Below are 110,117 nucleotides of genomic sequence, written 5' to 3'. Positions count from 1 at the left end.
TGTGCATGGAGCTGCTTCGCCTGGCCGGCACGCCGGCGCGCGCCGGGGGCGCGCTGCGCATCGAGCCGGCGCCGCGGCACGCGGAGCTGGCGCACCGCGTGAGCAGCTATCGCGAACAGGTCACGCGCGAGCTCTCCGCGCTGGTCAAGTCCGGCCTGCTCGCCAAGGACGGCGCCGCCCTGGTGGTGCGCGATCCCGCGGGCTTGCAGGCCCTGGCGCGCGGCATGGGGAGCCGCGCGCCGGATGCGAAAGGTGGTGCGTAAACGCACTGCGGTTCGCGCCCTCGTTCTCCACCATGGCTTCCGTCGGCGCAGGAATCGCACCGACGCCAGCTCAACCCCTGATGGAGAACGCCATGAACCGCTATCTCGCCACCGTCGCCGCCGCCCTCCTCGCCGCCGCCGGCACCGCCTTCGCCGACGACATCACGATGGACCCCCACCCCTTCCAGTCCACCGCCACCCGGGCGCAGGTGATGGAGGAATTCCACCAGTTCCGCCGCTCGGGCGTCAACCCCTGGGCCGACGACTACGACCAGATCGCCCACGGCTCCGGCGCGATGACCCGCGCGGAAGCCACGGCAGCGTTCCTGGCCGAGCGCAGCACCGTCGCGGCGCTGTCCGGCGAGGACAGCGGCTCCAGCTACCTGGCGCGCGTCGCCGCCGCCCACAGCCGCGTGCAGGCCACGGAACTCGCCGCCGCGGAGTGACCGCCATGGAGCCGAACGCCTGCTTCCCTTCCGACGCCGCGCCGCGGCAGGGCGTGCGCGCCCCGGTCGCGTCGCCCCTGCGCCTGACGCTCGTCGCGCTCGTGTGGGGCGTGATCGGCTTCATCCACGTGCGCGGCGCGCCGCTGCCCGTGGCGTGGACGGCCATCGCGCTGTCCGCCTGCCTGGGCGTGGGCATCCTGCACCTGGCCGGCGACGACACGCGCTGGACGAGCATGCTCGCCGCCGTGCTCCTCGCCATCAGCCCGCTGCTGCGCAACAGCTGGGACCTGCCCCAGGGGCCGCTCGGCGACCGCGTGATGCTGGCGAAGACGCTGGTGATCGTGTGCGGGCTGCTGCTGCTGTCGCGGCTGAGCGAAGGGCGGCCGCGGGCGGAAGAGTCGCCGGACTATTGACCGCTGGCCCGCCCCTCAGCCCGCCAGCCCCATGGCCCGCGTGATCTTCAGCCCCGAAGCGCGCAGCTTGCGCAGGTCGCCCGCGAGATCCCCCGCGAGCAGGCGGCCTGCGCGCTTCTTCCACTTGCCCGCCACCATCACGCTGTCGACGTTGGCGAGCGAGGCCTGGAACACGACGCTGCTCACCGGGTCGTGCACCGGTTGCATGTTGAGGTCGCTGGCGCGGATCACGACCAGGTCCGCCTGCTTGCCCGGCGCGAGCGTGCCGATGCGGTCCAGCTGCTGCAGCATGCGCGCGCCTTCCACGGTCACCCAGGCGAGCGCCTCGCGCGTGGTGATGGTGGAGGTCGGCGGGATCGTGCCGTGCTCCGCGCGGTACGCGACATTGTCCAGGCTGCGCTGGATGCCGAGGGCCACGCGCGCCTGCGTGAGCATGTCGCCCGAGAGCACGCTCTCCAGGTCCACGCCCAGCGAGGGCGCGCGGCCGAAGCGGCGCAGCCGGCCCGTCAGCGGATGGCCGTGGCCCTGCGACATCTCGCTTTCGGCGGCCGCGGAGAAGCTCATGCCGAGTTCGCAGAAGCGCTGCAGCTGCTCGTCCGACAGCGCGTGGCCGTGCACGATGTTGATGTTGGGCCCGAGCAGGCCCGCCGCCTCCAGCCGCTCCCAGCCGTCGGGCGTGCGGGCCGCGCCGCCGCCCTGGTGCAGCGAGGCGATCAGCCCCAGCTCGCGCGCCATGCGGAAGTCGTGCATCGCGACCTCCAGCGTCGAGTAGTGCGGACCGAGCACCGCGGCCTGGATCGACAGCAGCGCGTGTCCCTGGTGCGCCCGCAGCAGGCGCTCGACTTCCGCGCGCGGATGCGGCACTTCCCAGAACGGTACCTGGCCCGGCTTCGGGTCGGGTTTGGGCGTGCCGTGGAAGAAGGCGGCGCGGATGCCGGTGGACAGCAGGCCCTCGATGGCGGCGTCGTTGTGCGCCGGCGTGGGGTTGTTGTGGCACCAGTCGGCGAGCGTGGTCGTGCCGCAGTTCAGCTGGTTGAGCGCGCCCATGCGCGTCGCGATGAACAGGTCTTCCGGACCGAAGGCCGTGGCCAGGCCGGCGTGCATCTTCTGGAAGTACTCCAGCAGCGTCCAGTTGGCCGCCACGCCGCGCAGGGCGGTCTGCCACGTGTGCATGTGCGCGTTGACCAGCCCCGGGATGACGATGCAGCCGGTGGCGTCCACCACCTCCGCGTCGTCGGCCTGCAGCGCCGGGGCGATCGCCGCGATGCGCTCGCCGTGCACGAGCAGGTCCCCCTGCGACAGGTCGCCCTGGCGGTCCATGGTGACGATGGTGGCGCCGCGGAGCAGGATGTTGGGCATGGCGGGCTCCTTCAGGCGGGACGCGGCGCGTCCGGCACGGCGTAGTCGACCTGGTGGCGTGCCGTGCGCAGGTCGCCGAGCTCCTGCCGCACGCGCAGGTGCTCGGGATGGGTGGCGTAGGCGTCCAGCGCCTGCTGCGAAGCGAAATCGCTCACCAGCACCACGTCGCAGGCGTAGTCCACGCCGCTCGTGTCGACGCCGACCTCCAGGTGCAGCAGCCCCGGGATGCGTCCGCGCAGGCCCAGGAAGGCGGCCTCCAGCTTCCCGATGTTGGCGAGCTTCTCGTCGCGCGTCGCCCCGCGCACGTTCCACATCACGACGTGGCGGATCAACGCGCGTCCTTGCCGGCGGGCGCGAGCACGAAGTCGTACTCCACCAGGTACCGGCCGTCCGGCTGCTTCACCCAGTCGGCGACCAGCGACTGGCGCACGCCGAACACGGCATCCGAGTCCAGGTAGGGATCGCCGTTGCGGAACACGTGCGTGATCAGGGTCTCGTAGCCCGGCGCCCGGATCATGAAGTGCAGGTGCGCCGGCCGCCACGGGTGGCGTTTCGTGGCCTTGAGCATGTCGCCCACCGGGCCGTCGTCCGGGATCGGGTAGGCCTCGGCGAGGATGGAGCGGAAGTGGTATTCGCCCTTGCCGTTGGCGTGCAGAACGCCGCGCGCCTGGTGGCCTGCGAGCCCTTCCCGCTGCACGTCGTACTTGCCTTCGGCATCGGCCTGCCACACGTGGATCTCGGCGCCGGGGACCGGCTCGCCGTCCAGCCCGCGCACGGTGCCGCGCACGACGCAGGGCACGCCGGCCGCGCCGTTCGCCACGTCTTCGCCGAGGTCGTAGGACGGCGCGCCTTCCACGTAGAAGGGCCCGAAGACGGTGGACTCGGTGCAGCCCGCCGGCTTCTCGTTGTTCATCGCGATGGTCAGCATCGACAGGCCCAGCGTGTCGGACAGCAGGATGAACTCCTGGCGCCTGTCGTCGGTGATGTGGCCGGTGCGCGTGAGGAAATCGATGCCGCGGAACCACTCCTCCTCGGTCAGCTTCACCTCGCGCGCGAAGGCGTGCAGGTGCTGCACCAGGCTGGTCATGATCTCCTTGAGCCGCGGGTCCGGCGTGTCGGCGAAGCGGGCGATCACGGCCTGGGTGATGTTGTCCTGGGTGAGGTTGCGCATGCGGCAGACTCTAGGGCCCGGCCATAATTTGGAAAAGGGCGCCGCGGCAAATGAGTTTTCCGCGGCGCGCAAAGACAGCAGGAGACATCCCTTGGACCGCTGGACCGAGATGGCCTTGTTCGTGCAGGTGGCCGAGACCGGCAGCCTGAGCCGCGCCGCGGAGGAGCTGGGCCTGTCCAACGCCGCCGCCAGCCGCCACCTCGCGGCGCTGGAGGAGCGCCTGGGCGCGCGCCTCGTGGAGCGCAACACGCGGCGGCTGTACCTGACGGAGCCGGGGCAGGAGTTCCTGCGCCGCAGCAAGCACATCCTGGCCGACCTGCACGACGCCGAATCGGCCGTCAACGCGTCGACGCTGAACCCCACCGGCACCTTGCGGATCACGGCCTCGCTGTCGTTCTCCATGCACCACATCGCGCCGCTGCTGCCCGAATACACGCGGCGCTATCCCAACGTGACGGTGCACGTCGAGACCGCCAACCGCTACCTGGACCTGATCGACAACAACATCGACGTGGCGATCCGCACGCGCGAGTACGAGCCGGACTCCAACATCACGATCCGCCGGCTCGCGGAGACGCGTCGCATCCTCGCCGCTTCTCCCGGTTACCTCGGGCGCGCGGGAACGCCGCGCACGCTGGAAGACCTCGCCGGCCATGCGCTGCTGGTCTACACCTACGCGAACAACCCGCACGAATTGCGCTTCACGCGCGACGGCGAGACGAGCACCGTCGCCATCCGCGGCGTGCTGGAATCCAACGACGGGCAGGTGCTGCGCGCCGCGGCGCTGGAAGGCCTGGGCATCCTGGTGCAGCCCACGTACATCCTCTACGACGACATCGTGGCGGGCCGGCTGGTCCCCGTGCTCGATGCCTGGGACCTGCCGCGCCTCACGGTCAACCTGGCGTACCCGAGCCGCAAGCACCTGAGCGCCAAGGTGCGCACCTTCATCGATTTCATCGCAGAACACTTCGACCGCATGGAGTACGAACGCAAGTGGACGACACGCTGGGGATATTGACCCACCCCCGAAGCGCCTTCGGCGCCTCCCCCTCGAGGGGGCGCCACCAGCGGCCCGGCAAAGCCGGTTCCGCGGTGGCACTGGCTTCGGCCGTGCGAATGCGTGCCCGAACGCCGCTTGCGAGTGACTGGAGATCCGATGCTCGAACCAACCTGTGACGTGCTGATCGCCGGCGGCGGCCCTTGCGGCCTGATGCTCGCCAACGAGCTGGGGCGGCGCGGCGTGCCCACGCTGCTGGTGGATGCGAAGCCTTCCACGGCCTTCAACCCGCAGGCGAACGCGACGCAGGCGCGCACCATGGAGCACTACCGCCGCCTGGGCTTCGCCGACGAGGTGCGCGCGCTGGGCCTGCCGGCGGACCATCCGACCGACATCGCCTACTTCACACGGTTCACGGCCTGGGAGCTCGCGCGGCTGTCGCTGCCCACGGCGGCGCAGGCCGTGCGCAACGTGAAGGGCCTGGGCGGGTCCTGGAGCGCGGCGGAGTTGCCGCACCGCGTCTCGCAGAAGTACGTGGAGCAGGTGCTGCGCCGGCATGCGGAGGCGCACGCGAGCAACGACGTGCGCTACGGCTGGAAGCTGCTGGCCTTCCGCGACGTCGGCACGCACGTCGAGGCCGAGGTGCAGCCCGCGGCGGGCGGGGCGGTGCAGAAGGTCGTCGCGCAATACCTCGTGGGCGCGGACGGCCCGCGCAGCCTCGTGCGGAGCACGCTCGGCATTCCATGGGGCGGCGCGAGCGGCGTGCGGCGCGACTTCATGGGCGGCCAGATGTTCGCGGTGTACCTGCGGGCGCCGGGCTTCTACGACGTGCTGCCCCATGCGCGCGCGTGGATGTACGTGTCGGTCAACGCGCAGCGGCGCGCCTTCCTGGCTTCGGTGGACGGCCGCTCGGAATTCGCCTTCCATGCCGCCGTGCACGAAGGCGAGAACGCGGACGCGTGGACGGAAGAGGACGCGCGGCGCGTGTTCCGCGAGGCCGTCGGCTGCGAACTGCCGATCGAGGTGCTGTCGTGCGGCACGTGGACGGCGGGGCACTCGCTGGTGGCCGAGTCGTTCCAGCGCGGGCGCATCTTCCTCGCCGGCGATGCGGTCCACCTGTTCACGCCGACCGGTGGCCTCGGCTACAACACGGCGGTCGAGGACGCGGTGAACCTCGGCTGGAAGCTCGCGCACGTGCTGCGCGGCGCGGCCCCCGCGTCGCTGCTGGACAGCTACGAGCGCGAGCGCAAGCCGCTCGCCGTGCGCAACACGGCGTACGCGCGCCACTTCGCGGATTCGGTGGGCCTGTTCCATGCGCGCCCGGAACTGGAAGCGCCGGGCGCGGAAGGCGACGCCGCCCGCGCCGCTGCCTCGGAACACCTGGACGCCCACGTGCGCATGGAATTCAACATTCCCGGCGTCACCTTCGGCGGCCGCTACGACGGGTCGCCGCTGGTGGTCCCCGACGGCAGCACCCCGCCGCCCGACAGCGCCAACACGTATGTGCCGACCGCGTGCCCCGGCGGACGGCCGCCGCACGCGTGGCTGGAAGACGGAAGCTCGCTGTTCGACGGCTTCCACCGCGAATGGACCTTGCTCGCGCTCGGCCCGGACGCGCCGGATGCGCAAGCGTTCACGCAGGCCGCGGCGGCGCTGCAACTCGACCTGCGCGTGGTGCGGCATCCGTCACGCGCGCTGCGCGACCTTTACGAAGCGCCGCTCGCGCTCGTGCGGCCCGACCAGGTGGTCGCATGGCGCGGGCACGCGGCAGCGGACGCGGACGCCGTCCTGCGGCAGGCGAGCGGGCACCGACACTTTCGTTGAAATGTTCCGTGCACCCGTGCACGGATCGGTCTTCTCCTACCGGCGCACGCGCCGCGTGCCGTCCGTCGCGCCGCGCGCAGGTTCCTAGATTGCCGGGGCGGCGCCCTGCCGCGTGCCCTGCGAAACGAAACGACAACAAGGAACCGCGGTCGCATGACCTGGAGCATCGCGCATTACCACGCCAGCCTCGAACTGCTGGCGGCCATGGTGGCCATCGCCATCCTGCTGTCCGCGCTGGACGACCTCTTCATCGACGCCTGGTACTGGGGCCGCCGCGTGCGGCGCTGGTGGGCGCTGCACCGCACGGGACGGCTGCAGCCGCTCACGCCCGACCAGCTGCGCGCGCGCGAGGAGCAGCCGATCGCGATCATGGTGCCGGCCTGGAAGGAGTACGACGTCATCGCGGCCATGGTCGAGAACATGGTGCAGGTGCTGGACTACCGCAGCTACGTGGTCTTCGTCGGCACCTACTGCAACGACCAGGAGACGATCGACGAGGCGGAGCGCATGGTGCGGCGCTACCGCCAGGTGCGGCGCGTGGAGGTGCCGCACCCCGGGCCGACCTGCAAGGCGGACTGCCTGAACTTCGTCGTGGAGGCGATCTTCGACCACGAGCGCGAGCACGGCATGGAATTCGCCGGCGTCGTGCTGCACGACAGCGAGGACGTGCTGCATCCGCTGGAGCTGCGCTTCTTCAACTACCTGCTGCCGCGCAAGGACATGATCCAGCTGCCCGTCGCCTCGCTCGAGCGCGGGCTGGGCGAACTCGTGGCCGGCACCTACATGGACGAATTCGCCGAGAGCCACGGCAAGGAGATGATGGTGCGCGAGAGCGTGGCGGGCACCGTGCCTTCCGCCGGCGTCGGCACCTGCTTCTCGCGCCGCGCGCTGATGGCGCTCGTCGGTGCCACGCGCAACCATCCGTTCAACACGTCCAGCCTCACGGAAGACTACGACGTGGGCATGCGGCTGCAGGAACTGGGCCTGGAGGCGATCTTCGGCGTCTTTCCCGTGAGCTACCGGGTCAAGCGCAAGGACTGGCGCGGCCGCGAGCGCGAGGTGGAGCTGCAGGCGCCGCTGTCGGTGCGCGAGTTCTTCCCCGACAGCTTCCGCGCGGCTTACCGGCAGAAGTCGCGCTGGGCGCTGGGCATCGGCTTGCAGGGCTGGCACCAGATCCCGTGGCGCGGACGCTCGACCGCGGCACGCTACTTCCTGCTGCACGACCGCAAGGGCGTGGTCACTTCCTTCATCGGCATCGTCGCATATGTCCTGCTGCTGCAGTTCGTGTCACTGCACGCAGGCGGGGCGGCCGGCTGGTGGGAGCAGCCGCGTCCCGAGCTCTTCGCCGAGGGCAGTCCGTGGAACCTGCTGGTCTGGGTGAACGCGGGCTTCCTCGTGTTCCGCGCGTGGAGCCGCATGCACTTCACCGCGCTGCTCTACGGGTGGCGGCACGGTCTCGTGTCGCTGCCGCGCATGATCATCGGCAACTTCGTGAACTGCATGGCCGTGGGCCGGGCCTGGCGCATGTACCTCGCGTCCGTGTTCTTCGGCAAGAAGCTGGTGTGGGACAAGACGGCCCACGAGTTCCCCACCGGCGAGCAGCTCGCGCGCACCCGCAAGCGGCTCGGCGAGCTGCTGCAGACCTGGCAGGCCGTCGACGGCGAGCGCCTCGCGCAGGCGCTGCAGCAGCAGGCGGGCGACCCGCGGCCGCTCGGCGAGCTGCTGCTGTCGCATGGCTGGGTGGACGAGGACACGGTGACCGAAGCGATCGCGTACCAGGCCGATCTGCCGCGCGTGCCGCTGGCGGCGGAACTCGTGCGCCAGCATGCGGGCGACATGTCGCGCGAACTCGCGTTGCGCCTGCGTGCGGTGTCCATCGGCCAGGGGAAGAGCGGCCAGCCTCTGCTCGCCGTCGCCCTGCCCTTGTCCGCGGAAGCGCTCACGGAGGCGACGCAGCACTTCGGCGCCACGCCGGTGCAGCGGATCGCGTCGGACCGCGAACTGCGCGAGGCGCTCGCGCTGCTCGAGGCGACTGTCGTCGCGCCCGCACCGGCGGAAGCGCCGGTCGCGGACGTCGGCGAGTTCCTGGCGGAGCGCGGCGAACTGCTGCGCGACATGCTGGAGCAGGCGCTGCCCCGGCCCGGCGAAGTCCGGGGCATCACCTGAGCGCGATGGCGCGGATCTCCGAAGTGGTGCACCATCGCGCATCCAGGAGAGCTGCATGGCCAAGGTGGTAGTCCGGGCTTTCGCCCTGTCCGTCGACGGCTTCGGCGCGGGGCCGCGCCAGAGCCTCGAAGATCCGCTGGGCGTGGGCGGCACCACGCTGCACCAGTGGTTCTATCCCACGCGCACCTTCCAGGAGATGGTGGCCGGCGGCGAAGGCGGCAGCGGCGGTGTCGACGACGACTATGCGCGCCGCAGCTTCGAGAACGTGGGCGCCTGGATCCTGGGCCGCAACATGTTCGGGCCGGTCCGCGGACCCTGGCCCGACGAGGCGTGGAAAGGCTGGTGGGGCGACAACCCGCCGTACCACGTGCCGACGTTCGTGCTGACGCACCATGCGCGCGCCGCCATCCCGATGCAGGGCGGCACGACCTTCCACTTCGTCACGGGCGGCATCCACGAAGCGCTGCAGCGTGCCCGCGAAGCGGCACGCGGCGCCGACGTGCGCATCGGCGGCGGCGTGTCGACCGTGCGGCAGTACCTGCAGGCGGGGCTGGTCGACGAGATGCACCTGGTGCTCTCGCCGACGGTGCTCGGGCAGGGAGAAGCGCTGCTGGCCGGCATCGACCTGGCCGCGCTGGGGTTCCGGTGCACGGAGCATGCGGGGACGCCGCATGCGATGCATGTGGTGATGAAGAAGGTGTGAGCGGATTCAACGGTGGGGTTCGCGTTCGCTCACCTTCCGCGGCTTTCGCCGCGCCACCCTGCAAAGTCCATCGCCGGATCCCGCACTGTAGGGTGGCGGCGCGACAGCGCCGGACGGTGAGCGAAGCGAACCCCACCGAAAACCACAGCCTCAGAACCGGTACCCCACCCCCACCGTCCATACATCCGGGTCCAGCTTGGTGTCGATCTTCTGCCCCGAATTCAGCGTCGTCGTCGTGCGCAGCCACGTGCGCGCGTAATGCGCGTCGATGAACCAGCGCTCGTTGATGGCGTAGGTCATGCCCAGGCCCAGCGACCAGCCGAAGCGCTTGTCGACGTCGATCGACGTGCCGCCGGGCGGGTTGGCCGGGTTCAGCGCATTCAGCGCCGCGCTGCCGCTCTCGCCGTAGAAGTACGCGTAGGTGATGCCGCCCAGCACGTACGGACGGAAGCGCGCCGTCGGCTCCAGGAAGCGGTACTGCACGAAGGCGCTGACCGGCAGCACCTTGGTCGTGCCGATGCGGCCGGTGCCCGCGATGCCGCCCGCGCCGTTGATGTCGTGCTCGAAGCCGAAGCCGATGGGGATCTCCACCGACCAGTTGTCCGTGAGCATGTAGCCCACGAAGAAGGTCGGCTGCGTGTCCGCGCCCACGTCGACCTGCGTGTTGGTCGCGGCCGGCGGCGACAGGTTGCCGCTCTCCGTGTTCGGCGCGATGCGCGTCGCGCCGACGCCGCCGAACCACGTGCCGGCCTTCTGGGCCGACGCGCTCACCGCGCAGCCCGCGAGCAGGACGGCGGCCGCCGCCCGCGCCACGATCTTCTTGTCCATGTTTCTTCCTTCCTCGTTGTGCTTGTGTGCGGATCAGAGCCAGCCGGCACGCGCGAGGGCGCGGCTGACGGAGGAGGCGAGCAGGCGGTGGCCGAACGGCGTCGGGTGGAAGCTGTCCGAGAACGCATAGCTCTGCCACCAGCCGGCCGACTGGCCGGTGGGCGGCGCGGCGTCAAGCGCAGCGGAGGTGCAGGTGGTGAAGGTGTAGCTCGGCAAGCCGCCCGAGACACCGGTCACCGGGCATGCGGGCGTGGTGGCGTTGCTGATGCCGTAGGTGGCGGGATGCGCGACCTGGTCCTGGAAGTCCGCATAGAAGGGAACCACCGCGATGCGCGCGTCGCCGCCGGCCAGCGAGCGCAGGCGGTCGTTGAAGACGGTGATCCACTGGCGGATGGCGCCTTGCAGTTGCTGTGCCCGCGCGGCACCGGCCTGCTGCGTGACGCCGGCGAGCACCTGCTGGAAGCGCGGCGTCAGCGTGATGTCGACGATGTCCAGCACCGCGACGTGCGTCGCGCCCTTGTCCAGCGCGTTCGTCTTGATCGCGCCGTAGTAGCGGTCGGCGAGCTTCTGCATCCACAGCGCGTTCGCGGCTTCCGGGCTGCCGGCGGTGCCGATCTCCTGCGGCGTGAGCAGCCGCAGGAGCACCGACTGGTAGGCGGCCGGATTGCTGCCGGCGCCGAGGTACGCGCCCACGAGGTCCGCCGCGTCGTTGCCGCCGCCATCGACGATCAGCAGGTCCGTCGGCTTGTACGTGCCGTTCACCTGCGCCGCCACGGCGAGCTGCGTGGGCACGTCCTGGATGTCCGGCGCCGCGCCGATGCCGCGGATGCGCCCGCCGCCGATGGCGTAGTTCGTGCAGCCCGCATTGGTCGCGGCCGTGGTGGTGAAGTAGTTGCACTGCGACGTCACGCCGAAGTTGGACGCGACGATCTGCGGAAAGACCGGGAAGCCGGCTGGATCCGCCGAGTTCTGCACCGTGAACTTGATGCCGGTCACGCCCACGTCGGCGAGGCTGTCACCCGCCACGATGACGCGGGAGATCTGCGTCTTCGGGCCCTCGGTGCCGCCGCCGCCACCGCAGCCGGCCAGTACCGCCGCCGCCGCAAATGCCGCGGCCAGCAGGCGAAGTCTTCTTCCTGTTTGCATGTCGCCTCCACAAAAAAAGAACGGTCGTTCGTTTTCGAAGTGGCAAAGCATACCGGCGCTTCGCGCAGCCCCGCCTCAGGGTTTGCGCGCGGCTGCGCCGCAAAAGGAAGGAGGCCTGCTCAGCCGTCGCGCAGCAGGCGACCGAGCGCGAGCAAGGCCGGCAGCGTGATCGGGTCGTTCGCCGCACTCGCGGCAACGGGGTGCGACGCGAACCGCGCGACGACCATCTCGGCGCGCGGCGCGACGTAGAGGCGCTGTCCATGGATGCCGCGGCCCTCGAACGCATCGAGCTCGTTGTGCGACACCCACCACATGCTGCGGTACGAGTAGCCGGGCAGCAGCGTGTACCCCGCCTTCGCGAACTTCGCGGGATCGCTGCCGCGGCGGATGTCGGCGACCACGGCCTCGGGCACGAGTTGCCGGCCGTTCCAGTCGCCGCCGCGGCGCATCAGCTCGCCGAAGCGCGCGAGGTCGCGCAGGCTGGCATGCAGGCCGCCGCCGCCCATGGGAACGCCGACGGGGTCCACCGTGAGGTAGCCGTCCTGCTCGCATCCGAGCGGGCTCCAGAGGTGGTCCGACAGCATCTGCGCGAGCGGCACGCCGCAGACGCGCTTCATCACCCAGGCCATCAGCTCCGTGTTCACGGTCTTGTACGCGAAGGCTTCGCCGTGGCGGCCTTCGGGGCGCAACGTCTGCAGGTAGTCGTAGAAGCTGCCCGGCCCCGCGTAGCCCTCCGGCCGGGGCCGCAGGCCGCCCGCGCGCGCGTAGTCCCAGATGTGCGCCTTCGGGTCCGAATAGAGTTCCGAGTACGCGACGCCGATCTGCATGTCCATCACCTGGCGCAGCGTCGCGTCCTCGTAGGCCGTGCCCTTCATCTCCGGCAGCCAGTGCGGGATGCGCTGCTGCGCGTCGAGCACGCCCTCGTGCACGAGGGTGGCGCACAGCGTGGCCGCATACGACTTCGTGATCGAGAAGCAGCTGTGGGGCAGGTGCGGCTGCAGCGCGCCGAAGTAGCGCTCGTAGATGCGCCGGCCGCGATGCAGCACCACGATGCCGTCGGTGTAGGTGTCGGGGAGGGAGGCGTCCCAGCGCCGCTCGCGGCCGTGCATGTCCGTGAACGCGAGGCGGTCGATGGCGTCTTGCTGCAAGGCGTCGGGAAACGGGCTGGCGGGGCCCGGGCCGCGCCACACGTTGACCGTGGGCACGAGCTCGCGCATGTGCGAGAGCGTCCAGCGGATCTGCGGGAAGTCGAGGAAGCGGTCGTCGGCGAAGCGCACCTCGCGCCCGGGCGGCGGCGGCGTGCCTTCCATCCAGCCGAGATGGCGCGGGTCGGAGGCGACGCCGTCGGGGTACGCGATGCCGTCGAAGGTGAGGGTGCCGTCGGACATGAAGCGCCTTTCGGTGGGGTTCGCTCTCGCTCACCACCACCCTACAACTGCCCCTTCCTATTCGGATGGGCGTTTCCCCTCGTACGCATCCTGCAGCAACTGCCGCAAGGCGGCACGCTCCAGCGGCCGCGGGTTCGGGTACTGGTTCTGCAGCGCGATGTCGCACGCGCGGTCCAGGTCTTCCGCGCGCATGCCGATGTCGCGCAAGGCGACGGGCGCGCCGTTGTCGCGGGCCAGGTCATACACGGCTTGCGGGGCGCTCTTCGCCTCGAGCGCGCGCGCAATGCGGTGCATGGCCTCGGGAGCGGCCTTCGCGTTGTAGGCGAGCGCATGCGGCAGCACCACCGTGTGCGTCTCCGCATGCGGCAGGTTGAAGCTGCCGCCGAGCGTGTGGCACAGCTTGTGGTGCAGCGCCATCTCCACCGACGCAAGCACCGTCCCGCACAGCCACGCGCCGTAGAGCGCGTTGCCCCGGACCTCCAGGTCGCGCGGCTGCGCGCGCAGCCGGGGCAGCGCCACGCCCAGCGCGCGGATGCCCTCTTCCGCCATCAGGTCGATGATCGGGTTGCTCGTCGTCGAATACAGGCCTTCGGCCGCATGCGCGATCGCGTTCATGCCGCTGGTGATGCTCATGCCGACCGGCAAGCCCAGCGTGAGCTCGGGGTCGTAGATGACGGTGCGCGGCAGCACGCGATCGTCGCGTCCCGTCTTCTTCAGGCCCGCTTCGGTGATGCCGTAGATCGTGGTCATCTCGGAGCCGGCGTAGGTGGTGGGCACGGCAACGATGGGCAAGCCGGAGTCGAGCGCGATCGCCTTGCCGAGGCCCACCGTGGAACCGCCACCCACGGCAACGGCACAGTCCGCGCCCAGGCGCACCGCGTGCGCGCGCGCCTCGCGCGCCGTCTCGATCGGCACGTGCATCACCGCGCGGTCGAACACGCCGGCGGCGCGCTCGCCCAGCATCCCGGCGACCTGCTCCGCGGACGCGCGCTGCTCCGGCGTGGACAGCACGAGCGCCTTGCGCACGCCCAGCCGGTCGAGCTCGGAGGCGAGCTGGCGCAGCGTGCCCGGGCCGAACAGCACGCGCGCCGGGCGGCCGATGTAGACGAAATCCTTCACGTTGCTCTCCTCGCAGGCGGCATGGGCGCCACTCTAGGCGCCCCGGTGCCGCCGGGGCAAGCCCGGCGCGAGAAAGGAGTTTTCCGGCCCGCGGAAGAGCGGCTCAGGCCGCGGCGATGCGGAAGCGGCCGAGCGTCTGCGCGAGGCTGTCGGCCTGCTCGCGCAGGCTGAGCGCGGCGGCGGTGGATTCCTCGACCAGGGTGGCGTTCTGCACCGTCGCCGTTTCGATGGAACTCAGCGCGCCGTTCACCTGCGCGAGTTCGGTGCTTTGCTGCACCGTCGCCGCGCGGATGGAAGCGAGCAGGTCGGCCACCGAAGCCACCTCGCCCATGAGGTGCTCGATCGCGCTGCCCGCCTTGCCCACGAGCTGCTCGCCCGCGCGCACGCTGCTCACCGAATCCTGGATCAGCGTCGCGATCTCCTTGGCAGCCGACGACGCGCGCTGCGCGAGGTTGCGCACCTCGCCCGCCACGACGGCGAAGCCGCGCCCGTGCTCGCCGGCCCGGGCCGCTTCCACCGCTGCATTCAGCGCGAGGATGTTGGTCTGGAACGCGATGCCGTCGATGACGCCGGTGATCTCGGCGATGCGCTTGCTCGCCTCGCTGATGCCGCCCATGGTCTGCACCATCTGCGCGACGACGTCGCCCGTGGCCCGTGCCGAAGACGCGGCGCCGGTGGCGGTGGTGCTGGCGCGCTCCGAGGCGCGCGCGTTCTCGTCCACCGCGCCCGCGAGCTGGTGAATGGAGGCGGAAGTCTGCTGCAGCGAGCTCGAGGCGGAGTCCGTGCGCTCGCCCAGGCTCGCGTTGCCGTTGGCGATCTCGGCGGCGGCCGCGCGCACCGACTCGCTCGCGGCGTGCACGGAACGCATCGAAGCGGCCAGGCGCTCGCGCACCGCTTCCGCGTCGCGCATCAATTGCCCGATCTCGTCGCTGCCCTTCGGCTCGACGCTGCGCGTCAGGTCGCCGTCACCGAGCGCCGCCATGGTCCGCGACAGCCGTTGCAGGCGCCGCAGCATGCCGCGCGTGATCGCGACGCCGGCCGCGATGGCCAGCACGGCGGCGCCGAGCAGCGCGGTGACCGTCAGCAGCTGCATGCGCCGGCTGCCCGCCTGCGCCGCGGCGACTTCCTCGCCCGCCTGCTGCAGCTCGCGCGCGCTGATCGCCGACACCGTCTTCTGCAGCGACGCGTATTCCGAGTTCGCCGTGGTCAGGAAGGTCGCGGCATTGGCGACGCCGGTGCTCTTGAGGTCCACGACGTCGGCCAGCATCTTGCGGTACTTCTTCAGCGACGCCTGGATGGCCTCCAGCTGCGCGCGCTCGTCCGCGTCGGCCACCGCGAGCCGCCCTTCCAGCGCCGTCTGGATGCGCTGGCCCACCGTGACGATCGCCTTGTCGACGCCCTCCACCTCCTTGGCGCTGAAGCCGATCGCCTCCAGCGCCATGGACTGGTTGATGAGCCCGTTCAGGTCCCGCAGGTCGGCGTCGACCTGCGCCGCGAAACCGTAGCTCGGGAGCCGGTCCGCATACAGCGACTGCAACGCGCCTCCCAGCCGCGCGGAGCTCCACAGGGTGAGCGCCGCGCCGCCGGACAGCAGCACCAGGCAGGCGGCCAGCAGCAGGGCCAACTTCAACTTCAGGGACAGGTCGTCCAGCCCGCGCATGGGGATCCTCCTCTAGCCGGCGGGCGCGTGCGCGCCCGCGTCTGCCGTGCCTACTCCCAGAAGCCCACGGCGACGTAGGCGTCCTGCCCGGGCACGCGGCGCGCCATCAGGCGGCCGTTGTCGATCTTCTTCGTGGTGGGGTTCGCCCAGCGGTATTCCACCAGCGACTCGCCGGTGGTCTTCACGTTCTGGATCGTCTCCTGGACGAAGGCCTTGCCGGAGGCGTCCTTCGCTTCGATCATGGCCTTGCCCGCGAGCTTGGGGTTGTCGGCGTGCGCGAGGAGCGTGCCGCCCTCGAACTTGACGAGTACCACGTAGGCCTTGCCGCGCTTCCACTTGCCGCCGGCGTTGAATTCCTCGGCGGCCGCGTTGATGCCCTTGCTGGCGATGGCGGCCTGCGCCTCGGAAAGCAGGGCCTTGGCATCGGCGGCGGTGTCGGCATGCGCAAAGGCGGCGACGGCAAACAGGGCGGACGCGGCCGCGGCTTGGATCCAGGTCTTCATCGTTCCCTCCAACGACTCGTTGCGCCCGGTCCCGCCGGGCGTCGAACCAATATAGGAGAGATGTATCTCGATGTAAACACTACTTACGACGCTCCCTGTGGAAAGGGCGCAACGCGTTACATCTGCGGCCTGCCTTGCCGCCAACTTTTCCGCAGGCGTCCGCTCACTGCGCCTTGAGGTTGGCGCTCTTCGCAATGGCCGCGGCGGCTTCCATCTCCGTGCGGATGTAGGCGTTGAAGGCGGCGGGCTCCAGCAGGAACGGGTCCGCGCCCAGCGTGGCGAGGCGCGCCTTCACCTCCGGCGAGTTCATGGCCTTCGCCGCTTCCTCGTGCAGGCGCTTGACCACCGCCGGCGGCGTGGCCGCGGGGACGATCATGCCGACCCACAGCGTGTACTCGGAGTCGGGCACGCCGGCTTCGACCGTGGTGGGCACGTTCGGAAGCGCGGGCGACCGCTGCGCGGAGCTGACCGCCAGCGCCTGCAGCTTGCCGTCCTTGATCAGGGGCAGCGCGGAAGCGAGCGGCGCGAAGAACCAGTCGTTGCGCCCGCCGATCACGTCGGTCATGGCTTCCGGCGTGCCCTTGAACGGCACGTGCTGCGCGTCGATGCCGGCGCGCAGCTTGAACTTCTCGGCGTTCATGTGGGTCGCGCTGCCGGTACCGGCGGAGGCGTAGTTCAACTGGCCCGGCTTCGCCTTCGCGGCCGCGAGCACGTCCGCCACGGTCTTCCAGCCGCGCGCCGGCGACACCACCATCACGTTCGGCACCGCCGCCAGCGGCGTGACGCCGCTCAGGTCCTTGAGCGTGTCGTAAGGCAGGTTGGGATAGATCGCCGGATTGAGCGCATGGCCCGAGGAGTGGATCAGCACCGTGTAGCCGTCGGGGTCGCTCTTGGCGACCTGCGCGGCGCCGATGGTGCCGCCGGCACCGGGCTTGTTCTCGATGACGACCGGCTGGACGAGCCCCTTGGCCATGCTCTCGCCCACGGTGCGGGCGATGATGTCGGTCACGCTGCCGGCGGTGAAGGGCACGATCATGCGGACCGGCTTGGCGGGCCACGCACTTTGCGCGAAGGCGCCGCCGGCCACGAGGGCGGCGGCGAGGAGGCCGAGGATTCGCTTCATGTCTTGTCTCCTTTGGAATGCTTGCCAACAGGATGCGAACGGGGAACGCTAGGAGGAGAGGCCGTCTCCCACCTGGACGTTCTCGGGCGCCAGCTCCAGGCCCGCGTCGCGCGCGGTCTCCTGCAGCAGCACGGCGAAGTCGATGTTGCCGTGGCCGTGGCCGACCATGCGCGCGACCGATTCGCGCGTGGCCGCCGCCGCCGGCATGGCGACGCCGTGCGTCTTCGCCGCGCCCATGCCCAGGTCCATGTCCTTGAGCAGCAGCTGCGGCGTGAAGGTCACCTGGTCGAAGGTGAGGTTGACCAGCATCGGCGTCTTGTAGCGCGTGTACATGGAACCGAGCACCGAGTCGTTGATGCTCTCCAGGAACAGGTGGCGCGGGATGCCGGCCTTCTCGGCCAGCACGGTGATCTCGCAGAGGTTCTGGATCACCACGCCGAACATGGTGTTGTGCGCGATCTTCCAGATGCGCGCGAGCTCGCCTTCGCCGACCCACATGGCCTTGCGCCCCATCGCGGCCAGGTAGGGTTGCGCCTTCTCGTACAGCGCTTTCGGGCCGGAGGCGACGATCAGCAGCTTGCCGGCCTTGGCCACCTTGGCGTTGCCGGACACGGGCGCGCAGAGATAGGCCACGCCCATGCCTTCGAGCCGCTCCCGGATTTCGGCGGAGCCCTCCTGCGAGATGGAGGAGCTGTCGACGACGACCTGCGGCTTCTGCGCCCCGGTGACCAGTCCGCCTTCGCCGAAGAGCACTTCCTTCAGGTCGTCGGTGGTGGAGACCATCGTGAACACCACCTCGCAGGCCGCGAGGTCGGTCTTGTGGCGCACGATCTCGGCGCCGTACGCCGCCAGCGGTTCCGCCTTGCTGCGCGTGCGGTTCCAGACGCTCGCGCCGTAGCCGGCCGCCAGCAGCCGCTTGACCATCGCCTCGCCCATGCGGCCCAGGCCGATCCATCCCACTTGCTTCGCCATGCCTCGTGCTTCCTCGTGACGGGTGTGGCGGCAGTGTCTGGCGCGCGCGGGGGGCTGTCCATGGGGTTTCCGGAATTCAGTTTTCCGGCCGCCGAAAGACAAAGGGCGGCCCGGTGGCCGCCCTGTGCGTGCGTGAAGCGGGGGATCAGTCGGCGCTCGCGCCCGACTCCTTCACCACCTTGCTCCACTTGTCCGTCTCGCTGCGGATGAACGCGGCGAACTGCTCCGGCTTCTCGCTGTAGGGCTCGGCACCCTGCTCGGCGAGCTTCTTCTTCACGTCCGGCTGCGACAGCACCTTGACGAGGGCCGCATTCAGCTTCGCCACCACCGGCGCGGGCGTGTTCGCGGGGGCGAACATGCCGAACCAGGAAGTCGCCTCGTAGCCGGGGACGCCGGCTTCGGCGATCGTCGGCACGTCCGGCAGCTCCGGCGAGCGCTTGGCCGTCGTCACCGCCAGCGGGCGCAGCTTGCCGCTGCGCACGTGCTGGATGGCGGAGGGCATGTTGTCGAACATGATGTCGATCTGGCCGCCGAGAAGGTCGGTGACGGCCGGCGCGCTGCCCTTGTACGGCACGTGGATCATGTCGACCTTCGCCAGGCTGTTGAACAGCTCGCCGGAGAGGTGGATGGAGCTGCCGCTGCCCGAGGAACCGAAGTTCACGCGGCCCGGGTTGGCCTTCGCGTAGGCGATCAGCTCCTTCACGTTCTTGTACGGCTTGGTGGGGTTCGCCACCAGCAGGTTGGGAACCATGGCCACGCGCGTGAGCGGCGCGAAGTCCTTGATGGGGTCGAACGTGAGCTTCTTGTACAGGCTCTGGTTGATCGCGTGCGTGCCGACCGTGCCCATGAACAAGGTGTAGCCGTCGGCGGGCGCCTTGGCCGCGAGCGCGGCACCGATGTTGCCGCCGGCGCCGGCGCGGTTGTCGACGACGACGGGCTGGCCCAGCTCCTTGTTCAGGGCCTGGCCGATCACGCGCGCCAGGATGTCGGTGGTGCCGCCGGCCGCGAAGGGCACGACGATGGTGACCGGCTTGGTGGGATAAGCCTGCGCGGACGCGGCGAACGGGAAGGCCGCGGCGGCGGCCAGCGCGAGGCCGGCCAGCGCGAGGCGGCGGCGGGAGGCTTGCATGGCTTTCACTTCTACTTTCACTTTCACGGGGAGGAAACGAATCAGACTGGCGCGAGGCCCAGCGTGGTGCCGCCGCAGACGTACAGCACCTGCCCGGTCACGAAGCCGTTGTCCGGCGAGAGGAAGAACAGCGCCGCGCGCGCGACGTCTTCGGGCGTGCCCATGCGCTTGACGACGATGCTGTCCAGGATGCGCTGCGTGCGCGGGGCGCCGTCCGGGTTGCTCTGGCGGAACAGCTCGGTGGCGATCGGGCCGGGCGCGATGGCGTTGACGGTGATGCCGTCCGCGCCCAGCTCCATGGCCAGCGTGCGCGTCATGCCCACGAGGCCCGCCTTGGCGGCGGAGTAGGCGATGCGCTCGGTCTTGCCCAGCGCCGCGCGCGAGGCCATGTTGACGATGCGGCCCTGGCCGCAGGCGCGCAGGCTGGGCAGGAAGGCCTGCGTCAGCAGCATCGTCGCCTGCAGCGTGAGGGCGTTGACGTAGGCGAGGTCTTCCGCGGTCTGCGTGTCGGCCGTGCCGGGGCGCGTCGCACCCGCGTTGTTGACCAGCGCGGTGACGTCGAACTCGCGCGCGACCTGCGCGCCCGCCGCCTGCGTCGCGGCCGCCTGCGTGAGGTCGGCCTGGAACGAGTGCAGCTGCGGATGCGACCAGTCCGGCAGCTTGTAGTCGATGTTCACGACCTGCCGGCCTTGCGCCAGCAGCATCTGGGCGATGGCGCGGCCGATGCCGGCGCTGGCACCGGTGACGAGGGTGGCTTGTTGCTTGCTCATGATGTCTTTGGGAGGCGCGAAGCCCCAGGCTCCCCCTCCCGCTGGCGGGAGAGGGTCGGGGTGAGGGCTGCCTGCGAGGGCCGCGTGCCCCTCACCCCTGCCCTCTCCCCAGAGGGGAGAGGGAGAAATCCAGGAAGTTCCTAGACGCGTTCCAGGATCACCGCGATGCCTTGGCCCACGCCGATGCACATCGTGCACAGCGCGTACCTTCCGCCGCTCGCGTGCAGCTGGTTCACCGCCGTCGTCGCGAGGCGCGCACCGGACGCACCCAGCGGGTGGCCCAGGGCGATCGCGCCGCCGTTGGGGTTCACGCGCGCGTCGTCGTCCTTCAGCCCCAGCATGCGCAACACCGCGAGGCCCTGCGCCGCGAAGGCTTCGTTCAGTTCGATCACGTCGAGCTGCTCGAGTTTCAGCCCCGTGAGCGCCAGCACCTTCTGCGTCGCCGGCGCAGGGCCGATGCCCATCACGCGCGGCGGCACGCCGGCGGTGGCCATGCCCACGATGCGCGCGCGCGGCGTCAGGCCGTGCTTCGCGGCGCTGGCTTCGTCGGCCAGCAGCAGCGCGCAGGCGCCGTCGTTCACGCCGCTGGCGTTGCCCGCGGTCACGCTGCCGTCCGGCTTCACCACGCCCTTGAGCTTGGCCAGCGCTTCCAGCGAAGTCTCGCGCGGATGTTCGTCCTTGTTGACGACGATGGCCTCGCCCTTCTTCTGCGGGATGCTCACGGGCGTGATCTCCGCGTCGAAGAAGCCGCGCTTCTGGGCCGCCACGGCCTTCAGCTGCGAAGCCAGTGCCATGCGGTCCTGGGCCTCGCGCTCGATCTTGTAGTCGACGGCCACGTTCTCCGCCGTCTCGGGCATGGAGTCGACGCCGTACATCTCCTTCATCAGCTTGTTGACGAAGCGCCAGCCGATGGTGGTGTCGTACACCGCGTTGCTGCGGGAGAAAGCGGATTCCGCCTTCGGCATGACGAAGGGCGCGCGGCTCATGCTCTCCACGCCGCCGGCGATCATCAGCGTGGCCTCGCCCGACTTGATGGCGCGCGCGGCGGTGCCGATGGCGTCGAGGCCGGAGCCGCACAGGCGGTTGACGGTGGCGCCGGGCACGTCCACGGGCAGGCCGGCCAGCAGCGTGGCCATGTGCGCCACGTTGCGGTTGTCCTCGCCGGCCTGGTTGGCGCAGCCGAAGATCACGTCGGTGACGGCCTGCCAGTCCACGTTGGCATTGCGCGCCATCAGCGCCTTGAGCGGGATGGCCGCGAGGTCGTCGGTGCGCACGGACGACAGGGCGCCGCCGTAGCGGCCGAACGGCGTGCGGATCGCGTCGCAGATGAAGGCTTGTCGGGTCATGTTCGGGTCTCCTGGCTCAGGCCGCGATCGGCAGGTTGATCAACTTTTCGAGTTCCGCATGCGAGAGGCCCTCGACCTTGTCGATGAGCTTCAGGCCCTGCGGCGTGCACTCCAGTGTGCACAGGTCCGTGTAGATGCGCTTCACGCACGCGACACCGGTGAGCGGATAGGTGCAGCGTTCGACGATCTTGCTCTCGCCCTTCTTGGTGAGCAGGTCCATCATCACCCAGGTCTGCTTGGCGCCGATCGCGAGGTCCATCGCGCCGCCGACGGCGGGGATGGCGCCGGGCTCGCCGGTGCTCCAGTTCGCGAGGTCGCCCTTCGCGGAAACCTGGAAGGCGCCGAGCACGCAGATGTCGAGGTGGCCCCCGCGCATCATCGCGAACGAGTCGGCGTGATGGAAATAGGCGCCACCCGGCAGCAGCGACACGGGCTGCTTGCCTGCGTTGATCAGGTCGTAGTCTTCCTCGCCCGCGGCCGGCGCCGGGCCCATGCCGAGGATGCCGTTTTCGCTTTGCAGGATGACCTCGCGGCCGGCCGGGATGTGGTTGGCCACCGCGGTGGGCTGGCCGATGCCGAGGTTCACGTAGGCGCCGTCGTGGATGTCCTGCGCGACGCGTTTCGCGAGTTCGTCCTTGGTGCGTTTCTGGTAGGCCATGCTCACGCCACCTCTTTCTTGAAGCCGCCGGCCTGCGTGGCGACGCGCGGGATCTTCACGAGCTTGCTCACGTAGATGCCGGGCGTGACGACCGCTTCCGGATCGAGCTCGCCCAGTTCCCTGAGTTCGAACACGGTGGCGACCGTGTACTTGGCCGCGGCGGCCATCACGGGGCCGAAGTTGCGCGCCGCCTTGCGGTAGACGAGGTTGCCCCAGCGGTCGCCGGCTTCGGCCTTGATCAGCGCGACGTCGCCATGGATCGGGTACTCCAGCACGTACTGCCTGCCATCGATCTCGCGGGTTTCCTTGCCCTTGGCCAGCTCCGTACCGGCCGCCGTGGGGCAGAAGAACGCGCCGATGCCCGCGCCGGCGGCGCGCATGCGCTCGGCGAGGTTGCCCTGCGGCACGAGTTCCAGTTCGAGCTTGCCGCTGCGATAGAGCTCGTCGAACACCCAGCTGTCCACCTGGCGCGGGAAGCTGCAGATGATCTTGCGCACGCGGCCGGCCTTCAGCAGCGCGGCGAGGCCGTAATCGGCGTTGCCCGCGTTGTTGTTGACGACGGTGAGGTCCTTCGCGCCCTGCGCGATCAGGCCGTCGATGAGCTCGCCCGGGATGCCGGACGTGCCGAAGCCGCCGATCAGGACGGTGGACCCGTCCTTCACGTTCGCCAGCGCCTCCGCGATGGAGGCGGCGATCTTGTTGATCATGGGAAGTCCTTGGGAGGTCGATCCACGTTGTTCGGTATGCGAACAAGTGTTCGTATAATGAATTCTACATGCCGACCGCCGCCCGCCCCGAAAGCCCCGACATCCGGCCGGGAGATGCCTACGTGCAGTCCTTCGCGCGCGGGCTCGAGGTGATCCGCTCCTTCAGCGCCAGCGCGCCGCGGCAGACCTTGAGCGAGGTCGCGCAGCGCACCGGCCTGACGCGCGCGGGCGCGCGGCGCATCCTGCTCACGCTGCAGACCCTCGGCTATGTGGAGAGCGACGGCAAGCTCTTCGTGCTGACGCCGCGCATCCTGGACCTGGGCTTCGCCTACCTCTCGTCCATGCCGATGTGGAACGTGGCCGAGCCGGTGATGGAGTCGCTGGTGGAGGAGGTCAAGGAGTCCTGCTCCGCCGGCGTGCTGGAAGGCACGGACATCGTCTACGTGCTGCGCGTGTCCACCCGCAAGATCATGCGCAACAGCCTGGGGGTGGGCTCGCGCCTGCCGGCCTATTGCACGTCGATCGGGCGCATGCTGCTGGCGGGGCTGCGCGACGACGAGGTCGTGGCGCTGCTGGAGGCGAGCCCGCGCGAGGCGCGCACGCGGCACACGCTCACCGACGTGGACGCGCTGCTCGCGAAGGTGCAGCAGGGGCGGCGCCAGGGCTGGTGCCTCGTCAACCAGGAGCTGGAGGAAGGGCTGGTGTCGATCGCAGCGCCCGTGGTGAACCGCGCGGGCCGGACCATCGCGGCGCTGAACATCAGCGGCCAGGTGAACCGGACGTCGCCCCGGCAGATGCAGGAGACGATGTTGCCGGCGCTGCGGAAGGCGGCGGAGGAAGTGTCGCGGAGGCTCGTCGTGGCTTGAGTGAGGTGGGGTTCGCTCCGCTCACCTTCCGGTGCTCTCGCACCGCCACCCTACAGGCACCGCAAGTCGTAGGGTGGCGCGGCGACAGCCGCGGACGGTGAGCGACAGCGAACCCCACCGGGCCCCGTTCACCCCACCAAGCGCCTTTGCGTGGGAAAGAGGCTCCACCCCCACCTCTCCTGCGCATACCCCCACAGCCCCTTCTTGAAGAACAGCGTCACCACGATCGCCAGCAGCCCCAGCCCCATCAGGTACCAGGTCCCCCAGTCGCTGAAGAACTTGTTCAGCGCCCAGAAGATCAGCGCGCCGACGATCGGGCCTTCGATGCGGCCGATGCCGCCGATCACCACCATGAAGATGGCGAAGGCGGTCCAGTTCACGCTGAAGGCGGCGTCGGGGCTGATGCGCAGGTTGCCGACGAAGTACAGCGCACCCGCGAGCCCGGCGCCCAGCGCTGCGACGGCATAGACGGCCAGCTTCATCCGCCGCACCGCGATGCCTTGCGACTCTGCGGCGACCTCGTTGTCGCGGATCGCCTGCAGCGCGAGCCCCTGCTTGCTGCGCAGGAACAGGTAGACCCCCGCAATGCACGCCACGACGCAGGCGAGCGCCATCCAGTAGGTCACGCTCTCGCGCGTGGACTTGCCGATGCCGCGCAGCGCGGTGAGCGTGGTGCCGGAGCCGCCGCCCACCGCGGGGATGTTGGCGATGCCCAGGCGGAACACTTCCGCGATCACCCAGGTGCCGATCGCGAAGTAGCCGCCCTGCAGGCGGAACGCGACCCACGACACGGGCAACGCGACCAGGGCCGCAGCGAGTGCCCCCAGCGGCACGGCGACGAAGGGGTTCATGCCAGCGAAGTTGCCCAGCGCCAGCATCGCGTAGCCCCCCAGCCCGAAGAAGGCCTGCTGCCCGATGCTCACCATGCCGCCGTAGCCGGCGAGCAGGTTCCACATCATCGCGAACACGAAATAGCAGGCGATCTCGACGAACTCGCGCATCCAGCTGGATTCGCCCCAGAGGGGGAGGGTCGCGGCGACGAGGAGGAGGAGGATGCCTGCGGCCAACGCGAGCTGATTGGCGCGCGTTCCGCGTTGAACCGTCACCCCCGCAGAGGCGGCGGCCCAGGGCTCCCCGGGAATGGGCACCGCACTCATCTCACCCCCTCGTCTTCGGGAACAGCCCTTGCGGCCGGAACACCAGCACCGCGAGGAACACCAGGTGCCCGGCCCAGATCCCCCACCCGGGATCGAGACGGAACCCCACCTGCTGCGCCAGCCCGAGCAGCATCGCACCCGCCAGCGTGCCCCAGAACGATCCCATGCCGCCGATGATCACCGCCTCGAAGGCGAAGAGCAGCAGCAGCGGGCCGTCGGAAGGCGACACGGTGGTGCGCATCGCCTGCAGCACGCCGGCGATCGCGACCAGCACGAACGCGATGCCGGTCGCGAGCGCGTAGACCTTGCCCGCGTGCACGCCCATGAGCTCCGCGACCTCGCGGTCGTCGGAAACGGCACGGAAGGAGCGCCCCAGCGCGGTGGCGGAGAACAGCCATTGCAGCGCCGCCGTCGCGGCGAGCGCCACACCGAGCACCAGCAAGGGCAACGCACCGACGGCGACCCCTCCCGGCAGCGCCAGGCTGCGCGTGTTGAATCCACCGGTCTCGATCGAGCGCGGATCCGCCGAGAAGAGCTGCAGCAGCAGGTTCTGGATGACGATGGCGAGCCCGAAAGTCACCACCAGCGAAGGCAGCGGATCGCGCCCGAGCGTGCCGTTCAGCACGAAGCGCTGCAGCCCCCAGCCGAAGACGAACGCCACCGGGAGCAAGGCGAGCGCGACGCCCACCGTCGCCGCACCCGAGGCGCCCACCAGCATCAGCCCGGCGACCGCGCCGAACGCCGCCAGCACGATGAAGTCGCCGTGCGCCGTGTTGGTCAGGCGCATGACGCCGAACATCAGCGACTGCCCCAGCGCGAAGAGCGTGTACAGCCCGCCCAGCATCGCCGCCTGCACGAAGAGGTCGAGCATCGCGTCAGACTCCGAAGTACGCGCGGGAGACTTGCTCGCGCGTCACCTGCGTGGAGGCCGCCGCCAGCGACACGCGTCCTTCCTGGAAGCAGTACAGCCGCTGCGACACGCGCTGCGCCGTCTGCACGTCCTGCTCCACGATCACCACCGTCATGCCCTCCTGCGTCAGCCGCGGCAGCGCGCGGTAGATCTCCTGGATGACGATGGGCGCGAGCCCCAGCGAGAGCTCGTCGCACAGCAGCACCTCGGGATTGGCCATGAGCGCGCGGCCGATCGCCACCATCTGCTGTTGCCCGCCCGAGAGGGCCGTGCCCGGGTTCCTGCGCTTCTCCTGCAGCACGGGAAAGAGCTGGTAGATGCGCCGCAGGTTCCACGGTCCGGGCCGGCGCGCGCTCGCGCCCACCAGCAGGTTCTCCTCCACCGACAGGGAGGGGAACAGGCGCCGGCCCTCCGGCACCATGCCGACGCCGCGCCGCACGATCTCGCCCGGCGGCAGCCCGCCGATGCCTTCCCCGCGGAAACGCACCGCGTCGCGTGGCGCCTTCACCAGCCCCGTCAGGCACTTGAGGAAGGTGGACTTGCCCGCGCCATTGGCACCGATCACCGCCACCACCTCGCCGGGAGCGAGCGTGAAGTCGATGCCGAACAGCGCCTGCGCGTCGCCGTAGAACGCCTGCAGCCCCTGCGTGGCGAGCAGCGGCCCCACCTCAGGCCTCCACGCCCATGTACACGCGCCGCACCTGCGGATCGGCGATCACGGCCTGCGGTTCGCCCTCGGCCAGCTTGCGGCCGAAGTCGATGACGAACAGCCGGTCGGACAGCGACAGCAGCGCGTGCACGACGTGCTCGATCCAGACCATCGTGACGCCGCGTGCCTTGATGCGCCGCAGTTCGGCGACGAGCTCCTGCGCCTCGTGCTCCGTCAGTCCGCCGGCGATCTCGTCGAGCAGCAGCAGCCGCGGCCGCGTGGCGAGCGCACGCGCCAGCTCGAGGCGCTTGCGGTTCAGGAGCGTCAGCGCACCGGCCGGCCTGTTCGCGTGCGGCAGCAACCCGGTCTCGCGCAGGACGTCGTGCGCCGTCTCCCAGGCCGCGCGTTCCGGCTGCCGGCCGCCGAAGCACGCGGCGGTCACGAGGTTCTCGAACACGGTCATCGCGCCGAAAGGCTGCGGCACCTGGTAGCTGCGCGCCATCCCGGCGCGGCAGCGCTGGTGCGGCGGCAGCGCCGTCACGTCGCGACCGGCGTATTCCACGCGGCCGCTGTCGGCGCGCACGTCGCCCGAGACCAGGTTGAACAGCGTGGTCTTGCCCGCGCCGTTGGGCCCCAGGATGCCCAGCGTCTCGCCCTCTTCCACCGAGAGGCTGATGCCGTCGGTGACCTGGAGCGCACCGTAGGCCTTGCGGACGTCGTGCAGCGCGAGCAGCGGCATGGCGTTCTTGCTAGATCGGCTTGAGCTGCCCGCCGGCCGGGATCTGCTTGAACGCCTCGTTGTTCACGATCACGAGGTCGTACTTGTGCTTGCCGCCCTTGACCCACTGCCCGAGCACCAGCGGCGTCTTGCTCACGTTCCTGAACGGCCCCTGCCCGCCCCACTTCACCGGACCGACCACCGTCTGCAGGTTGGTCGCGGCGATCGCGTCGCGCACGTCGGTGTTCTTCAGGGACTTGCTGCGTGACAACGCGTTGCCCGCGATCTCGAACAGCGCATGCGCGAAGCCGATCGGCTGCGTCCACTGCTTCTTCGTCCCGGCCTCGTACGCGTCGGCGAGCTGCCGCGCGCTCTGCTTCGTGAGCGAGGAGCTGAAGGGATGCGACGGGCTCCACCACACCTCCGTCGTGAGGCCGTCGCCGAGGTCGCCCAGCGCCTCGATCGCTCCCGGGAACAGCAGCGCCTTGCCGAGCGTCACGACCTTGGGCCGGAAGCCCTGCTGCCGCGCCTGCGTGAGGAAGGTCTTGGCGTCCGGCGGGATCACCACGCCGGTCACGATCTCCACGCCCTCGGACTTGAACTTCGCGATCTGCGCGCTGAAGTCCTGCGTGCCGTTCTGGAAGCGGCCGGGGTCCGTCAGCGTGAATCCCATCTGCGACAGCGGCTTCGGGAACCCCAGCTCCTTGTCGCCCCAGGCGTTGCCGTCGCCGTCGTTGGGGAAGAGCCCGCCGACCTTCTTGTTGGTCGACACGCTCTTCCAGCCGTTGGTGAAGTTCGCGATGACGTCTTCCAGCCCCCAGAACACGTGGTAGGTCCAGTTGAAGCCCTTGGCCGGGTCGCCCTTGCGCCCGAAGAACCAGGGCTGCCACGGCACCACGCTGGAGATGCAGGGCACCTCGTTCAGCTCGCAGGCGTCGCTCACCGGGTTGGCGGTTTCCGGCGTGCCCGCGGTGAGCACCAGCGCCACCTTCTCCTTCAGGATCAGGTCGTTCGCCACCTCGCCCGCGCGGTTCGGGCTGGACTGGCTGTCCTTCAGCAGCACCTGCACCTCGTACTTCTTCCCGCCGATGGCGATGCCGTCCTTCAGCGCCGCCTTCATCTGCTCGATGACCCACTTGTCGGCCTCGCCGAACGGCGCGAGCGGGCCGGTCTGCGGCGACACGTAGCCGATCTTCACGACGTCGGCCGCGAAGGCGCGGGGCGCGGCGCCGGCGGAGGCCAGTGCCGCCAGCGCGCCGTTGAAGTGTCTGCGGGTGAGTTGCATGGCTTGTCTCCTTGCTTGTGTCAGCGGGGGTAGTGCGGCGGCACCTGGGCGTCCACGTTCACCCAGACGCTGCGGACCTGCGTGTACTCGCGCATCGCGTCGAAGCCCATGTCGCGGCCGTAGCCGGACAGGCCCACCCCGCCGAAAGGCGAGCCCGGGTTCACGCGCTTGTAGCTGTTGATCCAGACCATGCCCGCGCGCAGCTCGCGCGCGAAGCGGTGGGCGCGCTGCAGGTCCTGCGTCCACAGGCCGGCGCCCAGGCCGTAGTCGGTGCCGTTGGCGATCGCCAGCGCCTCCGCTTCGTCCTGGAAGGTGAGCACGGTGACGAAGGGGCCGAACACTTCTTCCTGCGCGATGCGGTCGCCCGGCGTCTTCGCGCGCACGACGGTGGGCTCGACGTAGCAGCCCTTGGCGAGCTCGCCGCCCGGGGCCTTGCCACCGGACAGCACTTCGCCGCCTTCGGCGCGGGCCGCCTCCACGTACGACAGCACCCGCTTCTGGTGCAAGGCGCTGGTCAGCGGCCCCATCTCGGTGGTCTCGTCCAGCGGGTTGCCCAGGCGGATCGACTGCGCGAGCGGGATGAACTTCGCGAGGAAGGCATCGGCGATCTTCGCGTGCAGCAGCAGGCGCGAGCCCGCGATGCAGGCCTGGCCCTGGTTGTGGAAGATGGCCCAGGCGCTGCCGTTGACGGCGGCGGCAAGGTTCGCGTCGGCGAAGACGATGTTCGCGCCCTTGCCGCCCAGCTCCAGCTGCAGCTTCTTCAGGTTGCCGGCGGAAGCCTGCACGATGCGGCGGCCCGTCGCCGTGCTGCCGGTGAAGGACACCTTGGCGATGCCGGGATGTTCCGCGATCGCCTGTCCCGCGACGCCGCCGAGCCCCGGCACCATGTTCACCACGCCGGGCGGCAGGCCGGCCTGCGCCATCAGCTGCGCGATGCGCAGCGAGGTGAGCGGCGTGATCTCCGACGGCTTCATCACGATGGTGTTGCCCGCCGCGAGCGCCGGTCCCATCTTCCAGCTCGTGAACATCAGCGGGAAGTTCCATGGCACCACCTGGCCGACGACACCGACCGGCTCGCGCAGCGTGTAGTTGAGGAAACCGGCTTCCACGGGGATGGTCTCGCCCTGGAACTTGTCGGCCATGCCGCCGAAGTAGCGGTAGCAGGCGGCGGTGCGCGGGACGTCGAGCATGCGCGAGTCGCGCAGCGGGTGCCCGGTGTCGAGCGACTCCAGGCGCGCGAGTTCGTCGGCATTCGCCTCGATCAGGTCGGCGAGCTTGAGCAGGATGCGCCCGCGCTCCGCGGCCGGCCTGCGGCTCCAGGCGGGGAAGGCTTTCTGTGCGGCGGAGACCGCGCGGTCGACGTCTTCGCGCCCTGCGAGCGCCACGTCGGCGATCACGCTGTTGTCGTGCGGGTTGAGCGTGGGCAGCGTCTCGCCCGAGAGGGCGTCGGTGAATTCGCCGTTGATGAACAGCTGGCGGGCGATGGTGGGCTTCGTGGCCATTGCATCAGCCGGCGACGCCGGTCAGCCACGGGTAGCGCTTCGTGTCCTGGCCGGCGTAGTCGGGATCCAGGTAGATGAAGCAGCGCTGGATCTGCCAGTCGCGGATCTCGAACACGTCGCACCAGCGGCCCGCGGCCCACTCGGGCACGCCGGCGCGCCAGGGGCCGTCGCGGTGCTCGCCGTGGCTGGTGCCTTCGCACACGACGAAGTCGCTGCCCGAGAAGATCCAGTTGAACTCCGCGAAGTGGTGCGTGATGGACTTGAGCGTGCCGCCCACGTCGCCGAACAACTTGCCGATCTGGTCGCGGCCGGTGGCCACGCCCCACTTGGGAAAGTAGACCTGCGCATCGGTGGCGAAGAGCTCCAGGATGGAGCCGCCGTCGGACGTGACGCCGGCGTTGTCGAAGGCCTTGAGGTACTCGAGGGCGACGGACTTGCGCTGTTCGTCGGTCATGGATTGGCGGGTGAGGGACATGGGATCTCCTTCGACAAGAACCCGTCACCCCCGCGGAGGCGGGGGCCCAGAGCGCGCGCGCAGCGCGCGGAATGCCTGGAAGCCCTGGGTCCCCGCCTCCGCGGGGATGACGGAGGGGGTCAGAACTGGACGGGAACCTCGGGCGCCTCGCCCTTCTGGATCTCGTACACCAGGTTCGGCGAACCGTTCTCCCACACCAGCAGCATCGAGCGCTTGGGGCTGTAGCCCTGGTGGCGACAGTAGGCGGGCATGGCAGCCATGTCGCCGGCCTTCATGATCACGCGGGCCAGCGGCTTGCCGGTGTTCTTGTCCGCGCAGTCCCAGTGGATCTCGTCGCACATCTGGAAGAACCACTCCACGCGGTCGTTGCCGTGGATGATGGGCAGGATGTGCTCCTCGGTCGTCGGGCACATGTAGCTGTACTTCACCACGCTGGTGAACGACGGGTTCCACGTCACCTGCGAACGCGAGAGGAACGCGAACAGGTTGAAGGCATGCACCTCGTTCTCGAAGCCGGGCTCGGGGTGCAGCTCCGGCGCGTCCTGCGGCACGTCGGCGAAGGCACGATTGATCGTCGCGCCGCGTTCGTCGGTGCGCAGCGGCAGGTCGCCTTTCAGGCCCACGCAGCGCGTCGCGAGTTCGCGGGCACGGGTGATCGCCTTGCGGCTGTCGCCGCGCTTGCGCCCGTAAGGCGTGCCGGTCTCCTGCGGCGCGGCGAAGGGATCGAAGCCCTCGTTGGTCCAGTCGTCCAGCATCTGCTCGAAGGTGGCGCGGATCTGCTCGGTGGGGAAGTTCTCCAGCAGGTCGACGCCGGCCGACTTGAAGTTGGCGTTGTAGCTGCCCGCGTAGAGGTCCACCGACTTGTAGTGGTTGACCGTGCCCAGCACCTGGTCGAAGTTCACCCAGCCGTAGAAGAAACCCCAGGCCACGTCGCGCATCAGCGCGCGCAGGTAATTGCCGACGTCCATGGTGTGCGACAGCGGGCGGCCGTCGCGCGTGGTCCAGCGGATGTGGGCGAAATATTCGTCGCGGGCGAACGTGAAGCTGCCCAGCCGGAAGTCCTGGTAACCGTGCTCGTTCATGGTCGTCCCCTCACTTCACCTGGCAGATCTCGGCCCACTTCTCGACGGAGAGCTGGCCCTTGCACGTCTGCAGCACCAGCACGGCCGGCTGGGCCGAGCGGAACTGGTAGGCGGTGTTCTTCGGCAGCAGCGCCTGGTGGCCGCGGCGCAGCTTCATCCAGCCCATCCTGGCGCCCTGCGGCTCGCCTTCGACGAGCACGGCGCCGTTGTGGTCGGCGTCGGGGACGTGCTGCGAAGCCTGCAACTGGATGAGGTGGACCTCGACCTCGCCATCCATGCACAGCGCGAACTCGTCGTGCGCGCAGGTGTACCAGGGCGAGGAGCCTTCGGCGCGCGCCACCTCGAGCACGTAGATCTGGTTCTGTCCGAACACGACCCGCTCGTAGGGCCCGCTGCGGCTGGCGGTCTCGAAGCAGTTGCTGAACGCGTAGTGGCGCACGTCGTCCGCGATCGGCTCCACGCGCCCCTTCTCGTAACTGGAAAGCGACCCGAAGCGGGTCTGGTAAGCCACGGCCATGCGCTGTCTCCTCGGTTCGGTGGACGCGAACTTTAGGAAGCGCGTGGCTCGGCCGGTAGGGGGCAGATCGTGACTGGATTGTTCGGGGGGAGCGAACAATCGTGCGGGTTTACCCGGGGCGATCGGTGGGGGTCGCTGACGCTCACCTTCCGCCGCTGGCGCGGCGCCACCCTACGGCGCGGGAACCTGCGCGGATTCGTGGGGTGGCGCGGCGAAGCCGCGGACGGTGAGCGAACGCGAACCCCACCGAACGGCGCTCACGCCTCCACCAACTCCTTCGGCAGGACACCTTTCTCGATCAACGCCCCATCCCACGGCGGCACCTTCGCGAACGCGTCGGTGATGTGCTCCATGAACAGCTTCAGCTTGAAGGCATTCCGGGAGGTGCCCGCATACACCGCGCTCAGCCAGAACGACGAGAGCTGGTACGCCGGCAGCACCACCTTCAGGCGCCCGTCACGGATCTCGTCGCCGGCGACCAGCGTCGGCAGGCAGACGATGCCGGCGTGCTCCAGCGCGTACTCGCGCAGCAGGTGCACGCTGTTCGTGAGGAGCGCCGCCGCGAGATAGGTGGTGAGCTCCCCGCCATCGCGGTGGAAGGTCCAGCGGTCGCGCGTGGGGTAGCCGGAGTAGAGCCCCAGCTTGTGGTGGTGCAGGTCGCGCGGGTCCTGCGGCTCGGGGTGCGCGGCCAGGTATTGCGGCGTCGCGCAGAACACGCGGCGCACGGGAAAGAGCGGGCGCGAGATGAGTTCGGTCGAAGCCGCGGGAAAGATCTGCAGCGCGCAGTCGACGCCCGCCTGCACCGGATCCACCACCGCGTCGCTCACCATCAGCTCGAGGCGGATGTCCGGGTAGCGCGCCTGGAAGTCGCGCAGCAGCGCGCCGAAGTGCCCCAGCACGAAGCCGGTGAGCGCGTGCACGCGCAGGGTGCCGGCGGGCCGGCCGCGCACGTCGCGCATCTGGTCGACGATGTCGTTGGCGCGGCCCACGAGCTCGGTGCAATCGCGCAGGAAGGCCTGCCCGAGCTCCGAGAGGCGCACCACGCGCGTGCTGCGGTGGAACAGCGGGCCGCCGAGATAGTCCTCCAGCTGCTTGATGCGCGTGGTCACCACCGACTTGGCCACGCGCAGCTGCCGCGCGGCTTCGGCGAAGCTTTGCGTCTGCGCCACGCGGACGAAGGTTTCGATGTTCTGGAGGCGGTCCACGGGGGCACTCTAGCCCCAGGAACGGGCTGCGTCATCGGGGGTGCCGCCCGGTGGGGTTCGCTGGCGCTCACCTTCCGGCGCTGTCGCGCCGCCACCCTACAGGCGGGACCGCATCATGGAATTCGCAGGGTGGCGCGGCGACAGCCGCGGCAGGTGAACGAAGTGAACCCCACCGATGGTGGTCACCCCAGCTCGCGCAGCCTCTTCTCCTGCCGCTTCACCAGGAACCGGATGTCCGCCACGTCCTGCGCCGACAGCTTCGGCCCCGGCTTGCGCACGAAGTCCGACGCGATCACGCCGCGCTCCTGGAACAGGAACTTGCGCACCGCGAGGCCCACGCCGGCCTGCTGCTCGTACTTCGCCAGCGGCAGGTAGGCGTCGAAGAGGTCGTGCGCGCGTTCGCGGTCGCCGCGCGCATGCGCCGCGACCACGTCCACCATCATCTCGGGATAGGCGAAGCCGGTCATGGCGCCGTCGGCGCCGCGCGTGAGTTCCTCGGGCAGGAACAGGCCGCCGCCGTTGCCGCACAGGATGGAGAAGCGCTTCACCTCGCCCTTGTCGCTCGCCGCGCGGTAGGCCGTGAGCTTGGCCAGCCCCGGCCAGTCCTCGTGCTTCAGCATCACGCAGGTCGGCGAGTTCTTCAGGATGCGCAGGATGACGTTCGCGGTCATCTGCACGCCGGTGGACACCGGGTGGTCCTGCAGGCACCAGGGCACCTGCGGGCCGAGCGTCTCGCCGACCATCTGGAAGTACGACACGATCTGGTCGTCGGTGCGCAGCGTGGACGGCGGCGCGACCATCACGCCCGAGGCGCCGAGGTCCATCACGGAATCCGTGAGTTCCTTCATCGGCGCGAAGCCGGGCGCGGAAGCGCCGACCACGACCGGGATCTTCCCGTTCACGCGCGCGAGCACCTGCTTCACGTAGGTGCGCGACTCCTCCATCGTGAGCTTGGTGGCCTCGCCCATGATGCCGAGCACCGTGAGGCCGGTGACGCCCTTCTCGAGGCAGAAGTCCACCATGCGGTCGGTGCTGGCGAGGTCCAGCGCGCCGCTGTCGGTGAACGGGGTGACGGTGATGAGGTACACGCCCTGGGCGGACGCGTCGAGTTGCTTGCTCATGCCGAGATTGTCGCAGGCTGCTTGCGCAGGAACTGCATCGCGAGCGCCGCCACCACGAGGCCGATGCCGATGAGGTCGGCGATCCAGCCGGGATACGCGAGCAGGAAGCCGGCGACGATCAGCAGCGTGCGCTCGAGCGTCGTCGCCTTGCGGATCGCCCAGCCCTGGAAACCCGCCGCCAGCGCGGCGATGCCCAGCGCGCAGGTGAGCGTCACTTCGGCGATGGACCACCAGTTCGCGGTGGCGAGCGCCTTCGTCGACCCCATCAGCAGCAGGCCCAGGCCGCTCGGGTCGAGCACGAACACGAAGGGCACGAGGAAGGCCGGCACCGTGTACTTCCAGCACTGCAGCGTGGTCTTGTACGGATCACCCCCGGTGATCGCGGCCGCGGCGAAGGGCGACAGCGCAGTGGGCGGCGACACCTCGGACAGCACCGCGTAGTAGAAGATGAACATGTGCGCGGCGAACTCGGGCACGCCCAGCTTGGTGAGCGCGGGCGCGGCGATGACCGCGCAGATGATGTAGGAGGCCGTCACCGGCACTGCCAGGCCGATGATCCACACCACCAGCGCGGTGAAGATGGCCGTCAGCAGCAGCGAGCCGCCGGCGTAGTCGATCACGATGGAGCTGAACTTCAGGCCGAGGCCGGTCAGCGTGACGACGCCCACGATGATGCCGGCGCCCGCGCAGGTCGCCGCGACGTTCAGCACGCCGATCGAGCCGCCTTCCAGCGCCTGGATGAAGGGCGAGTTCCAGAAGTTCTTGAGCACGTTTCCGCGGAGCAGGTCGCGCGGCAGCAGCGTCGTGTCGCTGCGCAGCAGGCTGGTGGCGAAGGAGACGACCGTCGCCCAGAACACCGACAGCACGGGCGAGAAGCCCCACAGCATGAAGCCGACGATGGACACGAGCGACAGGAAGTGGAACCAGTAGCGGCGCGTCAGGTGCCACACCGAGTCCACCTTCTCGAACACGGTTTCGTGCATGCCGTACTTGCGCGCGTCGATCTCGACCATCAGGAACAGCGCGAAGTAGAAGAGGATGGTCGGGATCACCGCCATCAGCAGCACGTCGAGGTAGGAGATTTTGAGGAACTCGGCGATCAGGAAGGCCGCGGCGCCCAGCACCGGCGGCGAAATGATCGCGCCCAGCCCCCCGGCGGCGAGCAAGCCGCCGGCGGCGTTCTTCTCGTAGCCGACCTTGGCCAGCATCGGATACGCCACGGTGCCCAGCGTCACGGTCGTCGCGACGCCGGAGCCCGACGGACCGCCCAGCAGGAAGGACGCGAGCACCACGGTCCGCCCCGCCCCCGTGGGCTTGCCGCCCATCGCGGAGAACGAGAAGTCCAGGTAGAACTTGCCGGCGCCGGAGTACTGCAGGAAGGCGCCGAAGATGGTGAACAGGATGATGAGCGAGGAGGACACGTCGACGGCGCTGCCGAAGATGCCCTCGAGCGTCATGTACATCACGCCGACGAGGCGGCCGATCTCGTAGCCCTTGTGCGTCCACGGCGCGGGCAGGTAGGGCCCGAACAGCGCGTACGCGAGGAAGGCCAGGCAGACCACCGGCATGACCCAGCCGGCGGTGCGGCGCATCGCCTCCAGCACCAGCAGGATGAGGCAGACGCCGAAGACGATGTCCCACTGCAGCGGGGACGTGTTGCGGTCGGTGAAGTCGTCGCCGCCCTGGATGGCGTAGACGACCACCGCGATGGCCAGCGCCGCCATGATCCAGTCCCACCACATGATGCGGTGGCGGAAGCGCGGCGCGACCGGAAAGACCAGGAAGCAGAGGAAGAGCACGAAGGCCACGTGCACCGGCCGCAGCGTCTGCGTGGGCACGATCGCGTAGGCCGTGTAGAGGTGGAAGGCCGACATCACGACGGCGGCGAGCGTGATGAAGACGGCCATCGCCCCCTTGAACTTGTTGGCCGCGCCTTCTTCCTGCTCGATGTACTCCTCGGCCTTCTGCAAGGCCGCCGCGTCGATGTCGGCGCTCAGCTGCGCCCGCTCTGCCTGGTGGTCCGTTCCGGTCATGCGTGCGTCAGTTCAGCTTGATGCCTTTTTCCGCGAAGTACTTGACCGCGCCCGGGTGCCACGGGATCGGCGAAGCATCCTTCTTCTGGTTCTCCAGCTTGAAGTTCTCCGCTTCCTTGTGCACGGCGACGATGTCGGCCTTGTGGTCGAACACCGCCTTGACGATGTTGTACGCGGTCTTCTCGTCCATGCTGTCCGCGGCGACCAGGATGTTCTGCACGGTGGCCTGGTGGTTGTCGCCTTCCATGCCGTGGTAGGTGGCCTTCGGGATCACGTCCTGCACGTACAGGTTGCCGTACTTCTTGTTCATGGCCGGCACCAGCTCGGCGTGGTCGATCATCTTGATCTTGTTGCCGGGCGTGTTGGCGAGGTCCGAGACGGCCGCGGTCGGCAGGCCGCCGACCCAGAAGAACGCGTCGATCTTGCCGTCCTTCAGCGCGTTGACGGATTCGGCGACGGACAGGCGCTCGCGCTTCACGTCCTTGTCCTTGTCCCAGCCGGCCGCTTCGATCAGGCGGAAGGCCATGACTTCGGTCGCGCTGCCGGGAGAGCCGGTGGACACACGCTTGCCCTTCAGGTCGGCGAACCTGGAGATGCCCTTGCCGTCGACCGTCACCACGTGCATGCGGTTGGGATACAGGACCATCAGCGTGCGCACCGGCACCTTGTTGCCCTTGAACTTGTCCTCGCCCTTGAAGGCGTCCTGCGCGGCGTCGCTCATGCTGAAGCCGACGTAGGGCTTGCCGCTGCCGATCAGCTTGAGGTTGTCGACCGAACCGCCGGTGACCTCGGCGGTGGCCTGCATGCCGGGCACGTACTTGGACAGCACGGCCGCGAGGCCGCCGCCCATGGGGTAGTACACCCCGCCGGTGCCGCCGGTGGCGACCGAAATGTTCTGTGCCTGCACCGCGAGGGCGAGGCCGAGGCTCGCGGCGGCGAGCAACAGCGTCCTGATGAACTTCATGCGTCTGTCTCCGAATCGTTTGGACGAAAGCATCCGCGCACAGGGAGGTGCGGGCCGGCCCATTCTGCCGCCGGAGGACCCTGCGGTCTCTACAGACTTTCCATCAGTTCCGACGAGGCATTTCGTTGGCGTGCTAACCTGAACGGATGTTTGCGCCTTCCCAGGAAGACGTGCGCCGCTTCTTCTGCGGCGTGCACGCCAAGGCCCGCGACGGGCAGATGCTCGACGCGCTGGAAACGCTGGCGCACGAGTGGCTGAAGGAGCACCCGGAATACGACGCGGACATGGCCGATGCCGAGGCGGCGGTCGCGCGCGTCTACGACGGCTCCGAGGGGACCAATCCCTTCCTGCACCTGTCCATGCACCTGTCCATCAGCGAACAGTGCTCGATCGACCAGCCGCGCGGCATCCGCCAGGCCGTGGAACTGCTGGCCGCGCGCCGCAATTCGCTGCACGACGCGCACCACGAAGCGATGGAGTGCCTCGGGCAGATGCTGTGGGAGAGCCAGCGCGCCGGAAGGCCGCCGGATGGCGAGGCGTACGTGGAGTGCGTGCAGCGGCGGGCCACGCGATAGGACCGGCAACGAAAAAGGGCCCCGAAGGGCCCTCTTTCATTGCAACACGTGCGCGTCAGTGGCTCTTGTGCCAGCGCGATTCCGGCACCGTCGCCATCTCGCCTTCCAGCGAGCCCACATAATTGGACAGCGCCTTCAGTTCCGCGTTGGAGAACTGCTTGGCGATCGCGCCCATCACGCCGTTGTTGCGGCCGACGGCGGGATTGTTCTCGGTCTTGTACGCCTTCAGCGCCACGAAGACGTAGTCGGCGTACTGGCCGCCGATCTTCGGGTAGCTGGGGTCGATCGGCTTGGAGAAGTTGGCGCCGTGGCAGGAGGCGCAGGCCGCCTTCTGCAGCAGGCCGGCCACCTGGGCGCTCGGCTCGCGGCTCGGCTTCTCGGCGATCGGCTTGCGGTCCTCGGCACCGAGCTTCTCGTAGTAGGCGGCGATGTCGGTGACGTCCTGGTCGCTCAGGCTTTCGGCGATGCCGCGCATCGTCGGGTGCTTGCGGTCACCGGTCTTGTACGCATTGAGCGCCGCGGCGATGTACTTGGCGCTCTGGCCGGCGATCTTGGGAACGCGGTAGACCTCCGGGAAGCTGGACTTGTAGCCGACGATGCCGTGGCAGCCCACGCACATCGCGACCTTGGCCTCCAGCGACTTCGGGCTCGCCGGCCCGGCGGCGGGCGTCGCGCCGGGGGAGTTCGCGCCAGGGGCGCCCGCGGGTGCCGTCGCCGGCGGCTGCTGCGCCAGCGCGAGGCTGGTCACGGAAGCGACAACGAGGGCGAAAAGCGTGTTCAACAACTTGTTCATTTTGCGAGCACAATCTGACGAAGGTCAGTTTCTTTCGATCAACCGGCGATTATAGGGGTCCCTCCCCGGCCGCCCTTTCCACCCCCGTCCATGAAGTTCCAAGGTTCCCAGAACTACGTCGCCACGCAGGACCTGATGCTGGCGGTGAACGCCGCCATCACCCTGAAGCGCCCGCTGCTGGTCAAGGGGGAGCCCGGCACCGGCAAGACGATGCTCGCCGAGGAGGTGGCGCAGGCGCTGGACATGCCGCTGTTGCAGTGGCACATCAAGTCGACGACCAAGGCGCAGCAGGGCCTGTACGAATACGACGCGGTGAGCCGCCTGCGCGACTCGCAGCTGGGCGACCAGCGCGTGAAGGACATCCACAACTACATCGTCAAGGGCGTGCTGTGGCAGGCCTTCACGGCGGACCAGCCGGTGGCGCTGCTGATCGACGAGATCGACAAGGCCGACATCGAATTCCCGAACGACCTGCTGCGCGAACTCGATCGCATGGAGTTCTACGTCTACGAGACGCGCGAGCTGGTGAAGGCGAAGCACCGTCCGCTGGTGTTCATCACGTCCAACAACGAGAAGGAGCTGCCGGACGCCTTCCTGCGCCGCTGCTTCTTCCACTACATCAAGTTCCCCGACGCCGACACGATGAAGCAGATCGTGGACGTGCACTTCCCCGGCCTGAAGAAGGAGCTGCTGACCGCGGCGATGAAGACCTTCTACGACGTGCGCAACCTGCCGGGCCTGAAGAAGAAGCCCAGCACCTCCGAGCTGCTGGACTGGCTGAAGCTGCTGGTCGCCGAGGACATCCCCGTCGACGCGCTGCAAAGCAAGGACGAGAAGGTCGCCGTGCCGCCGCTGGTGGGCGCGCTGCTGAAGAACGAACAGGACGTGACGCTGTTCGAGAAGCTCGTCTTCATGCAGCGCCACAACCGGTAGCCATGGGACAGGACTGGGTGAAGCCGCTGGAACTCGCCGACCGCGGCGTGCGGCTGGTGCCCCTCGGCCTGCAGCATGAAGAAGGCCTGAAGGCCGCGGCCGCCGACGGCGAGCTCTGGAACATCCGGGTCACCTCCGTCCCCGAGCCGGAGAACACCCGCAGGTACATCCAGGACGCCTTGCGCATGTTCGACGAAGGCAAGCGCGTGGCCTTCGCCGTGCTGGATGCAGCCACCGGCCAGGTCATTGGAAGCAGCAGCTACCACGACATCCTGCCGGAGGTGAAGCGCCTGGAGATCGGCTACACCTGGTACGCGAAAAGCCGCCAGCGCACGGCGCTCAACACCACCTGCAAGCTGCTGCTGATGCAGCATGCCTTCGAGACGCTGGGGGCGAAGGTGGTGGGCTGGCGTACGGACAACTACAACTACGCGTCGCAGCGCGCGATCGAGCGGCTCGGCGCGAAGAAGGACGGCGTCATCCGCGGCCATGCCATGCGCCGCGACGGCACGATCCGCGACACCGTCATGTACAGCCTCGCGGCCGGGGAATGGCCGGAGGTGAAGGCGCACCTGTTGCATCAACTCGAACGCTGGGGTTCGCTTCGCGAAACCCAGCCTACGAGGTCGGGAGCCTGAGCATGCTGATCGACTTCTTCTACACGCTGCGCAGCGCCAAGCTGCCGGTCTCCGTCAAGGAATACCTCACCCTGGTCGAGGCGCTCAAGGAAGGCGTCGTCGGCCCGGAAAGCGACGGCAACTACAGCCTCGACGACTTCTACTACCTCGCCCGCACCGCGCTGGTGAAGGACGAGAAGCACTACGACAAGTTCGACCGCGCCTTCGCCGCCTACTTCAAGGGCGTGGAACTGCTCGCGGACTTCACCAAGGACGTGCCGCTCGAGTGGCTGCGCAAGAACCTGGAGCTCGAGCTCTCGCCGGAAGAGAAGGCGAAGATCGAGAAGATGGGCTGGGACGAGCTCATGGAGACGCTGAAGAAGCGCTTCGAGGAGCAGAAGGAACGCCACGAAGGCGGCAGCAAGATGATAGGCACGGGCGGCACCTCGCCCTTCGGCGCCTACGGCTACAACCCGCAGGGCATCCGCATCGGCCAGGACAAGTCGCGCAACAAGAGCGCGGTGAAGGTGTGGGACCAGCGCGCCTACAAGGACTACGACGACACCCAGGAACTCGGCACGCGCAACATCAAGGTGGCGCTGCGGCGCCTGCGCAAGTTCGCGCGGCAGGGCGCCGAGGAGGAGCTGGACCTCGACGACACCATCAAGTCGACCGCCGCCAACGCGGGCTATCTCGACATCAAGATGGTCCCCGAGCGCCACAACAACGTGAAGGTGCTGCTGCTCATGGACGTGGGCGGCACGATGGACGAACACATCCACCGCGTGGAGGAGATGTTCTCGGCGGCCAAGGCGGAGTTCAAGCACCTCGAGTTCTACTACTTCCACAACTGCGTCTACGACTTCATGTGGAAGAACAACCGGCGGCGCTTCAGCGAGAAGTTCCCGACGTGGGACATCATCCGCAAGTACAACAAGGACTACAAGCTCGTGTTCGTGGGCGACGCCACCATGAGTCCCTACGAGATCCTGCAGCCGGGCGGGAGCGTCGAATACAACAACGAGGAAGCGGGCGCGGAGTGGCTGCAGCGGCTGACGAACGCCTTCCCCAAGTTCGTGTGGATCAACCCCGAGCCGCAGGGCGTGTGGCAGTACCGCCAGAGCATCGCCGTCATCCAGCAGCTGGTGAACCAGCGCATGTTCCCGCTGACGATCAAGGGCCTCGAAGAGGCCATGCGGCTGCTGTCCAAGTAATGCGGCACTGCCGCATGCAATCCTCCGCGTGGCGGATTCGCGCAGTCTGACTGCCGTTTGTCCGCTCTCGCACTCCGGCTGTAGCGTTCCACCTACAGCGGCGGGAATTCCACTTGCCTACTCTGGACCCAGACCGCAGCATCCGCCTCAACCCATGCGTCCGTCCTTCACTCCGCAGCATCCCGCCCTCCCGGCTGGCGGCCGCGAGTTCTCCCGCGAGGGCCGCGACTGCGAAGCATCCTGGCGGCTCACCGCCCTGATGCTCTTCCCCCGCCTGAACGCGACACCCGGTCCGTGGCTGGTCCTGCTGGCCGCCACGTGCGCCTTCGTCGCGGTGCGCGCGCTGGAACTCGCCGCGCACTGAAGCGCGGCCGCCCACACCCTACAATGGCGCTCGCCGCCGCCGTAGTTCAATGGATAGAACGAGCGCCTCCTAAGCGCTAGATACAGGTTCGATTCCTGTCGGGGGCGCCAGCGCCAGGCCTGCAGCTTCCGCTTCAGTGCACCAGGGGCACGCCGTCGCCGGACCTCCGCCCGCCCGGCGCGCGCGAGCCGGTGAGGCTCACCAGCAGGTGGCGCAGTTCGGTCGTCGCCGGCGCTTCCTGCAAGGCGGGCGTCACCTTCAGCAGGACGCCCTGGAACGCGCTCACGTCGGCCAGCCACAAGGCGCTGACCGCCTCCCGCACTTTCTTGTCCAGCATCGGCAGTCCGAGCAGCACGCGCAGCACGCCGTTGCGGTCCCAGGCGGACAGCACGATGGTGGCGACGAAGACCTCCCTGCGGCCCTTGCGCTGCTCGATCTGCTGGATCTCGACCTGCGCGCAATGCTCGCCCACGCCCCAGCGGCGCAGGTGGTGCTCCACGAGGCGCTGGTATTCGGCCTCGAGTCCTCCCGAAGCGTGGCCGAGGGCCTGGTAATCCGTCTGGTGTTCGCTGGCGGGCTGCTTCGACTTGGGGGAGAAGATCCTCCGCAACAGCGCGACGACCCCGTTCTTCTTCTTGTCTTGCATGGGCGCGAATCGTTGCACGGACGTGACGCCGGGCCAACCGGTGGCATGCAGTTACATCCCGTAACCGTGAGGAATGTCGCACCCGGCGCGTGCACGCACGCCGCATTCCTGCCGCGCGCTGCAGACAATGCGGGCAACAACGAGTTGGGAGTGGGCATGAACCCGCAGGATCTGTTTTCGCGCGGCTGGTGGATAGCCACGGGCCTCCTCGCCGCCGTCGGCGCCTGGGTGCTCGCGCGGCTGCGCCGCCGCCGCACCGAGCGTCATCTGCACGTGGCGCGGCTCGCCGCGGAAATCGTGGAGGTCGCACGCTCGATCGAAGCCGACCTGCAGGAGCTCCCGCGCACCAGCGAGGCCGTCGAACTCGCGCGGCGCTGCGGCGAATGCCGCCGCCGCACCACGGACACCGCGAGCCGCCGGTTGCGCGACGACGCGCTCGAAGATGCCATCGGCCAGCTGCACGACGACCATCGCCGCGTGGTGGACCTGCGCTCCGAGGTCGACGTGCTGATGGTCGCGAAACGCAGCGGCCAGCCCGTGAGCCGCGAGCTGCGCTTCGCGCGCGGGACCAAGCCGGGCCGCTCGCGCTTCACGACGACGGGCCTGCTCACGCGCCCCTCCAGCCTCGGCTGAACCCGGCGCGGATGCGCGCCTGTGATGCGACACGAGCTCGTCGTACGCATCTGCCTGACACGCGCTGCGCGGTCTTCCTACAGACGTGGCGCGACCCTTGCATGGTATTGCGACGCACCATTGCGAAGGGTTACGAGTTTGCGTTTCCCCTTGCAATGCGCCGTCTTCGCACTGTCATCCAAGCCTCCTAGCATGGGTCCACAAGTTCGAAGACGAGACGCCCGCAGGAGAAGGTTCATGACATCTGCCGACTACCGGATCGAAAGCGCGCAACCGATCGCCGGACGGTTCTGGCCCGTGGCCGGAACCAGCGAACTCGCCGTCAAGGACCGCGCGCTGGCGGTCAGCATCGCCGCCAAGAGCTTCACCCGCGGCAGCGAGATCCGCGTCGTGCACGTGCCGACCGGCGAAGTGGTCTTCCGCAAGCCGCCACAGGACCGCCCCGTCGCCGCCGACGACCTCTGATCAAGCGCGCGAGCGCAGGGTCCGGCTCAGGAGGACGACGGGCACCAGCCCCACCAGCACCAGCGCGAGCGACGGCAGGGCGGCTTCGCCCAGGCGCTCGTCGCGGGCGAGCTGGTAGGCCACCACCGCCAGCGTGTCGCTGTTGAAGGGCCGCAGCACCAGCGTCGCGGGCAGTTCCTTCATCACGTCCACGAACACCAGCAGCGCCGCCGCGGCCGCGGAGCGCTTCAGCAGCGGCCAGTGCACGCGCGCCAGCAGGCCGGCGCCCCCCGCGCCCAGCATGCGGGCGGAATCGTCGAAGCTGGCGGGGATGCGCGCATAGCCGCTCTGCACCGACTGCAGGGCGACCGACACGAAGCGCACCAGGTAGGCCCAGACGATCCCCAGCACGGTGGCCGTCATCCAGTAGCCCACGCCGCTGGCGGGCCAGGCCTGCTGCACCCAGCCGACGGGCAGCAGCAGCCCCACGACGAGCACCGTGCCCGGCACCGCATAGCCCAGGCCGGCCAGGTGCACGACGCCGCGCGTGAGCCCGTCGGGCGCGCGCCGCACGCGGTACGCGAGCAGCAGCGCGAGCAGCACGGCCAGCGCAGCGCTCAGCCCGCCCAGTCGCAGGCTGTTGAAGGACCATTGCAGGAAGCGGTCCCAGGGCAGCACCGACCAGTCGGCGGCGAGCGGCCGCAGCATGAACGCCAGCGGCAGCACGAATCCGAGCAGCACCGGCAGGCCGCACACGCACCAGGCCAGGACACGCGCCATGCCGCGCAGCACGATCGGCTGCGCCTCGGTGCCGCCGCGCGCGCGCATCGCCGCGAAGCGCAGGCGCTTCTGCGCGCGGGCCTCGAGCCCGAGCAGCAGGGCGACGACGACCAGCAGCACCGTCGCGAGCTGCGCGGCGGCGATGCGGTTGTCCATGGCGAGCCAGGCCTTGTAGATGCCCGTGCTGAAGGTCTGGATGCCGAAGTAGCTGGAGACGCCGAAGTCGGCCAGCGTCTCCATCAGCGCCAGCGCGACGCCGGCAGCGATCGCCGGACGCGCGAGCGGCACCGCCACGGTGCGGATGCGGCGCGCGAGCGGTGCACCCAGCAGGCGCGCCGCTTCCATCAGCTGCGCGGCGCGCTCCGCCAGGGCGGTGCGCACCAGCAGGTAGACGTAGGGGTAGAGCGAGAAGACGAACACGAAGACCGCGCCCGGCAGGTTGCGCACTTCGGGGAACACGCGGCCTTCCAGCGCGAAGCGCTCGCGCAGCCACACCTGCAGCGGGCCGCTGAACTGCAGGAAGTCGGTGTACGCATAGGCGACCACATAGGCCGGCATGGCCAGCGGGAGCAGCAGGGCCCATTCGAAATGGCGCCGGCCGGGGAAATCGAACAGCGTCACGGCCGCCGCGCCCGCGGTGCCGACGAGGGCCGCGCCCGCGGCGACGGCCAGGCACAGCAAGAGGCTGGTGCGGGCGTACGCCGGCAGCACCGTCGCGGCCATCTCGCCCAGGATCTGGCCGCTGGCAGCGTCCCAGGAGAACCAGGAGCCCAGCACGGCGAGGACCGGCAGCAGCAGCAGGCCGGCGACGAGCAGCAGCGGGAGGTCTTTCAGCCGGCGCATGGAGGAGGGGGCGGCGCCGGGGCGCGATTGACGTTGATCACGTAAATGAGAATTGTATGCATCTAGAATCGTGCTCATGCATCTGGAGCTGCGCCAGCTGAGCGTCCAATACCCCGGCCGGCCCCGTCCCGCCGTCGACGGCGTGTCGCTCGGCCTGCGCGCGGGCGACATCGGCGTGCTGATCGGCCCCTCGGGCTGCGGCAAGACCACCTTGCTGCGCGCCGTGGCCGGCCTGGAGCCGGCCAGCGCGGGCGAGATCCGGATCTCCGGCCAGGACGTGGCGCGGGTCCCGCCCGAGCGCCGGCAGGTCGGCATGGTCTTCCAGGATTACGCCCTCTTCCCCCACCTCGACGTGGAACGCAACGTCGCCTTCGGCCTGCCGCGCAGCCTCTCGCGGTCCGAGCGCCGCGCGCGCGTGTCCGAAGTGCTGGGGCTGGTCGGCCTGGGCGGCAGCGAGCAGCGCATGCCGCACGAGCTCTCGGGGGGGCAGCAGCAGCGCGTCGCCCTGGCCCGCGCGCTGGCGCCCCGGCCGCAGCTGCTGCTGCTGGACGAACCCTTTTCCAACCTGGACGTGGACCTGCGCGAGCGGCTCGCGCACGAGCTGCGCGGCATCCTCAAGGCGGCGCAGGCGACCGCCCTCTTCGTCACGCACGACCAGCTGGAGGCCTTCGCCATCGGCGACCTGATCGGCGTCATGCACGAAGGCAAATTGCACCAGTGGGACGACGCGTACACGCTCTACCACCGGCCCGCCACGCGCTTCGTGGCGGACTTCATCGGCCACGGCGTGTTCGCGCCGGCAACGCTCAAGCGCGTGGGCAACCAGGTGGTGGTGCACACGGCGCTGGGCGCGCTGACCGACGGCGCCGAGTGCCCGCTGCCCGCCGCCTTCGGCTGGGGCCAGTGCGAGGTGCTGCTGCGCGCCGACGACATCGTCCACGACGACGAGGCCCCCGTGAAGGCGGAGATCGTGCGCAAGGCTTTCCGCGGCTCGGAGTTCCTCTACACGCTGCGGCTGGCCACGGGAGAGACGCTGCTCGCGCACGTGCCCAGCCACCACGACCACCGCATCGGCGAATGGATCGGCATCCGCGCGCAGGTGGACCACGTGGTCACCTTCGAGCGCGAAGGCGGGGTGGCGGCGCCGCCCATAGCGTCGTTCCCGGCCTGAACCACCCTTCCTGAACGCAGAGGTCGCAGAGGATTCGCAGAAGTCGCAGAGGAATACCTTCAGGCGGATGTTCTCTGCGACCTCTGCGTACCCTCTGCGACCTCTGCGTTCAAACGTCTCAAACCCTCCACGGCTTCCCGCAAATCCTCCGCCCACTGCCGGCGGTCCCGACCTTCCGCCACCTGCGGCTCCCCGAAGCGCACGTGCGCCACGAACGGCCTTCCCGCCAGCGTGCGCCACAGCGAGCTGACCAGCGTGTCGTCGCCCAGGTAGAGCGGCCCTTCGCTGTCCTTCCCGCTCGCGCGGTCCACGAAGCGCAGCGCCACCGGCAGCACCGGTGCATGCGCGGAGATCGCGGCCTGGATCAGGTTGGCGTGGAAAGGCAGCAGCGCCTTGCCGTCGCCGGTGGTCCCTTCGGGAAACACCGCGACGATGTCGCCGGCCTTCAGGCTCTCGGCCATGTGGTGCACCACGCGCATCGCATCGCGCCGCTTCTCGCGCTCGATGTAAAGCGTCCCGCCGCCGGTGGCCAAGGTGCCGATCAAGGGCCAGTGCTTCACGTCCGACTTCGACACGAAGCGGCAGTGCCGCGCCGCATGCAGCACGAGGATGTCCAGCCAGGAGAGGTGGTTGGACACGATCAGCATCGGCCCTTGCGCCGGCGCGTGCCCGGTCACATGCAGGGGGATGCCCAGCACGCGCAGCATGCGCTGCGCCCAGGCCTGCACCGTCGCGTCGCGCCGCTGCTGGTTCCAGCGCGGGAACAGCAGCGTGATGGTCAGCCAGCCGGCCAGCGCATGGACCAGCGCATGGAGGATCTTGCCGAGCGCGCGGAGCAGCCTCACGCGGCGGGCTTGGCTTCGTAGGCGACCTGGCCGCCGACGATCGTGAAGCGCACCGCGCCGGGCAGCTCGTGCCCGCCGAAGGGCGTGTTGCGGCCCTGGCTGCGCAAAGCGGCGGGCGTGACCGTCCAGTGCGCCTGCGGGTCGAACACGCAGACGTCCGCGACGCCGCCGTCCACGAGCTGGCCGGCGCTCGCCTGCAGCGTGCCGAGCGCGGAGCCCAGCACGCGCGCCGGCTCGCTGGTCAGCACCGCGAGCGCGCGCACGAGCCCGACGCCGTCCTCCTGGCCCCACTTGAGGGCGAGGCCCAGCAGCAGCTCGAGGCCGGTGGCACCGGGTTCCGCCTCCGCGAAAGGCAGCGTCTTCGCGTCCTCGTCCACGGGCGTGTGGTCGGATACCAGCGCGTCGATGGTCCCGTCGGCCAGGCCCTCGCGCAGCGCGTCGCGGTCGCGCTGCTGGCGCAGCGGCGGCGACAGGCGCATGCGGCTGTCGAAGTAGCCGATGTCGACGTCCGTGAGGTGCAGGGAGTTGATGCTGACGTCGCAGCTCACCTTCAGGCCTTCCTGCTTCGCCTGCCGCACCAGCGCCACGCCCGCGGCGCTGCTGATGCGGCACAGGTGCACGCGTGCGCCGGTCGCGCGCATCAGCTCGAAGATCGTGTGCAGCGCGATCGTCTCCGCCATCACGGGGATGCCGGAGAGGCCCAGCCGCGTCGCCAGCGCGCCGCTCGCCGCCACGCCCTTGCCCAGGTGGTAGTCCTGCGGACGCAGCCACACGGCGTAGCCGTAGGTCGCCGCGTACTGCATCGCGCGCTGCAGCACCTGCGTGTTCACCAGCGGCACCTCGGCCTGGCTGAAGCCGACGCAGCCGGACTCGGTGAGCTCCGCCATCTCGGTCAGCACTTCGCCGGCGAGGTTGCGCGTGAGCGCGCCCAGCGGGAACACCCGCGCCTGGTGCAGCTTCTCCGCCCGGAACTTGAGCATGTCCACCAGCCCCGGCTCGTCGAGCACGGGGTCGGTGTCGGGCGGGCAGACGACGCTGGTGATGCCGCCGGCCACGGCCGCGGCCATCTCGCTCTCCAGCATGCCCTCGTGCTCGTGGCCGGGCTCGCGCAGGCGCACCGCCAGGTCCACCAGCCCCGGCGCGACGATGCAGCCGCGCGCGTCGATCACGCGGTTGGGCGCGAAGCCTTCGGGAATGCTGCCCACGCCGATGACGCGGCCGGCGGCCAGCGCCACGTCGCAGTGTTCGTCGAAGTTGCGCGCGGGATCGATCACGCGTCCCTGCCGGATGAGGATCTTCATGCGGCCTCCCGCGTGTTGGCGGCGACGATGCCCATCACCGCCATGCGCACCGCGATGCCGAAGGTCACCTGCGGCAGGATCACGCTCTGGCGTCCGTCGACCACGGAGGAGTCGATCTCCACGCCGCGGTTGATCGGCCCCGGGTGCATCACGATCGCATCCGGCTTCGCCAGCGCGAGCCGCTCCGGCGTGAGGCCGTAGCGCTTGAAGTACTCCTGCGACGAGGGCAGCAGCGCGCCGCTCATGCGCTCGTTCTGCAGCCGCAGCATGATGATCACGTCGCAGCCCCGGATGCCCTCTTCCAGCGAGTGGCACACGCGCACGCCCATGTCCTTCATGTCGCCGGGCACGAGCGTCCTGGGGCCGACCACGCGCACCTCGGCGCAGCCGAGCGTGGTGAGGGCGTGGATGTCGGAGCGGGCCACGCGCGAATGCAGCACGTCGCCCACGATCGCCACCGTGAGGTTGGCGAAGTCCTTCTTGTAGTGGCGGATGGTGTACATGTCCAGCAGCCCCTGGGTGGGGTGGGCATGGCGGCCGTCGCCGGCGTTCACCACGTGCACGTGCGGCGCGACGTGCTGCGCGATCAGGTAGGGCGCGCCCGACTCGCTGTGCCGCACCACGAAGATGTCGGCCGCCATCGCGGAGAGGTTGGCGATGGTGTCCAGCAGCGACTCGCCCTTCGCGGTGGAGGAGCGCGCGATGTCGAGGTTGATCACGTCGGCCGAGAGGCGCGTCGCCGCGATCTCGAAGGTGGTGCGCGTGCGCGTGCTGTTCTCGAAGAACAGGTTGAACACGCTCTTGCCGCGCAGCATGGGCACCTTCTTCACCTCGCGGTCGCTCACGCTGACGAAGTTCGACGCGGTGTCCAGGATGTGCGTGAGGATGTCGCGCGGCAGCCCCTCGATGGAGAGCAGGTGGATCAGCTCGCCGTTGCTGTTCAGTTGCGGGTTTCTCTTGTGCAGCATGGGATCTTTCAGCTGGCTTTTTCCACCTGGAAGGTGAAGAGGCCGGCGGGGTCGCGCGCGAGGGCGAGCGAGCGGTCGGCCGGCAGGCTCACGCGCGCGGCGGCGTAGTCCGCCTGCACGGGCAGCTCGCGGCCGCCGCGGTCCACCAGCACCGCGAGGGCGACCGAGGCGGGACGCCCGAAGTCGAACAGTTCGTTGAGCACGGCGCGGATGGTGCGGCCGGTGTAGAGCACGTCGTCCAGCAGCAGGATGTGGGCGCCGTTCACGTCGAAGTCCAGCTTCGTCTGCGCCGTCGCGGCCAGCCCGCGCTGCGCGTAGTCGTCGCGATGCATGGCCGACGAGATCACGCCGTGCGAGCCGGGCAGGCCCAGGTCCTTCTGCAGGCGCTCGGCGAGCCACGCGCCACCGGAGGTGACGCCCACGAGCTGCGTATCGGGGCGGCGCAGCTGCTGCACGCCGCGCAGCAGCTCGCGGTAGAGGGCCTCGGCGTCGAGGGTCAGGGCGCCGTTGGTGGAGGCGGTGGTCACGTCAAGCTCCTCAGGAACTGTTCCAGGATGATGCAGGCGGCGCCGGCGTCGGCATCGGTCGCGCCGCCCGCCAGCGCTTCGGTGGTGCTGTAGCGCTCGTCCACCTCGTACACCGGCTTGCCGCAGCGCGCGCGCAGCTGGCGCGCGAACTTGCGCGCGCGGGCCGTATTGTCGTGGCTCGCGCCGTCGGGATGGAACGGCACCCCGACCACCAGCGCGTCGGGCTGCCACTCCTTCACCCGCGCCTCGGCCTGCGCCAGCCGCGCGTCGTTGGCCTCGGCGCGGATGGTCGCCTGCGGCGTCGCCGTGCGCAGCATGCGGTTGCCCACGGCGACACCGGTGCGTTTCGCGCCGAAATCGAAGGCAAGAAAGGTCTGGAAGTGCGGAGGGACGTCGTCGTCGGCCGGCGCGGTCATGCGTGCCCGGCCCCCGGCGAAAGCATCCAGGACTGCAGGCCCAGCAGCGACAGCGCCTTCTCGTAGCGCTCCTCGATGGGCGTGTCGAAGATCACCGAGAGATCCGCGTCCACGGTGAGCCAGCTGTTCTCCGCCAGCTCGGACTCGAGCTGGCCCTCGCCCCAGGCGGAGTAGCCGAGCGTGACCAGCAGCTTGCGCGGGCCGGCGCCGGTGGAAATCGCCTCGAGGACGTCCTTGGACGTGGTCATCTCCAGGCCGCCGGGGATGGTCATCGTCGAGGCATAGACCGACTCGCCGGCGTCCGCGCCCTCGGCGTGCACGGCCTCGTGCAGCACGAAGCCGCGCTCGGTCTGCACCGGGCCGCCCTGCAGCACGGGCGTGGCCGCGATGTCGTCGCGGCCCAGGGGCAGGTCCACCTTCTCGAAGAGGTTGCGCAGGTTGATGTCCGTGGGCTTGTTGATCACGAGGCCCAGCGCGCCGCGCGGGCTGTGTTCGCACAGGTAGACGACGGAACGCGAGAACGACGCGTCCTGCAGCCCCGGCATCGCGATCAGGAAATGATGCGTCAGGTTCATGGGGGTGCCTTCGCTCGCCATGGGGTAGATTTTATTGGATGCACCCGACCTATGCCTCGGCCCTGATGTGGTTCAGGCGCGACCTGCGCGCCCGGGACAACGCCGCCCTCTCCCGGGCCCTGCAATCGGCCGGGTCGGTGCACTGCGCTTTCGTCTTCGACCGGGCGATCCTGGACGGCCTGCCCCGGCAGGACCGGCGGGTGGAATTCATCCGGGAATCGGTCGCCGCCCTGGACGCCGACCTGCGGGCGCTGGGCGGGCGCGGCACCGGACTCGTGACGCTGCACGCGGACGCCGCCGAGGCGCTGCCGGACCTCGCCCGCCGCCTGGGCGTGGAGGCGGTGTTCGCGAACCACGACGACGAACCGGAAGCGCTGGCGCGCGACGGGCTCGTGCGCCAGCGCCTGGCCGACACCGGCATCGCGCTGCATACCTTCAAGGACAGCGTGGTCTTCGAGCGCGGGGAGGTGCTGACGCAGGCGGGCAAGCCCTACTCGGTGTTCACGCCTTACAGCCGGGCCTGGTTCGCCAAGCTGGACGAAGCGGACCTGCGGGCGCATCCGGTGGGCCCCTGGGCCGCGCGGCTCGCGAAGCGCCCGGCCGGGCTGGATGCGGACGTTCCGAGCCTCGCCGCGCTCGGCTTCGCTCCCACCAACCTGGCCGAGCTCCCCTTGCCGCCGGGCAGCGCCGGCGCGGCGCAGCTGCTGGACGACTTCCAGCAGCGCATGGACCGCTACGACACGCAGCGCGAGCTGCCGGGCGTGAAAGGCCCCAGCTACCTCGGCGTGCACCTGCGCTTTGGCACGGTGTCCATCCGCGAGCTCGTGCGCGCCGCCCGCACGCACGACGGCCCCGGTGCCGCCACCTGGCTGAAGGAGCTCGTCTGGCGCGAGTTCTACTTCCAGGTGCTCGCGAATTTCCCGCAGGTGGGCCGCGGCGAGAGCTTCCGCCCGGAGTACGACCGCATCGCCTGGGAAAGCGGGCCGGTGGCGGAGGAGCGTTTCGCGGCCTGGTGCGAGGGACGCACGGGCTATCCGCTCGTCGACGCCGCGATGGCGCAGCTCAACACCACGGGCTACATGCACAACCGCCTGCGCATGGTGAGCGCGAGCTTCCTGTGCAAGGACCTCGGCATCGACTGGCGCCGCGGGGAGCGCTACTTCGCCGGGCAACTCAACGACTACGAGCTCGCCTCGAACAACGGCGGCTGGCAGTGGGCGAGCTCGTCGGGGTGCGACGCGCAGCCGTACTTCCGCATCTTCCATCCCGTGAGCCAGGGCGAGCGCTTCGATCCGGAAGGCAGGTTCGTGCTGCGCTACCTGCCGCAGCTGGCGGGGCTGCCGGCGAAGTTCGTGCACGCGCCGTGGAAGGCCAAGCCGGCCGACCTCGCGGCCGCCGGCCTCGCGCTGGGCCGCGACTACCCGCTGCCGATCGTGGATCATGCGCAGGCACGCGCGGACACGCTGCGCCGCTATGCCGTGGTCAAGTCCTGAACGAGGAGCCGAGCATGCCTTCTTCTCCCGCCGTCCCCGCCTCCGCCTGGCCGCCGCTGCCCTGGCCTGCCTGGCAAGCGACGCACGAGGCGATCCACCTCTGGACCCAGGTCCTGGGCAAGCTGCAACTCGCCGGCACGCCGTGGACCAACCACTCCTGGCACGTGGCCTTCCAGCCCACCGCGCGCGGCCTCGCGACGGCGCTGGTGCCCTGCGAAGGACGGACTTGGCAGGCGACGTTCGACTTCCTGGACCACGCGCTGGTGCTGGAGGACAGCGCTGGCGGCCGCGCGCGCGTGCCCTTGCGCCCGCAGTCGGTTGCGCAGTTCTACGAAGCCGTGCGCCAGGCGCTGCACGGCTTGGGCATCCCCTGCGCGATCCGCACGCAACCCAGCGAGATCGCCGATGCGCTGCCCTTCCAGCACGACGAGGCCGTCCGGCCCTACGACGCCGACGCGGCGCAGCGCTGGTGGCGCGTGCTGCTGCAGGCGCACCGCGTGCTGCGCATCTTCCGCGCGCGCTACGCGGGCAAGTGCAGCCCGGTGCATTTCTTCTGGGGCGCGGCCGACCTGGCGGTCACGCGCTTCTCGGGCCGCACGGCACCGCCGCATCCCGGCGGCGCCCCGCACCTCGCCGACTGGGTGATGCGCGAGGCGTACTCGCACGAGGTGAGCAGCTGCGGCTTCTGGGCCGGCGCGGGCCTGGGCGAGCCCGCGTTCTACAGCTATGCGTACCCGGAGCCGGAGGGGTTCGCGCAGTGGCCGGTGCAGCCGGAGGGGGCGTATTACAGCAAGGCGTTGCGGGAGTTCATCCTGCCGTACGAGGTGGTGAGGAAGGCGGGGGATGCGGTTGCGGTGCTGCTGGCGTTCTTGCAGTCTACGTACGAGGCGGCGGCGGTGAAGGGAAGGTGGGATCGGGCGGCGGTGGAGGTGGTGTTGCCTTGAGCGGTCATCGGTGGGGTTCGCTGGCGCTCACCTGCCGCGGCTGTCGCCGCGCCACCCTACGGCGCTGGGGTTCACTTCGTTCACCGCCAGCCTACGAGACACAGCCCTCCCTTGTAGGCTGGCGGTGAGCGCAGCGAACCCCAGCGTTTCAATGTAGGGTGGCGGCGCGCCAGCGCCGGCAGGTGAACGCAGTGAACCCCACCGAAACGAAAAAGGCGCCCGCAGGCGCCTTTTCCGGATGGGCCTCGATCAGGCCGCCACTGCCTGCGCGCAGTAATGCTTCACCAGGCTCAGCAGCTCCTCTTCCGAGTACGGCTTGCCGAGGTAGTGGTTCACGCCCAGTTCCTTCGCGTGCTCGCGGTGCTTCTCCGCGATCCGCGAGGTGATCATCACGATCGGCAGGTGCGCGAGGCGCGCATCGCCGCGGATGTTGCGGGCGAGGTCGAAGCCGTCCATGCGCGGCATCTCGATGTCCGAGAGCACCACCGAGGGCAGTTCCTCGGCCAGCTTCTCCAGCGCCTGCAGGCCGTCGGCGGCGAGCGCCACGCGGTAGCCTTCGCGCGTCAGCAGGCGCTGCGTCACGCGGCGCACCGTGATCGAGTCGTCCACCACCAGCACCAGCGGCACCGCGGGCGCGGCCGGCGCGATGGGCGTGCTCGGCGTGACGACGCGCACCGCGCCTTCGCCCAGCACCTCGGGGCTCGCCTGGTCCGCGCTCAGCGCGCGGGCCTGCTCGCCGTACACCTGCGCCAGGGCCACGGGGTTGTAGATCAGCACCACGGCGCCGGAGGCGAGCACGGTCATGCCGGCGAGACCCGGCAGGCGCGACATCTGGGGCCCGAGGTTCTTCACCACCACTTCCTGGTTGCCCAGCACTTCGTCGACGTGCACCGCGACGCGCTGCGCCGCGGAGCGGAACACCACCACCGGCAGCGTCTTGCCCTGCGGCTCGGCGCTGCGGCGCGAAGACTGCAGCAGCGCGCCCGACCAGAAGAAGGGCAGCCACTCGCCGCCGAACTCGAAGCTGCCCGTGTTGTAGGCGGCCTGCACTTCCTTCTGGCTGGCGCGGCGCACCAGTTCCACCAGGTTGGCCGGCACGCCGATCGAGAACTTGCCCGAGCGCACCATCACGACCTGCGTCACCGCGGTGGTCAGGGGCAGCACCAGCTTGAAGCTCGTGCCGCGGCCCACCTGCGTCGCGGTCTCGATGCGGCCGCCGAGCGCGTTGACTTCGGCGCGCACCACGTCCATGCCGATGCCTCGGCCGGCGAGTTCCGTCACCTGCTGCGCGGTCGAGAAACCGGGCAGGAAGATCAGGTTCGCCGCGTCCTGGTCGGAGATCTGCTGGTCGGGCGTGATCAGCCCGTTCTCGATCGCCTTCTGCCGGATGCGCGGGATGTTCAGGCCGGCGCCGTCGTCCTGGAATTCCACCGAGACGTCGTTGCCTTCCTGGCGCACGTGGATGACGATGTTGCCGCTGGCGTCCTTGCCGGCGGCGGCGCGCGCTTCCGGCGCCTCGATGCCGTGCGCCACGCAGTTGCGCAGCAGGTGCTCGAAGGCGGCGGTCATGCGGTCCAGCACGCCGCGGTCCATCTCGATGGAGCCGCCCAGGATGTCCAGCTTCACCTGCTTGCCGCTTTCCTTGGCGGCCAGGCGCACCACGCGGTACAGGCGGTCGGAGATGCCTTCGAACTCCACCATGCGGGTGCGCAGCAGGTCGCGCTGCAGTTCGCGGGTCTGGCGGGCCTGCGCGATCAGGTCGTCTTCGGTCGCTTCCACCACGCGGTGGATGTTCCGCTGCACCGTGGCCACGTCGTTCACCGACTCGGCCATCAGGCGCGTCAGTTCCTGCACGCGGGTGAAGCGGTCGAACTCCAGCGGGTCGAAGCCGGCGGCCGTGTCCTTGGCCTGCGCCATGCGCGACTGCATCTGCGACTCGGCCTGCACCTCGATCTCGCGCAGCTGCGTGCGCAGGCGGTCCAGGTTGCCGGTGAGGTCGCCGAGCGAGCCGCGCAGCTGCTTCAGCTCGGACTCGAGGCGCGAGCGGGTGATCATCACCTCGCCGGCCTGCGTGACCAGGCGGTCCAGCAGCTGCGAGCGCACGCGCACCGCCTGGTTGGCGGCCTGGCGCGAGGGCGTCAGCGCCGTGGCGGCGGGCATGGCGATCGCGGTGCGCGTCGGCGCGGGCGACGCCGGAGCGGGCGCCGGCACGTGCACGGTGGGCGCGGCGGCCTGGGGCACCGGCGCAGGCGCGGCCTGCACGCGCGGCGCTTCGGCCGGCTTGGCCTGCTGCACCGGGGCCGGTGCCGCAGCGACGGGCGCCGGAGCGTGCGCGGCAGGCGCATCCGCCGGGGCGAAGCCGCCGGTGGCGCGCAGCGTGTCGAAGCGCGCCTGCATCGTGTCGAAGCGCTGCAGCAGCGCCTCGATGTCCGCGGCGGCAATGTTGTCGTGGCCGAGGTATTCCACCTCGGATTCCATGCGGTGGGCCAGCTCGCCCAGCTGCAGCGCGCCGGCGAGGCGGGCGCTGCCCTTGAGCGTGTGCAGCGCGCGCAGCACCTGGTCGCGCGGCTCGCGCTGGCCCGGATGGTGCGACCACATGCGCAGGGCGCTTCCCAGCTGCGGCATCAGCTCGGCGCCCTCTTCCTCGAAGATCGGGAACAGGTCGGGGTCGATCGCGTCGACGACGTCGAGTTCTTCCTCGGTGTCCACGGACACCAGCGGCGCGCGCTGCGCGGGCGCCGACAGGCCGGCGGGCTGCGCGATGGGGCCGTGGGCGATGGGCCGGGCGGGTGCCATAGGCGCCTTGGGCGCGGACGGGGCCGAGAGCAGGTCCAGGTCTTCCGCGTCGGGCTGCGGCAGCTCGCTCAGGAACTCGGAGCGGGGCTGGCCCTCGGCGACCTTGAGCTCGTGCAGTTCCTGCAGCAGGCGCGGCTCGGGGTCCTTCAGGAAGCCGGCGGCGAACTGGTGCAGCAGGCGGCGCACTTCCTCGGCAGCTTCGGTGAAGCTGCGGGCGTGTTGCGGCGTGCCCTGGGCGAGGGTCTGCGTGTGCTGCAGCGCGCCTTCGAGGGCGCGGGCGATGTCGGACAGCGCCTGGAAGCCCACGGTGGCGGAGCTGCCGGCCAGCGCGTGCGCCCAGCCCACGGTGGAATCGGGCACGCGCTCGTCCATCTGCAGCGTCCACTCGCTGATCTCGGTGGCGAGGCGACGGGACCACTCGTCCGCCTCGTTGAGGTAGACGTTGTAGAGCGGGATGCCGATGCGCAGCGTGCCGATCACCTTCACCTGCTCGTCGCGCGCGGCAGGCGCTTCGACGGGCTCGGGCTCGGGCTGCGGTTGCGCCTTCGCCTCCACCGCGGGTGCGGGAGCGGGAGCGGCCTTCGTCTCCGTGGTGCCGAAGTCGAAGCTGAAGTCGTCCAGCGGCGACATCGGCACTTCGGCCGACGGCATCGCAGCCGGCGCCGGGCCCGCGACGGCGGACAGGCTCGAGAAGTCGATGCCGGCGATCTCCTCGGGGACCTCGGGCAGCGCGGCCGCCGCCGGGGCGTCGAGGTCCATGCGCGGCAGGATGGCCGTGGAGACCAGCTCCGGCAGTTCGTCCGCGGGCGCCACCGGCTCGGCGGGCGCGGCCGGAGCGGCAGGCGCTTCGCCCTTGGGCAGGATCGCGGTGGTGCCGAACTGCGCGAACTCCGGCGGCAGTTCGTCGGCGCTCAGTTCCGCGACCTCGGTGCTCGACACCTCCGGCGCGACTTCGGCCGGCGCGTCGTCGAGTTCGAGGCTGAAAGCCAGGTCCGCGGCGGGTTCGGCGGGCGCGGGGGCCACCGGCGCAGCGGGCGTGTCGTCCAGTTCGAGCGTGAAGCCCAGGTCGGCGAGCTCCATCGCGGGGGCTGCGGGTGTCTCGACGATCGCGGGCGCCCCGGAGTCCAGGGCCTTGAGCGTGGAGAGGATCGCCTCGTCCGTCGCGGGCACCTCGGCGACGGGCGCCGCTTCGATGACTTCCACGGCCTCGGGTGCCGGCGCAGCGGCGCCGGGCAGCTCGATCGCGACCAGGCGCGACTCGGTGCGCAGGGCGTCCGCGGGGCCGCGGAAGGTGCCGGCCTTCCAGGCGAGGTCCTGGCCGGCGGCGATGTCGGAGATCCAGCGGCTGAAGCCTTGCAGCGCGGAGGTGGACAGCGTGCGCAGGTCGTCGTTGGCCGGCTTCTGGTCGGCGAGCCAGGTGTTGAGCACCTGCTCCATCGCCCACGCGGCCTCGCCGAACTCGTTGAGCCCGACCATGCGCGAGCTGCCCTTGAGCGTGTGGAAGGCGCGGCGCAGCGTGGTGAGCTCGCCGACGTTCTTCGGCTCCTCGGCGAGCACCTGCAGCGCATTCAGGCCGTTGGTGACGACTTCGCGCGCTTCCTCCAGGAAGATCTCGCGCAGTTCCTCGTCGCCGTCGTCATCGCCCGTGGTGGGCGCCGCCGCCACCGGGGCGGGCGCGGCCTTCACCGGCGCGGGAGCCGCGGGCTTGCTCTCGACGGGCTTGCCCGCCGCGGGCGGCGTGAGCTCCAGCGAAGGCAGTTCCAGCGCCGGCAGCTCCGGGGCCGGCGCGGGCTTCGCGACGGCAGGGGCAGCGGGTGCGGCGGCCGGGGCGGCAGCAGGCGCCGCCGCAGGCACGGCACGCGCCGCGGGCGCCTCGGAGCGGCCCATCACGGCCCGCAGCTCGCCGGAAGCGTCGTCCCAGACGAACAGCTTCCTGGCCAGCGAGGGCTGGTAGTTCAGCATGTCGATCAGGAAGCCGAGCGCACCGAGGTTGTTGCCCAGCTTGTCGAAGGTGCCGGCGGCGCGCGCCTGCTCTTCGTCGATCTCCGTGGTGAGGATGTTCTCCACGCCGTCGCGCATGCGCGTGACGGCCTGGGCGGCCTGGTCCAGGCCCAGCACCGACAGCACGCCGCGCATCTGCGCGAGGAAGCTCGGCGCGTCGCGCAGCGGGCCCTTGTCGGCCGGGTTGCGGAAGAACTGGTCCAGCAGCTTTTCCAGCTCGCCCATGGTGCCGCGCAGCTCGCCCACCACGCTGCCCATGGTCTGCTTGTCGCTCACGCGCCGGTACAGGTCCTCGACCCAGGGCTCCAGCGGCTCCTGCGCCCCGCCCTGCGCGACCTTCTTCAGTCGCTCGGCGAGGCGCGCCGTGCGTTCGGCGAGCTTCTGGTCGTTGGGGTCGATGTCCTGGAAGGCAGCCTCGAGGTACAGCACCGCGGTCGCGACTTCCATCGCGAGTTCGGGCGCGGGCGCCTTGCCGCTCTTGACCACCGCGTCGACGGCGCCGGACAGCACCGTCGCCAGCGGCTGCGCCGCCGGGTACAGCTTGATCAGCGTGTCGCACAGCGAGTGGAACTGCTCGCCCACGCCCTTGACCTTGTGCGCCTCGCCGCCGGACAGCGCCGACCACGACTCCTTGGAGTTCGCGATGCGCTTGCGCAGCTGCGTCAGCAGCACCGGGTCGAAGCGGCCGAAGGGGCTGCTGGCGTAGTCCACCGGCGCGGCCTTGTCGAGGCCGTAGGCCTGGCGCACGGCCAGCAGGGCCGGCGCCGCGGCGCCCGCGGGCGGCACGGCCTGCGCGCAGAAGAACACGAGGTCCTGCGCGAGGCGGTCGGAGACGCTCTGGTCCCCCTTGGCGAGCGATGCGTACTGCAGCAGCACGCGCGAGGCGGCGCGCTTGACGTAGACGTCGGCGGGCAGCAGGCCCAGCGCGATCGCCTCGAAGTAGCCGGCGGCCACCTTCCAGAAGGTCCTGGGCTGCTTCGCGTCCTGCGCGGCGGCCAGGCCGAGGCTCACCTCGGCGAGGTCCTTGCCGGCGGCCGGGTCGGCGGCCTTCACGATCTTGAGCACCGCCTGGTCCATGCGGCCGCGGGTCGCGGGGTCGTAGGCCAGCGCGGGCGCGGCCGGCGCGGCGACGTCGTTCCAGCGCCAGTCGATGGCCCACAGGTCCGTCGGGTGCGCCTGCGCGCCCGAGACGTCCTGCACGTCCTTGTACTGGATGAACAGCGACAGGGCGGACACGTTCTTGCCGCCCAGGAGCGCCTCGAGGTATTCCGTCAGCGCGAAGCCGGCGCGCTCCACCTTGGCGGCAGCCGCTTCGGTGCACAGCTCGGGGCGCTCGATGAACTTCTGCACCGCCGCTTCCATCGCGCGCAGGATGTGCGCGGGGGCGCCGAGGCCCACCATCTCCAGCGCACCCACCGCCTGGTGCATGTGCTGGCGCGCGATGCGCAGGTGGCCGCTGTCGACGCTGGCCATGTCCTCGCCGCGCGCCTGCGCGGTTTCGCGCACGAAGCGGCGCAGCGCGGACGAGGCGGACTCGAGGGACTTGCGCAGTTCATCGAGCACCCAGGCCAAGGGGCCCAGGTCGTTGTTCGCCAGATCGATGTCTTGGGCTGCTGCTTGCATGTGTCTAGGGACTAGGGTCTAGGGGCTGGGGTCTAGGGAGGGCGGGGCTTCGGCTGTCTTCCCTAGCCCCTAGCCCCTAGCTCCTAGTCCCTCGCAACTCAGGCGATCTTGAACCGCGACACCGACTGGCGCAGTTCCTCCGCCATCCGGGTCAGTTCGCGCACCTGCTGCGCCGTCGAACGGGTACCTTCACCCGTCTGCTCCGTCACCGCGAAGATGTGCTGGATGTTGCCGGCCACCACGTTCGCCGATTCGGCTTCGCGGGATGCGGACTGCGAGATCTGTTCGATCAGCTCGGCGAGGCGGCGCGACACCTGGTCGATCTCCGTCAGCGCGGTACCTGCGTTGTCGGACAGCTTGGCCCCTTCCACCACGCCCTGCGTCGAGCGCTCCATGGCGGCCACGGCGTCCTGCGTGTCGGTCTGAATGGCCTTCACCAGCGCCGAGATCTGGCGCGTCGCGTCCGCGGAGCGTTCGGCCAGTCGCTGCACTTCTTCCGCCACCACCGAGAAGCCGCGGCCGGCTTCACCCGCGGACGCGGCCTGGATGGCGGCGTTCAGGGCCAGCACGTTCGTCTGTTCGGTAATGTCGGAAATCAGCTCGGTGATTTCGCCGATCTCCTGGGACGATTCGCCCAGCCGCTTGATCCGCTTGGAGGTTTCCTGGATCTGGTCGCGGATGGCGTTCATGCCGCCGATCGCGTTCTGCACCGCCTGCAGGCCGGATTCCGCAGCCTTCAGCGACTGGCGCGCAACCTGTGCGGATTCCTGCGCTTGTCCGGCAACGGTGTTGATGCGACCCGCCATGTCCAGCACCGACTGGCCGGTTTCGCGGATCTCGCGCAGCTGCTCGGTCGAAGCCGCCAGCAGCTCGGTGGACGTGGATTCCACCTGCGCCGTCGTCTGCGCCACCTTCGTGGCCGTGTTCTGCACGTTGCCCACCAGCTGGCGCAGTTCTTCCACCGTGTAGTTCACCGAGTCGGCGATGGCGCCGGTGATGTCCTCGGTCACGGTCGCTTCCTGCGTGAGGTCGCCTTCGGCGACCGACTGCAGTTCGTTCATCAGCCGCAGAATGGCCGCCTGGTTGGCGTCGTTCACGCGCTTGGCTTCCTGCTCCTGGCGCTCGGCTTCGTGGCGCTGCGCTTCGGCGCGTTCCTGGCGGGTGCGCGAGTCCTGCAGCTGCACGTAGGCGAGGCCGAAGGCGCACAGCACGGCGAAGGCACCGGCGCCCACCAGCGAGATGAATTCCCAGAAGCCCAGGCCGGTCTGCGTGGACAGCTTGCCCTGCAGTTCTTCCAGTGCCTTCCGCAGCGGTTCGGAGTCCGCAATGATCGACGCCTGCGCTTCCCGCGCGGACACCAGGCCCTGCAGGTTGCCCAGGATGGCGCCGGCCTGCGTGCGGGTCTGCTCGTACAGCTGCAGCAGCGCCTGCAGGCGCTCGCGCGTCTGTTCGTCCTTGGTGCCGGCCAGGCGCAGCTCGGGGCTGCCATCCAGCAGGCCCTGCGCGATTTCCTTGAAGGAGTTCAGGTCCTTGCCCAGCAGGAACACGGCTTCCGGCGATACGCCTTCCATGGTCAGGAATTCGTTCGCGGACTTGCCGATCCGCTGCGTCAGCATCACCAGCTGGCCGGCGGCGGAGATCTCGGCCGGGTTCGCGTTCTGCTGCAGCTTCAGCGATGACACGGTCTCCGCGATTTCCAGCAGGTCGGAAGACTGGCGGTTGATCGTGCGCAGCGCGGTGCCCACCTGCGTCAGGATCTTCTGCTGGCCCAGCACGGTCGCCGCATGCTTCTCGGCGCGCGTCACGGGCGGCAGGATCTTGTCGTTCAGTTCGGCCTGCAGTTCCGGCGCGACCTGCGACAGGCGCAGGTTCGCGTCGCCGTCCTTCAGGCCGCGCACGGTCTGCGCCAGCACCTGCGAGGACTCCTTCACGTCGGGGAAGGCCTGCGGCGAGCCGATCAGGGCCTGCGACACGGACTTCGCGAGACGCTGCGACTGCATCAGCGAGTTACCGGTACCGGCCACCTGCTGCGCGATGCGGTCCGCCTGGTTCACCGCGTAGAAGGCCACGCCGCCCAGCGCGACGAGCGCGACGGACAGCAGCGTGAACAGGATGCGCTGGTGGGTGGCGGCGGTCTTGCGTCCCAGCAGCGGGACGCTGATCAGTTCCGCCTCGTCGACTTCCTCGACGATCGAGTCGTCGCCGATGGTGGTGTCGTTCTGGGTGCTGCCGGCTTCGATGCTGGCGGTCGTCGATGCGGGACCGTGCGTCCCGCCGAGGCTCAGTTCCTGCGTGACGGACGGATCGACCTCATCGTCGGAGGGCTTCTTGCCGAACAGGTTCTTCAAGGAGAAAGTGGCGGACATGGTGTGCCTTCGGGGAGGTCTAAGCGCTGATGCTCAGGAATTGCGGTTGTTGCGACAGCGCCTGCAGGTTGATTTCCTGCCAGTACGCGCCGCTGGCATCGGTGTAGCCGCTGCCGAAGTAATCGGGCGAGCCCTCGGGGGCGTCGTTGGACGAGACGAAGGCGTCGGTGTTGCGCAGGCCGGCGAGGCGGTCGATCAGCAGGGCGCAGTTCACTTCCAGCAGCGCGTTGAGCGCCACCAGGCGCGACTCGGCGCGGCCGGCGTCGGAACGCTGCACGGGAGCCTGCCCCGTCACGAAGCTGGCCAGGTCGACGACGCCGAAGAGGCCGCCGCGCAGGTTGGCGACGCCCAGGAACCAGCCCTGGGTGTACGGGACCTGCTGGGTCTGCGTGTACGGGAAGATCTCGCCGGATTGCGCGAGGGGGAACAGGAACTTGCCGCCGGCTGCCTCGACGGCGAGCCAGCCTGCCTGCACGCCCTCGGTGCGGGCAGCCTGGAGCCGGCTGGCCAGCCGGCTCTGCAGTTCGCGGAGGGCTTCGCGGTTGGCCATGGGAACCTACTGCTCGCTCGCGCCGCTCAGCCCAGGGCCTTGATCTTGGCCATGAGCTCGGCGGCGTCCACCGGTTTGGTGATGTAGTCGCGCGCGCCCTGGCGCATGCCCCACACGCGGTCGGTTTCCTGGTTCTTGCTCGTGCACATGATGATCGGCACGTCCGCGAACTGCGGGTCGCGCGTGATGGCGCGCGTGAGCTGGAAGCCGTTCTGGCCGGGCATGACCACGTCCATCAGGATCAGGTCGGGCTTCTCCTCGCCGAGGCGGCGGAACGCGTCTTCCGCGCTTTCGGCGGTCTTGACCGAGAACCCGTTCTTCTGGAGCAGGTCGGTCATGAACATCAGTTCGGTCTTGGAATCGTCCACAACGAGGACTTTGCGGATGGCCATCGCCACTCTCCTTCTTATTTCGCGGTGCCGAACTGCTGCACCGTCTGCAGCAGCTGGTCTTTCGTAAACGGTTTGGTCAGGTAGTCCTGCGAGCCGACCATGCGGCCGCGCGCCTTGTCGAACACGCCGTCCTTGGAGGACAGCATCACGACGGGGACACCGGAAAACTTGGCGTTGCGCTTGATGATGGCGCAGGTCTGGTAACCATCCAGCCGCGGCATCAGGATGTCGCAGAAGATCAGGTGGGGCTCGTAGTCGTTGACCTTGGACAGGGCGTCGAATCCGTCCTCGGCCAGCATCACCTCGTGGCCGCCCTGCTTCAGGAAGATCTCCGCACTGCGCCGGATGGTGTTGCTGTCATCGATCACCAACACCTTCAATCCAGTGGTGCTCACTTGACGCCTCTCCTCATCTTGTTACTGCTCGATGCGGCATCCCTCTTAGTGTCCCAACGCCGCGGGTTCTTGCTTCTTGTCTTAGATCTGGACCATCTCGAAGTCTTCCTTGCGAGCCCCGCATTCGGGGCAGGTCCAGTTCATCGGTACCTGCTCCCACGGGGTTCCGGGGGCGATGCCGTGGTCTGGTGCACCGGTGGCCTCGTCATAGATCCACCCGCAAATCAGACACATCCAGGTCTTGGTCGTCGTCTCGGTCACAGCTTAAAGGGCCTTCGTCTAGAATGCAACGATTGTATCTAGGCCCTTTGCCTACCCTGTACGGGAGGCGCCGCAGGGAAGATCACGGGCCCATGACGAATTCCACACCTATCCAGACCAAGCCCTCCGAACCCGGGAGCGAGGACCAGGGACCGGCGTGCGTGATGGTGTTCAACGCGAGCGATCCGAGCGGTGCGGGCGGACTCGCCGCCGACGTCACCGCGATCGCTTCGGTCGGTGCGCATCCGCTGCCCGTCGTGACCGGCGCGTACGTGCGCGACACGGGTGAAGTCTTCGACCATTTTGCCTTCGACGAAGACGCCGTCGCAGAGCAGGCGCGCACCATCCTCGAGGACGTGCCGGTGCAGGTGATCAAGGTCGGTTTCGTGGGCAGTCCCGAGGTCCTCAGCACCATCGCGGAGATCGCCGCGGACTATCCGGACGTGCCCGTCATCTCGTACATGCCGGCGCTTTCCTGGTGGGACGAAAGCCCCACGGACCTCTACGAAGACGCCTTCCGCGAGCTCATGTTGCCGCAGACGACCGTGTTGGTAGGAAACCACAGCACGCTGTGGCGATGGCTGTTGCCGGAGTGGAACAACGAGCGTTCCCCGTCCGCCCGCGACCTCGCCAAGGCCGCCGCGGACATGGGCGTGCCCTACACCCTGGTCACCGGCGTGCCGCTGCCGGACCAGTTCGTCGAGAACGTGCTCGCGACCCCCCAGGCGGTGCTCGCCAGCGAGAAGTTCGAGCGCTTCGACGCCGTGTTCTCCGGTGCCGGCGACACGCTGTCGGCCGCCCTGGCGGCCCTCGTCGCCGGTGGCGCCGACCTCGCCGCCGCCGCCGTGGAAGCCCTCTCCTACCTGGACCGCTGCCTCGACGGCGGCTTCCGCCCGGGCATGGGCAACGTGGTGCCCGACCGCCTGTTCTGGGCCCAGCCCGAAGCCGGGGAAGCCGACGACGACGAGGAGGCCAGCGATGCCACCCAAGTCTTCGACCTCCCCGCGCATGACACAAAGCACTGACCGCAATTCCGAACTGTTCGAGCGCGCCCGCGCGCTGATCCCCGGCGGGGTGAACTCGCCGGTGCGCGCCTTCCGCGCCGTCGGCGGCACGCCCCGCTTCGTCCAGCGCGCCGAAGGCGCGTACTTCTGGGACGCGAACGGCACCAAGTACATCGACTACATCGGCTCCTGGGGTCCCATGATCCTGGGCCACGGCCACCCGCGCGTGCTCGAGGCCGTGCAGCGCGCCGTGCAGGAAGGCTTCTCCTTCGGCGCGCCGACCGAGCGCGAGATCGAGCTCGCCGAGGAAGTGGCGAAGCACCTGCCCTCCGTGGAGATGCTGCGGCTCGTGAGCTCCGGCACCGAAGCGGCCATGAGCGCCATCCGCCTCGCGCGCGGCGCGACCGGCCGCAACCGCATCGTCAAGTTCGAAGGCTGCTACCACGGGCATGCGGACTCCCTGCTCGTGAAAGCCGGCTCGGGCCTGGCCACCTTCGGCCATCCGACCTCCGCGGGCGTGCCCGCCGAAGTGGTGCAGCACACGCTGGTCCTCGAATACAACAACATCGCGCAGCTGGAAGAGGCTTTCGCCACGCACGGCGGCGACCTCGCCTGCGTGATCATCGAAGCCATCGCCGGCAACATGAACTTCGTGCGCGCGAGCGTGCCGTTCATGAAGCGCGCCCGCGAGCTGTGCACGCAGCACGGCGCGCTGCTGGTGTTCGACGAGGTGATGACGGGCTTCCGCGTGGGCCTGCGCGGCGCGCAAGGCGTGTACGCGCAGCAGATCCCCGGCTTCGTGCCCGACATGACGGTGCTGGGCAAGGTGATCGGCGGCGGCATGCCGCTGGCGGCCTTCGGCGGCCCGCGCGCGCTCATGGAGAAGCTGGCGCCGCTGGGGCCGGTGTACCAGGCGGGCACGCTCTCGGGGAACCCGGTGGCGACGGCCTGCGGCCTGGCGACGCTGCAGGAGATCGCGCAGCCGGGGTTCTACGAAGCGCTCGCGCGGAAGACGCGCACGCTGGTCGACGGCCTGAGCGCCGCCGCGAAGGACGCCGGCGTGCCCTTCAGCGCGGACTGCGAAGGCGGCATGTTCGGCTTCTTCCTGCTGCCGCAACTGCCGCAGAACTACTCGCAGGTGATGAAGAGCGACGCGCCCGCGTTCGGCAAGCTGTTCCACGCGCTGCTGGATCGCGGGGTGTACATCGCGCCGGCGTTGTACGAGGCGGGATTCGTGTCGTCGGCGCACGGCGACGAGGACATCCGCCTGACGGTGCAGGCGGCGCGCGACGCGTTCCAGACCCTGTCCCCGGGCGCTTGACCGTAGGCTGGGTTGCGCGAATGCGCACCCCAGCGTTGCGCGGAAGCGCCGGGGTTCGCTTGCGCGAAACCCAGCCTACGTTCGGCGTCCGGCTGTCCGCCTTCTTAGTGCCGGAAGTGGCGAACGCCGCTGAACACCATCGCGACGCCGCGCTCGTTCGCCGCATCGATCACTTCCTGGTCCCGCATCGAGCCGCCCGGCTGGATCACGCAGGTCGCGCCCGCGTCCACCACCACGTCGAGGCCGTCGCGGAAGGGGAAGAACGCGTCGCTCGCCACCGCGGTGCCCGCGAGCGACAGCTTCGCGTGCTGCGCCTTGATGCTGGCGATGCGCGCGGAGTCGAGGCGGCTCATCTGGCCGGCGCCCACGCCCATGGTCATGCCGTCCTTGCAGAACACGATGGCGTTGGACTTCACGTACTTGGCCACCTTCCACGCGAACAGCAGGTCCTGCAGTTCCTCCTGCGTCGGCTGCTTCTTCGTCACGACCTTCAGCTCGGACAGCGTCAGCTCGCGGTTGTCGGCGGTCTGCATCAGCATGCCGGAGCCCACGCGCTTCACGTCCACCAGGTTCTGGCCCTTGTCCCAGGGCCGCTCGCCGCCGGGCGGCAGCGCGATCTTCAGCAGGCGCACGTTGGCCTTGCCCGCGAAGACCTGCAGCGCCTCGGGCGCGAAGTCCGGCGCCATCAGCACCTCGACGAACTGCTTCGCCACCGCCTGCGCACCGGCGCCGTCGAGCGGCCGGTTGAAGGCGATGATGCCGCCGAAGGCCGAGGTCGGATCCGTCTGGAAGGCCTTCGAGTAGGCCTCGAGCGGGTCCTTGCCCACGGCAACGCCGCAGGGATTGGCGTGCTTCACGATCACGCATGCCGGCGTGGCGAAGCTCTTGACGCATTCCCACGCCGCGTCCGCGTCGGCGATGTTGTTGTACGAGAGCTCCTTGCCCTGCAGCTGCTGCGCGACCGCCAGCGAGCCCGGCGCCGGATGCAGGTCGCGGTAGAACGCGGCCTGCTGGTGCGGGTTCTCGCCGTAGCGCAGGTCCTGGATCTTCACGAAGCGGCCATTGGCCTGCGCGGGGAACATGGAGCGCGAACCATCTTCCTGCAGCGCCGAGAGGTAGTCGCTGATCGCCGCGTCGTAGTTGCTGATGCGGTTGAAGGCGGCCACGGCGAGCTTGAACTTCGTCTGCTGCGAGACCTGGCCGGAGGTCTTCAGCTCGTCGAGCACCCCCTGGTACTGCGACGCGTCGGTGAGCACCGCCACGTCCTTCCAGTTCTTGGCCCCGCTGCGCACCATGGCCGGGCCGCCGATGTCGATGTTCTCGATCGCGTCTTCCAGCGTGCACCCGGGCTTCGCGACGGTCTGCTCGAAGGGGTAGAGGTTCACCACGAGGATGTCGATGGTGCTGATCGCATGGCGATGCACCGCCGCCATGTGCTCGGGCAGGTCGCGGCGCGCGAGCAGGCCGCCGTGGATCTTGGGATGCAGGGTCTTCACGCGGCCGTCCAGCATCTCGGGGAAGCCGGTGACCTCGGCAACTTCCGTCACGGGCAGGCCCTGGTCGGCGATCAGCTTCGCGGTCCCGCCGGTGGAGATGAGGCGGATGCCCAGGTCGTGCAGGGCCCTGGCCAGTTCGGCGATGCCGGTCTTGTCCGAAACGGAGATCAGTGCATTCATGGTGTTGGGGACAGTGCAGCGCGGCCACTGGCCGCTTCCGGCCAGGCCGCAAGGTCTTACTTAAGCAACTTGTGTTCGATCAGCTTCTTGCGCAGGGTGTTCCGGTTCAGCCCCAGCCACTCCGCGGCGCGCGACTGGTTGTTGTCGGCCTTCGCCATGACCACCTCCAGCAGCGGTTTCTCCACCACCTTCACCAGCATCTCGTACATGCCGTCGGGCTCGGTCCCGCGCAGGTCGCGGAAATAGCCCTCCAGGCTCGCACGGACGCACTCCTCGATGTGCTTCTTGCTCATGTGTTTTCTTCGGCAAGCTCCTCCATCCCCGCAGCGGAAGCGACCGGCAGGCGGTCCATCCGGGCGGCGAGGCCCTCGAAGAAGCGGTTGACGGCGGACAGCTGCGTCATGCTGTCCTCGATCGCGATCATCTCCGCGCGGAACGCCTCCCCTCCCGGAAGCGAGCGCACGTACCACCCGATGTGCTTGCGGGCGCTGCGCACACCGGTGAATTCGCCATACAGCGCGTAGTGGTCCTGCAGGTGCGCGACGAGCGCGCGCTGCACCTCGGCCACCAGCGGCGGCGCGAGTTCGGTCCCCGTGGCCAGGAAGTGCGCGATCTCCCGGAAGATCCACGGCCGCCCCTGGGCCGCGCGGCCGACCATCACGGCGTCGGCGCCGGTGGCGGCGAGCACCGCGCGCGCCTTCTGCGGCGACACGATGTCGCCGTTGGCGACCACCGGGATGCGCACCGCGGCCTTCACCGCGGCGATGGTGTCGTATTCGGCCAGGCCCTTGTAGCCCTGCTCGCGCGTGCGGCCGTGCACGGTGAGCATCTGCACGCCGATGTCCTCGAACGCGCGCGCCAGCGTCACGGCATTGCGGTGCGCGGCCGACCAGCCGGTGCGCATCTTCAGCGTCACCGGCACGCCATGCGGCGCGCACGCGTGCACAACGGCCTGCGCGATGGCGAGCGCCAGCGGCTCGTCCTGCATCAGCGCGGAGCCCGCCCACTTGTTGCAGACCTTCTTGGCCGGGCAGCCCATGTTGATGTCGATGATCTGCGCGCCGCGCTCGACGTTGTACGCGGCGGCCTCGGCCATCATCTGCGCATCGGTGCCGGCGATCTGCACGGCCACCGGTCCCGGCTCGCCGTCGTGATTGGCGCGGCGCGAGGTCTTCAGGCTGTTCCACAGGTCCTTGCGCGAGGTGACCATTTCGCTCACCGCATGGCCCGCGCCGAAGGCGCGGCACAGCTGGCGGAAGGGACGGTCCGTCACACCGGCCATCGGCGCGACGAACACGTTGTTCGCCAGGGTGTAAGGGCCGATGCGCATGGGGGTGGAAAGGGGCTGCCGAAAAAAGAGGCACGATTGTAGGCCCCGGGCGTTTCAGTGCCTGAAATCGGTCGCTTGCGCCGGATCAACCCAATCGCGACGGCTGCTCCGATAACATGCCGCGCACATGCCCTCCTGGATGGAAACACTGTTCGCCCTGCTGGCGCTGCCGCAGTACGGGCTCAGCACGCTCTTCGTCGCTGCCTTCATCTCCGCCACGCTGCTGCCCATCGGCTCGGAGCCGGCGCTGTTCGGCCTGCTGAAGCTGAACCCCGACCTCTTCTGGAGCGCGATCGCCGTGGCGACGATCGGCAACACGCTGGGCGGCATGCTGGACTGGTGGATGGGCTACGGCGCCCACGAGGCCGTCGACAAGTACCGCCACTCGCGCACGCACCTGAAGGCGCTCGACTTCCTGGAGCGGCTCGGGCCCAAGGCCTGCCTGCTGTCGTGGCTGCCGATCGTCGGCGACCCGCTGTGCGCCGTCGCCGGCTGGCTGCGCCTGCCCTTCTGGCCCTGCACGGCCTACATGCTGGTGGGCAAGTTCCTGCGCTACTTCGTGATGACGGCGGCGCTGCTCTGGATGTTTCCGCACTGAGCATCCTCGGCGCCGGCGGGCGAGCTCGCCAGCCCCACCGCGAAGACCAGCGCCAGCAGCAGCGCATAGAGCAGCAGCTCGTAGCAATACGCCGCGCGATGGCGCAGGCGCACGAGGAAGCGGTGGGTGGGGGTCATGGGCGGCTCCGGGCCGCCCATGATGGAAGCGGCCGCGCGCGATTGCAGTGAGATCTGCACCGCGGCGCGGCGACGCGCTTCAGCGGGCGGCGACGGGCGCGCCGGTGTAGCTGAGCGAGTTGAGTTCGCTCAGCGCCTTCTCGCGGTTCTCCGGCTCCAGCACCACCCGGCCGGCGATGATGCCCAGGCCCACCGAGCTGCGGATGTACTTGGTCTCGCCCGCCTGCAGCGTGAAGGTCACCGCCTTCTCCGTCTCCGTGCTCGCGGTCGCGACGTAGTTGCCGGCCGGGCGGTCGACGTAGAAGAAGCCGCCGGGCTTGGACTCGCCGACCACCTGGCCGTTGAGGCGGATGTCGGGCTGGATCGCCGCGCCGATCATCGACGAGGTGCGATAGAAGTAGATGCGGCCCTGCCCCGCCTTCAGGCTGGGCATGCTGGCGGCCATCTGCTCGTGCTTGATGCCGGTCGCGCAACCGCTCACCAGGGCCAGCGCAACGCCCGCGAGGGCGAGTTTCAGGAATTGGCGTTTCATCGTGGTGCTCCTCCTTCGAGCGTCATGGGAATCGCGCGCTCCAGGCCGGAGTAGTGGTTCTCGGCCGGGAGCCAGAAGCCTTGCAGGTCGGCGCCGCGCAGCACGAGCCAGGCTTCGTGCACGTGGCGTCCCTCGATGGCGAACACGGTGTCCAGCGGCTGGTAGACCGTGCCCTGCGCCAGCGTGCCGACGGCGCGCCAGCGGGTCTTCTGCGGCACGGTGCGGGTGTAGCCGGTGGACAGGCGCACCGGGAGGTCGCTGGCGACCACGACGTCGGGGGCAGGCCGCGCCAGGGGCGCGAGCTGCGCGGGCACGACCTTCACTTCCGCGGCGCAGCCCGCGACGAGCGCGAGCGCGGCGAGCACCGCGGCGCGGCACCACCTCTGCATGGCCATGGATTCCCCCTCGTCGTGTTGTTCTTGCTCTTTCCTGCTCGCAGGCAGGTTGTTGCAAGCCAATCTAGCGAAGCGGATGCAGGGCTGGCAAGCAGCACGGCGCGGTGCTGTCGCGGCGCGCACACAGGCGCGCCGCTCGTCGCCGCCGCCCGCACGTTCGACAGGAACTTCGTGCCGGCGGTGCGCCGCACGGCCCGTGTGAATTCCCTCCCCGCAGGGCCACGTGGGCCGCGCGGAACAACATGCAGCGCGGTCCCCCTTTTTGACGAGGATCCGGCTTCGCCGGGCCTCGTCAAACCGACCAGACCACTTCGAAAAGTCGCTTGCGACTTTTCGAAGTGAATGCTCAGACGTTGAACAGGAAGTTCATGACGTCGCCATCCTTGACGACGTATTCCTTGCCTTCGCTGCGCATCTTCCCCGCGTCCTTCGCGCCCTGCTCGCCCTTGAAGGCGATGAAGTCGTCGAAGGCGATGGTCTGCGCGCGGATGAAGCCGCGTTCGAAGTCGGTGTGGATCACGCCCGCGGCCTGCGGCGCGGTCGCGCCGATGGGCACGGTCCACGCGCGCACTTCCTTCACGCCGGCGGTGAAGTAGGTCTGCAGGCCCAGCAGCGTGAACGCCGCGCGGATCAGGCGGTTGAGGCCCGGCTCGTCCTGGCCGATCTCCGCCAGGAACATCGCCTTGTCCTCGTCGCCCATGTCGGCGATCTCGGATTCGATCTTGGCGCAGATCACCACCACGGGCGCGTTCTGCGTCGCGGCGTACGCGCGCAGCTTGTCCAGGTGCGGGTTGTTCTCGAAGCCGCCCTCGTCCACGTTGCCGACGAACATCGCGGGCTTGGCGGTGATGAGGAACAGGGGCTTCAGCAGCGCCTTCTCCTCGTCGGTGAGCGACAGCGTGCGCACCGGCTTGCCCTCGTTGAGCGCCGCCTGCACCTTGGGCAGGACCTGCACCATCTTCGCGGCTTCCTTGTCGTTGCCCGACTTCGCGGCCTTGCTGTAGCGCGCCAGCGTCTTGTCGACGGTCCCCAGGTCCGCGAGGCACAGCTCGGTCTGGATCACCTCGATGTCCGACACCGGGTCGACGCGGCCCGCGACGTGGATCACGTTCGGATCCTCGAAGCAGCGCACGACGTTCACCACCGCATCCGTCTCGCGGATGTGCGCGAGGAACTGGTTGCCCAGGCCCTCGCCCTTGCTCGCGCCCGCGACCAGGCCCGCGATATCGACAAACTCGACAATGGCTGGCACGATGCGCTCGGGCTTGACGATCCCGGCCAGCTGCTGGAGCCGCGGATCGGGCAGTTCCACCACGCCGACGTTGGGCTCGATGGTGCAGAAAGGATAGTTCTCGGCGGCGATGCCCGCCTTGGTCAAGGCGTTGAACAAGGTGGACTTGCCCACGTTCGGCAAGCCCACGATCCCGCACTTCAAACTCATGTCAGTACCCGTTAGCGAAGCCCGAAAGTGTATGCCATGGGGCATGGCCCGGCTTCTGGCGGTGCTCTGCGTGCTGCTCGCGTGCCTGCAGGCGGCCGCTGCCGGGCCGCCCGCCGCGACGGTGCTGCGCGACGAGGCCGGCGCGATCGACGCGCAGGCGCTGGCCCGCAGCTGGGTGGATGCGCGCGGCGATGCGACGCTCGCCCAGGTGATGCGCCACGCCGACGACACCTTCCAGCCCGCGGAGCCCGGCACCGTGCACCGCCTGCCCGCGCGCGGCGCCCTGTGGCTGCACCTGCGGCTGCAGCGCGGCGCCAAGGAACGGCAGGACTGGCTGCTCAAGTTCCCGATGCCGCTGCTCGACGAGGTGACGGTCTTCCAGTCGGAAGGCGCGCAGTGGGCGGCGGAGAGCGCGGGAGACACGCTGGCCGTGGCGCGCTGGCCGGAGCGCGGGCGCTACCCCTTCTTCCGCCTCGACCTTCCGCCAGGCGAGGTGCGCGACGTGTTCGTGCGCATCCAGCACGCGACGCCGGCCAATTTCCCGGTGGAGCTCGCCACCGAGGCGCACCACACCGGCCGCGTGCAGCTGGAGTACCTCGGCCTCGGGCTCGCCTTCGGCGCCCTGCTGCTGCTGATCGCGGGCTGCATCGCGATGAGCTGGGCCTACCGCGAGCGCGGCTTCGCCTGGTATGCGGGCTACGCGGCCCTCACCACGCTGGCCGTGGCGTCCTATACCGGCGTGGCGGGGCAGTTCCTGTGGCCGGGCTTCGGGCTGCTCGAAGACGGGCCGACCACCATGCTCGCGTGCGCGGCCGTCGGCGCCGCGATGCTGTTCGTGCGCAAGACGCTGGGGCTGCGCCGGCGCCTGCCCGGGCTGGACCGGTGGACGCTCGTGCTCGGCGCGGCGGGCTTCGTGCTGTCGCTGGTGCCGGTGTTCGCGTCCAAGGCCCTGTACGTCCAGATCGTCGCGGCCTACCTCTGCCTCGCCAGCATCTCGGCGCTCGTGGCTTCGGCCATCGCCTGGTGGCGCGGCGACGGCGTCGCGCGCTGGGTGCTCGCGGCGCAGTTCCCGCTGGTAGGCGGCCTGGTGGTCAGCGTGGCCCGCGCCCTCGGCTGGGCCGATGTGCCTTTCGTCTCGCAGTACGTGCTCGTCGCGGCGATGGCGGTGGAGGTGCCGCTCATGCTGGTGGCCCTGTTCATCCGCTCGCGCGACCGCCACGGCGCCGAGGTGCGCGAGCAGGCGCTGTCCACGCACGACGCGCTCACCGGGCTGCTGGCGCCGCACCTGTTCACCGACCGCCTGCGCCAGGTGGTGGCGCGCTACCGCCGCACCGAGGAGAACGCGGCGATCATGTACATCGACCTGGTGAACCACGCGCGCATCCGCGACTACTTCGGCAGCGCGGCCGCCGAACAGAGCCTGCTGCGCAGCGTGATCAAGCTGCGCCGCCTGCTGCGCGACGTGGACACCGTGAGCCGGGTGGGCGAGGCGCGCTTCGCCGTGATCCTGGAAGGCGCCAGTGCCCGCTCCTCGGTGAGCGAGCGCGCCACGCGCCTGATCGCCGCCGGCCTCATGCCCTTGCCCGGCCTCAAGCCCGAGGTGACGCTGCAGTTCCACGTCGCCGCCCTGCTCCTCGCCGAGCGGCCGATGGAAGCGGAGGACATCCAGAAGGCGCTGGCCGAACAGCTCGCGCGCATGTCGCCGCGCACCCGGCGGCCCATCCGCTTCCTGCAGCCGGAACAGGCGATCGCCTCCGAGCCGGGCGACTCCTCGTTGTTCGCCGATGCCGCTTCGACCCCGGCGGCGGGCGAGTCGTCGTACGCCCCGGTGCGCTAGAACCGGTAGTCCGCGCTCACCACCTGCCCGACGCGCAGGGTCTCGTCCACGCCGCCCACGATGATGGCGTTCATGCCGAAGCTGACCGCGCCGCCCAGCAGCTCGTTGCGGCGGTAGCCCTGCAGGGTGTCCGAGACGATGGTGTCCACCTGCGCCGTCGCGGGGTCGATGTCCGGGATGGGGCAGCGGGGGCACGGCTTCACCGCGCGCAGCTGCACTTCGCCCGCTTCCGTGGCGATGCGCAGCACGTCCAGCCGGTCCTCGTCGTGCGCCTCCACGCCTTCCAGCACCAGGTTGGGCCGGAAGCGCTCCATGCCCACGGGCGCGTGGCCGCCGGCGGCCAGCTTCGCATTGAGCTGGTCGAGGGAAGCGGTGCTCGCCACGAGCACCGGGTAGCCGTCGCTGAACTGGTTGGGCGCCTCCGCGCCGCCGGTCCACTTCAGGCTGGACAGGCGCTGCTGCTCGGGGTCGAAGCGCACCAGCCGCAGCTCGCGGCCGAGGAAATCCGTGAACCACTGCGCGGCGACGTCGCCCATGTCGAAGGCCGCGACCTCGTCGTCCCAGATGCGCACGCGCACCGGCTCCTCGACGGTGTCGATCGACAGGTGCAAGGCCAGCATCCCGGGCGCCCGCAGCACCACCTCGTTGAGCTTCAGCTGCGGCTTCACCAGCGCCATGCGGGGCAGTTCGCGCTGGCTCACGAAGACGCCGGACGCGTCGACGACCATCCAGGCGCGGTCCAGGTCCAGGCCGGTTTCCGCCAGCACGGCGTCGCGCACTTCGACCCCGGCGCAGGACTTGACCGGATAGACGAACAGGCGGGCGATGCGGGCGGTGACGTCGGGGGCTTGGCTCATGGCCGTGGATTGTGCCCGCCTCCTACAATCCCCCCATGGCCGCTCCCTATGACGTCTGTATCCGCGGCGCGGGCATCGTGGGTCGTACCCTGGCCCTGCTGCTCGCCCGCGACCGCCTGCGCATCGGCCTGGTCGAAGCACCGCCCGTGGCCGGCTCCGGCCATGGCGACGTGCGCGCGTACGCGCTGAACGCCGCGTCGCGCGACCTGTTGCTGGGCCTGCGCGCCTGGCCGGACGAACAGCACGCCACGCCGGTGCTCGCCATGCAGGTGCGCGGCGACGACGGCGGGCACTTGCGCTTCTCCGCACAGGACGAAAAGGTGGCGGCGCTCGCCTGGATCGCGGACGTCGAGCCCCTGCTCGCACGCCTGGCCGAGGCCGTGCGCTTCCAGCCGCAGATCGAGGTGCTGTCGCAGCCCGCGCCGGCCGCCCTCACGGTGGTCTGCGAAGGCCGCGCGAGCAGCACGCGGGCGGAGTTCGGCGTGCCGTTCCGCGTCATGTCGTATCCGCAGCGCGCGATCGCGGCGCGGCTGGACTGTGAAATACCGCATGGCGGCGTGGCGCACCAGTGGTTCGAGGACGGCAACGTGCTGGGCCTGCTGCCGCTGGGCGGCGTGCACGGGAACTCGGTGGCCATGGTCTGGTCTGTGAAGGAGCCGCGCGCGGACGAGCTGCTCGCCCTGCCGGCCGAGGAATTCCAGTCCCGCCTGGTGGCATGCACCGGTGCCGCGCTGGGGCGCATGACGCTCACGAGCGAGCGCATGGCCTGGCCCTTGCAGCGCGCGCATGCCGAGCGCTGGGTGGGGCCGGGCTGGGCGCTGGCCGGCGATGCGGCGCACAACGTGCACCCGCTCGCGGGCCAGGGGCTGAACCTGGGCCTCGGCGACGCCGAAGTGCTCGCGCGCGTGCTGCACGGGCGCGAGTACTGGCGCAGCCTGGGAGACGAGAAGCTGCTGCGCCGCTACGAGCGAGCGCGCAAGATGGACGTGCTGGCCATGGCCTGGACGACCGACGGGCTGCAGCAGTTGTTCGCGCAGCCCGCGGAGCCCTGGTCCTGGGTGCGCAACTGGGGCATGCGCGGCTTCGACCGCAGCGGGCCGGTGAAACGCTGGGTGGTGCGGCAGGCGATGGGCCAGGGCCGCGTGCTCTCGAGAACGGAAAGAACATGAGATTCAGTGCGATGCGCGTGGTGCTGGCCACGGCGCTCCTGGCCTGCGGGCTGGCCGCGGGCGCGGCCGACAAGAACCTGGCGCCCACGGTGGCCAACGCGGCGCGCAGCGTGCCGCCGGCCGTGGAGAGCGCCCTGCGCAAGAACCTGCCCGAGCGCATGCCCAACTTCCCGCAGATCGACGAGATCAGCCGCACGCCCATGGCGGGCATCTACGAGGTGCGCATCGGCACCGACCTGTTCTACGCGGACGCGGAAGGCAACTTCATCCTCACCGGCGAGATGATGGACACGCGCAACCGGCGCAACCTCACCGAGGAGCGCATGGAGAAGCTGCTGGCGATCGACTTCGCGCAGCTGCCGATGAAGGACGCGTTCACCATCGTGCGCGGCAACGGCAAGCGCAAGCTCGCCGTGTTCGAGGACCCGAACTGCGGCTACTGCAAGCGCTTCGAGCGCGACCTGCAGAAGATCGACAACGTGACGGTCTACATGTTCCTGTACCCGATCCTCGGCCCCGACTCCATCGAGAAGAGCAAGGCCATCTGGTGCGCGAAGGACCGCGCCCGCGCCTGGCAGGACTGGATGGTGCGCAACGAGCCGCCCGTGAAGGCGGACGCCGCCTGCGACGTGGCCGTGCTGACGCGCAACACCGAGCTGGGGCGCAAGCACAAGATCACCGGCACGCCCACCCTCGTCTTCGCCGACGGCTCGCGCGTCCCCGGCGCGATCGCCGCGCCGGAGATCGAGAAGCTGCTGGCGAACGGCGGGAAGTGATCGCGCGACCGGCGGGCCCGCACTACCGGGTCGAGGCGGCCGACCCCGCCGCCCACCTCTTCCACGTCACGCTGACCGTCCCGCAGCCGCAGGCCGGCCAGCGCGTGTCGCTGCCCGCCTGGATCCCCGGCAGCTACCTGGTGCGGGAGTTCTCGCGCCACCTGCAGAAGCTGAACGCGCGCCAGGACGGCAGGCCCGTGGCGATCCAGCAATTGGACAAGGCCACGTGGCAGGTGGACTGCGTGCCTTCGAGCCCGCTGGTGATCGGCTACGAGGTCTACGCCTTCGACAACTCGGTGCGCACCGCGTGGCTGGATTCGCAGCGCGGCTTCTTCAACGGCACCAGCCTGTGCCTGCGCGTGCACGGGATGGCGCAGGAGCCGCACGAGCTGGAGCTGGTGCCGCCCCGCGCGTACCCGCACTGGGAGGCGGCCACGGGGCTGGAGCCGCTGAAGACCGGCAAGCGCGGCTTCGGCACCTACCTCGCGCAGGACTACGACGAACTCGTCGACTGCCCGGTGGAACTGGGTGCCTTCCACAGCGCCGAGTTCCGGGCCTGCGGCGTCCCGCACCGGCTGGTGGTGGCCGGCGCCACGGAGGCCTTCGACGCCGAGCGCCTCGTCGCGGACATGCAGAAGATCTGCGAGACGCAGATCCGCTTCTGGCACGACCGCCGCAAGCCGCCGTTCAAGGGCTACCTGTTCCTGCTCAATGCGGTCGACGACGGCTATGGCGGCCTGGAGCACCGCAATTCGACGGCGCTCATCTGCTCGCGCCGCGACCTGCCGCGCGTGGGCGACAGCCGCATGGGCGAAGGCTACGTGACGCTGCTCGGCCTCATCAGCCACGAGTACTTCCACACCTGGAACGTCAAGCGCCTGCGGCCGGCGGAGTTCGCGCACTACGACTACAAGCAGGAGAACTACAGCAACCTGCTCTGGTTCTTCGAGGGCTTCACCAGCTACTACGACGACCTGCTGCTGCGCCGCGCCGGCCTGATCGACGACGCGACCTACCTCAAGCTGCTCACCAAGACCTGCAACCAGGTGCTGCAGACGCCGGGGCGCGAAGTGCAGTCCGTGGCGCAGGCGAGCTTCGACGCCTGGGTGAAGTACTACCGGCAGGACGAGAACACGGCCAACGCCACGGTCAGCTACTACACCAAGGGCGCGCTCGTCGCCCTGTGCTTCGACCTCACGCTGCGCCAGGAAGGCCACGCCAGCCTCGACGAGGTGATGCGCGCGCTGTGGCAACGCTGCAAGGCGGGGCCGATGGCCGAAGCGGATTTCGCCGCGGTGCTCAAGGAGCTGGGCGGCCGCGCGTGGACCCGCGAGCTCGCCGCCTGGGTGCACGGCACGCGCGAGCTGCCGCTGAAGGACCTGCTCGAAGCCCACGGCATCACCGTGATGGAAGAGCCGGCGCAGCTGCAGCAGCGCCTGGGCGTGCGCGTCACGGAAAGCGCGGGCATCGTGCTGAAGAACGTGCTGCGCGGCGGCGCCGCGGAGCAGGCCGGCATGGCGGCCAACGACGAGTGGGTCGGCGTGGAGGTGGCGGGCAGCGCCTGGCGCCTCGGCAAGCTCGACGACCTCATGCTCTACATCGGCAGCCACCGCCGGGTGACGGCGATCGTCGCGCGCGACCGCCGCCTGCTGCGGCTGGACCTCGCCATCCCGGCGAGCGTCACGACGTGGCGGCTCGTGCTGCGCGACCCGGCGAGGGCGCAGACGTGGTTCGGCCCGCAAGGCTGACGCTCGCGCTGCTGACCGCCGCGGTGGTCGTGGGCCACGTGCTGGGGCTGGAGTGGATCTCGCGCCAGGCCGACCAGATCTCCGGGCTGAGCCTCATGACGCCGCCCATGTACACGCGCATGCTGCAGCCCAAGGCGGCGCCGCCGGTGGTCCCCGCGGCGACCACCGCCGTCGCGATGCCGAAGCCGCGCGCCGCGCCCCGGCCGAAGCCGCCCGCGTCCTCGCCCGAGGAACTGCGGCGCAAGAAGGAAGCGCAGGAGCGCGAGCGGCAGGAGCGGCTGGCGCGCGAGCAGCGCGAAGCGGACGAACGCGAACGCGAGCAGGCCGAAGCGCGGGCGCGCGCGGAGGAGGAAGAGCGGGTGCGGCAGGAACAGGTGGCCGTAGCCGCGGCTGCAGCGTCGGCTGCATCCGCAGCGCAACCTGCCGCGTCCGTCGCCGCGGCTCCCGCGAGCGCGGCTGCAAGTGCCGCCGCCAGCGACGCGGCGGCCCTGGACCGCTGGCCGGTCGACACGCGCCTCACCTATGCCCTCACCGGCCAGTACCGCGGGCCGCTCTACGGCGACGCGCGCGTGCAATGGCAGCGCGATGGCAGCAAGTACCAGGTGCGGCTGGATGCGCGCATCCAGGTGTTCGGCACGCAGGTCCTCACGAGCCAGGGCGAGGTCACGCCGGACGGCCTGCTGCCGCGTGCCTACGAGGAACTGCGTCCCGGCAAACGGCGCACCGCGCAGATCGGCGACGAGGTCGTGATCCTGGAAAACGGCCGCACCGTGCCGCGGCCGCCCGGCGTGCAGGACACGGCGAGCCAGTTCGTCGAACTGACGCAGCGTTTCGCCACCGGCCGCGAGGTGCTGGAAGTGGGCCGCAGCGTCAAGCTGTGGCTCGCTCGCCCCGGCGGCGTGGACGAATGGGTCTACGAGATCGTGGGCCGCGAGCCGCTGCGCACGCCGAAGTTCGGCACCGTGGAAGCCTTCCACCTGAAGCCGCGTTCCATCGCCAACCCGCGCGGCAACATCAACGTGGAGATGTGGTTCGCGCCCAGCCTGCAGTACCTGCCGGCGCGCATCCGCATCGTGATGGGCGAGGACGCGTGGCTGGACCTGATGGTGGACCACATCGAGCAGCGTTAGGGAGCGCTGGGGTTCGCCTGCGGCGAAACCCAGCCTACGAACGCCGGCGTCGGTAGGCTGGGTTGCGCGAAGCGCACCCCAGCATGCGCCCCTCACATCCGCCGCTGGTCCACCACCCGCTTCGCCTTCCCGAGGCTCCTCTCGATCCCCCCCGCCGGCCGCAGGTCGATGCGGGCGCTGGTGCCGATGTACGCCTTGATCTCGTAGGCGAGCCGCTCCGCGGCGACGAGCACGTCGGCATGCTCGTGGTCCAGCCCCTGGCCTGCCTCCACGGCAACGACCAGTTCATCCAGCGGGCCTTCGCGCGTGAGGATGCACTGGTAGTGCGGTGCCAGCACCGCCTGCTTCAGGATCAGCTCCTCGATCTGCGTGGGGAACACGTTCACGCCGCGCACGATCATCATGTCGTCGCTGCGGCCGGTGATCTTCTCCATGCGCCGCATGGTGCGCGCGGTGCCGGGCAGCAGGCGCGTGAGGTCGCGCGTGCGGTAGCGGATCACCGGCAGCGCCTCCTTGGTGAGGCTGGTGAACACCAGCTCGCCGAGCTCGCCCTCGGGCACCGGTTCGCCGGTCTCGGGGTCGATGATCTCGGGATAGAAATGGTCTTCCCAGATGGTGGGCCCGTCCTTGGTCTCGACGCACTCGTTGGCCACGCCCGGCCCCATCACTTCCGACAGGCCATAGATGTCCACGGCATCGATGCCCATGCGCTGCTCGATCTTCGCGCGCATGTCGTTCGTCCACGGCTCGGCGCCGAAGATGCCCAGGCGCAGGCTGCTCTCGCGCGGGTCCAGCCCCTGCCGCTCGAATTCGTCGGCGATGGCCAGCATGTAGCTGGGCGTCACCATGATGATGTCCGGCTGGAAGTCCACGATCAGCTGCACCTGGCGCTCCGTCTGGCCGCCGCCGAAAGGCACCACCGTGAGCCCCAGCTTCTCGGCCCCGTAGTGCGCGCCCAGGCCGCCGGTGAAGAGGCCGTAGCCGTAGCTCACGTGCACCATGTCGCCGGGCCGCGCCCCGGCGGCACGGATGCTGCGTGCCATCACCGCCGACCAGGTCTCGATGTCGTTCTTCGTGTAGCCCACCACCGTGGGCTTGCCCGTGGTGCCGCTGGAGGCGTGCAGGCGCACGCACTGCTCGCGCGGCACGGCGAGCATGCCGAAGGGGTAGGCATCGCGCAGGTCGGACTTGGTCGTGAAGGGGAACTTCGCCAGGTCCGCCAGGCTGCGGCAGTCGTCCGGGTGAACGCCGGCCTCGTCGAACTTGCGGCGGTACGCGGGCGAGTTGAAGTAGGCGTGGCGCAGCGTCTGCCGCAGGCGCTTGAGCTGCAGCGCACGCAGCTCGTCGACGCTCGCCTTCTCGATGGGTTCCAGGGGGAAAGTCTTCATCACGCCTCCGGGATCACCGTGCCCTGGATGCTGGCGCTCTTGCCGCGGAAGACCGCGACCACCTCGCCGCGCTGGTTGGTGACCTTCATGTCGTAGATGCCGTGGCGGCCCTGCAGGACCTGCTCCACGCCTTCGCAGGTGAGCACGTCGTCCAGGTGCGCCGGCTTGAGGAACTCGATGCTGGCGCCCGCCGCCACCGTGACCTTGTTGCGGCTGTTGCACGCATAGGCAAAGGTGGAGTCGGCCAGCGTGAAGATCAGGCCGCCGTGGCAGATCTTGTGGCCATTGAGCATGGGCGCGCGCACCGCCATGCGCATCACCGCGCGCCCCGGCTCGCAGGCGAGCAGCTCGATGCCCATGAAGTCGCGCACCGCCGGGTCGTCGGCGTACATGGCCTCGCCGACCGCCGCGGCGAGCTGCTCGGGAGAACGCATGCTCATTCGCCGGTGAACTTCGCGGGACGCTTCTCGCGGAAGGCCATCACGCCTTCGATGTAGTCGTGCGTCCTGCCGAGCGCCGACTGCGTGTCGCGTTCCAGGTCCAGCTGCTTGTCGAGATCGTTGGACGCGGCGGCGCGCAGCAGCTTGCGCGTCTGCACGAGGGCCGTCGTGGGCATCGTGGCCAGGCGCTCGGCGAGCTTCATCGCGGCCTGCACGCAGTCCTCGCCTTCGGGCGCTACGTCCCAGATCATTCCCCACTCCTTCGCGTCGCTGGCGCCGACCTTGTCGCCCAGCATCGCGCAGCCCATGGCGCGCGCGAGCCCCAGCTTCTTGATCAGGAACCAGGAGCCGCCCGCATCGGGGATGAGGCCGATCCTGCTGAAGGCCTGGATGAAGCTCGCGCCGTGCGCGGCGACGGCGAGGTCGCACGCCATCGCGAAGGACGCGCCCGCGCCGGCCGCCACGCCATTGACCGCGGCGACCGTGGGCACGCGCAGGTCCATCAGCTTGCGGATGGAGGGATTGAACGCCTGTTCGATCACGGGGCCGGGATCGGCGCGCTTCACCAGGTCCGGGCCGGGTTCGAAGTCGAACTCCGCGAGGTCGGCGCCTGCGCAGAAACCGCGGCCGGCGCCCGTGAGCACCGCGGCGCGGATCGCCTTGTCGCCGTTGATGCGATCCAGCACCGACCAGAGATCCTGGTGCATCTGGCGCGTGAAGCTGTTGAGGGCTTGCGGCCGGTTGAGCGTCACGAGGGCGACGCTGCCGCGCGTCTCGCACAGGACGGTGGCTTCGCTCATGGGGTCTCCTTTCGTTCCAATCTAGCACCGGGCGCGCCGGCATCCGGAGCATGGTTTCCCTTGGTTATAGTTGCCCGCACACAGGAGACCGGCCATGGCCTACGAATTGATCGAGGTGCGCACCGAAGCGGGCAAGGTGGGCGTCATCACCCTCAACCGGCCCAAGCAGCTCAACGCGCTGAACAACCAGCTCATGGACGAGCTCGGGCAGGCGATGAAGGGCTTCGACGCCGATCCGGCGATCGGCTGCATGGTGATCACCGGCAGCGAGAAGGCCTTCGCGGCCGGCGCGGACATCGGCGCGATGGCGACCTACACCTTCGCGGACGTCTACAAGGGCGACTACATCACGCGCAACTGGGAGACGATCCGCAGCGTGCGCAAGCCCGTGATCGCGGCGGTGAGCGGCTTCGCCCTCGGGGGCGGCTGCGAGCTGGCGATGATGTGCGACTTCATCATCGCCGCCGACAACGCGAAGTTCGGCCAGCCCGAGATCAAGCTGGGCATCATCCCCGGCGCGGGCGGCACGCAGCGCCTGCCGCGCGCGGTGGGCAAGGCCAAGGCGATGGACATGGCGCTGACCGGCCGCATGATGGACGCCGCCGAAGCGGAGCGCGCGGGCCTCGTGAGCCGCGTCGTGCCGCTGGACAAGCTGATGGAGGAAACGCTGGGTGCCGCGCTGCAGATCTGCGAGTACTCGCAGATCGCCGTGCTCGCGGCCAAGGAGTCGGTCAACCGCGCCTTCGAAGGCAGCCTGTCCGACGGCGTGATGTTCGAGCGCCGCATGTTCCACGCCCTCTTCGCCACGCAGGACCAGAAGGAAGGCATGGACGCGTTCGTGAACAAGCGCAAGCCGGCGTTCCGGCACGAATAGCGTCAGCGGCGCAGCAGCCGCTGCGCCTCGCTGCGCAGGGAAGCCGCGATGCCCGGGTCCGCCCGCAGCAAGCGGGCGGGCGCCGCCTCCCGCATCGGCGTCCAGCGCCAGCCTTCCGCCACCTCGTCGAGCACGCCGAGCGTCTCGTCGCCCTGCGCGAGTTCCAGTCGCAGGCGGCCGGGGGCACCCGGCGGCGCCTCGTCCGAGGTGCTGGCAAGCATGCTCGTGACCAGCGCAGGCAGTTCCCCCGCCTGCGGCCGCGCCACCACCACCGACTTGCCTCCCGATTCGATGCGCACCTGCGTCCAGGGCAGCACGGGCGGCGCGACGCGTGAAAGTGGCGCCGCCTGTCGGTCGAAGCTCCCCGCAGCCGGCGCGGACCGCATGGCTTGCGGAGCGGCTGGCGGCGCGGGCGCGATCGCCGCGGCCGGCGGTGGCCCGGGCAGCGGCGGTGGCAGGGGGGCTGGTGCTGGTGCTGGTGCTGCAGGCGCAGGCGCCGGGCTCGGTGCGGCGGCCGTTTCCGCGGGAGCGGCAGGCGCCGCGGGGGCGACGGCATCGCGCGCGGGCGCACCGCTTCTCTGCTCCCGGGTCGACGGCGCCTTTGCCGCCGCGGGCACGGGCGTGCGCTCCGGCGCAGGGGCCGCGGAGGGCGCCGGCACGGGAGCAGGCTGCGGCGCGACCGCAGGGGCCGGTGCCGGTGCGGGCTCGGGGATCTTCGCAGGGACCGGACCCGGTGCCGGCGCCGGCGCTTCCTGCACCGTCACCGGCGCGTCCAGCTGCGCCCCCGGTGGCTCCTCGCCCCGCCAGGTGACGGTCACGAGCGTCGCGACCGCCACCGTCGCGAGCGCCGCCGCCCACGGCATCGGCGCGGCGAACGCACGCGTCCACCACCGTCTCCACGCAGGTTGCACGGCACCCTGCGCGGCGGCGCGGATCGCATCGCGCGTGCGCGCATGCGGCCGCAGGTCCGCATCGGGCGCGGCATCGAGTGCCTTGCGCAGGCGCGCGTCGCGCAGCTCGGTCACCGCGCGGCTCCCAGCGGCGCGAGATACGCGCCCATGCAGCCGCGGAGTTTCTGCAGGGCGTAGCGCAGCCGGCTCTTCGCCGTCTCGAAGGGCAGCGCGAGGCGCTGCGCCAGGTCTTCCACCGTCGCGCCGTCCTCGTGGTGCAGCAGGAAGGCGGCGCGCTGGGCGGCGGGCAAGGCATCGAGGCAGTGCAGCAGCTGCGCGCCCGCCGCGCGCCAGAAGGCCTGGTCTTCGGTGGAGGGGGCCACCTGCTCCACGTGCGCGGCCAGCCAGTCGAGCGCGTCTTCGCCGTCTTCCGCCACGTCCACGCTGAGTTCGCGCCCGGAGACGCGCAGGCGGTCCATCGCCAGGTTGTGGGCGATCGTGTAGGCCCACGCGCGCCACGACGCGCCTTCCGCCCGGAACGCGTGCCGCGCGGTCACGATGCGCAACCACGCTTCCTGGAACACCTCGTCGGCCTGCGCCGAGAGTCCCGTCCCCAGCAGCCGCCGCACGAAGCGGTACAGGGCCGCCTCGTGCCGCGCATAGAGCACGTCGAAGGCGGCGGCGTCGCCCTGGGCATAGGCCAGCATCAGGTCCTCGTCCGGCATCTCGCGTGGGGGCATGGAGCGATTCTCACATCACGTACTACGGGCATCGCCGGCGATCGGGGTTAAACCGGGGCGAAGAAATCGACCCCGCCGGGCGCCTTCGGACGTGCAAGGGACACCACCACTCCGGAGTGCGCCATGCGCCATCGTCCTCCCTCCCGCTCCCTCGTCGCCCTGCTCTGCGCCCAGTGCCTGCTCGCCGCGTGCAGCGCCACGGCCCAGGGCCTGTGGCCCGAACCCCGGCCGCAGCCGCAGCCGCAGCCCTGGTCCGAGCCGCGATCGGTGCCGAACTTCCAGGCACCGTCGGCGACGCACTGCACCGGGCCGATCCGCACGCGGGAAGTGCCGGGCTGGACGGAAAGCAGCCGCCAGCGCGGCCGCTTCGCGCCCGATGCCGCAGCGGACGTCGCGCCCGAACGCAGCGCCCGTGCGGACAACCGCATGCGCGAAGCCGCACCGCCGTCCGCCAGCGCCGCCGCGCCCCTGCCCGCCCCGGCACCGGCAGCGCCGCTCGCGCAACGCGGCCCGCAGGCGCCGTCCCATGACTTCGTCGCGCGCCCGCAACCCTGGCAGCCCGTCACCGCAGGCGTCGTCGACGACAACGCCGACTTCAGCGGGTACCTCGCGTTCCGCGAGCGCACGCAGGTGGCGCACCGCCCGCGCGACGTGCGCGAACGCTACCTGCTGCAGGTGAAGGACGGACGCGGCCGCCCGGTGGGGGACGCCGAAGTCGCGGTGCAAGGCACGAGCGGCTACGCGATGTGGGCGCGCACCGATGCGGGCGGCCGCGCCTGGCTGCATCCGGCCGCGTTCGATCCCGCCGGCTCCGGCTCGTACCAGGTGCTGGTGCGCAAGGACGGCCGGCAGGCCCGTGGCCAGCTCGCGCGCGGCCAGAAGAGCGCGGTGGACGTGCGGCTCGACGCCCCGCCCGCACCTGCGCGCGCACGCCTGGACCTGCTCTTCCTGATCGACGCGACCGGCTCCATGGCCGACGAGATCGACAAGCTGAAGGCCACGCTGCACACCATCACGGCCGAAGTGGCCAACCTGCCCAGCCGCCCCGACCTGTGCCTGGGCCTCGTCGCCTACCGCGACCGCGGCGATGCCTTCCTGCTGCGCAGCCACGACTTCAGCAACGACGTGGGCGCCTTCCTGCGCGAGGCACTCCTCCCCCTGCAGGCCGGCGGCGGCGGCGACTACCCGGAAGCGATGAACGAGGCGCTGCACGAAGCCGTGCACGAGGCGAGCTGGCGCGGCAGCGGCACCACGCGGATGGTGATCCTGCTGGCCGACGCGCCGCCGCACCTGGACTACGGCGGCCCGCAGTACGACGACGACATGCTGGCCGCGCTCGGCAAGGGCATCAAGGTGTTCTCGGTCGGCGCGAGCGGCCTGGACCGGCAGGGCGAATACATCCAGCGGCAGGTCGCGCAGTACACCGGCGGCAAGTTCGTGTTCCTGACGTATGCGCAGGCGGACCGCCCCGGCAGCGGCCCCGGCCGGGAGACGGTGCACGACGTGCGCAACTACTCGGTGGACACGCTGGACCGGCTGATCGTGCGCCTGGTGACCGAAGAGCTTGCCCTGTCCGGCAACTGAGCGCCGGGTTTTGCTACAATCACGGGCTTCGGCGCTTTAGCTCAGTTGGTTAGAGCGATGGAATCATAATCCACAGGTCCGGGGTTCGAGTCCCTGAAGCGCCACCAGAACACAACGCTCGCGTTGACACCAAAGGCACTGTCCAGCACAGTGCCTTTGTCTTTTCACAGCCTCTGGATCAACACCATGAACCGCTGGATCCCCACCGCCACCCTCGCCGCCCTGGTGTTCGCCGCCGGCACGGCCTCGGCGCAGATCACCTCGGAACGCGGCGCGCCGCTCGGCGTGAAGCCCGCGGTCATGGCGGTCAGCGCCACGCCGCCCATCATCCAGGTGGACGGCAAGGACGACCGCTTCTCGCCCGGCGTGCGCATCCGCGACCGCGACAACCGCCTGGTGCTCACGGGCACGCTGGCCGGCAAGACCATCTACACGGTCTACAAGCGCGACGGCATGGGCCTGGTGCACGAGGTCTGGCTGCTGAACGAGGAAGAGTTCAAGAAGCTGGGCGGCACCAGCCTGGGCGATCCGGAAGGCATCAAGCGCTTCAACGAGCTGCTGGACCTGATCTGGGCGAACCGCTGGCTGCTGCTCGGAAGGTGAGGGCGCCATGAAGAAGGTTTACATCAAGACCTTCGGCTGCCAGATGAACGAGTACGACTCGGACAAGATGGCGGACGTCATGAAGGCGGCCGAAGGCTACGAGCCCACGCAGGACCCCGAGCAGGCGGACCTGATCCTGTTCAACACCTGCTCCGTGCGCGAGAAGGCGCAGGAGAAGGTCTTCTCCGACCTCGGGCGCGTCAAGCACCTGAAGAAGAAGGGCGTGCTGATCGGCGTGGGCGGCTGCGTGGCCAGCCAGGAAGGCGCGGCCATCATCGAGCGCGCGCCCTACGTCGACGTGGTGTTCGGCCCGCAGACCCTTCATCGACTCCCGCAGCTGCTGGCCGACCGCGAGCGCCAGCACCGCCCGCAGGTCGACATCAGCTTCCCCGAGATCGAGAAGTTCGACCACCTGCCGCCCGCGCGCGTCGACGGCGCCTCGGCCTTCGTGTCGATCATGGAAGGCTGCTCCAAGTACTGCAGCTACTGCGTCGTGCCTTACACCCGCGGCGAGGAAGTGTCGCGCCCCTTCGAGGACGTGCTGGTGGAGATCGCCGGCCTGGCCGACCAGGGCGTGAAGGAAGTGACGCTGCTCGGGCAGAACGTCAATGCCTACCGCGGCAAGATGGGCGACACGGCGGAGATTGCCGACTTCGCGCTGCTGATCGAGTACGTCGCGGAGATCCCCGGCATCGAGCGCATCCGCTACACGACCAGCCACCCCAACGAGTTCACGCAGCGCCTCGTCGACGTCTACGCCAGGGTGCCGCAGCTGGTGAGCCATCTGCACCTGCCGGTGCAGCACGGCAGCGACCGCATCCTGATGGCGATGAAGCGCGGCTACACGGCCATGGAATACAAGAGCACGATCCGCAAGCTGCGGGCGGTGCGGCCGCAGATCTCGCTGTCCTCGGACTTCATCGTCGGCTTCCCCGGCGAGACGGAGCAGGACTTCGCGAAGATGATGAAGCTGGTGGAGGACGTCGGCTACGACGCGAGCTTCTCCTTCATCTTCAGCCCGCGCCCCGGCACGCCGGCGGCGGCGCTGCACGACGACACGCCGCACGAGGTGAAGCTCAAGCGCCTGCAGCACCTGCAGGCCGTGCTGGAAGACAACGTACGCCGCATCAGCGAGAGCCGCGTCGGCACGGTGCAGCGCATCCTGGTGGAAGGCCCTTCGCGCAAGGACCCGAACGAGCTGATGGGCCGCACCGAGTGCAACCGCATCGTCAACTTCGCCGGTCCGCAGCGCCTGGTGGGCCAGATGGTGGACGTGACGATCACGCAGGCGCTGCCGCATTCGCTGCGGGCGGAAGTGAAGGTCGCCGAGACCGTCGCCGCTTGAATTGCTGGGGTGCGCTTCGCGCAACCCAGCCTACGGTGCGGCGTGCATCGGTGCTTTCGTAGGCTGGGTTGCGGCGAAGCCGCACCCCAGCTTCACTCGATCCGCGCGCCGGACGCCTTCACCAGCACCCCCGCCTGCTCGTAGTCGGCGCGCAGCAGCTTCTGGAAGTCGTCCACCGACATGGCTCCAGGCTCCACGCCCAGGTTCGCCAGCCGCTCCTGGATGACCGGCATCGCCAGCACCTTCTGCATCGCGGCGTTGATCTTCTCGGCTTCGGCGCGCGGCAGCGACGCGGGGGCGAGCACGCCGATCCACGAGTCGAACTTGTAGCCGGGCACGCCCTGCTCCGCGGCGGTCGGCAGTTCCGGCATGAACTTCGAACGCTGCGCGCCCGTGTACGCGAGGATCTTGATGCGGGGATCGTTCTTGAACCCGGTCACGCCGATCAGGGAGGACGTGACGCCCTGCACCCGCCCGGCCAGCACCTCGTTGACCGCGTCGCCCGTGGACTTCATCGGCACGTGCTGCATCTCGACGCCCGCCTTCGCCAGGAAGTAGGCCATGCCCAGGTGCGTCGCGCTGCCGTTGCCGGCCGAGGCGTAGTTCAATTTGCCCGGCTGCGACTTCACCAGCTTCACGTAGTCGGCCAGCGAGTTCACGCCCAGGTTGCCCGGCGCCGCGATCACGTAGCCCGTGTTGCCGACGTAGGCGACGCCCACGAAGTCCTTCACGGGGTCGTACGGCAGCTTGCTGTAGAGGTGGCCGGCGAGCGTGTGGCTCGCGGCGGCCAGCACCAGCGTGTTGTTGTCCGTCGCCTTGGCCGCGGCGCCCGTGCCCACCGTGCCGCCCGCGCCCGGCCGGTTCTCCACGATCACGCTGGCCCCGAGCTGCTGCCCGAGTTCGGCGTTGAAGGTGCGCGCGATGGTGTCCTGCACGGCGCCGGGGCCGAAAGGCACCACGATGCGGATCACGCGCTGCGCCAGCGCCGGGGAAGCCGCGGCCGCGGCGAGGACCAGCGCGACGGCGGCGCTGCGGAAACGATGGATCGACATCAGGGCTTCTCCATTGCAAAGGTGTTCAAGTGCCGCCGCGGAACCGGCTTTGCCGGGCCGCTGGGGGCGCCCCCTTGAGGGGGAGGCGGCCGCAGGCCGCTTCGGGGGTGGGTCATGTTCTGGCTAGCCACTTCTGCGCCAGCCGGACGAAATAGCTGGCGCCGATGGGGATGATCTCGTCGTTGAAGTCGAACGAGGTGTTGTGGATGATGCAAGGACCGGGCCCGTGCTCCGGCAGGCGGTGGCCGCCGTCGCCGTTGCCGATGAAGGCGTAGCAGCCCGGCCTGGCGCGCAGCATGTGCGCGAAGTCCTCCGCCGCCATCACGGCGGGGAAGGCGTCGTCGACACGCTCCGCGCCCACGACCTCGCGCATCACGTCCGCCGCGAAGGCGGCTTCCTTCGCATGGTTCACCACCGGCGGCGAGGCGCGGCGGAAGGACAGCTCCGCGCGGCACCCGTGCGCCGCGGCGATGCCATCGGCCAGGCGCCGGATCCCTGCCTCGATGCTGTCGGTCGCTTCCACCGAGAAGGTGCGCACCGTGCCGCCCACCCAGGCTTCGTCCGGGATGACGTTCGGCGCACCGGACCCCTGGATCTGGGTGACCGCGAGCAGCGCGCGCTCGGTCGACGGGATCACCTTCGGCACCAGCGTCTGCAACTGCTGCCCGAGGTCGATCACCGCCGCCACCGGGTCCACGCCCGTGTGCGGCTGCGAGGCATGCGTGCCGCGCCCGTGGACCGTCACCTTCCACGTGTTGCTCGACGCCATGAGGGGCCCCGGATTCAGCGCGAAGCGTCCCGTGGGCACCGCGAAGTTGTGCAGCGCGAACACGGCCTCGCAGGGGAAGCGCTCGAACAATCCTTCCTGCACCATCTTCAGCGCGCCCGCCTTGCCCATCTCCTCGGCCGGCTGGAAGATGAAGTTCACCGTGCCGTCGAAGTCGCGGCTCTGCGCCAGGTGCCAGGCCGCTGCGAGCAGCATGGCGGTGTGCCCGTCGTGCCCGCACGCGTGCATGCGGCCGTCGTGCCGGGAGCGGTGCGCGAACCGGTTCTCCTCCTGCAGCGGCAGCGCGTCGAGGTCCGCGCGCAGGCCGATGGAGCGGTGGCCGGTGCCATTGCGCAGCACGCCCACGACGCCGGTGCCGGCAATTCCGGCGTGGACCTCCACGCCCCATTCCCGCAGCTTCTCCGCCACGATCTGCGAGGTGCGGTGCTCCTCGAAGCCCAGTTCGGGATGCATGTGGATGTCGCGGCGCAGGGCGACGAAGCGCGCGACGTCGGCGAAGCTGTCGACGAGTTTCATGGTCGCGGCAGTATAAGCAGCCGGTCCTTCGCACGCGGCGTACCACGAACATGCTCAGCAAAGGGATGTTGCACTTGCGCTCGTTGTATTTGCGCAGATGCTGAGCCACCCGGCCCACGCGTTTTTTCACCCTCCCTAGACTTCGCGGCTCTTACAAGGGAGAAAGCAGTTGGCTTCTAAAGAGTATTCCTCCATCGCGTTCCGCGTCGGCGCCATCGGGCTGGCCGTGCTGGGCGCCACGCTGTCCACGCAGGCCGCCGCGCAGTGGGCGCCGGGCTGGTACATCGGCGGCAACGTCGGACGTGCCTCCACCGACTTCGACCAGCCGGCCCCCATCGTGGCGCCCGGCGTCGGCTTCGGCGAAGACGACAAGGACACCGCGTGGAAGCTGTACGGCGGCTACCAGATCAACCGCAACTTCGCCATCGAAGGCGGCTACTACGACCTGGGCCGCTACGACTTCGGCTACGCCGCGCCCGGCGGCACCGGCAGCGCCCGCTACCAGGGCCTGAACCTGGACCTGGTCGGCTCCCTGCCGCTCTCGGACCGCTTCTCCGTCTTCGGCCGCATCGGCGCCGCGTACACGCGCGCCCGCACCGACTTCGGCGGCACCTCGCGCAGCGAGCGCGAGTGGGGCCCGAAGTACGGCCTCGGCGTCGAATACGCCTTCACGCCGCAGCTGGCGGTGCGTGGCGAGTGGGAACGCTATCGCGTGGACGACGCCTTCCGCGGCCGCGGCGACATCGACGTCGCGTCGATCGGCCTGGTCTACCGCTTCGGTGCGCCGGCCGTGACCCGCGTCGTGGCCCCGGCTCCCGCGCCTGCCGTGATCCCCGCGCCGGCCCCGGCCCCGCGCGTGATCGCGCCCGTGCCTGCGCCCGCTCCGCAAGTCGCACCCGCGCCCGCGCCGGCCCCGGTGCCCGCACCGGCCCCCGCGGCACGCCCGTACCGCAACTGAGGCCAGCCCACGACATGAAGAAACCCGCCGGCGGCGGGTTTCTTTTTTGGTCAGTGCGCGCTGCTCACCTCGTGCCGCACCTCGTACGACCCGAACAGCTGCTGCGCGGGCGCGGCCTCGGGCAGGATGTAGACGATGCCGCGCGTGCCCGCGAAAGCGGGGCGCACGACGGACTCGTAGAAAGCCACCGGCACGTTGATGCAGCCGTAGGTGATGCGGCGCTCGGCGGCCACCGGGCTCTGCAGGCGCTGCAGCCGCCGCTCCTGCGGCACGTTGGTCACCACGCGGTGCAATGCGAGCGCGGAGTCGTAGTCCACCCACAGGATGTCCTCGCCCTTGGGCCCCTGCCCCATCACGGCCGTGAAGCGGCCCGCGGGCGTCAGCCGCTCCTCGGGCCGGATGCTGGAAATCGCGCGCGTGCCGATGTCGGGCACGTTGGCGTCGCCCCGCGCGGCGCCGACCAGCGCCGGGCTGGCGCCGCGCAGGCGCCCGTCGGCATGGAAGACGAACACCCGGCTCTCGAGTTTGTCGACGATGACGAAGGGCAGGCCGCCCGCATCGCCGGAATCGACGGCCCAGTCGGCGATGTGGCGCACGTCGCGCGACGCGGTCTCGCCGCGCAGGTCCGCGACCTTGGCCGTGCGCAAGGACTGCCCGGCCGCGGCCGGGCCGACCACCGCGACCGACATGGCCAGCGCGATGACGCAATGGCCGACGATGGAAGAAAGCGAGCGGGTGCGTGCGCCCGGATACTGCATGGCAAACCTCCCTGTTCCGACTCGCTGCATTCTTCGGAAAGGCGGGGCGCCCGTGTGGCTCGGCAGGCCTTCCTGCAAGTAGGCAGCGTGCGCGAATGCGGGAGCGGCCCGGGCCTACATCCGGGTCCGAGCCGTTCGACCGATCAGCGCAGGCTGTCGCGTGCGGCGACGCCGGTCGCCGGGAAGTCCGTGAACAGCCCGTCCACGCCGAGGCGCATGTAATAGGCCATCTCGGCCTGCGGGTCCGCGAAGCCGTAGCCGCTCGCGTCGTTGCGGAAGGTCCAGGTGTGCACGTCGAGGCCCCGGGCGTGCGCGAGCTCGATCACGCCGGTGCTGCCGTCCACGCGGCGGTCGTTGATCGTGAGCACGCCGTCGCCGGTGCGGTCGACGCCGTCCGCGACCGTCTTCACCAGGTAGGGCTTCCAGGGGCCGATCGCGTCGGCATAGGTCTTCACGAAGTCCAGCCCGGCGGGCGTGAGCAGGTCGGCGAAGGTGCGCGGGTCGCCGCTGACGACGAAGTCGTAGGGCTGGCGGTAGGGCGGCACCAGCGACATGCTGCCGTCCGGGTTCACGTCGTCGGCGTCGACCAGCTGCACGAGGCGCATGTTCGTCTTCGTGCGCAGGTACTGCAGGTTGGCCACCTCGAAGGACTGGATGAAGACCGGCGCGCCCTTGCCCTTGCCGAAGGCGGCGTGCAGCTTCGCCAGCAGCTTGTCCTCGAAGGTGTGGGCACCGAAGCCGAGCTCCACCGCATGGAAGGTCGAGTGCTTGATCTCGGGGTAGATGCCCACGCGGCCCTTCGCCGCCTTGGCCAGCGCGATCACTTCATCGAGCGTGGGGATCTCGAACAGGCCGTTGTACTGCTGCGGCCGCGCCGCGTTCGGCTGCACCGCCCGCAGCGTCTTGATTTCGGCGAGCGTGAAGTCGCTGGCGAAGTACGCCGTGGTCGGCACGCCGTCGAGGTTGCGCGTGGACTTGCGGCTCGGCGGGAACTTGCCGGACACGTCCGTCGTCGCGTCCAGCACCGGCTCGTGCCGCGCCACCAGGAAGCCGTCCTTCGTGAGCACCAGGTCGGGCTCGATGAAGTCCGCGCCCTGCTCGATCGCCAGCTGGTACGAGGCCAGCGTGTGCTCCGGCCGCAGGCCCGAGGCGCCGCGGTGACCGATCACCAGCGGCGGCTTGCCAGGGCTGCCTTTCGCCATGAGGGAAGAAGGGTCGCCGGTGGCTTCGCTGCCCCCGCCGCACGCCGAAACCAGGACGGCCGACCCAGCGGCCGCCAGCCATTCGCGTCTGTCCATGCTGCCTCCTTGCAAGAAGTGAACTTCTCCCAGGGACGCACTCTCCGGCCGGACGGTGACGGCCGCGTGACGCGGTGTCAGAACGGAAGCTTGGGCATTCCGCCCTTGCCGCCGCCCATGCGGCGCATCATCTTCATCATCGCGCCGCCCTTCATCTTCTTCATCATCTGCTGCATCTGCTCGAACTCGTTCAGCAGCCGATTGACGTCCTGCACCTGCACGCCGGCGCCGGCGGCGATGCGGCGCTTGCGGGTCGCCTTGATCATCTCGGGCTTGCGGCGCTCCGCCGGCGTCATGGAGCAGATGATGCCTTCCTTGCGGCGGATGTCACGCTCCGCCTTGTCCATGTCCACCTGCCCGGCCTTGGCCTGCACCTGCGCGGGCATCTTGTCCATCAGCGTCGACAGGCCGCCCATCTGCTTCATCTGGCGCAGCTGCATCAGGAAGTCTTCCAGGTCGAAGCCTTCGCCGCTCTTGACCTTGGCGGCCAGCTTCTGCGCGGCCTCCATGTCGACGCCGGCCTGCACCTGCTCCACCAGCGCGACGATGTCGCCCATGCCCAGGATGCGGCCGGCGTGCCGTTCCGCGTCGAAGACTTCCAGCCCGTCGATCTTCTCGCTGACGCCGGCGAACTTGATCGGCGCGCCGGTGATCTGCCGCACCGACAGCGCCGCACCGCCGCGCGAGTCGCCGTCCAGCTTGGTGAGGACGATGCCGGTGAGGGGCAGCGCCTCCTTGAAGGCCTTGGCGGTGTTCACCGCGTCCTGGCCCTGCATGGCGTCGACGACGAACAGGGTCTCCACGGGCTTGAGCACCGCGTGCAGCTCCTGGATCTCGCGCATCATGGCCTCGTCGATCGCGAGGCGGCCGGCCGTGTCGACCAGCAGCACGTCGAAGTAGCCCTTGCGCGCGAAATCGATCGCGGCGCGCGCGATGTCCACCGGTTTCTGGTCGGGCGAGCTCGGGAACCACTCGGCGCCCGCCTGCTTCGTCACCGTCTTCAGCTGCTCGATGGCCGCGGGGCGGTACACGTCGCCGGACACGGTCAGCACCTTCTTCCTGCGCTTCTCGATCAGGTGCTTGGCCAGCTTCGCGGTGGTGGTCGTCTTGCCGGCGCCCTGCAGGCCGGCCATGAGGATCACGGCCGGCGGCTGGGCGGCGAGGTTGATGTCGCTGACGCCCTCGCCCATGGTCGCGACGAGCTCGCGGTTGACGATGCCCACCAGCGCCTGGCCGGGGTTGAGCGAGCCTACCACCTCCTGGCCGAGCGCCTTGTCCTTCACGCGCGCGATGAAGTCGCGCACCACCGGCAGGGCGACGTCGGCCTCGAGCAGGGCCATGCGGACCTCGCGCAGCATTTCCTGCACGTTGTCTTCCGTGATGCGGGCCTGGCCGCGCATCTGCTTGACGAGGCGTGAAAGTTTCTCGGAGAGTGCGGAGGCCATGGCGGGGGGAGGAAGTGGGGGATGCGCCACAGGCTCTTCGCGCGCGCGGAAGGGCGGCAAAAGCCAGGGGCTAAACTCGACCCATGATTCTATCCAGTGCGTCCCCCGGCGGTGTGGCGCTCACGCTGGCGGCCGCGGCCGCCTATGCCGTGCCCGCCGTGGGTGCCGCCCGGCTGAGCGAGACGGCCGCGCGCCGGGCGCTGCTGGCCGCCTGGCTGCTGCATGCGGCCACGCTGGCGTGGAGCCTGTTCGGGGACACGCCGCGCTTCGGGTTCGCGCCGGCCATCTCCGTCACCGCCTGGCTCGTGCTCACCGTCTACGTGGTGGAAAAGCAGATGTTCCCGCAGCTGCGCGCCCGCTGGGCGCTGGCCTTCCTGGGTGCCGCGGCCGTCCTCCTGGCCTTCGCCTTTCCCGGCTCGCCGCTGCACGTGACCGTCTCCCCCTGGCTGTCGCTGCACTGGGCGCTGGGCATCGCCGCCTACGGGCTGTTCGCCGCCGCCGCCGTCCATGCGTGGATGCTGTCGCGGGTGGAGCACAGCATCCGCCAGGGCGCCGAGCCCCAGGCCGGCGTGCCCCTGCTGACGCTCGAGCGGCTCACGTTCCGCTTCGCGACCGCGGGCTTCGTGCTGCTCACGGGCACGCTGGTCGCCGGCATCTTCTTCTCCGAGCAGCTGTACGGCCGCGCCTTCCGCTGGGACCACAAGACCATCTTCTCGGTGCTGTCCTGGGGCGTGTTCGCCGTGCTGCTGCTCGGGCGCTTCCGCTTCGGGCTGCGCGGGCGGCGGGCCGTCAACGTGATCTACATCGGCTCCGTGCTGCTGCTGCTGGCCTACGTGGGCTCGCGCTTCGTGCTCGAAGTCGTGCTGAGGCGGCCGGCATGAAATACCTCGTGCTGCTCGCGGTGCTGGTGATCGCGTACATGGTCTGGCGCAACAACCGCCTCGAAGACCGCCGCCGCGACGCCCCGCCGCCCCCGCGGCGTCCCGGTGCCCCGCAGGAGATGGTGCGCTGCGCGAGCTGCGGGCTGCACCTGCCGCAGTCGGACGCGCTGCCCGGCCCCGCGGGCCAGTTCTACTGCTGCAAGGAGCACCGGCTGCGCGCCGGCGGCTGACCATGGGCAGCCGTTCCGGCACCAACTCCACGTGGAGCCATTCCACCTGGACGTGGGACGTGCCCGTCCTGCATCCGCCGCGACCGGAGAGCTCGCCGTTCCACCGCATGTGGCTCGGCTTCATGATGGCCCGCATGGGCACCGCGGTGACGCTGCTGGTGCTGCTGGGCGCGCTGATGGTCACCGGCGTCGCGCCCTGGAACTACTGGCAGCTGGCGCTGTGCGCCACCTACCTCGCCGCGTCGGTGGCGGTGCGCATCTTCACGCGTCCCTCGGCGCCGGGCCGCAGCTTCGACCCGCAGTGGGTCTCCACCATCGGCATCGACCTGCTGGCTTTCTCGACGCTGCACTTCCTGCAGGCCGCGGGCCTCAGCTACTCGCCGCTGTTCGCGCTGCCGGTGCTCACCGCTTCCGTGCTCGGCTCCACGCTGCTGGCGCTGGGGACGGCGGCCGGCGTCACCATGCTGCTGCTGGTGGACGGCTGGCTGCAGTCGCTGGAAGGCGCGGAGCACACGTCGCGGCTCGTGCAGGCGGCGCTCACCGGCGGCGGCTATTTCGTGGTGGCGCTGCTCGCCAACCAGCTTGCGGTGCGGCTCGCGCGCGAGGAGATGGCGGCGCGCCAGGGCCTGTCGGCCGCGCGCACGCAGGCGCACGTCAACGAGCTGGTGATCGACACCCTGAGCGACGGCCTGCTCGTGATCGGCATGGACTGGCGCATCCACGCCGCGAACCCGGCGGCCCGCAGCCTGCTGGGATGGCAGGCGCGCGAGGCACCCGCTTCGCTCGCGCTGGTGTCGCGTCCGGGCTGGCGGCCGCTCGCGGCCCTGGCGCAGCGCACCTTCGACAGCGGCGATGCGCAGACGGCGGAAATCGCCCTGGAGCTCGGGCCCGGCGAGCGCCTGCACCTGAAGGTCCGCACGCGCCTCACGCCGCCGCAGGACCCGTGGAGCCAGACGCTGTGCGTGATGTTCCTGCAGGACCTGCGCGAAGCAGAGGCGCAGGTGCGCACGGAGAAGCTGGCGGCGATGGGCCGCATGTCGGCGGCGGTGGCGCACGAGATCCGCAATCCGCTCGCCGCCATCTCGCAGGCGAACGGCCTGCTGTCCGAGGAGCTCACCGACCCTTCGCACCAGCAGCTCGCCGCGCTCGTGCGCAAGAACTCGCAGCGGCTGTCGCAGATCGTGGAGGAGATCCTCAACCTCGCGCGCGTGCAGGCGCCCACCACCGACTGGCTGGAACTCGACCAGGTCGTCGAACAGTTCGTCGCCGAATGGCAACGGCATGCCGCGGCCGGCGACCGCGTGCACTGGCGCCCCGGGTCGAGCCCCGCGTGGGCGGCGTTCGACGGCGAGCACCTGCGCCGCATCCTCGTCAACCTGCTCGATAACGCGCTGCGCCACGCCTCCGGCGCGCCCGGCGCCATCGTCGTCGCGACCGACCTGCACCTGGGGCAGGCGCGCATGACGGTGTGGAGCGACGGCGCGCCGCTGGACCCGGGCGTGCAGCGCCACCTGTTCGAGCCCTTCTTCTCGTCGCAGAGCCGCTCCAGCGGACTCGGCCTCTACATCTGCCGCGAGCTGTGCGACCGGCACGGCGCGCTGATCACCTACGCGCGCAGCAGCGCGCCGGACGGCAGCAGCCGCGAAGGAAATGCATTCAGCGTGACATTCCGCACGCGCACGACGGTGGTGCCAGACGACGTGCCCTTGGGCACAATACGCGCCTGATGGCTGCCGCTTCTCCCGCCCACGTCCTCGTCGTCGACGACGAACCGGACCTGCGCACGCTCTACGAACTCACGCTGCTGCGCGAGGGCTATCGCGTGGAAGCGGCGAGCACGCTCGGCGAGGCCTGCGCGCTGCTGGAGCAGCAGCGCTTCGACGCGGTGATCACCGACATGCGCCTGCCCGATGGCCTCGGCCTGGAGCTGCTGCAGCGCATGAGTTCGCAGCAGCGTCCCGAACGCTGCGTGGTGATGACGGCCTACGGCTCCGCGGAGAACGCCGTGGAGGCGCTGAAGGCGGGCGCGTTCGACTACCTCACCAAGCCGGTGGACCTGAAGCAGTTCCGCACGGTCGTCGCTTCGGCCATCCAGGAAACCGGCACGCCGGAGCGGCGCGTCGCCGGCGCCGCGCGCGGCTCCGCGCCGGCGGGCGAGCGCACCGGCGGCCACGGCGCGCTGATGCGGCTGGTGGGCGATTCGGCGCCCATGCGCCTGGTCAAGGAGCGCATCGGCAAGGTGGCGCGCAGCATGGCGCCCGTGCTGGTGCGCGGCGAGTCGGGCACCGGCAAGGAACTGGTCGCGCGCGCCATCCACGCCTGCAGCCACCGTGCGGGCGGCCCCTTCGTCGCGGTGAACTGCAGCGCGATCCCGGAGACGCTGCTGGAGGCGGAATTCTTCGGCGCGAAGAAGGGGTCGTACACCGGCGCGACGGCCGACCGCGAAGGCTTCTTCCAGGCCGCGCAGGGCGGCACGCTGTTCCTCGACGAGATCGGCGACCTGCCGCTGGCGATGCAGTCCAAGCTGCTGCGCGCCATCCAGGAGCGCAGCGTGCGCGCGCTCGGCTCCACGACCGAGGAATCCGTGGACGTGCGGGTCGTGAGCGCCACGCACAAGGACCTGGCCGCCGACGTGCAGGCCGGCCGCTTCCGCCAGGACCTGTTCTACCGCCTGAACGTGATCGAGATCCTGGTGCCGCCGCTGCGCGAGCGGCGCGAGGACCTGCCCATGCTGTGCGAGGCGCTGCTCTCGCGCATCGCGCAGGAAACCGGCATGCCGGCGCCGCAGCTGTCGCCGCACGTGGTCGCCCAGCTGCAGGCGCATCCGCTGCCCGGCAACGTGCGCGAGCTGGAGAACCTGCTGCACCGCGCGCTGGCGCTGTCCGACGGCAGCCAGCTGCAGGTGGACTTCGCGCCGACGACTTGCGCCGCGCCCCTTCCGATGGGGGAGTCCGTGCCGGCGGCGGCGCCGCAGGCGGCCGCAGCCGCCGCCGAAGTGCCCAGCGACCTGCAGGCCTACCTGGACCAGCAGGAGCGCGAGATCCTGGTGAAGGCGCTGCGCGAGACCAACTTCAACCGCACGGCCGCGGCGCAGCGCCTGGGACTGAGCCTGCGCCAGATCCGCTACCGCATCGCGCGCCTGGCCATCGCCACGCCGGGCAACGACGAGCCCGATGAGCCCCACACCGCCTGAAGCGCCCGACCCGCTGTGGGAGGACGGCTGGTACCGCTTCGCGCACCGCGTGGATTCCCCGAACTTCGGCGCGCGCCCGGAAGGTGCCGAGATCGACCTCGTGGTGGTGCATTCCATCAGCCTGCCGCCCGGCGTGTACGGCGGCGACGAGGTGCGGCAGCTGTTCACGAACACGCTGGACTGGGATGCGCACCCTTACTTCCAGCAGATCCGCGGCGCCCAGGTGTCCGCGCACTTCTTCATCCGCCGCGACGGCGCGCTGCTGCAGTTCGTGAGCTGCGACGACCGCGCGTGGCACGCCGGCAAGTCCGCCTGGCGCGGGCGCGAGAACTGCAACGACGACTCGATCGGCATCGAGCTGGAGGGGCTCGAGGGCGAGACCTTCGAGGCGGCGCAGTACGAGGCGCTGGCCGCCGTGTGCGCCGCGATCGCGCAGCACTATCCCATCCGCCACGTCGCCGGCCACGAGCACATCGCGCCGGTGCGCAAGAAGGACCCCGGCGAGAACTTCGACTGGGCCCTGCTGCAGCGCGAACTGGGATGGCCTGACGGCATGTTCCCCCCGCGGGCCTGACGCCTCCTTCCGCGAGGTTGCTCTCGCACAACGCGACAAGCGCGAAGCAGTTCACGCCGTGGTTCCGCGCATCCTCGTGCAAACCCGCACCACAGGCGCTCCACAGCGTTGTCCACAGGTGGTGCACCGGTTTGTGCTCGTGAACCACTACATCTAGTGCTTGATGCCCCGGGGAACACTAGCTATAGTGCCCCGCAAGAGAGGGAGGCGCTACACTTCGCAGCCCTCCAGAGAACAACTGCAGACGAGGAAGAAGCATGCAACCTGCACTGGGCACTCCCACCACCACCCTCGCCGGCGCCCATGGCGCCGCGCCTGCCGTCGATGCCGGCCAGGCCACCGCGACGCCGCTCGCGCACTACCAGATCATCCGCCGCAACGGCGCCGTGGTCCCCTTCGAACCGAACAAGATCGCCGTCGCCGCGATGAAGGCCTTCCTGGCGGTGCACGGCACCCAGGGCGCGGCCTCCGCCAGCGTCCGCGAGACCGTGGAAGTCCTGACGCAGTCCGTGATCAAGGCGCTGGTGCGCTCGCGTCCGGGCGGCGGCACCTTCCACATCGAGGACATCCAGGACGCCGTGGAACTCGGCCTGATGCGCGGTGGCCACCACGAGGTCGCCCGTGCCTTCGTGCTGTACCGCGAGCGCCGCGCGCAGGAGCGCGCCAAGCAGCAGCAGGACCAGGCCCCCGCCGCGCCGCAGTTCCACGTGCTGGACCAGGGCCAGCGCGTGCCGCTGGACATCGCGGCGCTCAAGTCGCTGATCGTCGACGCCTGCACGGGCCTCGGCGCGGACGTCAAGCCCGATCCCATCGTCGCCGAAACGCAGCGCAACCTGTACGACGGCGTGCCGCTGGACGAGGTCTACAAGGCCTCCATCCTGGCCGCCCGCACGCTGATCGAGAAGGAGCCGGACTACACCTTCGTCACGGCCCGCCTGCTGCTGCACACGATCTTCAAGGAAGTGCTGGGCGAGGAAGTCAAGGTCGCCGACCGCGCCGCCGCCTACGCGGACAACTTCCCCCTCTTCATCAAGAAGGGCGTGGACAACGAGCTGCTGGACGAGAAGCTGCTGCAGTACGACCTGAAGCGCCTGGGCGCCGCGCTCAAGCCCGAGCGTGACCACAAGTTCGACTACCTGGGCCTGCAGACCCTGTACGACCGCTACTTCCTGCACGTCCGCAAGACCCGCATCGAGCTGCCGCAGGCCTTCTTCATGCGCGTGGCCATGGGCCTGGCGCTCAACGAGATCGACCGCGAAGCCCGCGCGATCGAGTTCTACGAAGTCCTCTCCAGCTTCGACTTCATGTCGTCCACGCCGACGCTGTTCAACAGCGGCTCGCTGCGGTCCCAGCTGTCCTCGTGCTACCTGACCACGGTGCCGGACGACCTGGACGGCATCTACGAGTCGATCAAGGAAAACGCCCTGCTGTCCAAGTTCGCGGGCGGCCTGGGCAACGACTGGACGCGGGTGCGCGCCCTGGGCTCCCACATCAAGGGCACCAACGGCGAATCGCAGGGCGTGGTCCCCTTCCTGAAGGTGGTGAACGACACCGCCGTCGCCGTGAACCAGGGCGGCAAGCGCAAGGGCGCCGTCTGCGCCTACCTGGAGTCCTGGCACCTGGACGTGGAAGAGTTCCTGGAGCTGCGCAAGAACACCGGCGACGACCGCCGCCGCACGCACGACATGAACACGGCCAACTGGATCCCGGACCTGTTCATGCGCCGCGTGATGGAAAAGGGCGAGTGGACGCTGTTCTCGCCCTCCTCCGTGCCCGACCTGCACGACAAGTTCGGCGCCGAGTTCGAGAAGGCCTACCTGGCCTACGAAGAGAAGGCGAAGCGCGGCGAGATCAAGCCGAGCAAGTCCGTCCCCGCGACGGATCTCTGGCGCAAGATGCTCTCGATGCTGTTCGAGACCGGCCATCCCTGGATCACGTTCAAGGATGCCTGCAACGTGCGCTCCCCGCAGCAGCACGCCGGCGTGGTGCACTCGTCCAACCTGTGCACCGAGATCACGCTGAACACGTCCGACACCGAGACGGCCGTCTGCAACCTGGGTTCCGTGAACCTGCTGCAGCACCTGAAGGACGGCAAGATCGACCAGGAGAAGCTGAAGAAGACGATCGCCACGGCGATGCGGATGCTCGACAACGTGATCGACATCAACTACTACGCCGTCAAGAAGGCCCGCGACTCCAACATGCGCCACCGCCCGGTGGGCCTGGGCGTCATGGGCTTCCAGGACGCGCTGTACGAGCTGCGCATCCCGTACGCGTCCAAGGACGCGATCCAGTTCGCCGACGAGTCCATGGAGGCCGTCTGCTACTACGCCTACTGGGCGTCGACCGAGCTGGCCCGCGAGCGCGGCCGCTATTCCAGCTACAAGGGTTCGCTGTGGGACAAGGGCATCCTGCCCCTGGACACGCTGGACCTGCTGGCGGACGCGCGTGGCGAGCAGTACGTGGACGTCGACCGGTCCACCACGCTCGACTGGGACGCCCTGCGCAAGAAGATCGCCGCCGACGGCATGCGCAACAGCAACTGCGTGGCCATCGCCCCGACCGCGACCATCTCCAACATCATCGGCGTGGACGCCTCGATCGAGCCCTGCTTCGGCAACCTCTCGGTCAAGTCCAACCTGTCCGGCGAGTTCACGGTGATCAACCACTACCTGGTGCGCGACCTCAAGCGCCTGGGCCTGTGGGACGACGTGATGGTCATGGACCTGAAGCACTTCGACGGATCGCTGCGCCCCATCGACCGCGTGCCGCAGGACGTGAAGGCCCTGTACGCGACCGCCTTCGAGGTGGAGCCGGTGTGGCTGGTGGAAGCCGCCGCCCGCCGCCAGAAGTGGATCGACCAGGCCCAGTCGCTGAACATCTACATGGCCGGCGCCTCGGGCAAGAAGCTGGACGAGACCTACAAGCTGGCGTGGCTGCGCGGCCTGAAGACCACCTACTACCTGCGCACGACCAGCGCGACGCAGGCGGAGAAGTCGACGGTGTCCAGCGGCCGCCTGAATGCGGTGAGCAACGGCAACGGCGCGGGCGGCATGCACGCCGCTCCCGCGCACAGCGGCAGCGGCGCGATGAGCGCGATGGAAGCGGCCGCCGCCGCGGCGCGCGCGCAGATCGATGCAGCGACGTCCACGCCGGCGACGGACATCAAGTTCTGTGGCGTCGACGACCCGACGTGCGAAGCGTGCCAGTGATCGCGCAGCGATCGAACACACGCGAAATGAAAGAGGTATCGGCGTTCTCCGACAGAACGCCGATGCAATGAAGCAACAAAATGCGCACCGGATGTGAACGGACACTTTGATTCGCGCATCCGGGCTCGCATAATCCGAGCACTGGAACACCTATGTTGACCTGGGACGACGAAGTCACGCCCACACCGTCAAAGCCCGTGAATAGCGGTTTGCTTCCGAACCGCGAGGCAAGCGTTTCCATTCCCCAGCCTGCACTGCGCACCCTTGACGATGGAGCCACCGCACCGGTGATCGCTCCGATCGTCACGCAGCCTGCCGCCAGGTCCGCCGCCAGCACGCGCCGCGTGAGCGCCGCCGACAAGCGCATCATCAACGGCCAGACCGACGTCAACCAGCTCGTCCCCTTCAAGTACAAGTGGGCCTGGGAGAAGTACCTGGCGACCTGCGCCAACCACTGGATGCCGCAGGAAATCAACATGAACCGCGACATCGCCCTGTGGAAGGACCCGAACGGGTTGTCCGAGGACGAGCGCCGGATCATCAAGCGCAACCTCGGCTTCTTCGTGACGGCCGACTCGCTGGCCGCCAACAACATCACCCTGGGCACCTACCGCCACATCACGGCGCCCGAGTGCCGCCAGTTCCTGCTGCGCCAGGCTTTCGAAGAGGCGATCCACACCCACGCCTACCAGTACATCGTGGAGTCGCTGGGCCTGGACGAGAGCGAGATCTTCAACGCCTACCATGAGGTGCAGTCGATCCGGGACAAGGACGAGTTCCTGATCCCCTTCATCGACGCGATCATGGATCCCCACTTCCACACCGGCACGCCGGAGAACGACCAGCGCCTCCTGAAGAGCCTGATCGTCTTCGCCTGCCTGATGGAAGGCCTGTTCTTCTACGTCGGCTTCACGCAGATCCTCGCGCTGGGCCGGCAGAACAAGATGACTGGCGCCGCCGAGCAGTACCAGTACATCCTGCGCGACGAATCGATGCACTGCAACTTCGGCATCGACCTCATCAACCAGATCAAGCTCGAGAACCCGCACCTGTGGACCGCCGACTTCAAGGCGGAGATCAAGGGCCTGTTCCTCAAGGCTGTCGAACTCGAGTACCGCTACGCCGAGGACACGATGCCCCGCGGCGTGCTGGGACTCAATGCCTCCATGTTCAAGGGCTACCTGCGCTACATCGCCAACCGGCGCGCCACGCAGATCGGCCTGGAAGCGCTTTTCCCGAACGAGGAAAACCCCTTCCCGTGGATGAGCGAAATGATTGACCTGAAGAAAGAGCGCAATTTCTTTGAGACCCGCGTGATCGAATACCAGACGGGTGGAGCTCTTTCCTGGGATTGACGGCAACTGCGAGTAGTTTGGGTTTGACGCCCGCACGCACCACGGAACGCAAAGATTCCGGGGCGTGGCGGGCGAAGGTGTTCGTGGGGCTGGGCAGCAGGCCCAACCGCACGGATCGCTTCGCGCCACCAACAATGCGCGAAGTGCTCTTTGGTTGATGTTTGGTATCAACGTAAACAGGAGATAGACATGGCAACTGCGAAGAAATCGGCCGCGAAGAAGACGACGGCCCGCAAGACGACCGCGAAGAAGGCCACGGCCAAGAAGACGACGGCGAAGCGCCCGGCCGCCAAGAAGGCTGCCGCCAAGCGCCCGGCCGCGAAGAAGGCCGCCGCCAAGCGCCCGGCCGCCAAGAAGGCTGCTGCGAAGCGCCCGGCAGCGAAGAAGGCTGCCGCGAAGCGTCCGGCTGCGAAGAAGGCGGCTGCGAAGAAGACCACGGCCAAGAAGGCGACCGCCAAGAAGTCCACCGGCGCCCGCAAGACCGCTGCCAAGAAGTCCACCGCGAAGAAGGCTGCGAAGAAGTCTTCCGGCGGTGCGAAGAAGGCTGCGAAAGCGCCTGCTGCGAAAAAGTCTCCGGCGAAACGGGCTTCCTCCAAGCCTGCGGCCAAGTCGAACGGCGGTTCCTCCGCCCCGGCTGCTGCAGCCCCCGCGGCTCAGACCACTCTGAACCCGCAGGCTGCCTGGCCGTTTCCGACGGCTGCCAAGCCTTAAGGCAGATCACGGGCGAAGCGCTGCGCGTTTCGCCCGTGGATGCCTGGTCCGCTCCAAAGCCCGCGGCTCACCCCGCGGGCTTTTTCCTGCCTGCATACTGGCGTGGTGAGCCAGTCGGACCTCTTCGGCGAAGCGCCGCCCGCGCTGCCGCCGGGCATGCGCTACGAAGCGGACTTCCTCTCCCCTGACGAGGAATCGGCGCTGCTGGCCATGCTGCGCGCGCTGCCGCTCGCGCCCATGCAGTACCAGCAGTACACCGCCCGCCGCAAGGTCCTGAGCTATGGCGGCCAGTACGACTTCAGCGCCCAGCAACTGAATGCAGTCGAGCCCCTGCCGGCCTGGCTGGACGCGCTGCGCGCACGCGCCGGTGCGTGGGCGGGGATCGCGCCCGAACGCTTCACGCAGGCGCTGCTGGCGGCGTACGAGCCGGGAACGCCGCTCGGCTGGCACCGCGACGTGCCGGACTTCGAAGACGTGGTGGGCGTCTCGCTGCTGGACGAAGCCGTGATGCGCTTCCGGCCGTATCCGCACGTCGTGGGGAGCAAGGTGAAGACGATGAGCCTCGTGCTGCCGCCGCGGTCGATCTACCTGCTGCGCGGGGCGTCACGGTGGGAGTGGCAGCACGCGGTGTCGCCGACGAAGAGGTTGCGGTATTCGATTACGTTGCGGACGGCGTCTGCGCGGAGATGAGGCCGATCGGTGGGGTTCGCTTCACTCACCGTCCGCGCCTGCCGGCGCGCCACCCTACAGCGCGCCCCAAGTTGTAGGGTGGCCGCGGCGCGCCGCGGGACGGTGAGCGAAGCGAACCCCACCGATCACTTCTGTTCGCTCGCGAGCTGCATGCGTCGGCGCAACTTCGCCGCCTCCTCCACCGCCCCCGCCTTCTCCGCCCGCATCGCCTGCGCCCCCAGCCACGCCATCACGCTGCGCCGCCAGCCTTGATCCGACGCGGTGTCCACGGCCACCTGCAGCACCTCCGGATCCGCCTTCTCGGTGCGCAGCAACACGCCCGCCGCGACCAGCCGCGGCAGCGGCTCCTTGACGCCTTTCAGGGCCGCCGCCCCGCCCTGCCCACCCGCGATGCCGCGGTACTGCTCCGGCAGCAGCCTGGCCTGCTCCGGTGTCGCCGTGCCAGCCAGGAAGTCCGCATACGCCCGCTCCGCCTCCGGCGCGTCCTGCCGCAGCCGCTCGAAGCCCGTGCAAGGCGCGAAGTCCAGGCTCGCCACCTGCACCGCGCAGCGCGTGAGCTCCGCGCGGGCCACCAGCCCCGGCTGCGCCGTGCTGGCCACCTCGCTGCGAAAGCGCGTGAACTCGGACGTCGCGACGCGATCGTTTCCCGAGAGGTAGGCGCGCTCGTAGCGGTCCTGCGCGCCGTCGGCGTTCACCAGCCAGTCGGGCTGGCGCGGCTTGTTGCCGCAGGCCGCGAGCAAGGCGACCAGGACAAGGGACAGGAGGATCCTCATGGCAACTCGATCTTTCGCTCCTTGGCGAAAGGCCACTTCCGGTTCAGGTCGTTGATCAGGTCCTCGATCTTGCGCAGGTTGGCCTCCACGTCGCCGCGCAGGCTGCCGAGGTCCTCGGTCGCCTTGTTCACGTTGCCGGCGATGCCCTGCGCCTCCTTCAGCACGGCGTCCACGCGCTGCAGGCTGCCGCGCGCATCGGACAGCAACGCATTCATCTGCCGCACGCTCGCCTGCGCGTCATTGGCGATGCCGTTCGGGCCGAACACGCGCGCGTCCGCGTTGGACACCAGCCGGTCGCCGTTCGCCGCCAGCCGCTGGATCTGCGCCATCGCCGCATTCGCCCGCTCCACCGCGTCCACGAGCTTGCGCGCGTCCTGCTCGTTACCGAAGATCGCGTGCAGCGCCCCTTGCCGGCTCTGCAGCTTGCTCGTGAACACCTGCAGGTTCGCCAGGGAGCGGTTCAGTTCCGAATTCGCGGCGGTGAGCTGGTTCAGGTTGTCGAGCACGTCCTTGGTCGCGCCGATCACGCGGCCCACCTCCTCGTTGAAGTCGCCCCGCAGCACGGGGCGCTCCGCGCCGTCCGGCAGGGGCGGGTCGGTGAGGATGCCGCTGTAGGCGCGCAGCTGCGTCGCGCCGATGATCGGCTTGATCAGCGTGAACACGCTGGAGGTACGCAGCCACTTCGCCTCCTTCTGCAGCACGTCGATCTCGATCTGCACGTTGCCCTTCTCGCCGAGCGACACGCGCTTGACCGTGCCGATCGGGAAGCCGGAGAAGGTGAGGTCCATGCCCGCCACCACGCCTTCCGCGTTGTCGGTGACGAGCACCAGGTGCTGCTTGGGGTCGAAGAAGCCGCGCGCCCGCAGCAGGAACAGGGCCGAGGCGATGATCAGGCCGACGGTGAACGCGAGCAGCAGCGTGGCCTTCAGCTCCAGGTTGCGCACCGGCACGTGCTTGGCGGTGGGCTCGGATTTCTGGACCGGCGTCTCCGGCTGCGGCGGGGCGCTGGGGCTGGGCGGGGGCGTGCGCGGGGGGTCCTGGGCCATGGTCAGATGTAGTTGCCCACCAGCGAGAGCGCTTCCATCACCAGCAGCACGCCGAACATGCGCACGAGGCCCTGCAGCGCCGCGCTCTCGCGCGACCCGTCGTCCTCGATGTTGTTCAGGCCCGAAGCCATGGGGATCACGGACACGGCGATGGCGAAGAGCAAGGTCTTGAGCGAGAAGATGAAGGTGAAGAGCGGGTCGAACACGCGGCCGGCCATGTGGCTGTACGCCTGCGTCCCCGCCATGGTGAAGCCGTAGACGGCGAGGTAGGCGAGGATACCGGCGACCACGCAGCTGAGGGCGGCGAGCGTGATGCACGCGAAGATGCCGGCCATCATGCGCGGCAGCACCTCCACGGCGATCGGGTCCAGGCGCTGCCGGCGCAGCGTGCGGAAGTGGCCGATGCGCCGCATCTCCACCAGCGCGGCGCCACTGGGGATCGTGGTGCGCAACGCGACGAAAAGCGCGGCGGTCAGCGGGATCAATTCCACCACCAGCACCCGGATCACCATTTCCAGCGCATATTGCGACAGGCCGTAGCTGGCCGCGGTGACGACCACGATGCGCGTGATGATCACCGTGAACAGGGCGATCAGCACCGTGAACCAGCCGAGAATGGGCGCCGTGTCCACGTACATGTGGCGGGCAAGGTTGTAGCGGGTCTGCGGGCCGTAGCTGCGCGGCGAGAGCGCGCGCACGACCATCACCGAACCGAAGAAGGTGATGCGCGCCCAGGCCGCAGCCCAGCGCACGGGCGCCAGGCTGGTGTGGCCCACGGTGCGGTACCAGGTCGACCAGTGCATGGGCGCGATGGTAAACGTGCGGCTGGGGCACCCTCGTAAGGCACGGCCTACAGCCGAGCCTGCCCGGCCATGGACAGGCACAGGAAAGGAGCGGCGATGAGCGGATTCGATTGCGACCTCTTCGTGGTCGGCGGCGGCAGCGGCGGCGTGCGGGCCGCCCGCATGGCCGCGCAGCGGGGCGCCCGCGTCGTGCTGGCCGAGGCGGCCGCCCTCGGCGGCACCTGTGTGAACGTGGGCTGCATCCCGAAGAAGCTCTATAGCCATGCCGCCGAATATGCGGACCATTTCCGCGATGCCGCCGGGTTCGGCTGGGACCTCGCGCCCGCGCGCCTGGACTGGGAACGCCTGAAGAAGAACCGGGCACACGAGATCGCCCGGCTCAACGGCGTCTACGAACACCTGCTGCGCAGCGCCGGCGTGGACCTGGTGCGCGGCTGGGCGACCCTGTGCGACGCCCACACCGTGCAGGTGGCGCACGCCGACGGCGCGCGTCGCTGGCGCGCGCGGCACATCCTCGTTGCCACCGGGGGCACGCCCTCGGTCCCGCACTTCCCCGGCCGCGAGCATGTGCTCACATCGGACCAGATGTTCGACCTCGCGCCCTTCCCGCGACGGCTGGTCGTCGTCGGTGGCGGCTACATCGCCTGCGAGTTCGCATCCATCTTCCAGGGGCTCGGGGCGCAGGTGACCCAGTCGTACCGGGGCGAGCAGATCCTGCGCGGCTTCGACGACGAGGTGCGGACCTTCCTCGCGCAGGAGATGGTGAAGCACGGCGTCGACCTGCGCCTGCGCAGCGACGTCGAGGCGGTGGAGCGGCAGGGCGACGCCCTCGCCGTGCGCTTCGCCGGCGGCGAGGTGCTGGAGGCGGACGCGGTGCTCTATGCGACCGGCCGCATCCCGAACGTCGCGGGGCTCGGGCTGGAAGCCGCCGGCCTGCGCACCTCGCCCCACGGCGCGATCGTGGTGGACGAGCGCTTCCGCACGCAGGTGCCGTCGATCCTGGCGGTGGGCGACGTGATCGCGCGCGTGCAGCTCACGCCCGTGGCCCTGGCCGAAGCCATGGTGGTGGTCGACCAGTTGTTCGGGACCGGCGAGCGCTCCCTGGGCTACGAGCTCGTGCCGACCGCCGTCTTCACGCATCCCACGGTGGGCACGGTGGGCCTCACCGAGCAGCAGGCGCGCGAACGCCACGGCGACGTCCGCATCTTCCGCACCGACTTCCGCGCGCTGCGGCACACCTTGAGCGGCAACCCGGAACGCACGCTGATGAAGCTCGTGGTCGACGCGGCCACCGACCGCGTCGTGGGCCTGCACATGGTGGGCGCCGAGGCCGGCGAGGTCGTGCAGGGCTTCGCGGTCGCCATGCAGGCCGGTGCCACCAAGGCGGTCTTCGATCGCACCATCGGGATCCATCCCACGGCGGCCGAAGAATTCGTGACCATGCGGGAACCGGTCGTCGCGAAGTTCCCCGGACCCTGATGCAGGCCACGTGACAACTTCACGCGAAAGGGCCGGCTCGGGAAAACTCCCAGGACCTTTACACGCCCTTAGCGTGCTTTTGCCGTGGCTCAAGCGTTCA

At 69.7% G+C, this 110,117-nt stretch carries 106 protein-coding genes and 2 tRNA genes (1 of these 108 cut by a window edge); 43 read left to right on the top strand and 65 right to left on the bottom strand.

The window, feature by feature from the left end; translation table 11 throughout:
• The 3 genes from H8N03_RS20050 to H8N03_RS20040 all read left to right on the top strand — a co-directional run.
• Positions 1-263, top strand: partial view of a Crp/Fnr family transcriptional regulator gene (locus H8N03_RS20050; RefSeq protein ID WP_187077990.1) — the end only. The gene continues 469 nt to the left of window position 1, outside the view; 263 of the gene's 732 nt are visible here — the last part of the coding sequence; the start codon falls outside the window, past its left edge; the stop codon is at positions 261-263.
• A gap of 92 nt (positions 264-355) precedes the next feature.
• The gene (locus H8N03_RS20045; RefSeq protein WP_187077989.1) at positions 356-709 is read left to right on the top strand and encodes a DUF4148 domain-containing protein; all 354 of its coding nucleotides are present in this window, start codon (positions 356-358) and stop codon (positions 707-709) included.
• Positions 710-714: 5 nt separating this feature from the next.
• Complete coding sequence (locus H8N03_RS20040) at positions 715-1,122, top strand: hypothetical protein (protein ID WP_187077988.1); 408 nt, start codon at positions 715-717, stop codon at positions 1,120-1,122.
• 15 nt (positions 1,123-1,137) lie between these two features.
• Here the strand turns inward: H8N03_RS20040 and H8N03_RS20035 are convergent, their stop codons facing one another.
• The 3 genes from H8N03_RS20035 to H8N03_RS20025 are packed head-to-tail and all read right to left on the bottom strand — an operon-like array spanning position 1,138 to position 3,652.
• Positions 1,138-2,481, bottom strand: a complete 1,344-nt coding sequence (locus H8N03_RS20035; RefSeq protein WP_187077987.1) for an amidohydrolase family protein — start codon at positions 2,479-2,481, stop codon at positions 1,138-1,140.
• 11 nt (positions 2,482-2,492) lie between these two features.
• Complete coding sequence (locus tag H8N03_RS20030) at positions 2,493-2,813, bottom strand: Dabb family protein (RefSeq protein WP_222623058.1); 321 nt, start codon at positions 2,811-2,813, stop codon at positions 2,493-2,495.
• On the bottom strand, positions 2,810-3,652 hold the full coding sequence (locus H8N03_RS20025; protein WP_187077986.1) for an intradiol ring-cleavage dioxygenase: 843 nt from the start codon (positions 3,650-3,652) through the stop codon (positions 2,810-2,812). The genes H8N03_RS20030 and H8N03_RS20025 overlap by 4 nt, the downstream gene beginning before the upstream one ends.
• A 91-nt stretch (positions 3,653-3,743) precedes the next feature.
• Between H8N03_RS20025 and H8N03_RS20020 the strand changes: the two genes are divergently transcribed.
• From H8N03_RS20020 to H8N03_RS20005, 4 genes are all read left to right on the top strand, one after another.
• On the top strand, positions 3,744-4,670 hold the full coding sequence (locus H8N03_RS20020) for a LysR family transcriptional regulator (RefSeq protein ID WP_187077985.1): 927 nt from the start codon (positions 3,744-3,746) through the stop codon (positions 4,668-4,670).
• A gap of 138 nt (positions 4,671-4,808) precedes the next feature.
• On the top strand, positions 4,809-6,473 hold the full coding sequence (locus H8N03_RS20015; RefSeq protein ID WP_187077984.1) for an FAD-dependent oxidoreductase: 1,665 nt from the start codon (positions 4,809-4,811) through the stop codon (positions 6,471-6,473).
• Positions 6,474-6,626: 153 nt separating this feature from the next.
• Positions 6,627-8,639 (top strand): glycosyl transferase family protein, encoded by a 2,013-nt coding sequence (locus H8N03_RS20010; RefSeq protein WP_187077983.1) that lies wholly within the window; start codon positions 6,627-6,629, stop codon positions 8,637-8,639.
• A 55-nt stretch (positions 8,640-8,694) separates the two neighbouring features.
• Entirely contained in the window at positions 8,695-9,342 is a 648-nt protein-coding gene (locus H8N03_RS20005) for a dihydrofolate reductase family protein (protein ID WP_187077982.1), read from the top strand.
• 150 nt (positions 9,343-9,492) lie between these two features.
• On the opposite strand, the gene H8N03_RS20000 is transcribed toward H8N03_RS20005, so the two are convergent.
• The 13 genes from H8N03_RS20000 to H8N03_RS19940 all read right to left on the bottom strand — a co-directional run bounded on the left by H8N03_RS20000 (position 9,493) and on the right by H8N03_RS19940 (position 22,691).
• Positions 9,493-10,170: an OmpW/AlkL family protein gene (locus H8N03_RS20000; protein ID WP_187077981.1), complete on the bottom strand. Its 678-nt coding sequence runs from the start codon at positions 10,168-10,170 to the stop codon at positions 9,493-9,495.
• A 33-nt stretch (positions 10,171-10,203) separates the two neighbouring features.
• The gene (locus H8N03_RS19995) at positions 10,204-11,316 is read right to left on the bottom strand and encodes an SGNH/GDSL hydrolase family protein (protein WP_187077980.1); all 1,113 of its coding nucleotides are present in this window, start codon (positions 11,314-11,316) and stop codon (positions 10,204-10,206) included.
• A gap of 119 nt (positions 11,317-11,435) precedes the next feature.
• On the bottom strand, positions 11,436-12,704 hold the full coding sequence (locus H8N03_RS19990; RefSeq protein ID WP_187077979.1) for a serine hydrolase domain-containing protein: 1,269 nt from the start codon (positions 12,702-12,704) through the stop codon (positions 11,436-11,438).
• A gap of 57 nt (positions 12,705-12,761) precedes the next feature.
• The gene (locus H8N03_RS19985) at positions 12,762-13,823 is read right to left on the bottom strand and encodes a maleylacetate reductase (RefSeq protein ID WP_187077978.1); all 1,062 of its coding nucleotides are present in this window, start codon (positions 13,821-13,823) and stop codon (positions 12,762-12,764) included.
• Positions 13,824-13,926: 103 nt separating this feature from the next.
• Positions 13,927-15,483, bottom strand: coding sequence for a methyl-accepting chemotaxis protein (locus tag H8N03_RS19980; protein ID WP_187077977.1), 1,557 nt, complete (start codon positions 15,481-15,483; stop codon positions 13,927-13,929).
• A 50-nt stretch (positions 15,484-15,533) separates the two neighbouring features.
• Complete coding sequence (locus H8N03_RS19975; RefSeq protein ID WP_187077976.1) at positions 15,534-15,986, bottom strand: cache domain-containing protein; 453 nt, start codon at positions 15,984-15,986, stop codon at positions 15,534-15,536.
• A gap of 163 nt (positions 15,987-16,149) precedes the next feature.
• The gene (locus H8N03_RS19970) at positions 16,150-17,109 is read right to left on the bottom strand and encodes a tripartite tricarboxylate transporter substrate binding protein (protein ID WP_187077975.1); all 960 of its coding nucleotides are present in this window, start codon (positions 17,107-17,109) and stop codon (positions 16,150-16,152) included.
• Between the two features lie 48 nt (positions 17,110-17,157).
• Positions 17,158-18,081 carry an NAD(P)-dependent oxidoreductase gene (locus H8N03_RS19965; protein ID WP_187077974.1) on the bottom strand — a complete coding sequence of 308 codons (924 nt, stop codon included), beginning with the start codon at positions 18,079-18,081 and terminating at the stop codon, positions 17,158-17,160.
• 145 nt (positions 18,082-18,226) lie between these two features.
• Positions 18,227-19,210 (bottom strand): tripartite tricarboxylate transporter substrate binding protein, encoded by a 984-nt coding sequence (locus H8N03_RS19960; RefSeq protein ID WP_187077973.1) that lies wholly within the window; start codon positions 19,208-19,210, stop codon positions 18,227-18,229.
• A gap of 41 nt (positions 19,211-19,251) precedes the next feature.
• On the bottom strand, positions 19,252-19,980 hold the full coding sequence (locus tag H8N03_RS19955; protein WP_187077972.1) for an SDR family NAD(P)-dependent oxidoreductase: 729 nt from the start codon (positions 19,978-19,980) through the stop codon (positions 19,252-19,254).
• Positions 19,981-20,120: 140 nt separating this feature from the next.
• On the bottom strand, positions 20,121-21,326 hold the full coding sequence (gene pcaF / locus H8N03_RS19950) for a 3-oxoadipyl-CoA thiolase (RefSeq protein WP_187077971.1): 1,206 nt from the start codon (positions 21,324-21,326) through the stop codon (positions 20,121-20,123).
• A gap of 16 nt (positions 21,327-21,342) precedes the next feature.
• Positions 21,343-21,984, bottom strand: a complete 642-nt coding sequence (locus H8N03_RS19945) for a 3-oxoacid CoA-transferase subunit B (RefSeq protein WP_187077970.1) — start codon at positions 21,982-21,984, stop codon at positions 21,343-21,345.
• Positions 21,985-21,986: 2 nt separating this feature from the next.
• A complete protein-coding gene (locus tag H8N03_RS19940; protein ID WP_187077969.1) occupies positions 21,987-22,691 on the bottom strand; it encodes a 3-oxoacid CoA-transferase subunit A in 705 nt (234 codons plus the stop codon).
• A 68-nt stretch (positions 22,692-22,759) separates the two neighbouring features.
• Between H8N03_RS19940 and H8N03_RS19935 the strand changes: the two genes are divergently transcribed.
• Positions 22,760-23,557, top strand: coding sequence for an IclR family transcriptional regulator domain-containing protein (locus H8N03_RS19935; RefSeq protein WP_187077968.1), 798 nt, complete (start codon positions 22,760-22,762; stop codon positions 23,555-23,557).
• A gap of 128 nt (positions 23,558-23,685) precedes the next feature.
• On the opposite strand, the gene H8N03_RS19930 is transcribed toward H8N03_RS19935, so the two are convergent.
• The 13 genes from H8N03_RS19930 to H8N03_RS19870 form a co-directional block, all read right to left on the bottom strand.
• On the bottom strand, positions 23,686-24,624 hold the full coding sequence (locus tag H8N03_RS19930; RefSeq protein WP_255428304.1) for a branched-chain amino acid ABC transporter permease: 939 nt from the start codon (positions 24,622-24,624) through the stop codon (positions 23,686-23,688).
• A gap of 91 nt (positions 24,625-24,715) precedes the next feature.
• Positions 24,716-25,585 (bottom strand): branched-chain amino acid ABC transporter permease, encoded by an 870-nt coding sequence (locus H8N03_RS19925; protein WP_187077966.1) that lies wholly within the window; start codon positions 25,583-25,585, stop codon positions 24,716-24,718.
• Between the two features lie 4 nt (positions 25,586-25,589).
• On the bottom strand, positions 25,590-26,291 hold the full coding sequence (locus tag H8N03_RS19920; protein ID WP_354005149.1) for an ABC transporter ATP-binding protein: 702 nt from the start codon (positions 26,289-26,291) through the stop codon (positions 25,590-25,592).
• A 1-nt stretch (position 26,292) separates the two neighbouring features.
• Positions 26,293-27,012: an ABC transporter ATP-binding protein gene (locus tag H8N03_RS19915; RefSeq protein ID WP_187077965.1), complete on the bottom strand. Its 720-nt coding sequence runs from the start codon at positions 27,010-27,012 to the stop codon at positions 26,293-26,295.
• 10 nt (positions 27,013-27,022) lie between these two features.
• Positions 27,023-28,276 carry an ABC transporter substrate-binding protein gene (locus H8N03_RS19910; RefSeq protein ID WP_187077964.1) on the bottom strand — a complete coding sequence of 418 codons (1,254 nt, stop codon included), beginning with the start codon at positions 28,274-28,276 and terminating at the stop codon, positions 27,023-27,025.
• A 20-nt stretch (positions 28,277-28,296) separates the two neighbouring features.
• Positions 28,297-29,760 carry an aldehyde dehydrogenase family protein gene (locus H8N03_RS19905; RefSeq protein ID WP_187078048.1) on the bottom strand — a complete coding sequence of 488 codons (1,464 nt, stop codon included), beginning with the start codon at positions 29,758-29,760 and terminating at the stop codon, positions 28,297-28,299.
• Between the two features lie 22 nt (positions 29,761-29,782).
• Positions 29,783-30,253: a nuclear transport factor 2 family protein gene (locus tag H8N03_RS19900; protein WP_187077963.1), complete on the bottom strand. Its 471-nt coding sequence runs from the start codon at positions 30,251-30,253 to the stop codon at positions 29,783-29,785.
• Between the two features lie 119 nt (positions 30,254-30,372).
• The gene (locus H8N03_RS19895) at positions 30,373-31,335 is read right to left on the bottom strand and encodes a hydroxyquinol 1,2-dioxygenase (RefSeq protein ID WP_187077962.1); all 963 of its coding nucleotides are present in this window, start codon (positions 31,333-31,335) and stop codon (positions 30,373-30,375) included.
• A gap of 10 nt (positions 31,336-31,345) precedes the next feature.
• The gene (locus H8N03_RS19890) at positions 31,346-31,852 is read right to left on the bottom strand and encodes a cupin domain-containing protein (RefSeq protein WP_187077961.1); all 507 of its coding nucleotides are present in this window, start codon (positions 31,850-31,852) and stop codon (positions 31,346-31,348) included.
• Positions 31,853-32,109: 257 nt separating this feature from the next.
• The gene (locus tag H8N03_RS19885) at positions 32,110-33,057 is read right to left on the bottom strand and encodes a LysR family transcriptional regulator (protein ID WP_187077960.1); all 948 of its coding nucleotides are present in this window, start codon (positions 33,055-33,057) and stop codon (positions 32,110-32,112) included.
• Positions 33,058-33,239: 182 nt separating this feature from the next.
• Positions 33,240-34,178, bottom strand: a complete 939-nt coding sequence (locus H8N03_RS19880; RefSeq protein WP_187077959.1) for a dihydrodipicolinate synthase family protein — start codon at positions 34,176-34,178, stop codon at positions 33,240-33,242.
• Entirely contained in the window at positions 34,175-36,211 is a 2,037-nt protein-coding gene (locus H8N03_RS19875; protein ID WP_187077958.1) for a TRAP transporter permease, read from the bottom strand. The genes H8N03_RS19880 and H8N03_RS19875 overlap by 4 nt, the downstream gene beginning before the upstream one ends.
• A 7-nt stretch (positions 36,212-36,218) precedes the next feature.
• Positions 36,219-37,175: a TAXI family TRAP transporter solute-binding subunit gene (locus H8N03_RS19870; protein WP_187077957.1), complete on the bottom strand. Its 957-nt coding sequence runs from the start codon at positions 37,173-37,175 to the stop codon at positions 36,219-36,221.
• Positions 37,176-37,321: 146 nt separating this feature from the next.
• Here H8N03_RS19870 and H8N03_RS19865 point away from each other — a divergent pair, with 146 nt between their 5' ends.
• Positions 37,322-37,750, top strand: a complete 429-nt coding sequence (locus H8N03_RS19865; RefSeq protein ID WP_187077956.1) for a DUF1841 family protein — start codon at positions 37,322-37,324, stop codon at positions 37,748-37,750.
• Between the two features lie 55 nt (positions 37,751-37,805).
• Here H8N03_RS19865 and H8N03_RS19860 read toward each other — a convergent pair whose 3' ends face one another.
• Positions 37,806-38,543, bottom strand: a complete 738-nt coding sequence (locus H8N03_RS19860) for a c-type cytochrome (protein WP_187077955.1) — start codon at positions 38,541-38,543, stop codon at positions 37,806-37,808.
• Between the two features lie 90 nt (positions 38,544-38,633).
• Here H8N03_RS19860 and H8N03_RS19855 point away from each other — a divergent pair, with 90 nt between their 5' ends.
• The 5 genes from H8N03_RS19855 to H8N03_RS19835 all read left to right on the top strand — a co-directional run bounded on the left by H8N03_RS19855 (position 38,634) and on the right by H8N03_RS19835 (position 41,781).
• Positions 38,634-39,476, top strand: coding sequence for an AAA family ATPase (locus H8N03_RS19855; protein ID WP_187077954.1), 843 nt, complete (start codon positions 38,634-38,636; stop codon positions 39,474-39,476).
• A 2-nt stretch (positions 39,477-39,478) separates the two neighbouring features.
• On the top strand, positions 39,479-40,114 hold the full coding sequence (locus H8N03_RS19850; RefSeq protein ID WP_187077953.1) for a GNAT family N-acetyltransferase: 636 nt from the start codon (positions 39,479-39,481) through the stop codon (positions 40,112-40,114).
• Between the two features lie 2 nt (positions 40,115-40,116).
• Complete coding sequence (locus H8N03_RS19845) at positions 40,117-41,307, top strand: vWA domain-containing protein (RefSeq protein WP_187077952.1); 1,191 nt, start codon at positions 40,117-40,119, stop codon at positions 41,305-41,307.
• 154 nt (positions 41,308-41,461) lie between these two features.
• The gene (locus H8N03_RS19840) at positions 41,462-41,671 is read left to right on the top strand and encodes a hypothetical protein (protein WP_187077951.1); all 210 of its coding nucleotides are present in this window, start codon (positions 41,462-41,464) and stop codon (positions 41,669-41,671) included.
• Between the two features lie 35 nt (positions 41,672-41,706).
• Positions 41,707-41,781: transfer RNA gene (locus tag H8N03_RS19835), tRNA-Arg, on the top strand.
• A gap of 23 nt (positions 41,782-41,804) precedes the next feature.
• Here H8N03_RS19835 and H8N03_RS19830 read toward each other — a convergent pair.
• Positions 41,805-42,317, bottom strand: a complete 513-nt coding sequence (locus tag H8N03_RS19830) for a hypothetical protein (RefSeq protein WP_187077950.1) — start codon at positions 42,315-42,317, stop codon at positions 41,805-41,807.
• A 156-nt stretch (positions 42,318-42,473) separates the two neighbouring features.
• Here H8N03_RS19830 and H8N03_RS19825 point away from each other — a divergent pair, with 156 nt between their 5' ends.
• Both H8N03_RS19825 and H8N03_RS19820 read left to right on the top strand, forming a co-directional pair.
• A complete protein-coding gene (locus H8N03_RS19825) occupies positions 42,474-42,950 on the top strand; it encodes a hypothetical protein (protein ID WP_187077949.1) in 477 nt (158 codons plus the stop codon).
• Positions 42,951-43,187: 237 nt separating this feature from the next.
• Positions 43,188-43,415: a hypothetical protein gene (locus H8N03_RS19820; protein WP_187077948.1), complete on the top strand. Its 228-nt coding sequence runs from the start codon at positions 43,188-43,190 to the stop codon at positions 43,413-43,415.
• Here H8N03_RS19820 and H8N03_RS19815 read toward each other — a convergent pair whose 3' ends face one another.
• The gene (locus H8N03_RS19815; protein ID WP_187077947.1) at positions 43,416-45,017 is read right to left on the bottom strand and encodes an ABC transporter permease; all 1,602 of its coding nucleotides are present in this window, start codon (positions 45,015-45,017) and stop codon (positions 43,416-43,418) included.
• A gap of 76 nt (positions 45,018-45,093) precedes the next feature.
• Here H8N03_RS19815 and H8N03_RS19810 point away from each other — a divergent pair, with 76 nt between their 5' ends.
• Entirely contained in the window at positions 45,094-46,188 is a 1,095-nt protein-coding gene (locus H8N03_RS19810) for an ABC transporter ATP-binding protein (protein WP_187077946.1), read from the top strand.
• A gap of 59 nt (positions 46,189-46,247) precedes the next feature.
• Here H8N03_RS19810 and H8N03_RS19805 read toward each other — a convergent pair whose 3' ends face one another.
• The 6 genes from H8N03_RS19805 to H8N03_RS19780 are packed head-to-tail and all read right to left on the bottom strand — an operon-like array spanning position 46,248 to position 50,841.
• On the bottom strand, positions 46,248-47,033 hold the full coding sequence (locus H8N03_RS19805; protein ID WP_187077945.1) for a lysophospholipid acyltransferase family protein: 786 nt from the start codon (positions 47,031-47,033) through the stop codon (positions 46,248-46,250).
• Entirely contained in the window at positions 47,030-48,334 is a 1,305-nt protein-coding gene (locus H8N03_RS19800; protein WP_187077944.1) for a dihydroorotase, read from the bottom strand. The genes H8N03_RS19805 and H8N03_RS19800 overlap by 4 nt, the downstream gene beginning before the upstream one ends.
• The gene (locus H8N03_RS19795) at positions 48,331-49,302 is read right to left on the bottom strand and encodes an aspartate carbamoyltransferase catalytic subunit (RefSeq protein WP_187077943.1); all 972 of its coding nucleotides are present in this window, start codon (positions 49,300-49,302) and stop codon (positions 48,331-48,333) included. The genes H8N03_RS19800 and H8N03_RS19795 overlap by 4 nt, the downstream gene beginning before the upstream one ends.
• An 8-nt stretch (positions 49,303-49,310) precedes the next feature.
• Entirely contained in the window at positions 49,311-49,829 is a 519-nt protein-coding gene (gene pyrR, locus H8N03_RS19790) for a bifunctional pyr operon transcriptional regulator/uracil phosphoribosyltransferase PyrR (protein ID WP_187077942.1), read from the bottom strand.
• Positions 49,826-50,245, bottom strand: a complete 420-nt coding sequence (gene ruvX, locus H8N03_RS19785; protein ID WP_187077941.1) for a Holliday junction resolvase RuvX — start codon at positions 50,243-50,245, stop codon at positions 49,826-49,828. Before ruvX ends, pyrR begins: the two co-directional genes overlap by 4 nt.
• The gene (locus H8N03_RS19780) at positions 50,242-50,841 is read right to left on the bottom strand and encodes a YqgE/AlgH family protein (RefSeq protein WP_187077940.1); all 600 of its coding nucleotides are present in this window, start codon (positions 50,839-50,841) and stop codon (positions 50,242-50,244) included. The genes ruvX and H8N03_RS19780 overlap by 4 nt, the downstream gene beginning before the upstream one ends.
• Before the next feature lie 17 nt (positions 50,842-50,858).
• Between H8N03_RS19780 and H8N03_RS19775 the strand changes: the two genes are divergently transcribed.
• Positions 50,859-52,313 carry a cryptochrome/photolyase family protein gene (locus H8N03_RS19775; protein WP_187077939.1) on the top strand — a complete coding sequence of 485 codons (1,455 nt, stop codon included), beginning with the start codon at positions 50,859-50,861 and terminating at the stop codon, positions 52,311-52,313.
• A 14-nt stretch (positions 52,314-52,327) separates the two neighbouring features.
• Positions 52,328-53,257 carry a DUF5996 family protein gene (locus tag H8N03_RS19770; protein ID WP_187077938.1) on the top strand — a complete coding sequence of 310 codons (930 nt, stop codon included), beginning with the start codon at positions 52,328-52,330 and terminating at the stop codon, positions 53,255-53,257.
• A gap of 249 nt (positions 53,258-53,506) precedes the next feature.
• Here H8N03_RS19770 and H8N03_RS19765 read toward each other — a convergent pair whose 3' ends face one another.
• The 6 genes from H8N03_RS19765 to H8N03_RS19740 all read right to left on the bottom strand — a co-directional run bounded on the left by H8N03_RS19765 (position 53,507) and on the right by H8N03_RS19740 (position 63,614).
• Positions 53,507-59,677 carry a hybrid sensor histidine kinase/response regulator gene (locus H8N03_RS19765; protein ID WP_187077937.1) on the bottom strand — a complete coding sequence of 2,057 codons (6,171 nt, stop codon included), beginning with the start codon at positions 59,675-59,677 and terminating at the stop codon, positions 53,507-53,509.
• Positions 59,678-59,775: 98 nt separating this feature from the next.
• The gene (locus H8N03_RS19760; protein WP_187077936.1) at positions 59,776-62,043 is read right to left on the bottom strand and encodes a methyl-accepting chemotaxis protein; all 2,268 of its coding nucleotides are present in this window, start codon (positions 62,041-62,043) and stop codon (positions 59,776-59,778) included.
• Between the two features lie 19 nt (positions 62,044-62,062).
• On the bottom strand, positions 62,063-62,593 hold the full coding sequence (locus H8N03_RS19755; protein WP_187077935.1) for a chemotaxis protein CheW: 531 nt from the start codon (positions 62,591-62,593) through the stop codon (positions 62,063-62,065).
• Between the two features lie 26 nt (positions 62,594-62,619).
• Positions 62,620-62,985: a response regulator transcription factor gene (locus H8N03_RS19750; RefSeq protein WP_187077934.1), complete on the bottom strand. Its 366-nt coding sequence runs from the start codon at positions 62,983-62,985 to the stop codon at positions 62,620-62,622.
• Positions 62,986-62,999: 14 nt separating this feature from the next.
• Positions 63,000-63,380, bottom strand: a complete 381-nt coding sequence (locus H8N03_RS19745) for a response regulator (RefSeq protein ID WP_187077933.1) — start codon at positions 63,378-63,380, stop codon at positions 63,000-63,002.
• Between the two features lie 81 nt (positions 63,381-63,461).
• A complete protein-coding gene (locus tag H8N03_RS19740) occupies positions 63,462-63,614 on the bottom strand; it encodes a rubredoxin (protein ID WP_187078047.1) in 153 nt (50 codons plus the stop codon).
• Positions 63,615-63,733: 119 nt separating this feature from the next.
• Between H8N03_RS19740 and thiD the strand changes: the two genes are divergently transcribed.
• A complete protein-coding gene (gene thiD / locus H8N03_RS19735) occupies positions 63,734-64,666 on the top strand; it encodes a bifunctional hydroxymethylpyrimidine kinase/phosphomethylpyrimidine kinase (RefSeq protein ID WP_187077932.1) in 933 nt (310 codons plus the stop codon).
• Positions 64,650-65,966, top strand: a complete 1,317-nt coding sequence (gene hemL, locus H8N03_RS19730; protein ID WP_187077931.1) for a glutamate-1-semialdehyde 2,1-aminomutase — start codon at positions 64,650-64,652, stop codon at positions 65,964-65,966. The genes thiD and hemL overlap by 17 nt, the downstream gene beginning before the upstream one ends.
• Positions 65,967-66,070: 104 nt before the next feature.
• On the opposite strand, the gene purH is transcribed toward hemL, so the two are convergent.
• From purH to dusB, 3 genes are read right to left on the bottom strand one after another with little or no spacing between them, the layout of a single operon-like run.
• Positions 66,071-67,642, bottom strand: coding sequence for a bifunctional phosphoribosylaminoimidazolecarboxamide formyltransferase/IMP cyclohydrolase (gene purH / locus H8N03_RS19725; RefSeq protein WP_187077930.1), 1,572 nt, complete (start codon positions 67,640-67,642; stop codon positions 66,071-66,073).
• A 56-nt stretch (positions 67,643-67,698) separates the two neighbouring features.
• On the bottom strand, positions 67,699-67,935 hold the full coding sequence (locus H8N03_RS19720; RefSeq protein ID WP_187077929.1) for a Fis family transcriptional regulator: 237 nt from the start codon (positions 67,933-67,935) through the stop codon (positions 67,699-67,701).
• Complete coding sequence (dusB, locus tag H8N03_RS19715; RefSeq protein WP_187077928.1) at positions 67,932-68,972, bottom strand: tRNA dihydrouridine synthase DusB; 1,041 nt, start codon at positions 68,970-68,972, stop codon at positions 67,932-67,934. Before dusB ends, H8N03_RS19720 begins: the two co-directional genes overlap by 4 nt.
• Before the next feature lie 127 nt (positions 68,973-69,099).
• On the opposite strand from dusB, the gene H8N03_RS19710 reads away from it, so the two are divergent.
• Positions 69,100-69,570 (top strand): YqaA family protein, encoded by a 471-nt coding sequence (locus H8N03_RS19710; protein WP_187077927.1) that lies wholly within the window; start codon positions 69,100-69,102, stop codon positions 69,568-69,570.
• Here the strand turns inward: H8N03_RS19710 and H8N03_RS19705 are convergent.
• The 4 genes from H8N03_RS19705 to ychF all read right to left on the bottom strand — a co-directional run bounded on the left by H8N03_RS19705 (position 69,525) and on the right by ychF (position 72,075).
• Positions 69,525-69,707, bottom strand: coding sequence for a hypothetical protein (locus H8N03_RS19705; protein WP_187077926.1), 183 nt, complete (start codon positions 69,705-69,707; stop codon positions 69,525-69,527). The genes H8N03_RS19710 and H8N03_RS19705 overlap by 46 nt on opposite strands.
• Before the next feature lie 79 nt (positions 69,708-69,786).
• Complete coding sequence (locus H8N03_RS19700; protein WP_187077925.1) at positions 69,787-70,239, bottom strand: DUF2846 domain-containing protein; 453 nt, start codon at positions 70,237-70,239, stop codon at positions 69,787-69,789.
• Positions 70,236-70,634, bottom strand: a complete 399-nt coding sequence (locus H8N03_RS19695; RefSeq protein WP_187077924.1) for a hypothetical protein — start codon at positions 70,632-70,634, stop codon at positions 70,236-70,238. Before H8N03_RS19695 ends, H8N03_RS19700 begins: the two co-directional genes overlap by 4 nt.
• A gap of 346 nt (positions 70,635-70,980) precedes the next feature.
• Positions 70,981-72,075 (bottom strand): redox-regulated ATPase YchF, encoded by a 1,095-nt coding sequence (ychF, locus tag H8N03_RS19690; protein ID WP_187077923.1) that lies wholly within the window; start codon positions 72,073-72,075, stop codon positions 70,981-70,983.
• A gap of 43 nt (positions 72,076-72,118) precedes the next feature.
• Between ychF and H8N03_RS19685 the strand changes: the two genes are divergently transcribed.
• Positions 72,119-73,912 carry a sensor domain-containing diguanylate cyclase gene (locus H8N03_RS19685; protein WP_187077922.1) on the top strand — a complete coding sequence of 598 codons (1,794 nt, stop codon included), beginning with the start codon at positions 72,119-72,121 and terminating at the stop codon, positions 73,910-73,912.
• Here H8N03_RS19685 and H8N03_RS19680 read toward each other — a convergent pair.
• On the bottom strand, positions 73,909-74,769 hold the full coding sequence (locus tag H8N03_RS19680) for an MOSC domain-containing protein (protein WP_187077921.1): 861 nt from the start codon (positions 74,767-74,769) through the stop codon (positions 73,909-73,911). The two genes, H8N03_RS19685 and H8N03_RS19680, sit on opposite strands and share 4 nt — an antisense overlap.
• Positions 74,770-74,804: 35 nt before the next feature.
• On the opposite strand from H8N03_RS19680, the gene H8N03_RS19675 reads away from it, so the two are divergent.
• Genes H8N03_RS19675 through H8N03_RS19660 form a run of 4 tightly spaced genes read left to right on the top strand, consistent with a single transcriptional unit; the run spans position 74,805 to position 79,592 of the window.
• The gene (locus H8N03_RS19675) at positions 74,805-75,938 is read left to right on the top strand and encodes an FAD-dependent monooxygenase (protein ID WP_187077920.1); all 1,134 of its coding nucleotides are present in this window, start codon (positions 74,805-74,807) and stop codon (positions 75,936-75,938) included.
• Positions 75,935-76,714 (top strand): DsbC family protein, encoded by a 780-nt coding sequence (locus H8N03_RS19670; RefSeq protein WP_255428303.1) that lies wholly within the window; start codon positions 75,935-75,937, stop codon positions 76,712-76,714. Before H8N03_RS19675 ends, H8N03_RS19670 begins: the two co-directional genes overlap by 4 nt.
• A complete protein-coding gene (locus tag H8N03_RS19665) occupies positions 76,711-78,462 on the top strand; it encodes a M61 family metallopeptidase (protein ID WP_187077919.1) in 1,752 nt (583 codons plus the stop codon). Before H8N03_RS19670 ends, H8N03_RS19665 begins: the two co-directional genes overlap by 4 nt.
• Complete coding sequence (locus H8N03_RS19660) at positions 78,441-79,592, top strand: DUF3108 domain-containing protein (protein WP_187077918.1); 1,152 nt, start codon at positions 78,441-78,443, stop codon at positions 79,590-79,592. The genes H8N03_RS19665 and H8N03_RS19660 overlap by 22 nt, the downstream gene beginning before the upstream one ends.
• 92 nt (positions 79,593-79,684) lie before the next feature.
• Here H8N03_RS19660 and paaK read toward each other — a convergent pair whose 3' ends face one another.
• The 3 genes from paaK to H8N03_RS19645 are packed head-to-tail and all read right to left on the bottom strand — an operon-like array spanning position 79,685 to position 82,220.
• The gene (paaK, locus tag H8N03_RS19655; RefSeq protein ID WP_187077917.1) at positions 79,685-80,980 is read right to left on the bottom strand and encodes a phenylacetate--CoA ligase PaaK; all 1,296 of its coding nucleotides are present in this window, start codon (positions 80,978-80,980) and stop codon (positions 79,685-79,687) included.
• On the bottom strand, positions 80,980-81,414 hold the full coding sequence (gene paaI / locus H8N03_RS19650) for a hydroxyphenylacetyl-CoA thioesterase PaaI (RefSeq protein ID WP_187078045.1): 435 nt from the start codon (positions 81,412-81,414) through the stop codon (positions 80,980-80,982). Before paaI ends, paaK begins: the two co-directional genes overlap by 1 nt.
• A gap of 2 nt (positions 81,415-81,416) precedes the next feature.
• The gene (locus H8N03_RS19645; RefSeq protein ID WP_187077916.1) at positions 81,417-82,220 is read right to left on the bottom strand and encodes an enoyl-CoA hydratase-related protein; all 804 of its coding nucleotides are present in this window, start codon (positions 82,218-82,220) and stop codon (positions 81,417-81,419) included.
• Positions 82,221-82,314: 94 nt separating this feature from the next.
• On the opposite strand from H8N03_RS19645, the gene H8N03_RS19640 reads away from it, so the two are divergent.
• Positions 82,315-83,094: an enoyl-CoA hydratase gene (locus H8N03_RS19640; RefSeq protein ID WP_187077915.1), complete on the top strand. Its 780-nt coding sequence runs from the start codon at positions 82,315-82,317 to the stop codon at positions 83,092-83,094.
• 2 nt (positions 83,095-83,096) lie between these two features.
• Here the strand turns inward: H8N03_RS19640 and H8N03_RS19635 are convergent, their stop codons facing one another.
• Positions 83,097-84,119, bottom strand: coding sequence for a hypothetical protein (locus H8N03_RS19635; RefSeq protein WP_187077914.1), 1,023 nt, complete (start codon positions 84,117-84,119; stop codon positions 83,097-83,099).
• Entirely contained in the window at positions 84,116-84,724 is a 609-nt protein-coding gene (locus H8N03_RS19630) for a sigma-70 family RNA polymerase sigma factor (RefSeq protein ID WP_255428302.1), read from the bottom strand. The genes H8N03_RS19635 and H8N03_RS19630 overlap by 4 nt, the downstream gene beginning before the upstream one ends.
• A 123-nt stretch (positions 84,725-84,847) precedes the next feature.
• Between H8N03_RS19630 and H8N03_RS19625 the strand changes: the two genes are divergently transcribed.
• The 4 genes from H8N03_RS19625 to miaB all read left to right on the top strand — a co-directional run bounded on the left by H8N03_RS19625 (position 84,848) and on the right by miaB (position 88,256).
• Entirely contained in the window at positions 84,848-86,308 is a 1,461-nt protein-coding gene (locus H8N03_RS19625; RefSeq protein WP_187077913.1) for a vWA domain-containing protein, read from the top strand.
• 30 nt (positions 86,309-86,338) lie between these two features.
• Positions 86,339-86,415 (top strand) — tRNA-Met (locus tag H8N03_RS19620).
• Positions 86,416-86,494: 79 nt separating this feature from the next.
• Positions 86,495-86,911, top strand: a complete 417-nt coding sequence (locus H8N03_RS19615; RefSeq protein WP_187077912.1) for a hypothetical protein — start codon at positions 86,495-86,497, stop codon at positions 86,909-86,911.
• 7 nt (positions 86,912-86,918) lie between these two features.
• Positions 86,919-88,256 (top strand): tRNA (N6-isopentenyl adenosine(37)-C2)-methylthiotransferase MiaB, encoded by a 1,338-nt coding sequence (gene miaB, locus H8N03_RS19610; RefSeq protein WP_187077911.1) that lies wholly within the window; start codon positions 86,919-86,921, stop codon positions 88,254-88,256.
• A gap of 92 nt (positions 88,257-88,348) precedes the next feature.
• On the opposite strand, the gene H8N03_RS19605 is transcribed toward miaB, so the two are convergent.
• Together H8N03_RS19605 and H8N03_RS19600 are read right to left on the bottom strand one after the other, a co-directional pair.
• Positions 88,349-89,308, bottom strand: coding sequence for a tripartite tricarboxylate transporter substrate-binding protein (locus H8N03_RS19605; protein ID WP_187077910.1), 960 nt, complete (start codon positions 89,306-89,308; stop codon positions 88,349-88,351).
• Between the two features lie 112 nt (positions 89,309-89,420).
• Entirely contained in the window at positions 89,421-90,611 is a 1,191-nt protein-coding gene (locus H8N03_RS19600) for a M20 aminoacylase family protein (protein WP_187077909.1), read from the bottom strand.
• A 169-nt stretch (positions 90,612-90,780) separates the two neighbouring features.
• Here H8N03_RS19600 and H8N03_RS19595 point away from each other — a divergent pair, with 169 nt between their 5' ends.
• The gene (locus H8N03_RS19595; protein ID WP_187077908.1) at positions 90,781-91,569 is read left to right on the top strand and encodes an outer membrane beta-barrel protein; all 789 of its coding nucleotides are present in this window, start codon (positions 90,781-90,783) and stop codon (positions 91,567-91,569) included.
• A 50-nt stretch (positions 91,570-91,619) separates the two neighbouring features.
• On the opposite strand, the gene H8N03_RS19590 is transcribed toward H8N03_RS19595, so the two are convergent.
• From H8N03_RS19590 to ffh, 3 genes are all read right to left on the bottom strand, one after another.
• Positions 91,620-92,327 (bottom strand): hypothetical protein, encoded by a 708-nt coding sequence (locus tag H8N03_RS19590; RefSeq protein ID WP_222623056.1) that lies wholly within the window; start codon positions 92,325-92,327, stop codon positions 91,620-91,622.
• Between the two features lie 143 nt (positions 92,328-92,470).
• A complete protein-coding gene (locus tag H8N03_RS19585; RefSeq protein ID WP_187077907.1) occupies positions 92,471-93,625 on the bottom strand; it encodes a glycerophosphodiester phosphodiesterase in 1,155 nt (384 codons plus the stop codon).
• Between the two features lie 77 nt (positions 93,626-93,702).
• Positions 93,703-95,070 carry a signal recognition particle protein gene (ffh, locus tag H8N03_RS19580; protein ID WP_187077906.1) on the bottom strand — a complete coding sequence of 456 codons (1,368 nt, stop codon included), beginning with the start codon at positions 95,068-95,070 and terminating at the stop codon, positions 93,703-93,705.
• Positions 95,071-95,153: 83 nt separating this feature from the next.
• Here ffh and H8N03_RS19575 point away from each other — a divergent pair, with 83 nt between their 5' ends.
• The 9 genes from H8N03_RS19575 (at position 95,154) to H8N03_RS19535 (ending at position 105,916) form a co-directional block, all read left to right on the top strand.
• Complete coding sequence (locus tag H8N03_RS19575) at positions 95,154-95,951, top strand: cytochrome C assembly family protein (protein ID WP_187077905.1); 798 nt, start codon at positions 95,154-95,156, stop codon at positions 95,949-95,951.
• Positions 95,948-96,181 carry a PP0621 family protein gene (locus tag H8N03_RS19570; RefSeq protein WP_187077904.1) on the top strand — a complete coding sequence of 78 codons (234 nt, stop codon included), beginning with the start codon at positions 95,948-95,950 and terminating at the stop codon, positions 96,179-96,181. The genes H8N03_RS19575 and H8N03_RS19570 overlap by 4 nt, the downstream gene beginning before the upstream one ends.
• Before the next feature lie 2 nt (positions 96,182-96,183).
• The gene (locus tag H8N03_RS19565) at positions 96,184-97,908 is read left to right on the top strand and encodes a two-component system sensor histidine kinase NtrB (protein ID WP_187077903.1); all 1,725 of its coding nucleotides are present in this window, start codon (positions 96,184-96,186) and stop codon (positions 97,906-97,908) included.
• Complete coding sequence (locus H8N03_RS19560; RefSeq protein WP_187077902.1) at positions 97,908-99,374, top strand: sigma-54-dependent transcriptional regulator; 1,467 nt, start codon at positions 97,908-97,910, stop codon at positions 99,372-99,374. Before H8N03_RS19565 ends, H8N03_RS19560 begins: the two co-directional genes overlap by 1 nt.
• Positions 99,355-99,948, top strand: a complete 594-nt coding sequence (ampD, locus tag H8N03_RS19555; RefSeq protein WP_187077901.1) for a 1,6-anhydro-N-acetylmuramyl-L-alanine amidase AmpD — start codon at positions 99,355-99,357, stop codon at positions 99,946-99,948. Before H8N03_RS19560 ends, ampD begins: the two co-directional genes overlap by 20 nt.
• A gap of 257 nt (positions 99,949-100,205) precedes the next feature.
• Positions 100,206-103,160 (top strand): ribonucleoside-diphosphate reductase subunit alpha, encoded by a 2,955-nt coding sequence (locus H8N03_RS19550; RefSeq protein ID WP_187077900.1) that lies wholly within the window; start codon positions 100,206-100,208, stop codon positions 103,158-103,160.
• 152 nt (positions 103,161-103,312) lie between these two features.
• Positions 103,313-104,515, top strand: coding sequence for a ribonucleotide-diphosphate reductase subunit beta (locus H8N03_RS19545; RefSeq protein WP_187077899.1), 1,203 nt, complete (start codon positions 103,313-103,315; stop codon positions 104,513-104,515).
• A gap of 114 nt (positions 104,516-104,629) precedes the next feature.
• Complete coding sequence (locus H8N03_RS19540; RefSeq protein ID WP_187078042.1) at positions 104,630-105,226, top strand: histone H1-like DNA-binding protein; 597 nt, start codon at positions 104,630-104,632, stop codon at positions 105,224-105,226.
• 105 nt (positions 105,227-105,331) lie between these two features.
• Positions 105,332-105,916 carry an alpha-ketoglutarate-dependent dioxygenase AlkB gene (locus tag H8N03_RS19535; RefSeq protein ID WP_354005148.1) on the top strand — a complete coding sequence of 195 codons (585 nt, stop codon included), beginning with the start codon at positions 105,332-105,334 and terminating at the stop codon, positions 105,914-105,916.
• 125 nt (positions 105,917-106,041) lie between these two features.
• Here H8N03_RS19535 and H8N03_RS19530 read toward each other — a convergent pair whose 3' ends face one another.
• Genes H8N03_RS19530 through H8N03_RS19520 form a run of 3 tightly spaced genes read right to left on the bottom strand, consistent with a single transcriptional unit; the run spans position 106,042 to position 108,538 of the window.
• Positions 106,042-106,689 (bottom strand): hypothetical protein, encoded by a 648-nt coding sequence (locus H8N03_RS19530; protein ID WP_187077897.1) that lies wholly within the window; start codon positions 106,687-106,689, stop codon positions 106,042-106,044.
• On the bottom strand, positions 106,686-107,735 hold the full coding sequence (locus H8N03_RS19525) for an MlaD family protein (protein ID WP_187077896.1): 1,050 nt from the start codon (positions 107,733-107,735) through the stop codon (positions 106,686-106,688). Before H8N03_RS19525 ends, H8N03_RS19530 begins: the two co-directional genes overlap by 4 nt.
• A 2-nt stretch (positions 107,736-107,737) precedes the next feature.
• Positions 107,738-108,538: an MlaE family ABC transporter permease gene (locus tag H8N03_RS19520; protein ID WP_187077895.1), complete on the bottom strand. Its 801-nt coding sequence runs from the start codon at positions 108,536-108,538 to the stop codon at positions 107,738-107,740.
• A 96-nt stretch (positions 108,539-108,634) separates the two neighbouring features.
• On the opposite strand from H8N03_RS19520, the gene gorA reads away from it, so the two are divergent.
• Positions 108,635-110,017, top strand: coding sequence for a glutathione-disulfide reductase (gene gorA / locus H8N03_RS19515; RefSeq protein ID WP_187077894.1), 1,383 nt, complete (start codon positions 108,635-108,637; stop codon positions 110,015-110,017).
• The last annotated feature ends 100 nt before the right edge of the window (positions 110,018-110,117 follow it).

The sequence above is a fragment of the Ramlibacter cellulosilyticus genome (assembly GCF_014297465.1).
GTDB classification, from domain to species: domain Bacteria; phylum Pseudomonadota; class Gammaproteobacteria; order Burkholderiales; family Burkholderiaceae_C; genus Ramlibacter; species Ramlibacter cellulosilyticus.
This window is presented reverse-complemented; position numbering and strand designations above follow the sequence as displayed.

Coding starts and splice junctions, on each gene's coding strand:
- H8N03_RS20045 (WP_187077989.1), top strand. CDS start 356: ATGAACCGCTATCTCGCCACCGTCGCCGCCGCCCTCCTCGCCGCCGCC.
- H8N03_RS20040 (WP_187077988.1), top strand. CDS start 715: ATGGAGCCGAACGCCTGCTTCCCTTCCGACGCCGCGCCGCGGCAGGGC.
- H8N03_RS20035 (WP_187077987.1), bottom strand. CDS start 2,481: ATGCCCAACATCCTGCTCCGCGGCGCCACCATCGTCACCATGGACCGC.
- H8N03_RS20025 (WP_187077986.1), bottom strand. CDS start 3,652: ATGCGCAACCTCACCCAGGACAACATCACCCAGGCCGTGATCGCCCGC.
- H8N03_RS20015 (WP_187077984.1), top strand. CDS start 4,809: ATGCTCGAACCAACCTGTGACGTGCTGATCGCCGGCGGCGGCCCTTGC.
- H8N03_RS20010 (WP_187077983.1), top strand. CDS start 6,627: ATGACCTGGAGCATCGCGCATTACCACGCCAGCCTCGAACTGCTGGCG.
- H8N03_RS20005 (WP_187077982.1), top strand. CDS start 8,695: ATGGCCAAGGTGGTAGTCCGGGCTTTCGCCCTGTCCGTCGACGGCTTC.
- H8N03_RS20000 (WP_187077981.1), bottom strand. CDS start 10,170: ATGGACAAGAAGATCGTGGCGCGGGCGGCGGCCGCCGTCCTGCTCGCG.
- H8N03_RS19995 (WP_187077980.1), bottom strand. CDS start 11,316: ATGCAAACAGGAAGAAGACTTCGCCTGCTGGCCGCGGCATTTGCGGCG.
- H8N03_RS19990 (WP_187077979.1), bottom strand. CDS start 12,704: ATGTCCGACGGCACCCTCACCTTCGACGGCATCGCGTACCCCGACGGC.
- H8N03_RS19980 (WP_187077977.1), bottom strand. CDS start 15,483: ATGCGCGGGCTGGACGACCTGTCCCTGAAGTTGAAGTTGGCCCTGCTG.
- H8N03_RS19975 (WP_187077976.1), bottom strand. CDS start 15,986: ATGAAGACCTGGATCCAAGCCGCGGCCGCGTCCGCCCTGTTTGCCGTC.
- H8N03_RS19970 (WP_187077975.1), bottom strand. CDS start 17,109: ATGAAGCGAATCCTCGGCCTCCTCGCCGCCGCCCTCGTGGCCGGCGGC.
- H8N03_RS19965 (WP_187077974.1), bottom strand. CDS start 18,081: ATGGCGAAGCAAGTGGGATGGATCGGCCTGGGCCGCATGGGCGAGGCG.
- H8N03_RS19960 (WP_187077973.1), bottom strand. CDS start 19,210: ATGCAAGCCTCCCGCCGCCGCCTCGCGCTGGCCGGCCTCGCGCTGGCC.
- H8N03_RS19955 (WP_187077972.1), bottom strand. CDS start 19,980: ATGAGCAAGCAACAAGCCACCCTCGTCACCGGTGCCAGCGCCGGCATC.
- pcaF (WP_187077971.1), bottom strand. CDS start 21,326: ATGACCCGACAAGCCTTCATCTGCGACGCGATCCGCACGCCGTTCGGC.
- H8N03_RS19945 (WP_187077970.1), bottom strand. CDS start 21,984: ATGGCCTACCAGAAACGCACCAAGGACGAACTCGCGAAACGCGTCGCG.
- H8N03_RS19940 (WP_187077969.1), bottom strand. CDS start 22,691: ATGATCAACAAGATCGCCGCCTCCATCGCGGAGGCGCTGGCGAACGTG.
- H8N03_RS19935 (WP_187077968.1), top strand. CDS start 22,760: ATGCCGACCGCCGCCCGCCCCGAAAGCCCCGACATCCGGCCGGGAGAT.
- H8N03_RS19925 (WP_187077966.1), bottom strand. CDS start 25,585: ATGCTCGACCTCTTCGTGCAGGCGGCGATGCTGGGCGGGCTGTACACG.
- H8N03_RS19915 (WP_187077965.1), bottom strand. CDS start 27,012: ATGCCGCTGCTCGCGCTGCACGACGTCCGCAAGGCCTACGGTGCGCTC.
- H8N03_RS19910 (WP_187077964.1), bottom strand. CDS start 28,276: ATGCAACTCACCCGCAGACACTTCAACGGCGCGCTGGCGGCACTGGCC.
- H8N03_RS19900 (WP_187077963.1), bottom strand. CDS start 30,253: ATGTCCCTCACCCGCCAATCCATGACCGACGAACAGCGCAAGTCCGTC.
- H8N03_RS19895 (WP_187077962.1), bottom strand. CDS start 31,335: ATGAACGAGCACGGTTACCAGGACTTCCGGCTGGGCAGCTTCACGTTC.
- H8N03_RS19890 (WP_187077961.1), bottom strand. CDS start 31,852: ATGGCCGTGGCTTACCAGACCCGCTTCGGGTCGCTTTCCAGTTACGAG.
- H8N03_RS19880 (WP_187077959.1), bottom strand. CDS start 34,178: ATGAGCAAGCAACTCGACGCGTCCGCCCAGGGCGTGTACCTCATCACC.
- H8N03_RS19875 (WP_187077958.1), bottom strand. CDS start 36,211: ATGACCGGAACGGACCACCAGGCAGAGCGGGCGCAGCTGAGCGCCGAC.
- H8N03_RS19870 (WP_187077957.1), bottom strand. CDS start 37,175: ATGAAGTTCATCAGGACGCTGTTGCTCGCCGCCGCGAGCCTCGGCCTC.
- H8N03_RS19865 (WP_187077956.1), top strand. CDS start 37,322: ATGTTTGCGCCTTCCCAGGAAGACGTGCGCCGCTTCTTCTGCGGCGTG.
- H8N03_RS19860 (WP_187077955.1), bottom strand. CDS start 38,543: ATGAACAAGTTGTTGAACACGCTTTTCGCCCTCGTTGTCGCTTCCGTG.
- H8N03_RS19855 (WP_187077954.1), top strand. CDS start 38,634: ATGAAGTTCCAAGGTTCCCAGAACTACGTCGCCACGCAGGACCTGATG.
- H8N03_RS19850 (WP_187077953.1), top strand. CDS start 39,479: ATGGGACAGGACTGGGTGAAGCCGCTGGAACTCGCCGACCGCGGCGTG.
- H8N03_RS19845 (WP_187077952.1), top strand. CDS start 40,117: ATGCTGATCGACTTCTTCTACACGCTGCGCAGCGCCAAGCTGCCGGTC.
- H8N03_RS19840 (WP_187077951.1), top strand. CDS start 41,462: ATGCGTCCGTCCTTCACTCCGCAGCATCCCGCCCTCCCGGCTGGCGGC.
- H8N03_RS19830 (WP_187077950.1), bottom strand. CDS start 42,317: ATGCAAGACAAGAAGAAGAACGGGGTCGTCGCGCTGTTGCGGAGGATC.
- H8N03_RS19825 (WP_187077949.1), top strand. CDS start 42,474: ATGAACCCGCAGGATCTGTTTTCGCGCGGCTGGTGGATAGCCACGGGC.
- H8N03_RS19820 (WP_187077948.1), top strand. CDS start 43,188: ATGACATCTGCCGACTACCGGATCGAAAGCGCGCAACCGATCGCCGGA.
- H8N03_RS19815 (WP_187077947.1), bottom strand. CDS start 45,017: ATGCGCCGGCTGAAAGACCTCCCGCTGCTGCTCGTCGCCGGCCTGCTG.
- H8N03_RS19810 (WP_187077946.1), top strand. CDS start 45,094: ATGCATCTGGAGCTGCGCCAGCTGAGCGTCCAATACCCCGGCCGGCCC.
- H8N03_RS19800 (WP_187077944.1), bottom strand. CDS start 48,334: ATGAAGATCCTCATCCGGCAGGGACGCGTGATCGATCCCGCGCGCAAC.
- H8N03_RS19795 (WP_187077943.1), bottom strand. CDS start 49,302: ATGCTGCACAAGAGAAACCCGCAACTGAACAGCAACGGCGAGCTGATC.
- ruvX (WP_187077941.1), bottom strand. CDS start 50,245: ATGACCGCGCCGGCCGACGACGACGTCCCTCCGCACTTCCAGACCTTT.
- H8N03_RS19780 (WP_187077940.1), bottom strand. CDS start 50,841: ATGGCGAGCGAAGGCACCCCCATGAACCTGACGCATCATTTCCTGATC.
- H8N03_RS19775 (WP_187077939.1), top strand. CDS start 50,859: ATGCACCCGACCTATGCCTCGGCCCTGATGTGGTTCAGGCGCGACCTG.
- H8N03_RS19770 (WP_187077938.1), top strand. CDS start 52,328: ATGCCTTCTTCTCCCGCCGTCCCCGCCTCCGCCTGGCCGCCGCTGCCC.
- H8N03_RS19765 (WP_187077937.1), bottom strand. CDS start 59,677: ATGCAAGCAGCAGCCCAAGACATCGATCTGGCGAACAACGACCTGGGC.
- H8N03_RS19760 (WP_187077936.1), bottom strand. CDS start 62,043: ATGTCCGCCACTTTCTCCTTGAAGAACCTGTTCGGCAAGAAGCCCTCC.
- H8N03_RS19755 (WP_187077935.1), bottom strand. CDS start 62,593: ATGGCCAACCGCGAAGCCCTCCGCGAACTGCAGAGCCGGCTGGCCAGC.
- H8N03_RS19750 (WP_187077934.1), bottom strand. CDS start 62,985: ATGGCCATCCGCAAAGTCCTCGTTGTGGACGATTCCAAGACCGAACTG.
- H8N03_RS19740 (WP_187078047.1), bottom strand. CDS start 63,614: ATGTGTCTGATTTGCGGGTGGATCTATGACGAGGCCACCGGTGCACCA.
- thiD (WP_187077932.1), top strand. CDS start 63,734: ATGACGAATTCCACACCTATCCAGACCAAGCCCTCCGAACCCGGGAGC.
- hemL (WP_187077931.1), top strand. CDS start 64,650: ATGACACAAAGCACTGACCGCAATTCCGAACTGTTCGAGCGCGCCCGC.
- purH (WP_187077930.1), bottom strand. CDS start 67,642: ATGAATGCACTGATCTCCGTTTCGGACAAGACCGGCATCGCCGAACTG.
- H8N03_RS19720 (WP_187077929.1), bottom strand. CDS start 67,935: ATGAGCAAGAAGCACATCGAGGAGTGCGTCCGTGCGAGCCTGGAGGGC.
- dusB (WP_187077928.1), bottom strand. CDS start 68,972: ATGCGCATCGGCCCTTACACCCTGGCGAACAACGTGTTCGTCGCGCCG.
- H8N03_RS19710 (WP_187077927.1), top strand. CDS start 69,100: ATGCCCTCCTGGATGGAAACACTGTTCGCCCTGCTGGCGCTGCCGCAG.
- H8N03_RS19705 (WP_187077926.1), bottom strand. CDS start 69,707: ATGACCCCCACCCACCGCTTCCTCGTGCGCCTGCGCCATCGCGCGGCG.
- H8N03_RS19700 (WP_187077925.1), bottom strand. CDS start 70,239: ATGAAACGCCAATTCCTGAAACTCGCCCTCGCGGGCGTTGCGCTGGCC.
- H8N03_RS19695 (WP_187077924.1), bottom strand. CDS start 70,634: ATGGCCATGCAGAGGTGGTGCCGCGCCGCGGTGCTCGCCGCGCTCGCG.
- ychF (WP_187077923.1), bottom strand. CDS start 72,075: ATGAGTTTGAAGTGCGGGATCGTGGGCTTGCCGAACGTGGGCAAGTCC.
- H8N03_RS19685 (WP_187077922.1), top strand. CDS start 72,119: ATGGCCCGGCTTCTGGCGGTGCTCTGCGTGCTGCTCGCGTGCCTGCAG.
- H8N03_RS19680 (WP_187077921.1), bottom strand. CDS start 74,769: ATGAGCCAAGCCCCCGACGTCACCGCCCGCATCGCCCGCCTGTTCGTC.
- H8N03_RS19675 (WP_187077920.1), top strand. CDS start 74,805: ATGGCCGCTCCCTATGACGTCTGTATCCGCGGCGCGGGCATCGTGGGT.
- H8N03_RS19670 (WP_255428303.1), top strand. CDS start 75,935: ATGAGATTCAGTGCGATGCGCGTGGTGCTGGCCACGGCGCTCCTGGCC.
- paaK (WP_187077917.1), bottom strand. CDS start 80,980: ATGAAGACTTTCCCCCTGGAACCCATCGAGAAGGCGAGCGTCGACGAG.
- paaI (WP_187078045.1), bottom strand. CDS start 81,414: ATGCGTTCTCCCGAGCAGCTCGCCGCGGCGGTCGGCGAGGCCATGTAC.
- H8N03_RS19645 (WP_187077916.1), bottom strand. CDS start 82,220: ATGAGCGAAGCCACCGTCCTGTGCGAGACGCGCGGCAGCGTCGCCCTC.
- H8N03_RS19640 (WP_187077915.1), top strand. CDS start 82,315: ATGGCCTACGAATTGATCGAGGTGCGCACCGAAGCGGGCAAGGTGGGC.
- H8N03_RS19630 (WP_255428302.1), bottom strand. CDS start 84,724: ATGCCCCCACGCGAGATGCCGGACGAGGACCTGATGCTGGCCTATGCC.
- H8N03_RS19625 (WP_187077913.1), top strand. CDS start 84,848: ATGCGCCATCGTCCTCCCTCCCGCTCCCTCGTCGCCCTGCTCTGCGCC.
- H8N03_RS19615 (WP_187077912.1), top strand. CDS start 86,495: ATGAACCGCTGGATCCCCACCGCCACCCTCGCCGCCCTGGTGTTCGCC.
- miaB (WP_187077911.1), top strand. CDS start 86,919: ATGAAGAAGGTTTACATCAAGACCTTCGGCTGCCAGATGAACGAGTAC.
- H8N03_RS19605 (WP_187077910.1), bottom strand. CDS start 89,308: ATGTCGATCCATCGTTTCCGCAGCGCCGCCGTCGCGCTGGTCCTCGCC.
- H8N03_RS19600 (WP_187077909.1), bottom strand. CDS start 90,611: ATGAAACTCGTCGACAGCTTCGCCGACGTCGCGCGCTTCGTCGCCCTG.
- H8N03_RS19590 (WP_222623056.1), bottom strand. CDS start 92,327: ATGCAGTATCCGGGCGCACGCACCCGCTCGCTTTCTTCCATCGTCGGC.
- H8N03_RS19585 (WP_187077907.1), bottom strand. CDS start 93,625: ATGGACAGACGCGAATGGCTGGCGGCCGCTGGGTCGGCCGTCCTGGTT.
- ffh (WP_187077906.1), bottom strand. CDS start 95,070: ATGGCCTCCGCACTCTCCGAGAAACTTTCACGCCTCGTCAAGCAGATG.
- H8N03_RS19575 (WP_187077905.1), top strand. CDS start 95,154: ATGATTCTATCCAGTGCGTCCCCCGGCGGTGTGGCGCTCACGCTGGCG.
- H8N03_RS19570 (WP_187077904.1), top strand. CDS start 95,948: ATGAAATACCTCGTGCTGCTCGCGGTGCTGGTGATCGCGTACATGGTC.
- H8N03_RS19565 (WP_187077903.1), top strand. CDS start 96,184: ATGGGCAGCCGTTCCGGCACCAACTCCACGTGGAGCCATTCCACCTGG.
- H8N03_RS19560 (WP_187077902.1), top strand. CDS start 97,908: ATGGCTGCCGCTTCTCCCGCCCACGTCCTCGTCGTCGACGACGAACCG.
- ampD (WP_187077901.1), top strand. CDS start 99,355: ATGAGCCCCACACCGCCTGAAGCGCCCGACCCGCTGTGGGAGGACGGC.
- H8N03_RS19550 (WP_187077900.1), top strand. CDS start 100,206: ATGCAACCTGCACTGGGCACTCCCACCACCACCCTCGCCGGCGCCCAT.
- H8N03_RS19545 (WP_187077899.1), top strand. CDS start 103,313: ATGTTGACCTGGGACGACGAAGTCACGCCCACACCGTCAAAGCCCGTG.
- H8N03_RS19530 (WP_187077897.1), bottom strand. CDS start 106,689: ATGAGGATCCTCCTGTCCCTTGTCCTGGTCGCCTTGCTCGCGGCCTGC.
- H8N03_RS19525 (WP_187077896.1), bottom strand. CDS start 107,735: ATGGCCCAGGACCCCCCGCGCACGCCCCCGCCCAGCCCCAGCGCCCCG.
- H8N03_RS19520 (WP_187077895.1), bottom strand. CDS start 108,538: ATGCACTGGTCGACCTGGTACCGCACCGTGGGCCACACCAGCCTGGCG.
- gorA (WP_187077894.1), top strand. CDS start 108,635: ATGAGCGGATTCGATTGCGACCTCTTCGTGGTCGGCGGCGGCAGCGGC.